99 protein-coding genes (1 of these 99 cut by a window edge) are annotated in these 102,534 nt (G+C 65.9%); 44 read left to right on the forward strand and 55 right to left on the reverse strand.

Translation table 11 applies throughout. The features are described 5' to 3' along the window. Both QX121_RS07790 and QX121_RS07795 read left to right on the forward strand, forming a co-directional pair. Positions 1-1,105, forward strand: the final stretch of a protein-coding gene (locus QX121_RS07790) for a PAS domain S-box protein (protein ID WP_315811579.1). It extends 1,670 nt beyond the left edge of the window; 1,105 of the gene's 2,775 nt are visible here — the last part of the coding sequence; its start codon lies off the left edge, out of view; its stop codon occupies positions 1,103-1,105. 81 nt (positions 1,106-1,186) lie between these two features. Beyond that, positions 1,187-2,185, forward strand: coding sequence for a P1 family peptidase (locus tag QX121_RS07795; protein WP_315779806.1), 999 nt, complete (start codon positions 1,187-1,189; stop codon positions 2,183-2,185). Between the two features lie 2 nt (positions 2,186-2,187). On the opposite strand, the gene QX121_RS07800 is transcribed toward QX121_RS07795, so the two are convergent. Further along, positions 2,188-2,955, reverse strand: a complete 768-nt coding sequence (locus QX121_RS07800; RefSeq protein WP_315811580.1) for an EF-hand domain-containing protein — start codon at positions 2,953-2,955, stop codon at positions 2,188-2,190. 226 nt (positions 2,956-3,181) lie between these two features. Here QX121_RS07800 and rpe point away from each other — a divergent pair, with 226 nt between their 5' ends. From rpe to QX121_RS07815, 3 genes are read left to right on the forward strand one after another with little or no spacing between them, the layout of a single operon-like run. Further along, positions 3,182-3,883 (forward strand): ribulose-phosphate 3-epimerase, encoded by a 702-nt coding sequence (gene rpe / locus QX121_RS07805; protein WP_315811581.1) that lies wholly within the window; start codon positions 3,182-3,184, stop codon positions 3,881-3,883. A gap of 15 nt (positions 3,884-3,898) precedes the next feature. Next, positions 3,899-4,384, forward strand: coding sequence for an ureidoglycolate lyase (locus QX121_RS07810; protein WP_315811582.1), 486 nt, complete (start codon positions 3,899-3,901; stop codon positions 4,382-4,384). A 43-nt stretch (positions 4,385-4,427) separates the two neighbouring features. Then, positions 4,428-5,258 (forward strand): bifunctional allantoicase/(S)-ureidoglycine aminohydrolase, encoded by an 831-nt coding sequence (locus tag QX121_RS07815; protein WP_315811583.1) that lies wholly within the window; start codon positions 4,428-4,430, stop codon positions 5,256-5,258. A 50-nt stretch (positions 5,259-5,308) separates the two neighbouring features. On the opposite strand, the gene QX121_RS07820 is transcribed toward QX121_RS07815, so the two are convergent. Genes QX121_RS07820 through QX121_RS07845 form a run of 6 tightly spaced genes read right to left on the reverse strand, consistent with a single transcriptional unit; the run spans position 5,309 to position 9,852 of the window. Continuing rightward, positions 5,309-6,766 carry a bifunctional serine/threonine-protein kinase/universal stress protein gene (locus tag QX121_RS07820; RefSeq protein ID WP_315811584.1) on the reverse strand — a complete coding sequence of 486 codons (1,458 nt, stop codon included), beginning with the start codon at positions 6,764-6,766 and terminating at the stop codon, positions 5,309-5,311. Between the two features lie 3 nt (positions 6,767-6,769). Beyond that, positions 6,770-7,510 carry a metallophosphoesterase family protein gene (locus QX121_RS07825; protein WP_315737398.1) on the reverse strand — a complete coding sequence of 247 codons (741 nt, stop codon included), beginning with the start codon at positions 7,508-7,510 and terminating at the stop codon, positions 6,770-6,772. A 21-nt stretch (positions 7,511-7,531) separates the two neighbouring features. Then, a complete protein-coding gene (locus QX121_RS07830; protein WP_315811585.1) occupies positions 7,532-7,759 on the reverse strand; it encodes a hypothetical protein in 228 nt (75 codons plus the stop codon). A 40-nt stretch (positions 7,760-7,799) separates the two neighbouring features. Continuing rightward, a complete protein-coding gene (locus tag QX121_RS07835) occupies positions 7,800-8,408 on the reverse strand; it encodes a hypothetical protein (protein ID WP_315811586.1) in 609 nt (202 codons plus the stop codon). Beyond that, positions 8,405-9,076: a hypothetical protein gene (locus QX121_RS07840; RefSeq protein WP_315811587.1), complete on the reverse strand. Its 672-nt coding sequence runs from the start codon at positions 9,074-9,076 to the stop codon at positions 8,405-8,407. Before QX121_RS07840 ends, QX121_RS07835 begins: the two co-directional genes overlap by 4 nt. After that, positions 9,073-9,852, reverse strand: a complete 780-nt coding sequence (locus QX121_RS07845; protein WP_315737395.1) for a MotA/TolQ/ExbB proton channel family protein — start codon at positions 9,850-9,852, stop codon at positions 9,073-9,075. The genes QX121_RS07840 and QX121_RS07845 overlap by 4 nt, the downstream gene beginning before the upstream one ends. 194 nt (positions 9,853-10,046) lie before the next feature. On the opposite strand from QX121_RS07845, the gene QX121_RS07850 reads away from it, so the two are divergent. Together QX121_RS07850 and QX121_RS07855 are read left to right on the forward strand one after the other, a co-directional pair. Further along, complete coding sequence (locus QX121_RS07850; RefSeq protein ID WP_315771065.1) at positions 10,047-11,405, forward strand: histidine kinase; 1,359 nt, start codon at positions 10,047-10,049, stop codon at positions 11,403-11,405. Between the two features lie 10 nt (positions 11,406-11,415). Continuing rightward, on the forward strand, positions 11,416-12,063 hold the full coding sequence (locus QX121_RS07855; RefSeq protein WP_315811588.1) for a response regulator transcription factor: 648 nt from the start codon (positions 11,416-11,418) through the stop codon (positions 12,061-12,063). Positions 12,064-12,274: 211 nt separating this feature from the next. On the opposite strand, the gene QX121_RS07860 is transcribed toward QX121_RS07855, so the two are convergent. After that, positions 12,275-12,862, reverse strand: a complete 588-nt coding sequence (locus QX121_RS07860; protein ID WP_315811589.1) for a TetR family transcriptional regulator — start codon at positions 12,860-12,862, stop codon at positions 12,275-12,277. Next, the gene (locus QX121_RS07865) at positions 12,859-13,032 is read right to left on the reverse strand and encodes a hypothetical protein (protein WP_315737391.1); all 174 of its coding nucleotides are present in this window, start codon (positions 13,030-13,032) and stop codon (positions 12,859-12,861) included. Before QX121_RS07865 ends, QX121_RS07860 begins: the two co-directional genes overlap by 4 nt. A gap of 280 nt (positions 13,033-13,312) precedes the next feature. On the opposite strand from QX121_RS07865, the gene purB reads away from it, so the two are divergent. Then, a complete protein-coding gene (purB, locus tag QX121_RS07870; RefSeq protein ID WP_315737390.1) occupies positions 13,313-14,623 on the forward strand; it encodes an adenylosuccinate lyase in 1,311 nt (436 codons plus the stop codon). A gap of 12 nt (positions 14,624-14,635) precedes the next feature. On the opposite strand, the gene QX121_RS07875 is transcribed toward purB, so the two are convergent. Further along, the gene (locus QX121_RS07875; protein WP_315811590.1) at positions 14,636-17,071 is read right to left on the reverse strand and encodes a DUF2235 domain-containing protein; all 2,436 of its coding nucleotides are present in this window, start codon (positions 17,069-17,071) and stop codon (positions 14,636-14,638) included. Positions 17,072-17,446: 375 nt separating this feature from the next. Between QX121_RS07875 and QX121_RS07880 the strand changes: the two genes are divergently transcribed. Next, on the forward strand, positions 17,447-17,980 hold the full coding sequence (locus QX121_RS07880) for a cytochrome b (RefSeq protein WP_315737388.1): 534 nt from the start codon (positions 17,447-17,449) through the stop codon (positions 17,978-17,980). Positions 17,981-18,239: 259 nt separating this feature from the next. Here QX121_RS07880 and ftsH read toward each other — a convergent pair whose 3' ends face one another. Both ftsH and QX121_RS07890 read right to left on the reverse strand, forming a co-directional pair. Continuing rightward, positions 18,240-20,087, reverse strand: coding sequence for an ATP-dependent zinc metalloprotease FtsH (gene ftsH, locus QX121_RS07885; protein ID WP_315811591.1), 1,848 nt, complete (start codon positions 20,085-20,087; stop codon positions 18,240-18,242). Positions 20,088-20,153: 66 nt separating this feature from the next. After that, positions 20,154-21,107: a lipid kinase gene (locus tag QX121_RS07890; RefSeq protein WP_315776764.1), complete on the reverse strand. Its 954-nt coding sequence runs from the start codon at positions 21,105-21,107 to the stop codon at positions 20,154-20,156. A gap of 577 nt (positions 21,108-21,684) precedes the next feature. On the opposite strand from QX121_RS07890, the gene QX121_RS07895 reads away from it, so the two are divergent. The 6 genes from QX121_RS07895 to QX121_RS07920 all read left to right on the forward strand — a co-directional run bounded on the left by QX121_RS07895 (position 21,685) and on the right by QX121_RS07920 (position 28,560). After that, on the forward strand, positions 21,685-22,662 hold the full coding sequence (locus QX121_RS07895) for a TerC family protein (protein ID WP_315811592.1): 978 nt from the start codon (positions 21,685-21,687) through the stop codon (positions 22,660-22,662). A gap of 28 nt (positions 22,663-22,690) precedes the next feature. After that, entirely contained in the window at positions 22,691-23,644 is a 954-nt protein-coding gene (locus QX121_RS07900; RefSeq protein WP_315811593.1) for an exopolysaccharide biosynthesis protein, read from the forward strand. Between the two features lie 242 nt (positions 23,645-23,886). After that, a complete protein-coding gene (locus QX121_RS07905) occupies positions 23,887-25,632 on the forward strand; it encodes a CHAD domain-containing protein (RefSeq protein ID WP_315811594.1) in 1,746 nt (581 codons plus the stop codon). Further along, complete coding sequence (locus QX121_RS07910; protein ID WP_315776769.1) at positions 25,629-25,928, forward strand: MJ0042-type zinc finger domain-containing protein; 300 nt, start codon at positions 25,629-25,631, stop codon at positions 25,926-25,928. Before QX121_RS07905 ends, QX121_RS07910 begins: the two co-directional genes overlap by 4 nt. 193 nt (positions 25,929-26,121) lie before the next feature. Then, a complete protein-coding gene (locus tag QX121_RS07915) occupies positions 26,122-27,294 on the forward strand; it encodes a M20 aminoacylase family protein (protein WP_315737381.1) in 1,173 nt (390 codons plus the stop codon). Positions 27,295-27,642: 348 nt separating this feature from the next. Continuing rightward, positions 27,643-28,560, forward strand: a complete 918-nt coding sequence (locus tag QX121_RS07920) for a DMT family transporter (protein ID WP_315811595.1) — start codon at positions 27,643-27,645, stop codon at positions 28,558-28,560. Positions 28,561-28,707: 147 nt separating this feature from the next. Here QX121_RS07920 and QX121_RS07925 read toward each other — a convergent pair whose 3' ends face one another. Then, positions 28,708-29,721 carry an NAD(P)-dependent alcohol dehydrogenase gene (locus tag QX121_RS07925; protein WP_315737379.1) on the reverse strand — a complete coding sequence of 338 codons (1,014 nt, stop codon included), beginning with the start codon at positions 29,719-29,721 and terminating at the stop codon, positions 28,708-28,710. Between the two features lie 183 nt (positions 29,722-29,904). After that, on the reverse strand, positions 29,905-30,759 hold the full coding sequence (locus tag QX121_RS07930) for an HWE histidine kinase domain-containing protein (protein ID WP_315737378.1): 855 nt from the start codon (positions 30,757-30,759) through the stop codon (positions 29,905-29,907). Positions 30,760-31,208: 449 nt separating this feature from the next. Between QX121_RS07930 and QX121_RS07935 the strand changes: the two genes are divergently transcribed. From QX121_RS07935 to QX121_RS07950, 4 genes are all read left to right on the forward strand, one after another. After that, positions 31,209-31,622 (forward strand): hypothetical protein, encoded by a 414-nt coding sequence (locus QX121_RS07935; RefSeq protein WP_315737377.1) that lies wholly within the window; start codon positions 31,209-31,211, stop codon positions 31,620-31,622. Positions 31,623-31,788: 166 nt separating this feature from the next. Further along, positions 31,789-31,974 (forward strand): hypothetical protein, encoded by a 186-nt coding sequence (locus QX121_RS07940; RefSeq protein WP_315737722.1) that lies wholly within the window; start codon positions 31,789-31,791, stop codon positions 31,972-31,974. A gap of 159 nt (positions 31,975-32,133) precedes the next feature. Continuing rightward, positions 32,134-32,658 carry a thermonuclease family protein gene (locus QX121_RS07945; protein WP_409999322.1) on the forward strand — a complete coding sequence of 175 codons (525 nt, stop codon included), beginning with the start codon at positions 32,134-32,136 and terminating at the stop codon, positions 32,656-32,658. A 117-nt stretch (positions 32,659-32,775) separates the two neighbouring features. After that, positions 32,776-33,873 (forward strand): D-alanine--D-alanine ligase family protein, encoded by a 1,098-nt coding sequence (locus QX121_RS07950; RefSeq protein ID WP_315798260.1) that lies wholly within the window; start codon positions 32,776-32,778, stop codon positions 33,871-33,873. 42 nt (positions 33,874-33,915) lie between these two features. On the opposite strand, the gene QX121_RS07955 is transcribed toward QX121_RS07950, so the two are convergent. The 10 genes from QX121_RS07955 to QX121_RS08000 form a co-directional block, all read right to left on the reverse strand. Next, the gene (locus tag QX121_RS07955; protein WP_409999323.1) at positions 33,916-35,115 is read right to left on the reverse strand and encodes an efflux RND transporter periplasmic adaptor subunit; all 1,200 of its coding nucleotides are present in this window, start codon (positions 35,113-35,115) and stop codon (positions 33,916-33,918) included. Between the two features lie 2 nt (positions 35,116-35,117). After that, complete coding sequence (locus QX121_RS07960) at positions 35,118-37,484, reverse strand: ABC transporter permease (RefSeq protein WP_315811632.1); 2,367 nt, start codon at positions 37,482-37,484, stop codon at positions 35,118-35,120. Continuing rightward, on the reverse strand, positions 37,478-38,239 hold the full coding sequence (locus QX121_RS07965) for an ABC transporter ATP-binding protein (protein ID WP_315811597.1): 762 nt from the start codon (positions 38,237-38,239) through the stop codon (positions 37,478-37,480). Before QX121_RS07965 ends, QX121_RS07960 begins: the two co-directional genes overlap by 7 nt. Before the next feature lie 167 nt (positions 38,240-38,406). After that, positions 38,407-38,679: a hypothetical protein gene (locus QX121_RS07970; RefSeq protein ID WP_315811598.1), complete on the reverse strand. Its 273-nt coding sequence runs from the start codon at positions 38,677-38,679 to the stop codon at positions 38,407-38,409. 306 nt (positions 38,680-38,985) lie between these two features. After that, positions 38,986-39,399: a GFA family protein gene (locus tag QX121_RS07975; RefSeq protein WP_315771040.1), complete on the reverse strand. Its 414-nt coding sequence runs from the start codon at positions 39,397-39,399 to the stop codon at positions 38,986-38,988. 14 nt (positions 39,400-39,413) lie between these two features. Continuing rightward, positions 39,414-39,893, reverse strand: a complete 480-nt coding sequence (locus QX121_RS07980) for an SRPBCC domain-containing protein (protein WP_315771038.1) — start codon at positions 39,891-39,893, stop codon at positions 39,414-39,416. Continuing rightward, positions 39,890-40,219 (reverse strand): metalloregulator ArsR/SmtB family transcription factor, encoded by a 330-nt coding sequence (locus tag QX121_RS07985; protein WP_315811599.1) that lies wholly within the window; start codon positions 40,217-40,219, stop codon positions 39,890-39,892. Before QX121_RS07985 ends, QX121_RS07980 begins: the two co-directional genes overlap by 4 nt. A gap of 142 nt (positions 40,220-40,361) precedes the next feature. Then, entirely contained in the window at positions 40,362-40,544 is a 183-nt protein-coding gene (locus QX121_RS07990; RefSeq protein ID WP_315811600.1) for a hypothetical protein, read from the reverse strand. 518 nt (positions 40,545-41,062) lie between these two features. Continuing rightward, positions 41,063-41,734, reverse strand: coding sequence for a transposase (locus tag QX121_RS07995; protein WP_315811601.1), 672 nt, complete (start codon positions 41,732-41,734; stop codon positions 41,063-41,065). Between the two features lie 436 nt (positions 41,735-42,170). After that, on the reverse strand, positions 42,171-42,911 hold the full coding sequence (locus QX121_RS08000) for an HlyD family efflux transporter periplasmic adaptor subunit (protein ID WP_315811602.1): 741 nt from the start codon (positions 42,909-42,911) through the stop codon (positions 42,171-42,173). A 910-nt stretch (positions 42,912-43,821) separates the two neighbouring features. On the opposite strand from QX121_RS08000, the gene murI reads away from it, so the two are divergent. The 6 genes from murI (at position 43,822) to QX121_RS08030 (ending at position 49,256) form a co-directional block, all read left to right on the forward strand. Further along, on the forward strand, positions 43,822-44,619 hold the full coding sequence (murI, locus tag QX121_RS08005; RefSeq protein WP_315811603.1) for a glutamate racemase: 798 nt from the start codon (positions 43,822-43,824) through the stop codon (positions 44,617-44,619). Positions 44,620-44,632: 13 nt separating this feature from the next. After that, positions 44,633-45,406 (forward strand): HpcH/HpaI aldolase family protein, encoded by a 774-nt coding sequence (locus QX121_RS08010; protein WP_315811604.1) that lies wholly within the window; start codon positions 44,633-44,635, stop codon positions 45,404-45,406. 293 nt (positions 45,407-45,699) lie between these two features. Beyond that, a complete protein-coding gene (locus tag QX121_RS08015; protein WP_315779757.1) occupies positions 45,700-46,524 on the forward strand; it encodes an acyltransferase in 825 nt (274 codons plus the stop codon). Between the two features lie 214 nt (positions 46,525-46,738). Continuing rightward, complete coding sequence (gene rpsD / locus QX121_RS08020) at positions 46,739-47,356, forward strand: 30S ribosomal protein S4 (protein WP_011925811.1); 618 nt, start codon at positions 46,739-46,741, stop codon at positions 47,354-47,356. A gap of 204 nt (positions 47,357-47,560) precedes the next feature. Then, complete coding sequence (locus tag QX121_RS08025; RefSeq protein ID WP_315811605.1) at positions 47,561-48,115, forward strand: hypothetical protein; 555 nt, start codon at positions 47,561-47,563, stop codon at positions 48,113-48,115. A gap of 73 nt (positions 48,116-48,188) precedes the next feature. Beyond that, the gene (locus tag QX121_RS08030) at positions 48,189-49,256 is read left to right on the forward strand and encodes a threonine aldolase family protein (protein WP_315776532.1); all 1,068 of its coding nucleotides are present in this window, start codon (positions 48,189-48,191) and stop codon (positions 49,254-49,256) included. A 3-nt stretch (positions 49,257-49,259) separates the two neighbouring features. On the opposite strand, the gene QX121_RS08035 is transcribed toward QX121_RS08030, so the two are convergent. The 3 genes from QX121_RS08035 to grxD are packed head-to-tail and all read right to left on the reverse strand — an operon-like array spanning position 49,260 to position 51,415. Continuing rightward, positions 49,260-50,480, reverse strand: a complete 1,221-nt coding sequence (locus QX121_RS08035) for a serine hydrolase domain-containing protein (protein WP_315776531.1) — start codon at positions 50,478-50,480, stop codon at positions 49,260-49,262. Positions 50,481-50,510: 30 nt separating this feature from the next. Next, a complete protein-coding gene (locus tag QX121_RS08040; protein WP_315776552.1) occupies positions 50,511-51,080 on the reverse strand; it encodes an O-acetyl-ADP-ribose deacetylase in 570 nt (189 codons plus the stop codon). After that, positions 51,077-51,415, reverse strand: coding sequence for a Grx4 family monothiol glutaredoxin (gene grxD, locus QX121_RS08045; RefSeq protein ID WP_006609190.1), 339 nt, complete (start codon positions 51,413-51,415; stop codon positions 51,077-51,079). The genes QX121_RS08040 and grxD overlap by 4 nt, the downstream gene beginning before the upstream one ends. Positions 51,416-51,721: 306 nt before the next feature. Here grxD and egtB point away from each other — a divergent pair, with 306 nt between their 5' ends. Continuing rightward, positions 51,722-52,972 carry an ergothioneine biosynthesis protein EgtB gene (egtB, locus tag QX121_RS08050; RefSeq protein WP_315776530.1) on the forward strand — a complete coding sequence of 417 codons (1,251 nt, stop codon included), beginning with the start codon at positions 51,722-51,724 and terminating at the stop codon, positions 52,970-52,972. Between the two features lie 54 nt (positions 52,973-53,026). Next, positions 53,027-53,998, forward strand: a complete 972-nt coding sequence (egtD, locus tag QX121_RS08055; RefSeq protein WP_315776529.1) for an L-histidine N(alpha)-methyltransferase — start codon at positions 53,027-53,029, stop codon at positions 53,996-53,998. Here egtD and QX121_RS08060 read toward each other — a convergent pair. Next, entirely contained in the window at positions 53,974-55,176 is a 1,203-nt protein-coding gene (locus tag QX121_RS08060; protein WP_315774281.1) for a low temperature requirement protein A, read from the reverse strand. The two genes, egtD and QX121_RS08060, sit on opposite strands and share 25 nt — an antisense overlap. 46 nt (positions 55,177-55,222) lie before the next feature. Then, complete coding sequence (locus tag QX121_RS08065) at positions 55,223-55,462, reverse strand: BolA family transcriptional regulator (RefSeq protein WP_315737357.1); 240 nt, start codon at positions 55,460-55,462, stop codon at positions 55,223-55,225. A 251-nt stretch (positions 55,463-55,713) separates the two neighbouring features. Here QX121_RS08065 and QX121_RS08070 point away from each other — a divergent pair, with 251 nt between their 5' ends. Beyond that, a complete protein-coding gene (locus QX121_RS08070) occupies positions 55,714-56,079 on the forward strand; it encodes a DUF427 domain-containing protein (protein ID WP_315811606.1) in 366 nt (121 codons plus the stop codon). A gap of 81 nt (positions 56,080-56,160) precedes the next feature. Here QX121_RS08070 and QX121_RS08075 read toward each other — a convergent pair whose 3' ends face one another. Beyond that, complete coding sequence (locus QX121_RS08075; protein ID WP_009031962.1) at positions 56,161-56,334, reverse strand: DUF1328 domain-containing protein; 174 nt, start codon at positions 56,332-56,334, stop codon at positions 56,161-56,163. 432 nt (positions 56,335-56,766) lie between these two features. Here QX121_RS08075 and QX121_RS08080 point away from each other — a divergent pair, with 432 nt between their 5' ends. Beyond that, on the forward strand, positions 56,767-57,963 hold the full coding sequence (locus tag QX121_RS08080; protein WP_315776528.1) for an acyltransferase: 1,197 nt from the start codon (positions 56,767-56,769) through the stop codon (positions 57,961-57,963). A 303-nt stretch (positions 57,964-58,266) separates the two neighbouring features. On the opposite strand, the gene purL is transcribed toward QX121_RS08080, so the two are convergent. After that, entirely contained in the window at positions 58,267-60,474 is a 2,208-nt protein-coding gene (purL, locus tag QX121_RS08085) for a phosphoribosylformylglycinamidine synthase subunit PurL (protein WP_315737354.1), read from the reverse strand. A gap of 196 nt (positions 60,475-60,670) precedes the next feature. Here purL and QX121_RS08090 point away from each other — a divergent pair, with 196 nt between their 5' ends. Further along, positions 60,671-61,153, forward strand: a complete 483-nt coding sequence (locus tag QX121_RS08090) for a PaaI family thioesterase (RefSeq protein ID WP_315759029.1) — start codon at positions 60,671-60,673, stop codon at positions 61,151-61,153. Positions 61,154-61,252: 99 nt separating this feature from the next. Here the strand turns inward: QX121_RS08090 and QX121_RS08095 are convergent, their stop codons facing one another. The 5 genes from QX121_RS08095 to purC form a co-directional block, all read right to left on the reverse strand. Continuing rightward, positions 61,253-61,990 carry a tetratricopeptide repeat protein gene (locus QX121_RS08095; RefSeq protein ID WP_315776551.1) on the reverse strand — a complete coding sequence of 246 codons (738 nt, stop codon included), beginning with the start codon at positions 61,988-61,990 and terminating at the stop codon, positions 61,253-61,255. A gap of 237 nt (positions 61,991-62,227) precedes the next feature. After that, a complete protein-coding gene (locus QX121_RS08100) occupies positions 62,228-63,433 on the reverse strand; it encodes a DUF1236 domain-containing protein (RefSeq protein ID WP_315811633.1) in 1,206 nt (401 codons plus the stop codon). Positions 63,434-63,631: 198 nt separating this feature from the next. Continuing rightward, positions 63,632-64,333, reverse strand: coding sequence for a phosphoribosylformylglycinamidine synthase subunit PurQ (gene purQ / locus QX121_RS08105; RefSeq protein ID WP_315779744.1), 702 nt, complete (start codon positions 64,331-64,333; stop codon positions 63,632-63,634). 188 nt (positions 64,334-64,521) lie between these two features. Then, on the reverse strand, positions 64,522-64,764 hold the full coding sequence (purS, locus tag QX121_RS08110; protein WP_315759032.1) for a phosphoribosylformylglycinamidine synthase subunit PurS: 243 nt from the start codon (positions 64,762-64,764) through the stop codon (positions 64,522-64,524). Between the two features lie 13 nt (positions 64,765-64,777). Further along, positions 64,778-65,545 carry a phosphoribosylaminoimidazolesuccinocarboxamide synthase gene (purC, locus tag QX121_RS08115; protein ID WP_208866972.1) on the reverse strand — a complete coding sequence of 256 codons (768 nt, stop codon included), beginning with the start codon at positions 65,543-65,545 and terminating at the stop codon, positions 64,778-64,780. Positions 65,546-65,856: 311 nt separating this feature from the next. Between purC and QX121_RS08120 the strand changes: the two genes are divergently transcribed. Beyond that, complete coding sequence (locus tag QX121_RS08120) at positions 65,857-66,177, forward strand: DUF1476 domain-containing protein (protein ID WP_315798246.1); 321 nt, start codon at positions 65,857-65,859, stop codon at positions 66,175-66,177. A 55-nt stretch (positions 66,178-66,232) separates the two neighbouring features. Here the strand turns inward: QX121_RS08120 and QX121_RS08125 are convergent, their stop codons facing one another. The 8 genes from QX121_RS08125 to QX121_RS08160 all read right to left on the reverse strand — a co-directional run bounded on the left by QX121_RS08125 (position 66,233) and on the right by QX121_RS08160 (position 73,456). After that, positions 66,233-66,586: a gamma-glutamylcyclotransferase family protein gene (locus QX121_RS08125; RefSeq protein WP_315811607.1), complete on the reverse strand. Its 354-nt coding sequence runs from the start codon at positions 66,584-66,586 to the stop codon at positions 66,233-66,235. Between the two features lie 112 nt (positions 66,587-66,698). Further along, positions 66,699-67,187, reverse strand: a complete 489-nt coding sequence (cynS, locus tag QX121_RS08130) for a cyanase (RefSeq protein ID WP_315779742.1) — start codon at positions 67,185-67,187, stop codon at positions 66,699-66,701. A 50-nt stretch (positions 67,188-67,237) separates the two neighbouring features. Next, a complete protein-coding gene (locus QX121_RS08135; RefSeq protein ID WP_315811608.1) occupies positions 67,238-68,140 on the reverse strand; it encodes an ABC transporter ATP-binding protein in 903 nt (300 codons plus the stop codon). Positions 68,141-68,298: 158 nt separating this feature from the next. Beyond that, entirely contained in the window at positions 68,299-69,138 is an 840-nt protein-coding gene (ntrB, locus tag QX121_RS08140) for a nitrate ABC transporter permease (RefSeq protein WP_315737347.1), read from the reverse strand. A 211-nt stretch (positions 69,139-69,349) separates the two neighbouring features. Beyond that, entirely contained in the window at positions 69,350-70,735 is a 1,386-nt protein-coding gene (locus tag QX121_RS08145; protein ID WP_315811609.1) for a CmpA/NrtA family ABC transporter substrate-binding protein, read from the reverse strand. Between the two features lie 96 nt (positions 70,736-70,831). Then, a complete protein-coding gene (locus QX121_RS08150; RefSeq protein ID WP_315811610.1) occupies positions 70,832-71,707 on the reverse strand; it encodes a sulfurtransferase in 876 nt (291 codons plus the stop codon). 50 nt (positions 71,708-71,757) lie between these two features. Continuing rightward, the gene (locus tag QX121_RS08155; protein ID WP_315811611.1) at positions 71,758-72,879 is read right to left on the reverse strand and encodes an acyl-CoA dehydrogenase family protein; all 1,122 of its coding nucleotides are present in this window, start codon (positions 72,877-72,879) and stop codon (positions 71,758-71,760) included. A 34-nt stretch (positions 72,880-72,913) separates the two neighbouring features. Further along, the gene (locus QX121_RS08160; protein WP_315737343.1) at positions 72,914-73,456 is read right to left on the reverse strand and encodes an OsmC family protein; all 543 of its coding nucleotides are present in this window, start codon (positions 73,454-73,456) and stop codon (positions 72,914-72,916) included. Positions 73,457-73,713: 257 nt separating this feature from the next. Between QX121_RS08160 and QX121_RS08165 the strand changes: the two genes are divergently transcribed. Then, positions 73,714-74,394, forward strand: a complete 681-nt coding sequence (locus QX121_RS08165; RefSeq protein WP_315737342.1) for a TetR/AcrR family transcriptional regulator — start codon at positions 73,714-73,716, stop codon at positions 74,392-74,394. A gap of 238 nt (positions 74,395-74,632) precedes the next feature. On the opposite strand, the gene QX121_RS08170 is transcribed toward QX121_RS08165, so the two are convergent. From QX121_RS08170 to QX121_RS08185, 4 genes are all read right to left on the reverse strand, one after another. Next, complete coding sequence (locus QX121_RS08170) at positions 74,633-74,848, reverse strand: hypothetical protein (RefSeq protein ID WP_315811612.1); 216 nt, start codon at positions 74,846-74,848, stop codon at positions 74,633-74,635. Between the two features lie 39 nt (positions 74,849-74,887). Then, positions 74,888-76,006, reverse strand: coding sequence for a DUF2336 domain-containing protein (locus QX121_RS08175; RefSeq protein ID WP_315737340.1), 1,119 nt, complete (start codon positions 76,004-76,006; stop codon positions 74,888-74,890). A gap of 207 nt (positions 76,007-76,213) precedes the next feature. After that, complete coding sequence (locus QX121_RS08180) at positions 76,214-77,059, reverse strand: hypothetical protein (RefSeq protein ID WP_315779734.1); 846 nt, start codon at positions 77,057-77,059, stop codon at positions 76,214-76,216. Positions 77,060-77,304: 245 nt separating this feature from the next. Then, the gene (locus QX121_RS08185) at positions 77,305-78,504 is read right to left on the reverse strand and encodes a TrmJ/YjtD family RNA methyltransferase (RefSeq protein WP_315811613.1); all 1,200 of its coding nucleotides are present in this window, start codon (positions 78,502-78,504) and stop codon (positions 77,305-77,307) included. Between the two features lie 300 nt (positions 78,505-78,804). Here QX121_RS08185 and QX121_RS08190 point away from each other — a divergent pair, with 300 nt between their 5' ends. Further along, the gene (locus tag QX121_RS08190; RefSeq protein ID WP_315737337.1) at positions 78,805-80,019 is read left to right on the forward strand and encodes an NADP-dependent isocitrate dehydrogenase; all 1,215 of its coding nucleotides are present in this window, start codon (positions 78,805-78,807) and stop codon (positions 80,017-80,019) included. Positions 80,020-80,117: 98 nt separating this feature from the next. Continuing rightward, positions 80,118-80,624, forward strand: a complete 507-nt coding sequence (locus QX121_RS08195) for a DUF3455 domain-containing protein (protein WP_315811614.1) — start codon at positions 80,118-80,120, stop codon at positions 80,622-80,624. A 6-nt stretch (positions 80,625-80,630) separates the two neighbouring features. On the opposite strand, the gene QX121_RS08200 is transcribed toward QX121_RS08195, so the two are convergent. Both QX121_RS08200 and QX121_RS08205 read right to left on the reverse strand, forming a co-directional pair. Further along, positions 80,631-82,289, reverse strand: coding sequence for a copper resistance D family protein (locus QX121_RS08200; RefSeq protein WP_315811615.1), 1,659 nt, complete (start codon positions 82,287-82,289; stop codon positions 80,631-80,633). Between the two features lie 2 nt (positions 82,290-82,291). Further along, positions 82,292-82,657: a copper resistance protein CopC gene (locus QX121_RS08205; RefSeq protein WP_315737334.1), complete on the reverse strand. Its 366-nt coding sequence runs from the start codon at positions 82,655-82,657 to the stop codon at positions 82,292-82,294. A 321-nt stretch (positions 82,658-82,978) separates the two neighbouring features. Between QX121_RS08205 and ilvD the strand changes: the two genes are divergently transcribed. The 3 genes from ilvD (at position 82,979) to QX121_RS08220 (ending at position 86,460) form a co-directional block, all read left to right on the forward strand. Beyond that, entirely contained in the window at positions 82,979-84,820 is a 1,842-nt protein-coding gene (ilvD, locus tag QX121_RS08210; RefSeq protein WP_315737333.1) for a dihydroxy-acid dehydratase, read from the forward strand. Positions 84,821-85,036: 216 nt separating this feature from the next. Continuing rightward, positions 85,037-86,002 carry an amidohydrolase family protein gene (locus QX121_RS08215; RefSeq protein ID WP_315774258.1) on the forward strand — a complete coding sequence of 322 codons (966 nt, stop codon included), beginning with the start codon at positions 85,037-85,039 and terminating at the stop codon, positions 86,000-86,002. 161 nt (positions 86,003-86,163) lie between these two features. Continuing rightward, on the forward strand, positions 86,164-86,460 hold the full coding sequence (locus QX121_RS08220; protein ID WP_315774273.1) for a hypothetical protein: 297 nt from the start codon (positions 86,164-86,166) through the stop codon (positions 86,458-86,460). Positions 86,461-86,652: 192 nt separating this feature from the next. Here the strand turns inward: QX121_RS08220 and QX121_RS08225 are convergent, their stop codons facing one another. Beyond that, positions 86,653-87,633, reverse strand: coding sequence for a fatty acid desaturase (locus QX121_RS08225; protein ID WP_315811634.1), 981 nt, complete (start codon positions 87,631-87,633; stop codon positions 86,653-86,655). Positions 87,634-88,077: 444 nt separating this feature from the next. Then, entirely contained in the window at positions 88,078-89,157 is a 1,080-nt protein-coding gene (locus QX121_RS08230) for an AI-2E family transporter (protein WP_315772557.1), read from the reverse strand. A gap of 784 nt (positions 89,158-89,941) precedes the next feature. Here QX121_RS08230 and QX121_RS08235 point away from each other — a divergent pair. The 7 genes from QX121_RS08235 to QX121_RS08265 all read left to right on the forward strand — a co-directional run bounded on the left by QX121_RS08235 (position 89,942) and on the right by QX121_RS08265 (position 97,488). Next, the gene (locus QX121_RS08235) at positions 89,942-91,117 is read left to right on the forward strand and encodes a transporter substrate-binding domain-containing protein (protein WP_315811616.1); all 1,176 of its coding nucleotides are present in this window, start codon (positions 89,942-89,944) and stop codon (positions 91,115-91,117) included. A gap of 14 nt (positions 91,118-91,131) precedes the next feature. Further along, positions 91,132-91,755, forward strand: a complete 624-nt coding sequence (locus QX121_RS08240) for an ANTAR domain-containing response regulator (protein ID WP_315737327.1) — start codon at positions 91,132-91,134, stop codon at positions 91,753-91,755. 240 nt (positions 91,756-91,995) lie between these two features. Then, on the forward strand, positions 91,996-92,871 hold the full coding sequence (locus tag QX121_RS08245) for a nitrilase family protein (RefSeq protein WP_315757691.1): 876 nt from the start codon (positions 91,996-91,998) through the stop codon (positions 92,869-92,871). Positions 92,872-92,920: 49 nt separating this feature from the next. Then, the gene (locus tag QX121_RS08250; RefSeq protein ID WP_315772551.1) at positions 92,921-94,081 is read left to right on the forward strand and encodes a substrate-binding protein; all 1,161 of its coding nucleotides are present in this window, start codon (positions 92,921-92,923) and stop codon (positions 94,079-94,081) included. 62 nt (positions 94,082-94,143) lie between these two features. Continuing rightward, complete coding sequence (locus QX121_RS08255) at positions 94,144-94,980, forward strand: branched-chain amino acid ABC transporter permease (RefSeq protein ID WP_315772549.1); 837 nt, start codon at positions 94,144-94,146, stop codon at positions 94,978-94,980. A gap of 34 nt (positions 94,981-95,014) precedes the next feature. Beyond that, a complete protein-coding gene (locus tag QX121_RS08260) occupies positions 95,015-96,790 on the forward strand; it encodes a branched-chain amino acid ABC transporter ATP-binding protein/permease (protein ID WP_315811617.1) in 1,776 nt (591 codons plus the stop codon). Continuing rightward, on the forward strand, positions 96,787-97,488 hold the full coding sequence (locus QX121_RS08265; RefSeq protein WP_315811618.1) for an ABC transporter ATP-binding protein: 702 nt from the start codon (positions 96,787-96,789) through the stop codon (positions 97,486-97,488). The genes QX121_RS08260 and QX121_RS08265 overlap by 4 nt, the downstream gene beginning before the upstream one ends. Here the strand turns inward: QX121_RS08265 and QX121_RS08270 are convergent. The 3 genes from QX121_RS08270 to QX121_RS08280 all read right to left on the reverse strand — a co-directional run. Then, a complete protein-coding gene (locus tag QX121_RS08270; RefSeq protein WP_315779718.1) occupies positions 97,485-100,607 on the reverse strand; it encodes a CusA/CzcA family heavy metal efflux RND transporter in 3,123 nt (1,040 codons plus the stop codon). The two genes, QX121_RS08265 and QX121_RS08270, sit on opposite strands and share 4 nt — an antisense overlap. Before the next feature lie 42 nt (positions 100,608-100,649). Further along, entirely contained in the window at positions 100,650-101,888 is a 1,239-nt protein-coding gene (locus QX121_RS08275; protein ID WP_409998095.1) for an efflux RND transporter periplasmic adaptor subunit, read from the reverse strand. 168 nt (positions 101,889-102,056) lie between these two features. Next, a partial coding sequence (locus tag QX121_RS08280) for a hypothetical protein (protein ID WP_315811619.1) occupies positions 102,057-102,534 on the reverse strand: 478 nt, incomplete at its 5' end.

The following is a 102,534-nucleotide window of genomic DNA, read 5'->3' on the forward strand; positions in this document are numbered from 1 at the left end:
CGGGCAGCTCACCGGCGGCGTCGCCCACGACTTCAACAACATCCTCACCGTCATCACCGGCAGCATCGGCATTCTTGCCGACGCCGTGTCCGACCGGCCGGAGCTCGCCTCCGTCGCCAAGCTGATCGACGACTCCGCCGACCGCGGCGCGCAGCTCACGCGGCAGTTGCTAGCCTTCGCCCGCAAGCAGCCGCTGCAGCCGACCGATCTCGACATCAATGCGCTGTTGAACGAGACCGCAGCCTTGCTGCGGCCGACGCTCGGCGCGCAGATCGAGATCGAGCGCATCCTCGGCGCCGATCCCTGCACCGCGCTCGCCGATCCGAACCAGCTCGCCACCGCGGTCATCAATCTCGCGCTCAATGCGCGTGATGCAATGCCGCAAGGCGGCAAGCTCATGCTGGAGACCGCGAACGTCACGCTCGACCAAGACTATGCCGACGCCCATAGCGAGGTCATCGTCGGTGACTACGTGATGATCGCCGTCAGCGACACCGGCTGTGGCATTCCGCCGGCCTATCTCGAGAAGGTGTTCGATCCGTTCTTCTCGACCAAGGGCACCGGCAAGGGCACGGGGCTCGGCCTCAGCATGGTATTCGGCTTCGTCAAGCAGTCGGGCGGCCACATCCAGATCTACAGCGAGGTCGGCCACGGCACCTCGATCAAGCTGTATCTGCCGCGCTCGGCGTCCGCTCCGGCGACCAGCGCGGGCTTGCAGGCGCCGGACGCGCGCGGCGGCAATGAGACGATCCTGGTCGTGGAGGATGATCTGCTGGTACGCCAGCACGTGATCGCCCAGGTCGGCAGCCTCGGCTACACCACGCTGGCTGCAGCCAATGCCGTCGAGGCGCTCGACGTGCTGGAGCGCCATCCAGAGATCGACCTGCTGTTCACCGACGTCATCATGCCCGGCGCCATGAACGGCCGCCAGCTCGCCGACGCCGCACGGGTGCGGCGGCCGGCGCTGCGGACGTTGTTCACCTCGGGCTACACCGAGAACGCGATCGTGCACCACGGCCGACTCGACGCCGGCGTGCTGCTGCTGCCCAAGCCTTACCGCAAGCCGGAACTGGCCCGCATGATCCGCATTGCGCTGGAGGCGTGAGGCCGTAGCCCGGGTGTTGCATTGAGCCCTCGCGCCAGCCGCGCTATCCATCCAGCATCATCACCTGCCGCGAGGGCGACCGTGCAAAACCTCCTCACCGACATCGCGGGCGTACGCGTGGGCCATGCCCAGGACGCAGCGCTCGCGTCCGGCGTGACCGCGATCCTGTTCGATCAGCCGGCGGTGGCCGCGATCGACATTCGGGGCGGCGGACCCGGCGTGCGCGAGGATGCGCTGCTCGATCCTGCGAATACGGTGGAGCGGGTTGACGGCATCGCCCTGTCCGGCGGCTCGGCGTTCGGGCTGGAGGCCGCGAGCGGCATCCAGGCCTGGCTGGCGGAACAGGGCCGCGGCTTTGCCGTGCGCGACGCGCTGATCCCGATCGTCCCCGGCGCGATCGTGTTCGACCTCTTGAACGGTGGCAACAAGGCCTGGGGCCGCTACGCGCCCTATCGCGAGCTCGGCTATGCGGCCGCAGCGGCCGCCGATACCAGCTTCGCGCTCGGCAGCGTCGGTGCCGGGCTCGGCGCCACCACGGCCAACCTACAGGGCGGGCTCGGCTCGGCGGCGGCGACGACGACAGGCGGGATCAAGGTCGCTGCCATCGCGGTGGTCAATGCCGTCGGCAGCGTCACGGTCGGCGACGGCCCGTGGTTTTGGGCGGCACCGTACGAGGTCGACGGCGAGTTCGGCGGCCGCGGCCTGCCGGCCGCGTTCACGCCGGACATGCTGGCGATGCGCATCAAGGGCGGCCCGGCGGCGTCAGCCTCCGAGAACACGACCATCAGCCTCGTCGTGACCGACGCCGTCTTGACCAAGGCGCAGGCCAAGCGGCTCGCGATGATGGCGCAGACCGGCATGGCGCGCGCGATCTATCCGGTGCATCTGCCGCTCGACGGCGACATCGTGTTCGCGGCGGCGACTTGCGCCAAGCCGATCGAGCCGCTGGTCGAGCTGAGCGAGCTCGGCATGGTCGCGGCCAATGTGCTGGCCCGCGCGATCGCACGCGGCGTCTATCACGCGCGACCGCTGTCGTTCGCCGGCGCGCTGCCGTCCTGGCAAGGCCGCTTCGGCGGCTGAGCCTAGGCGCTCACCGCGGTCGTGGAGGACGTCGAGGCCGACAGCATCTTCGACTGCCGCTGGATCAGCTTCTCGATCAGATTGTAGGACGACGTGGCGGCGTTCGACGCGGTGGTAGCCGCTGGCGTCGTCAGCGTCACCTTGGAGCCGTCGGCATAGGTGATGGCGGTCGTCGCCGAGCCGTCGCTGTTGGTCGACGAGGAGCTCGACGCGCCCGACATTGCCTGCATCAGCGCGTCCGCCCCTGCCCCTGACGAATTGCCGGAGCTGCCAGCCTCCCCGGCTCCAGCACGATGATGATGACCACGGCGGCCGCGCGCGCCCTGCAGCGCCGATGTCAGTTCGTCCATGCTGACATTGCCGTCGCTGTTGCTGTCGAGCTTGCCGAACACCTTGTCGGTATTGGCGAGGTTGGTGCCGCCGGCGCCGAGCGCGGTCTCGAATTCGGACTTTGTGATCTTGCCGTCACCGTCGCCGTCGATCTGCGAGAACAGGTCCTGCAGCGGGCTGGTCGAGGCGTTCGCACCCGATGTGCCGGACTGGCTCTGCGCTGCGAGCAGCGCGTTCATCGTCTCCGGCGCGATCTGCCCCGAACTGCTGCTGCCGGAGCTCGACCACGGGCTGAAATTGCCGGAGCTGCTCGAGCTGCCGCCGTTCAGACTGAACACGCCGCCGCCGGCATTGCCCGATTTGCCGGAACCGGACTTCGTCGACCCAAGCGACTGCAGGGCTTCCAGGGCCGATGAGGCGGCCCCCAATGCAAACCACATGGCGAAACTCCGAGGTGGCCGCAATGCGCGGCGAAACAACGTCGGATCTCTCCGTCGCAATCCCCGTGCCAGCGCCAAACCGCTGATATGTCCGGATATTTCGAGATGTTGCGGATGCCCAAACCCGGCAGTTCATGCCGCGCTCGGCAGATTTTTCCCGCTCGCGTTGCCCGACCGGCCCCTGCATGATACGGCGACATCCCCGATCGCCCTGGAACAGCCGCCCATGACCCAAACCTTCACGCCGCGTCCGCTCGTCATCGCGCCATCGATCCTGGCGTCGGATTTCTCCAAGCTCGGCGAGGAGGTGCGCGCCGTCGATGCCGCCGGCGCCGACTGGATCCATCTCGACGTGATGGACGGCCACTTCGTGCCGAACATTTCCTACGGCCCCGACGTGATCAAGGCGCTGCGCTCCCACACGACCAAGATCTTCGACGCGCATCTGATGATCACGCCGTGCGATCCCTATCTCGAAGCCTTCGCCAAGGCCGGCTGCGACCACATCACGGTGCATGCGGAGGCCGGTCCACACTTGCATCGCTCGCTGCAGGCGATCCGCGCGCTCGGCAAGAAGGCCGGCGTCTCGCTCAACCCCTCGACCCCGCTCAGCGTGATCGAATACGTGCTCGACCTCGTCGATCTCGTGCTGATCATGTCGGTCAATCCCGGCTTCGGCGGCCAAGCCTTCATCCCTTCCGCGATCGGCAAGATCCAGGATCTGCGCGCGATGACCGCGGGCCGGCCGATCGATATCGAGGTCGATGGCGGCGTCGGCCGCGACAATGCCGGCGCGCTGGCCGCGGCCGGCGCCAACGCCTTCGTCGCCGGCTCCGCCGTATTCAAGGGCGGCACGACGGAGGCCTACCGCAGCAACATCTCCGCGATCCGCAGCGCCGCCGCGTCGGCGCGCGGCGAAGCGATCTGAGGCACGCGGGGCGGGATGCACACGCTCACGCCGCGGCCGCTGACCAAGGCGGCCTTTGCTGATTTCGGCGACGTCGTCGAGACCGACGGCGCCCAACCCATCGAGATCAACCAGGGCTTCGCCCGCCGCTGCAACGGCCTCGCCGCGATCGACGTGACGTCGGGCGGCGCAGACGTGAACATCAGCCTGTTCGAGGCCAAGCCGCGGCCGCAACCGATCGAGATCAAGCTGATGGAGCGGCATCCGCTCGGCAGCCAGCTGTTCATGCCGCTGCAGGACCGGCCCTGGCTGGTGCTGGTCTGCGACGACCCGCGTGATCCCGCGAGCTACCATGCCTTCACGGCCAGCGGACGCCAGGGCGTCAATTACGCCCGCAACGTCTGGCACCATCCGCTGCTGGTGTTCGATGAGGCCTCGCGCTTCATGGTGGTCGACCGCATCAGCCCCGACAATCTCGAGGAGCTGTGGCTCGACGAGCCGCTGTTTCTAAGCATCCCCTGAATGGTGGCGCGCGCAGGCTGATCCGTGCGCAGGAGAGACGACGATGGACAAGCCGAACTACTTCGTGCCGCAGGGCGGCCACCCGCCGCAGACCGACCTGCTCACCGGGCGCGCCGTGTTCACTGAAGCCTACGCGGTCATTCCCAAGGGCGTGATGCGCGACATCGTCACCTCGGCGCTGCCGTTCTGGGACAAGACGCGGACCTGGGTGATCGCGCGCCCCCTGTCGGGCTTCTCGGAGACGTTCTCGCAATACATCGTCGAGGTCTCGCCCGGCGGCGGCAGCTCCCAGCCCGAGCCGGATCCGGAGGCCGAGGGCGTGCTGTTCGTGGTCGGCGGCGAGATCCTGCTCACCATCGCCGGCAAAGAGCATCGCCTGGGCAATGGCGGCTACGCCTTCCTGCCGCCGGCCTGCAAATGGACGCTGCGCAACGACAGCCAGGCGCCCGCGACCTTCCACTGGATCCGCAAGGCCTATGAGGCCGTCCCCGGCATCGCCGTGCCCGAGGCTTTCGTCACCAACGAGGCGACGATCGCCCCTGCCGCGATGCCGGAGACGCAGGGCCGCTGGGCCACCACGCGCTTCGTCGATCCGCTCGACGTCCGCCACGACATGCACGTCAACATCGTCACCTTCGAGCCCGGCGCCGTGATCCCGTTCCTGGAGACGCATGTGATGGAGCACGGGCTCTATGTGCTCGAGGGCAAGGCGGTCTACAAGCTCAACCGCGACTGGGTCGAGGTCGAGGCCGGCGACTTCATGTGGCTGCGCGCCTTCTGCCCGCAGGCCTGCTACGCCGGCGGCCCCGGCCGCTTCCGCTATCTGCTCTACAAGGACGCCAACCGGCACATGAAGCTGCGACCGTTCAGGTGAGAGGCGCGGTCGCGCAATCGGACCCGGACTTCGATCTCAACTCTAACGTCTCACGTCCCCGACACGACCTTCGCCGGCGCGTCGTCATCCTCCTCATCCGCCTCGCGCACCACGTGGCGTGTGCGCACCACCGTGACGGTGCAGCCCGCCTCCGCGGCGACCTTCGCCGAGACGCTGCCGAGCAGTGAGCGCAGTACGGAATCGCGGCGGGCGCCGATGATGATGTGGTCGACCTGGTTGGCCTCGGCGAACTCGATGATGGCGGCGGCCGGATCGACGGCCTCCAGCACGTGCACCGTCAGCCGGCTCGTGTCGAGCTTGAGCGGCGTCGCCCAGTGCTTCAGCGCGACCATGCGGTCGATGTGCTTGTTGTTGCCCTCCTCGTCCAGGGTGCGGTCGATGGTGAGGCGCCCGAGCTTCAGCACGTTGACGCAGGCGAGCCGCGCCGCGGGCAAAGTGGCGAGGATGCGCTGCGCGGTCAGCCGCAGCGCGCCGTTGAGCTCCTCGCCGCCTTCCACGGTGTCGATCGCGACCGCCACGATCGGGCTGGAGGCGATCTGCACCGCGACGTCGGATGATTTCTGTTCCGGCTGCACCAGGCCGCGGTTGAAGCGGCGGCGCCACACCGTGGTGATCGGATCGCGCGTCACCTTCGCTGAACGCGCCGTGAGCTTGACCTGGTCGGGATGGCCGAGATCGAAGGCGAGTTGCGCCGCGGTCGGGTAGCGCCACACCGACTCGATCTCGAGACAGCGCAGCACGATCTCCTGCAGCCACGGTGGATAGTCCGACTTCAATTGTCGCGGCGGATAGGGATCGCGCCAGAGACGCCGGCGCATGCCGCGCAGGGTCTCGCTCTCGCCGAACGGCCGCACGCCGGTAGTGAAGAAAAAGAGCAGCACGCCGAGTGAAAAAATGTCGCTGCGCGGATCGCTGCGCGTCCCCATCATGCGCTCGGGCGCCATGTAGGGCGCGGTGCCGTAAGGCAGGCGGAATTCCTCCTGCAAGAGATCCGGCAGGTGCCTATGGCAGGACAGGCCGTAGTCGATCAACACCGCCTCCCCTGACGGCCGGAACATGATGCTCGATGGCTTGATGTCGTGATGGATCACGTGCTGCCGGTGAATGTCGGCGAGCGCCGTCGCGATCTTCGCGACCAGCACCCGCGTCTCCTCGTAAGCCAGTGGCAGCTCGGGCAGCCGCCCGTACAGCGTCTCGCCCGGAATTTGCTCGATCACCACATAGGCCTGGGTGGCGAAATCGCCGGTGCCGAAACAGGCCGGCACGTGCGGTCCCGACAGTCTTGGCAGGATCATCTGCTCCATCTCGAAGCTGACGATCGCCGCGGGGTCCTCGCCCTCGGAGACGCGCGGCACCTTCATCAGGATCGGCCGGTCGATATCCGGACGGGTGACGCTCCACAACGTCGCCATGCCGCCGGAATGCACGCATTCGCCGACCGTGAAGCCGTCGATCACGACGCCCGGCTGAAGCTTTGACCTCGGCATGTTCTATCGCCCCATCGAGAGCCGTTGCGCCAGCCAGGGCGGCAGGCCGTTGTCGCGAATGCGCTGCGCCGCCGCCTCGACGTCGTAGGGCACGCGGCAATAGGTCAGCTCGCGGGTCTTGGTGTCGAAGGTCACGAACGACGCGGCAGGATCACCGTCGCGCGGCTGGCCGACCGAGCCGACCACGGCCAGCCATTGCCGGCCGCGCAACAGCTGAATGGGCATGTTGGCGGTCGGGGTGAAGCTCGTCATCTTCGCGGTCGCGGACATCGAATACAGCGCGGGACGATGGATGTGGCCGCAGAACGTCACCTGCGCCTCGGTCGCGATCATGCTGCGGGCCGCGTCGGCCGACGACTGCACATAGCGCCAGCGCGGTGGGCTGGACGCCTCCGCATGCACGAACAACCGGTCGTCGTCACCGATGCTCATCGGCAGCTCGGCGAGAAAGCGGCGCTGCTCGGCGCTGAGCCGGCCGCGCGTCCACTCCATCGCCGCCTGCGCCTCGGCATTCATGGTCTCACTCGCGACCGAGACCGCATTGTCATGATTGCCGCGCACCGCCAGCCCGCCACCGGCGACGATCTCCATGACGGTGTCGACCGACCATTCCGGATCGGCGCCATAGCCGACGATGTCGCCGAGACAGATGAGGCGGTCCGCGCCACGCGCACGCGCCGCCTCGAGGCAGGCTGCAAAGGCCTGCCGATTGGCATGGATGTCGGTCAAAATCGCCAGCAGCACCCGTTTCCTCCGGTTCTCAAGCTAGCGGCCGTGGTCGCACGAGACTTGAGGAACATCAAACAAGATAGGCGGAGAGATGCGGAATGTCAGCGTTGCAGGTCCCCTGCGATGCGCCGGTGCGGCTTTCCTTCCCTGGGTAAAGCTGAAGCCCAGGACGTTGCGGTGGTTCGGTCTGGCGACCGCACCCTTGGCCCTGTTGACCTTGAGCTCGAGGCGCCGTGCCAGGAACGTCTCGATGCCCGCCATCATTCGCGCGCTCGCTTCACGCGGAGGATACGGCTGCAGCCGCCTACTGCTCGTCCTTCGGCGGCATGCGTGGTGGCAGCAGCGGCGTGAACGAGACGCCGTCGCCGGCGTTCTTGGCGGCCTTGAACTCGCCGGTGGAGGGATCACCGCCGGCGGTCTCGATGATCGTCTTCGGCAGAATGTATTCGCGCGCGGCATCGATGACCCCGCCGTCGCCGGTGCCGAAATCGGCGGCGCGGCCGCCCTGCGGATGGCCGGCCGCGATCTGGTCGGCGGCGTGCTGGGCCTTGTCGGCAAGTGTGTCGCTGTAGGGGATACGATAGGCGCGCGGCACGCCGCTCGGACGGTTGTCGTCGTCGAGCGCCTCGACCCACAGATAGACCGTGCCGGGATCGCCCTCGACGGAGTGCGGATCGACGATCCGCACCTGCAGCACCTTGAAGCTCCTCGGCAGCCGGTCGACGCTGGCCCAGCCGAGCAGGCCGCGGGCACCGACGAAGCTGCCGACATAGAACGCGCTGGTGATGACCACGGCGACCGCCTTGGCCTGCCACGGCAGCCGGGCATAGACCAGCACCAGCAGCAGCAGCGCGCCGATCAGCGCGTAGCACACGGACAGGGTGACGATGACGGTCTGCAGATTGCTCGTCATGGCCTGAGCATCCTGACGCCGGTCTTGGGATCGATATCGGCGCCGTTGCGCCAATTGCTGCGGAACGTCTCCAAGAGCGATTTCGGCCGGCGCTGCACGTCGATCACCTTGCCCTCGGCATTGAGCTTGAAGCGCAGCGCCGTCTTCTCGTCGCCGGAATGGTCGAGCACGACCTTGTCGTCGAAGATCACCTGCGCAGTCGGGTTGAGCTTCTGCACCTTCACGGTGGCCTCGACCGGCGCACCGCTGACGTTCTGGAAATGCGAGATGTTGACGGTGTATTCGCCGGCGACGATGCCTCTGACGGTGACGATCTCCTCGCGGATCGGCGACGGGATCTTCAGGCCGTTGACCAGGATGAAATCGTTGGCGCCGCCGCGGTCGTCGCGATCGAGGGTGAGGAAGCCGGCCTCGCGATGCCTGTACCAGGCGATGTTGCCGACGGGGTCCTGCACGAACAGGTCGAGATCGTCGGGATGGCTATCCGGCCAATCCATCGTGATCAGGAACTCGGCTTTCGAGTCGACCTTACCGTCCTTGGCGTCCGGCGAGATCGCGAGCACCGCGATGAAGAAGAAGAACGCGACGATCTGCAGCGCCTTGAACAGCATCACGCTGAACGGGTCGAACTGCTCCTCGCGCGGATAGAGTCCGAAATCGTCCATCATGCGACCTGCTCCGGCGCGCGATCCATCGCGCGCTCGAGCCGCGGCGTCACCCGCGTCTCCGTCAGCATGACGGCGTCCGAGAACATCCGTCCCGTCGCCGCATCGAGCATGTAGTACTGGATGCGCACCAGAATCGAGCCGACGAGCCCGGCGAGCGTCGTGTACATGGCAATCGCCATGCCGTCGCTCATCAGCCCCATCGAGGATTTCATCGCGAGCTTATCGTTGACGTCGAGGCCGGCGATCGGCGCCAGCATGATGATGAAGCCGATGATGGTGCCGAGCAGGCCGAGCTTCATCAGCGTGTCGGAGGCGAAGCCACCGAAGCCGTTGGAGCCGCGCAGGCGGTCGGCCAAGGTGCGCAGTAGCAGCGTCTGGTCGAGCCGCCCAGCTCCTTGCGTTTGCGCCTTGGTGACGAGGCTGCGGATGTGGTTGGTGACGAGCCCCTTGGGGAGCAGTTGTGCATCAGGTTCGAGCGCGCGCGCCGCGTCGGGTCCGATCAGCACGGCGCGGCAGCGCCGCGCTGCATCCGCCTCGCGCGCGATCGCTCTGGTGCGCCAGAAGCAATGGCAGCACGTGGCGACGTAGAGCACGGCGATGACGCTGGAGATGTAGGTGCGGTCGGAGGCGACCATCAGGTGGAAATAGCCGTAGCGGGCGAGCACCACGGCGGCGAATATCGTGAGGCCGGTGAAGATCATCCAGAGCAGCAGCGGCCCGCGCTCGGCTGCGTCGCGCGCAGGTTCCACTCGTTCGGCACTGCTGACCACGCTCATGCATGAACTCCCGATGCGCGCCGTTTCGTTCGGCGCTTCGCAGAGGAGTTAAGCAGAGCGGCGGAACAGCGTCCAAAGACATCTGCCTCGAGGCTCTCGGGAAAATTTCCCAACCTGCCGCTTGCTGCAGTGCATTTGCTTGGCGGAGCACCATCCCATTGTTACGCTGCGGCAAAAGCCGTGGAGAGGATCGCATGCGTCTCGTGCTCCAACTCATTGCGCGCCTCGCGCTGATCGTGCTGCTGTGTCTGGCCGCCGCGGCCGTATGGGTCACCGTCGACGCCTATCGCAGCGTCGATCGCGCCACCGCGGCCTCGGCCGACCGGGTCTCGCAGGCGCTGGAGGCGTTGTATTGGCGTGAGCTGCTGCTGCGCAGCAACCGGTCGCGGGAGCGGCTGCTGCCGCTGCCCGACTGGCGCACGACCGAGACCATGAAGCTGATCGCGCCCGGCATCTGCGTCCAGCTCAAGCCCGAGGCAGCGTTCGAGAAGCCGCTGTGCGGCCAGAGCAAGGGCCTCGGCGCCGCGCCGCCGCGCTGGTTCTCAGGCGCCGTGGAAGCCATCCTCGGCGATCACGCCGCGGTCGCGCAGCCGATCAGCGCGCGCGCCACGACAGCGGGAACCGTCTCGGCGATCGCCGATCCCGATTCGGCGATCCAGCTCGCCTGGCTGCGCATCCAGGACAGCTTTGGTGTGGCGCTGGCGATGGCGATCGCGATCGGCGTGCTGGCCTCGCTGGCGATCGCGCATGCGCTGGCGCCGGCGCGCAGCATCGTCCAGGCGCTGCAGCGGATGGCCGAGGGCGACCACCGCCCCGCGCTGCCGCGCTTCCGCTCGATGGAGCTCGCCATGATCGGCCGCGCCGTCGGCGAGCTCGGCGACCGGCTGGCGCAGGCCAACGAGCAGCGCGCCGCGCTGACCGAGCGCCTGCTCGACATCCGCGACGAGGAGCGGCGGGCGCTGGCGCGCGAGCTGCACGACGAGTTCGGGCAGAACCTCACGGCGATCCTCGCCTTTGCCTCGACGATCGAGAGCGCCGGCAGCGGCCGCAACGATCAGGTCGCCCAGGATGCACGGATGATTACGCAGTCCGTCAGCCATCTGATGGCGTGCCTGCGCGGCACCTTGAGCCGGCTGCGCCGTCCGCTCACCGAGGAGCTCGGACTCGCCGCGGGCCTGATCGCGCTGACCGAGAACTATCAGCATGCCGCGCGGCCCGCGATCCGGCTCGACCTCCACGGCGACCTCGCCGACATCCAGGGCCCGGTCGCGGTCACCGCCTATCGGATGGCGCAGGAGTGCCTGACCAACGCGCTGCGCCACACCAGTGCGAGCGAGGTGTCGTTGCGGGTCGAGCGCCGTCAGGGTCCAGACAGTGCGCTCGTGATCTCGGTCGAGGACGACGGCGGCGGCGATGCGACCCTGCTGGCGCAATCGAGCGGCTTCGGCCTGACCGGAATCCGCGAGCGCATCGCCGCGGTCGGCGGCTCGCTGTCGATCGGGCCGGCCGCGCGCGGGCTCAGCGTCTCCGCGACAATTCCACTGGCCGCCTGAGACAACCGGGATGCCCGAGCGCACAGGCATTTCGATTCTGCTGGTCGACGACCACCCGGTGGTCCGGCAAGGCTATCGCCGCGTGCTGGAGAGTCAGGACGGGTTTCGAGTCATCGCAGAGGCCGACAGCGCCGCGGCAGCCTATGCCGCGTTCAAGGCGCATGCGCCCGACGTGGTCGTGCTCGACATCTCGATGAAGGGCGCCAGCGGGCTGGAGGCGATCCGCAACATCCGCGCCCGCGACAATCGCGCCTGCATCCTCGTGTTCTCGATGCATGGCGAGGCGCCGCTGGTGAAGGCGGCGTTCGCCGCCGGCGCGAGCGGCTTCGTCACCAAGAGCAGCGAGCCGTCGGCGCTGGTCCGCGCCATCCGCATGGTCATCAACGGCGAGCGCGCGCTCAGCGACGACGTCGCCCACGTGCTGGCCGCTGACAGTCTTGATCCGCAGCAGACCGTGCTCGACCGGCTCGGCGAGCGTGAGATCGAAATCCTGCGCCAGTTCGCGTCAGGCCTGACCACCGAGCAGATCGCCACGAACCTGCACCTCAGCGTCAAGACGGTGCAGAACTATCATTATCTGGTGAAGGCCAAGACGGGATTGCAGACGGATGCGCAGCTCGTCCGGCTGGCGGTGACCAGCGGGCTGACGGATTTGTAGAGGCTCAACCCCTCACGGCGCTCAAGCTTTATCCGCCCGTCATTGCGAGCGCAGCGAAGCAATCCAGAGTCCGGCTCACCACCCTGGATTGCTTCGCTACGCTCGCAATGACGCTGTGGGAGATCACCGTCACACGATCATCGGCGTCTTCAGTCGCCGCTCATGGACAGATCGTCTGCTTGCCCCCTGATGCGAGCCCGCTCATCCACATCTAACGCGCCGCAAGCCCGCGCAACAACAACGTCAGCACGGCATCGACCCGGGCCTGACAGGTGCATTCGCCCCACTCGTCGGCATGAGCGGGATGGTGAAAACTTCTCGTCGCGTCGAAGATCGCCGCGGCCGCGGTCTTGGGATCAGTGACGTGGAACGTCCCCTGCGCGACCCCCTCCGCGATCATGCCCTCGACCTGGGCGATCAGGTGCTGCTTGTGCGCCTTGACCACCGAGCACGCCTCGCGCGCCAGGGTGAGATAGGTCGCGAACATCTCCGGATCTTCACAGACCCGCTTCTGCTTGGCGCCGAACAGCTCGCGCAGCCAGCGCTCCAGCTTCGCCGGCGCGGGTCCCGGCTCGGCCGCGATCTGCGCCAGCGGCGCGCTGACCCGCTCGAGCCAGCGCCGCGCCACCGCCTCGCGCAGCGACGCCTTGCTGGGAAAGTGACGATAAACGGAGCCGTGGCTGACATCGAGCGCTCTCGCGACGTCGACGACCGTCGCTTTGGCGAGCCCGTAACGGCGCAACACGTCCTCGGTGACTTCGAGGATGCGCTCGGATGTCAGAACCACGGCCTCATTCATGCGTGCACCATATCGGTGTCGGACGTATGCGCCTTGATCTGGATCGTCTCGGCCCGATCGGCGGACGACGGCGCGCGGAATTTGGCGGCCTGGGTCTCCAGGTGACGCGCGACCTGGTGATTCAGCCAGTCCTGAAATTGTGAGTGCAACAATCGCTTTTCAATCTTCATCGAAGCGGTCCTTCGCAGTTGAAACCGCTGAACCCATGGTCAGACAGTGCAAGTTGATCTTCAGCATGACAGCGGCAGAGACATACACCATCGCGCTGACAGATTTCAATATCTGTCAGCGCGATTTTTTCGAGCGGTATCATAATCCACCTCGATCGCACCGGCCGAGCGGAAAGACCGCCGTTTGTGTCGATCCGGCCGCTCTGGTAAAGCGCGGCGTAAAATGCTGGCGCGGACGCCCGGTCCCGCCCACCTTCCCTCCCGCCTCGGAGCGCCGTCGATGATCCCCCGCTATACCCGTCCCGAAATGGCCTCGATCTGGGAGCCGCAGACCCGGTTCAAGATCTGGTTCGAGATCGAGGCGCATGCGGCGGACGCGCTGGCGCAGCTCGGCGTGATCCCGAAGGACGCGGCCAAGACGATCTGGGCCAAGGCCAAGGACGCCACCTTCGACGTCGCCCGCATCGACGAGATCGAGCGCGAGACCAAGCACGACGTCATCGCCTTCCTGACCCATCTCGCCGAGATCGTCGGCCCCGAGGCGCGCTTCGTGCACCAGGGCATGACGTCATCGGACGTGCTCGACACCTGCCTCAACGTCCAGCTCACCCGCGCCGCCGACCTGCTGCTCGCCGATCTCGACCGCGTGCTGGCGGCGCTGAAGACGCGCGCCTTCGAGCACAAGATGACGCCGACCATCGGCCGCTCGCACGGCATCCATGCCGAGCCGGTGACGTTCGGCCTCAAGCTCGCTTATGCCTATGCGGAATTCTCCCGCGCGCGTGAGCGCCTGGTCGCCGCTCGGAAGGAGGTCGCGACCTGCGCGATTTCCGGCGCTGTCGGCACCTTCGCCCAGATCGATCCGCGGGTGGAGGAGCACGTCGCCAAGGCGATGGGCCTGTCGCCCGAGCCGATCTCCACCCAGGTGATTCCGCGTGACCGCCACGCGATGTTCTTTGCCACCCTCGGCGTGATCGCCTCCTCGGTCGAACGCTTTGCGACCGAAGTCCGCCACCTGCAGCGCACCGAGGTGCTGGAAGTCGAGGAATTCTTCTCGGAGGGACAGAAGGGCTCCTCCGCAATGCCGCACAAGCGCAACCCGGTGCTGTCGGAAAACCTCACCGGCCTCGCCCGCATGGTGCGCGCCTATGTGACGCCGGCGATGGAGAACGTCGTGCTCTGGCACGAGCGCGACATCTCGCACTCCTCGGTCGAGCGCATGATCGGTCCCGACGCCACCGTGACGCTCGACTTCGCGCTGGTGCGCCTCGCCGGCCTGGTCGAGAAGCTGCTGGTCTATCCCGCCAACATGGAAAAGAACCTCGACCGCCTCGGCGGCCTCGTGCACTCGCAGCGCGTGCTGATCGCGCTGACCCAGAAGGGGGCGAGCCGCGAGGACTCCTACAAGCTGGTCCAGCGCAACGCGATGCCGGTATGGCGCGGCGAAGGCGACTTCCGCACCCTGCTCAAGGCGGACGCCGAGGTGAAGAAGTATCTCACCGACGCCGAGATCGACGAGCAATTCGACCTCGGCTACCACCTCAAGCACGTCGACACGATCTTCCGGCGCGTGTTCGGCAGCGCCGAGTGACGGCGCGCGCCGTTACAGCTTCTTCAGCGAGACGGCCGCATTGCCCTTGTTGTTGAAATAGAATCGATACAACAACCAAGGACACAGGATGGAGGTGTCGTTGACGTAGACGAACACCTCCCCATCGCTGCGTGCGGTGAACTCGGCCGTCCAGCGGCTACTGCCGGGTGCTTCGGGTCGGAAGGTGGGGAGATGCTCCTCCAATCCCGTGCTGCCCACCCGTACGATGGGCGCGAACCAGTTCGACCAGATCAGCCGCTTGAACGGCAGGCCCGGTAGCTGCGTCCAGGTCCCGTAACCAAAGCCGGCCGGGGATGCAGGGATGCTGCCGTCGCTCCATCCCTCTCCGACATCGAGCGTGATCTGATACGTCTCGTCCTGCGCCACGCTAAGCGCTGTCGGATAGCAATGGTGGCGCGTCTCGAACAACGGCCGGATACTTCCATTATGCCATGCCCCGATCTCTGTCTCGTTGACCTCGGTCGGCCTCAGTGTTGCCTTGCAGAACAGACCGGCCGTGTTGGCCGCGCCGAACGCCAGCCACCAGAACAGCCAGAACATGATGGCGGTCGGGAAGATCCACGATTTCAGGACGTAGAAACCGGCGATGTACCAGCCCTGGCGTCGCAGCGAATAAACCGTCGCGCGCCAGCCGGTCACCGGCTTGTGCCGGGATGGATCGTTCCAGGCGATGCGTGCGGCGTCGCGGATCGTTCGCTGCAGTGAGGTGCCCCACGCCGTCAAGCCGAGCGCCACGGCTGCCCCGATCAGCAGGAAGCCGGGCGAATCCCGGAACGCTACGAACCAGGGATCGAGAAATCTTGGCAGGAACGCAGCCGCCGCGTTGACCAGGGGATCGCCCACCACACGCAGGGGGTCATAGAGGAAGCGCGGCCGATAGATGACGGCGTACGGGATCGCTGCGACGAACAGCAGCGCGAACATGGTGGCGAAATAGACCACGCGGCGCAGCCAGACCCAGTTCCAGACATCGTCCTGCACCCGCGTCCGCGCGTGCCCGCGATCGAGCGGATGCAGCGCATCGACCGGCGTATCGGTCTCATCCGTGACGCGGTAAGCGGCGGGTACGACCACCGGTGCATAGTGATCGGGACCCGACCCAATGCGTTCGAACACGGTGCGGTGGATGGTCGGCTTCACCGGCGGCAGAGGTGGCTGCGGCAGGCTCGGGTGCAGATCGTCAGCAAGAAGCCCGGTCTGGGCCTTGAACGGCGAATGAAGCAGCCACTTGATGCGACTGACATCGTACCGGAGCGATAGCTTGTAGGGCGGCGCGTCATAGATCTCGCGCAGATTGCGCGGCTTGTAGCGGTAGTAGGCAGCCAGCCCCTTGCGCGAGTCGTTCAGCGTATCGAGCGGATCGATCTCGGGATCGTAGAGTAGCCTGCGCCGCCCGTCGAGATAGACGAGACCATAGGCCTGGGCGCGGTCGAGCATCCAATCGAGCGTCACATAGGAAAGGCCATCCTGCGGATAGCCGCCGCCGATGTCGGAATGCACGCCGGTAAACCACACCTGGCTGATGCGCTCGCGGTCACGTGGCGGCAGGTCGGTGCGCAGATGCGGCGGCGGCTCGGCGAGTTTCGCAGCCGCGCTGCGCGGATCGTGATCGATGCCGAACAGCCAGTCCTTCTTGTCACCGCGGCCCGGGACGGCATCGTCCCGTCCCCACACATAGCGTTCGTCCCAGATCACCGGGCGGAAAGCGTCGCGCTCCTCCTCGATCGCGAGGGCGTGGCAGGCGCGATGGATCTTGGAATTCATGAACTGGTCCGGCATCGACAGCGGCCAGATCCAATAGTCGATGGCGCGGGTCATCTCCTCGATCGGCCCGCCGTAGGCGTCAACGGTGTCCCAAATGCCGACGAAATGCACGCTCTCGACCTCGACTGCTGGCGGAGCCTCGGGCGCAACGCCCCGCAGCCTGCGCAGCAGCTTGATCCCCCCATCGCGCCATTTACGGAGGTCCAGGCCGATCTTGCCGAGATATCTGAGAAGTCCGGTGTTGTAGCGGCGACGATAGCGGCGATAGGCGTCCGCAGCGAAGCGCGCGAGGTCGGCCTCATTGTTGTTGTAAGCGACGAGGCCCTGCCCCGCGATCATCGCCGCCACGATGCGGATCGTGAACGCGCCGCGGCTGAAGCCGAAGCAGTAAATGCGGTCGCCCGGCTTGTAGTTGCGACAGCAAAAGATGTAGATCGCAATCGCATTCCGCTTCAGGCCGAAGCCGAAGATGCCGCCGAGGGCTGCGAACAGCTTGAAGGAGGACGTGCCGACGCCATCGTCATAGAAGGCGACCTGCCGACGCGGATCGCGCAGGTCCAGCAGCTGGAACAGCCGCCAGACATTGGTCTTGAACACGGCCTTGGCGCTGTTGCCGGTCCCGTCCGACAACAGCACGATGTTCTTTGCAACAGGCTTGGACACGAGGCCCCCCGACCAGAATGCCGGCAGGGAGATTGGTCCGCAATTGCAAGAAAATCAAGGCGCAATCCCTGCGCGAGCCTGCAGGACACCCGCTCAGTTCTAGCACCGCCCGTCATCCGCAAGGCAACATCGTCGCTTGATCCGATGCAGACCTCGAACGGGGGACGGCGTATCGAGCCCCCGCAGGCCGGGTCGGCGCTTGAGGATCACCGGAGGCGCGACTGACAGAGCGGCACGCATGGAATCACTCAAAAATGATCAGCAGATACCTTTGTGCGGTTGTCCGACATCTCGTCGTCGACCTCTGATCCTTCGACACCGACCAGACGAGCGCCTATGCAGGTCGTCCTGCTCCCCCATCGACGAGACACCCACATGCCGGCGACCTATGATCCTCTGCTGCGACGGATCCATTGGGCAACGGCGCTGCTGTTCATTGCAGCCATGCTGATCGGACTCTATTGCGGCCTGCAGCCGGCCGGGACATCGCCGCGGCGCGAGTTGCTGGAAATCCACAAGTCGCTCGGCGTCACGCTGTTTCTGCTCGCCATTCTCCGTCTGATCGTGCGGGCTCGCACGACGGCCCCGGCAGCTCCGGCCGCCTTCGGCCCGATCGTCCGCGCGCTGTCGCAGCTCAATCATTGGACGCTCTATGCGCTGCTTCTGGTCATGCCCGTCACCGGCTACATGTTCTCGTCGGCCGGCGGCTACTCGCTGCGCTACTTCTGGACGTTCAGCTGGCCGCGCCTGTTCGCCGGCGACAAGACGATCGCGCAGGCCGGCGAGATCACGCACGACGCGCTGGCCTATGTGGTCTATCTCGTCGTCGGCCTGCACATCGCCGCCACGCTCTGGCATGAGTTCGTCAAGAAGGACGAGACATTGGCCCGGATGTGGCCGCGACGGTGAGCGCGTAGCCCGGATGAGCGCAGCGACATCCGGGTTCATCGCAGGCAGCGTTGGAGACCCCGGATATCGCTCCGCTCATCCGGGCTACGAGGTCAATGCGCTGCGCCTTCGTAGGGTGGGCAAAGCAGTCGCCGTCAGGCGGCAGCGTGCCCACCGTCGTGCGGCAGAGCAAGCGATCAGATGGTGGGCACGGCGCCTTCACGATCTCGCTCGTAGAATGAGCACGGCTGCGCCTTTGCCCACCCTACCACAGCACCAACTACATCGGCTTCGCCGCCGCAACCAGATCGCCGGCGCGCTGGTCCTGCTTCAGCAGCGCGGCGAGTTCGGTCTCGTCGAGCGTCTCCTTGACCAGCAGGCGGCGGGCGGCGCGCTCCAGCACGTCGCGCTTGTCCTGCAGCAGCTTGCGGGTCCGCTCCAACGCTGATGTCACGATCGCACGCACCTCGGCGTCGATCGCATCCCCTGCGGCCTCGCCATACTCGGCGCTGCGTGAGACGCCCGGCGCAAGAAACGACTGGTTGTCGCGCTCATAGGCGACCGAGCCCAACTGCTCCGACATGCCGTAGCGGGTCACCATCGAGCGCGCGATGTCGGTGACGCGGCGCAGATCGTCGGCGGCGCCCGTCGACAGATGGCCGTAGACCACGAGCTCCGCGGCGCGGCCGCCGAGCAGCACCGCCATCTTGTTCTCCAGCTCCTCGCGCGTCATCAGGAAGCGATCTTCGGTCGGACGCTGGATGGTATAGCCGAGCGCGCCGACGCCGCGCGGAATGATCGAGACCTTGTGCACGGGATCGGTGCCCGGCAGACTCATCGCAACGATCGCATGCCCCATCTCGTGATAGGCGACGATCTCGCGCTCCTTCGGGTTGAGCAGCCGGTTGCGCTTCTCCAGGCCGGCGACGATGCGCTCGATGGCGTTGTTGAAGTCGTCGAGCCTGACCTCGTCGCCGCCGCGCCGCGTTGCCAGCAAGGTCGCCTCGTTGACGAGGTTGGCGAGATCGGCGCCGGTGAAGCCGGGCGTCAGCGCGGCCACCTTCTCCGGATCAACGTCGACAGCGAGCTTGGCCTTCTTCAGATGCACCTGCAGGATCTGGATGCGGCCCGGCTTGTCCGGACGATCGACCAGCACCTGGCGGTCGAAGCGGCCGGCGCGCAGCAGCGCCGGATCGAGAATCTCGGGCCGGTTGGTCGCCGCCAGCAGCACCAGACCCGTCGAGGAATCGAAGCCGTCGAGCTCGACCAGCAGCTGGTTGAGCGTCTGCTCCTTCTCGTCATGGCCGCCGGCGAACGGGCCCATGCCGCGGGCGCGGCCGAGCGCATCGAGCTCGTCGATGAAGATGATGGCGGGCGCCTTGGCGCGGGCCTGCTCGAACAGGTCGCGCACGCGCGCCGCACCGACGCCGACGAACATTTCGACGAACTCCGAGCCGGAGATCGAGAAGAACGGCACGCCGGCCTCGCCGGCCACCGCCTTGGCGAGCAGCGTCTTGCCGGTGCCGGGCGGGCCGACCAGCAGCACGCCCTTCGGCATGCGGCCGCCGAGACGGCCATAGGATTTCGGATCCTTCAGGAACGAGACGATCTCGCGCAGCTCGTCCTTGGCCTCGTCGACGCCGGCGACGTCGTCGAAGCGGACGCCGGTGTTGGATTCGACGTAGACCTTGGCCTTGCTCTTGCCGATCTGCATCAGGCCGCCGCCGAGCCCGCCGGCGCCGCCCATCATCCGGCGCGACAGCCAGTACCAGACGCCGAAGAACAGTGCGATCGGCATCACCAGCGAGAGAATGTCGCCGAGGATGTTGCTCTCGACGCGGCCGGTGAACGTCACGTTGGCCTTGCTGAGCTCCTTGGCGAACTCCTGGTCGACGCGCGTCGTCGCGAAGCGCGACTGGCCGCTGGGCAGCGGCTCCTTCAGCGTGCCTTCCAGATAGTTCTCGGAGACGCCGACCTCCTTCACCTTGCCGGCGGACAGGAGATCCTGGAATTGACTGTAGGGAATGACGGCGACCTGGCGATAGCTCGTCCACGCATTGTGGATCATCATCGCGACGAAGATCGCGACGATCGCGTACCAGAAATTGAAGCGGGTCTGCTTGGTCATGGGTCTCTCAATCGGGTGATCAGTCGAAAACGAGCGGCCGCAAACGGCGGATCAAGCGCCATCGCGTCAGGTGCGGCCCTGCCCTTCGGCCTTGGGGACGAATACGGAGACGGCGCGCGGCAGCACGCCGAAGCGCGCCGGCGTGAAGGTGACGAGCTCTCCATCGGCATTGATCGGACGCGGACGCCGCGTGCGGATCTCGAAGGATGTGTCGCGCGTGGCCCGCACCTCCTGCCACAGGCCGTGGCGGCCCTTGCGGAAGTCATAGGCCATCGCCAGCAGCTTCCAGACGCGGCCGATCTCCAGCGAATAGAGATCCAGATGGGAATCGTCTATCTCCGCGCTGTCCTGGACGGCCATGCCGCCACCGTAATAGCGGCCGTTGCCGACCGCGATCTGCAAGGTCTTGACGCGCGCCGCGCCGTCGGACGACACGATCATGGCCCGGAACGGCCGCGCATTGGTCAGCACCTTGAGCGCCGTGATCGCGTAGCCGAGCCGGCCGAACCGGCGCTTGGTCTCCTTGGTCAACTGACGCGCGAGCTCGGCGCTCAAGCCGAGGCTTGCGACATTGAAGAATGGATGACCATTGACCTCGCCGAGATCGATCTGGCGGCGGTGGCCGGCGGCGATCACGTCGACCGCGGCCTCCATGTCATCAGGCAGGCCGAGCGTGCGGGCAAGGTCATTGGCGGTGCCGGCTGGAATAATGCCGAGCGGCAGGCCGGTCCTGACCAGTGCGGGCGCAGCCGCGTTCAGGCTGCCGTCCCCCCCGGCGACGACGACCGCCTCCGCATCGTCGGCATGGGCTTCGATCCACGGCGCCACCTCGCGCGGACTATGCGGCGCCGAGATCACGAGATCATAGCCGGCCGCACTCAGCCGCGACACGGCAATGCCCGCAGCCTCGCCGCCGGAGCGGCTGCCGCGGTTGATGATCATCAAGAGACGGCGCGTTGCGACGGCCGAGCGCGACGGCGGCGCCTTCGCGATCGATATCTGGTCACCCCCCGTGGTCACGATTGTCTCCCGTATACGAGATGCCCGTGCGCATCAGCGCACCGGTTCCATACAAAGCGACGAGCAGGCGCTCCGGTTCCATCACGATCAGGGCCGCCATCCGAGGGACTCCGGGAGGTATGAGCGGGGGAGTGATTGTTGGGCTGGTGATGTCTGGGGCGAGAGCCGCAAGGGCTGATAGCAACAAGCGACGCGTGTGGCCGCATCTGGTCAAACTCCTCAGGAGCGCTCCGAAGCGCGCAATACCGCCAGCGGGATCACTGCCAGCGGCATCGGTCATGAAAGAGAGTCCGACATCATAGTCGCATGGACTATCAGAGGGGCCCGGATCTCCGGCCCTCTGGAATTAGTTTGCAGCCGCACGCCCGCAAGACGGCTGCCGCGGCAGCAGACACTCTGTCGCACCTTCACGTTCATCTTGCTGAACGTGGACGCAAGGCGCTGGCTCTTGAAAACCGATCGGGACACACATACGTCCGTTCTCTACTCTTGGTCCGGGCCCCTCTGGTGAAGCTGCCGGTGCGCTCACGATGTCGGACCTGACATCAATTTCACCGGCTAGATAAGAGGACCCGTCGTGGAATTCCTGCTCATCGCGTTTGCCGGCAAGCCCGTCTGGATGTGGCTCGCCTTCCTTGCAATCGTGCTCGCCCTCCTCGTCTTCGATCTCGGCGTCCTCCATCGCAAGACGCGCGAGATCTCGGTGCGCGAGAGCCTCGTCATGAGCGCCAGCTACATCATGCTCGCCCTGGCCTTCGGCGGCTGGGTATGGTGGCAGCTCGGCGGCGAGGCCGGCACCGCCTATCTCACCGCGTTCACGATCGAGAAGGCGCTGGCGATGGACAACGTCTTCGTCATCGCCATGATCTTCAGCTACTTCTCGATCCCGCGCGCCTATCAGCACCGCGTGCTGTTCTGGGGCATCGTCGGCGTCATCGTGCTGCGCGCGATCATGATCGGCCTTGGCGCCGTGATCGTCGCTCAGGCGAGTTGGGTGCTCTATCTGTTCGCGCTGTTCCTGGTCGCGACCGGCATCAAGATGCTGGTGTTCAAGGACAAGCCGCACGACATCGGCTCCAATCCGGCACTGGCCTGGGTGCGCCGTCGCTTCGACGTCACCGACCGCCTGCACGAGGAGCGTTTCTTCGTTCGCCAGCCGGATGCAAGCGGCAGGCCGACCTGGTTCATGACGCCGCTGTTCCTGGCGCTGATCCTGATCGAGTTCGCCGACGTCGTCTTCGCCGTCGACTCCGTGCCCGCGATCTTCGCGATCTCGACCGACCCGTTCGTGGTCTACACCTCGAACATCTTCGCGATCCTCGGCCTGCGCGCGCTCTATTTCGCGCTTGCCGCGATGGTCGATTGCTTCCAGTATTTGAAGCTGGCGCTGGCGGCAGTGCTGATCTTCATCGGCTCGAAGATCTTCCTTGCCGACCTGCTCGGGCTCGAGAAGTTTCCGCCCGCCCTCTCGCTCGGCATCACCTTCGGTCTGCTCGGCGCGGGTATCGCCTATTCGCTGTGGAAGACGCGGCCTGCCGTCGAGCAGATGAAGTGACGCAGGCCAGAGGACATGAGGTTGCCGCGTGGTGATGAATGATGTCGCATCCAACGATGAGGACTCGTCGGCGCCGCGCCGTCACAACGGGCCGATCAGCCGCCGGCTGCTCGCGATCGCCCGCACGGTGCGGTCCGAGGAGCCGTCCATCGGCGAATTGTTCGACCGGCTGGAGTCGGAAGGTCTCGGCCTGACGTTGCTGCTGCTGACCTTGCCGGCGTTGATCCCATTGCCCGGCCCGTTCGGCATGGTGTTCGGCACCTTGGTGGCTCTCGTCGCACTGCAGATCCTGCTCGGCGCCGAGCGGCTATGGCTGCCCGAGCCGCTGCGCCGCCGGCCGGTGCCGCAGCGGCTGCTGCGCAAGGTGATCCGTGCCGGACTCGATTGGGCGGGCTTTGCCGAGCGCGGCCTGCGTGAGGACCGGCTGGTCTGGCTGACCGGCCGGCCGGCGCGGATGCTGCTCGCGCTGCCCCTGCTGCTGATGGCCGTCACCATCATCCTTCCGATCCCCATGGGCAACGTGATGCCGGCGTTGGCGCTGATCGCCGCCTCGATCGGCTTCATGGCCGGCGACGGGCTCGCAGTCCTGCTGTCGATCCTGATTGCGATGGCCGCGGTCGTGTGGACGGCGGTTCTGCTCTATACGGGTGCCGCGGCCGCCGATTATGCCGCAACTCTCCTGGCACGCTTCGCGGTGCATCTGCGGGCCATGCTGGAGAGCGTCGGTGTCGATCTCGGCTTTGCCGCCGGCGTGACGACCGTGTTTGCGGTCGCAACGGGCATCGCCGCGCTTGCCTTCTGGGTGCAGGCGGTGCGCCACCGGCGCAGCCGGCGCATACCCATCGATCCGACGCAGGATCCGCGCGAATGCTCCCGCGCGCTGGCGCGACGCGGCCGCGGTCTCGTGGCCGCCGCGAGCATTGCGACCACCGCAGCCGCCGTCTTCATCGCCACGCGTTTCATGCTGACCGGCTCGATCTGAGTTCCCGCTGTGGCAGCGCGGCCGCGCCACGGTGCATTGCGCGGCTACGAGGGACATATCTTCGTGAGCGCCCGCCGGCCGCAAGCGCGAGCACTTGTCATTGAAGTAGCAACAAAAAATGCGACCGATAAGCGCAGGCGCGTCGAGCATCGTCAGCCGCCTGCGAGAAATGCCACTGTCCCTTTGTGCCGGCTGCAGCTATACGAGAGATGACTGTCACTAAACGGTTACAGAATCGACACATGCCCGATTCGAACGCAACGGCGTCGATCCACGGCAGTGGCCATGCGGTCGGCCTGCGGGATAGTGGTGACTCGGCGAGCAGCGATCCCGGTGGCGCCGCCGATAGCTTGACTGCACAGCACCTTGCCGATCACGCGGTCACACGGGGGAATGCCGTGGCGCCGGGCGTGGAGGTCGTGACGCCGTCCTTGCCGGATCCCGCGGCCGGCGCCGGCCATGAGATCGAGCTGAAGCTCCTCGTCGCGCCCGATCAACTCGCCGGCTTCAACAACGCACCGGTCGTTACCGCGCATGCGCGCAACAAGGGTTCGCGCAAGCATCTGACATCGGTCTACTACGACACGCCGAAGCGCATGCTGTGGAAGAACGGCTTCACCTTGCGGGTGCGCCAGAGCGGCTCGCGCTTCGTGCAGACCGTGAAAGAGCAGCACAGCGACGACCCGCTCAAGCGCGGAGAGTGGGAGGCCAGCGTCAGCTCGCTGGCGCCCGATCCGGTGCTGGCGGCCGCGCTGCTGCCGGAGGAGCTTCGCTCCGCGCTGGCCGATGCAACGCTCGAGGCGGTGTTCACGGCCGACGTGCATCGTCACGCGCGCATGCTCGACGTGCCCGGCGCGACCATCGAGATCGCGTTCGACAGCGGTGTCATCAAGGCCGGCGAGCACCGTGAGATCGTGAGCGAGATCGAGCTGGAGCTCAAAAGCGGCAACCCCGCCGCCATCTACGAGATCGCGCAGCGCATCGCCGATCACGGACCGATCAGACCTTCGATCCGCAGCAAATCCGCGCGCGGTTTCGACCTCGCAGCCGGAGCAGCGCCGGGGGCCGAAAAGCCGCGCAAGCTGCGCCTCGATCCGGCGGTGTCTCTCGACGAGAGCTTCGCCGTCGTCCTGCGCGGCAGCCTGCGTCATCTGCTGCAGGCAATGCCTGCAGCAGACGACGGACGCGATACGGAAGGCGTGCATCAGTTGCGGGTAGCGCTGCGCCGCCTGCGCGCCGCGTTGCACCTGATGCGGCCGCTCGGGACCTCGGCGACGCTCGACGGTCTCGAGGCGGATGCGCGCTGGCTGGCACAGAGCCTCTCGGCGGCGCGCGACCTCGACGTGTTCCTGAACGATACGCTGCCCGAGATCGCCGAGGCGTGCCCCACGGTTGCAGGCTTCGACTCGCTCCGGTCGCTCGCCGAGCGGCGGCGCGAACTCGCCTATCGCACGCTGCGCATCGCGCTTGCCGAGCGCCGCTGCGCCGCTTTCGTGCTCAGCCTCGGCGAATGGATCGAGACCCGCGGCTGGCGCAACGACGTCTCCCCCGACGATCTCCGACGCCTCGCCGCGCCCGCGATCGATTTCGCCGGGCCCGTCCTGTCGGAGCGCCACCAGAAGGTGCTCAAGCGCGGCCGCCGCTTCAAGAAGCTGCCGGCCGAGCGGCGCCACCGGCTGCGTCTCGCACTGAAGAAGCTGCGCTACAGCATCGACTTCCTGCTGCCGCTCTACGGCGCGAGCAAATCGGCGAAGAAATATGCCAGGACGCTCGCCGGTTTCCAGGAACAGCTTGGCCACTACAACGACATGGCGGTCACCGCCGGCGTGATCGAGACCCTTGGCACCACCTCCACCGACGCGGCGATCGCGGCCGCCGCGATCACCGGCTGGCAGACGCATGCCATGGCCGGCGTGGAGCAGCCGTTGCGCGAGGCGTGGCGCGCCTTCACCAAGGCGCCGACGCCGTGGCAGGCCGAGGAGGCGTGACGATCGGACGCGATGACGTCGGTTCATGGAGCGCATTGATCCGGTTCAAGGTGTCTGGTCGAGATGTGTGGGAGCGTGATCTCATGAAGATATCCAGCGTGACGTGTCCGCATTGCCGTGCCGCCTACGAGATCGCGGAATCGACATCCGCCGTTGGCGCTGCCGGGCGGTTCGACTGCGGCGTCTGCGGCACGCCGTTGGCAGCGTGGGACGAGCCGAAGCTGCGGGCCTTCCGCCTGGAGGTGCCGCCCGAGCGCAAATACCCCCGCGTGCCCGCCCCCGCCCCGCTCGCCTGAATCCCGTTCCGTAATCCGGAACGCCCGGCATCGTCCGTCGAGGTGACCGCGCATCCGCGCATGGCGCCATGGCCGGCCGCAACTTGCCTCGCTTTTTTGACCGGGTCATAGTCGGTCGTTGCGCGGTGCTGTCGGCTGGCCTGGCCGCATCACTGCAGCGTTCCGATTCACTTCAGCGAGTCATCCGGTCCTCATGCCCATCCTCAACAGCATCGCCGCGCTCTCCGACGAAATGGCCGCCTGGCGCCACGATTTCCACGAACATCCCGAGCTGCTGTACGAAGTCCATCGCACCGCCGGCATCGTCGCCGACCGCTTGCGCGAATTCGGCTGCGACGAGGTCGTGACCGGCATCGGCCGCACCGGCGTGGTCGGCGTGATCCGCGGCCGCAAGTCCGGCTCCGGCAGGACCATCGGCCTGCGCGCCGACATGGATGCGTTGCCGATCGAGGAAACCTCCGGCGTTCCCTATGCCTCGAAGACGCCGGGCCTGATGCATGCCTGCGGCCATGACGGCCACACCGCGATGCTGCTGGGCGCTGCGAAATATCTCGCCGAGACCCGCAATTTCGACGGCACCGCTGTCGTCATCTTCCAGCCGGCCGAGGAAGGCGGCGCCGGCGGCAAGGCAATGGTCGACGACGGCCTGATGACGCGCTGGGGCATCCAGGAGGTCTATGGCATGCACAACATGCCGGGCGTCCCCGAAGGCCATTTCGAAATCTCGCCGGGCGCGATGCTGGCTTCGGCCGATGCGATCCACATCAAGGTCACCGGCAAGGGCGGCCATGGCGGCGCCGGCCCGCACCGGGCCGTCGACAGCATCCTGATCGCCTCGCAGATCGTCAACGCACTGCAGTCGATCGTGGCCCGCAACGTCGATCCGTTGAAGTCCGCGGTGATCTCGATCTGCTCGATCCATGGCGGCACCACCTTCAACGTGATCCCCGAGACCGTCGAGATGCTCGGCACCGTCCGCACGCTCGATCCGGAGATCCGCGACCTCGTCGAGAAGCGCATCGTCGAGGTCACCGAGGCCACCGCCCGTGCCTATGGCGGCTCGGCCGAGGCGATCTACGAGCGCAAATATCCGGTGACGATGAACCACCCGGCCCAGGCCGCCTTCGCCGCCGACGTCGCCCGCGACGTCGCCGGTGACGAGCGCGTCAACGACCGCGCCATTCCCCTGATGGGCGGCGAGGACTTCGCCTTCATGCTGGAGGCCCGCCCCGGCGCGTTCGTGTTCCTCGGCATGGGCCCCGGCAACGAGTGCCACCACCCGGCCTATCGCTTCAACGACAATATCCTCAGCGCCGGCGCATCGTACTGGGTGAAGCTGGTCGAGAAGAGCATGCCGGCGAACTGATGAGCTGATGAAAACGTAGGGTGGGCAAAGCGGCAGCGTGCCCACCGTAGCGCGTCATTCTTCGCAACGAGATGGTGGGCACGGTGCCATCACGATCTCACGCGGCGCGGTCGCGCCTTCGCCCACCCCACATTCTGGATTGTTCGCTTCGCTCGCAATGACGGGCGTGGCGGGCACCGGAATTCCTCCAAGCTCCGCCATCGCGAGCGCCAGCGAAGCGATCCAGGGGCGCAGCGCACGAACCGGAATGGCTACTTCGTTCGGAGCCGGAACGTTTCGTTCCGCATCGAAACGTCGAGCGCTGCCGGGCCGCTATGAGAAGGCGTCCTTCTCCGCCGCGAGTCCCCCATGCAGCGCCGCTCCGACCTCAGCCGCGAAATCGCCCTCCTGGTTCTGCTCTCGACCTTGTGGGGCGCCTCCTACACCTTCATCAAGATCGGCGTCGAGACCATCCCGCCGCTGACCCTGATCGCGGCACGCACGCTGATCGCGGGCTTGCTGCTGGCCGCGATCATCCGCAGCCGCGGCCTCGCTTGGCCGCGTGACCGGACGATATGGCGTCGCTTCATGATCCAGGCCGGCCTCAACAGCGTCGTGCCGTTCACGCTGATCGCCTGGGCCGAGCGCACCGTCGAGGCGGGCCTTGCGACGATCCTCAACGCCACCTCGCCGATCTTCACCTTCCTGCTGACCGCGCTGGTGACGCACCACGAGCCCGTCACCCTGCGCAAGCTGGTCGGCGTCGCCGCCGGACTCGCCGGCACCTGCCTCATCGTCGGCACCGAGGCGCTGGGCGGGCTTGGCCGCGAGTTGTGGGCGCAGATTGCGATCGTCGCCGCCACCATCTGCTATGCTGGCGCCGCGATCATGGGAAAGAGCTTCAAGGGGCTCAACCCTATGCTGCCGGCGGCGGGATCGCTGCTGTCTGGCGCCTTGGTCCTGATCCCGCTTGCGCTGGTCGTCGACCATCCGTGGACGCTGGCACCGTCGCTGCGCTCGGTGCTGGCGCTGGCCGCGCTCGCGACCGTCTCGACCGCGGCCGCGATGGTGATCTATTTCCGCCTGGTGCAGACGCTCGGCTCGATCGGCGCCACCGCGCAATCCTATCTGCGCGTGCCGATCGGCGTTGCAATTGCCGTTGCCGGCCTCGGCGAGCGCCTCGCGCCGAGCGCCTGGATCGGGCTCGCCTGCGTCGTCCTTGGTGTGATCGCGATGACGCTGCCCTCGCGCAAGGGGGGGATGGATGGCAGAGAGACGGTCCGCTGACCGCATATCCCGGCAGGGCTCAAAACAAGCGCAACTCACGCCGTCATTGCGAGCGCAGCGAAGCAATCCAGGGCGGCGAGCAAACAAGTCTGGATTGCTTCGTCGCCTTCGGCTCCTCGCAATGACGAGAAAATTGATGCAGCGCCCTTACCCGATCGCGATCGCTACCTTTCCGACATGCGCGCCACTCGCCATGTAATGGAACGCCTCGCGCGCCTCGCCGAACGCAAACACGCGATCGACCACCGGCTTCACCTGATGCAGCGTCAGCGCGTTCGCCAGCGCCTGGAGATCGTCGACCGAGCCGACCGTGACGCCCTGCAGCCGCTGCTGCTGCATCACCATCAGCGGCAGCCGCAGCTCAGAGGCCGGCGCGCCGGCGAGCACGCCGATGAAGGCGATGGTGCCGCCGATCCGGGTGGCGCGGATCGATTCATTCAGCGTACCGACGCCGCCGACCTCGACCACGAGATCGACGCCCTGCCCGGTGATCTCGCGCGCCTTCTTGCCCCAGTCCGGCACCTGCTTGTAGTTCAGCGTGACATCGGCGCCGAGCGCCTTCAGCCGCGCGATCTTGGCCTCGCTCGACGACGTCGCGATCACCCGCGCGCCCGCGATTTTCGCGATCAGCAGCGCAAAGATCGAGACGCCGCCGGTGCCTTGCGTCAGCACGGTGTGGCCCGGCCTGATGCCGCCGAGCTTGATCACGGCACTCCAGGCGGTGACGCCGGCGCAGGGCAAGGTCGCGGCCTCGACATCGCTGAGATGCGCGGGCGTCCTGATCAGCGCCTGCACCGGAAAGACACGATACTCGGTCAACGTGCCGTCGACGCCGCCGCCGAGCGCCCCACGCATCTTCGCTTCGCTCGGCTCGCCGCCCGTCCAGCTCTCGAAGAAGCTGCCGACGACACGATCGCCGGCTGCGAACGCCGACACGCCATCGCCGACCGCCTCGACCACGCCTGCGCCGTCGGACAGCGGCACCAGCGGAAATTTCTGCCGTGAGCCGTAGCCGCCCCTCACGGTCAGGAGATCGCGGTAGTTGATGCTCGCCGCCGTCAGCCGCACCAGCACCTCGCCCCTGCCGGGCTGCGGCACGGGCTTGTCGACCAGCGCCAGCGCATCGATTCCGCCGGGCCCCTGCAGCTCGTAGCATTGCATCCGATGTCTCCCGCCCATGCGGCGCTGTCGCTTCGTTCTTCTGCCGGGAATGGTGAAGCGTTTCGTGCCGGCGATCAAGCCGACCGTCGTTCCATGCGACGGACAAACAACGCAAACACGCGCATGCTCCGCGCTGGAGTCCGGAGATCACCGCGACCGCGCGTGCCGACCGCCGACACGCCGTCACATCGCCGCTTCGAACCTGATCCGACAGACCAGACCCTCGTCGCGAAAATCCTGCTCGATGCTGCCGCCGATCGCTGCGAGGCTCGCTCGGATCATGCGCGCGCCAAATCCCTCGCTCCCAGGCGGCTCGATCGCGTGCGGACAGAGCTCGCGCCAGGCCACGGTGCCGCGGCCGCCTTCCTGCGCGATCTGGACCTCGAGCCGTCCGCCCTGACCGCGCAGCGCGCCGTATTTGACGGCGTTGGTCGCGAGTTCGTGGAACACCAGCGCGAGATTGCGCACCGCTTCCGGCCCCAACGGCATGTCCGGCCCGTCCACCGTCACGGCGCCGGAGGCGCGATACGGCTGCAGCTCGACGTCGAGCAGCATGCGCAAGGTCATCAGGCGGTGGTCCGACCAGGCGAGACTGTTGGCGCGCGCGACTGCGTCGAGCCGCAGCGCGATCGCCTCCCCTTTGGCGCGATCCTCGCCTGACAGGCTTGATCTGACGATCGCCTGAAACAACGCGAGCTGATTGTTCACGCGATGCCTCAGCTCGCCGAGCAGCAATTCGCGCGCATGCTCGCTGCGCTTCAGCTCCACGAGCGCGCCGCGACAGAGATGCCCGAGCCAGATGATCAGCGCCGCGGTGCTCAGGAATCCAACGAGGTTGATCGCCTCGGCATGATCAGGACGATCGGTGAAGCCGACGAGCACCACGGTGGCGGACAGCCAGGCGGCAAAAATGGCCGCGGGAATGCCGCCGAGCAGCGCTGCGAACACCACCGCCGGGTAGAACGTCGCGTAGGGCAGCGTCGCGCCGGCATAATCCAGCCCGATCCGGCCCGCGGTCGAAATCGCGACGGCGAGCATGGTGAGCAGAAACGTGGTCGCCGACCACCGTCTGCTCCGAACGATCCAATCTGAGAAACTCCGACCCGCGCGCACGATTGACCCCGAAGGCAAGGTCTATCGCCGGACGCCGGCTGGAACAAGCTGAAGGAACTGCCACCGGGGCGCAAATATTTTAGGAACCTTTGCCGCGCCGTTGCGTTTGGCTACCCCTGTTGCGCCAGACGGAACGCATCATGCCGCGCGGTGGGAGAAGCCACCGCTCCGCCGCCAAGGGCACGCACTCCGCGTCGCGTCTGCGCCGGCACGAATGCCGGACGTTGCACGATGAGTTCGTCGCAGGCTCGCCGACGAACTGAAAAGACAACGGTATCGGAACGCTGCACGCGAAAGAGCTTGTATCCGGCGCTTCTCGCTGCGCTAACCCTAGCGGCTTGCCGCTGAGCGCCGCAGCGTCGATCATCGCGGCCATGACGACGAAATCGCGCGAGAGACTCTACGGTGCCGGCATCCGCATCGCGCAGGAGCAGGCCGCGCGTGCGCGTAAGGAAGCGGATCGTCTGGCCTGCGACGCTTGGAATAAGCGCATGCTCGGCTACAAGGGGCCGGCGCAGCCGTCACCGCTGCTCGGCGATGCGCTCAACGCCGGCTATTACTATCTGGAAGTGCACTGCCTCGGCTGCGACACCAATCAGACCGTCGCGCTCGACATCATCAGGCGCGCCAAGACGACGCCAATCCATGAGCTCGAGCGCTACATGCGCTGCCAGGATTGCTCGCGGCTTCGCGGTCATCCCTACAAGCGCAGCGCGCTGGTGGCGTTGCGCGAGACCAAGATCTCGGCCGCGCATCCGGCCTCGACATGGTGGCCCGGTGAGCGATAGGCGGTCGAATACCCAGCGTCGCGTCCCCTCGGATTCGTGCAGAGGTACTCCGATCAGGCACTGACTGCGCCCGCTCGAAAAATACGTGGATACTCGGAACAATCATGACGATCCGTTGTTTCGAAAACTTGCCGGCGCGGCAGGGAAGCGGAACATGTCAGAGTTGATGACTCAGCCGGACAAGCTGCGGGCCGACGCGGCGGAATGCGCCCTCATTCGTGATCTCGCCACCGACCGCGACAAGCGCGAGCTGTTCGCGCGTCTGGCCGAGCATCTGAGCATGCTCGCCGCCGAGGTCGAGCGCGCGGCCCGCGCGCAGGATGGGCGCACAGAGAAAGCGAGCCTTCGCTGAACCGCGAAGCTCTCTGGACGAACTGCGCGGATTCACGCTCCCCTGCCGTCGCTGCGCTTGCCACACAATCGCGCAACTCCACTTCGCTATAGATCGGGATGATCCGCGATCGATTCGCGCAGCGAGCGATCACGCCCCTCTCAGCGTCAGGTGCCGATCTTGCGACGTTTCCTCCCCTGCCTCGTTCTGCCGCTTCTCCTCGCTTTCCCCGCCGCAGCGGCTGAGCTCGCTGGCCGCGTCAGCATCGTGGACGGCGACACACTGGACATTCACGGCGAGCGGATTCGCCTGTGGGGCATCGACGCGCCCGAAAGCGCACAGCTCTGCCGCGGCCGCGACCGCAGGCCGTATCGCTGCGGCGCGCTGGCCGCCAACACGCTGGACGCCTTCACGCGCGGCAAGGTTCTGCGCTGCATGCCGGTCGACGGCGATCGCTACGGCCGCATCGTCGCGCGTTGCGCCGCCGGCGCGACGGATCTCGGCCAGTTCATGGTGTCGCGCGGGCTTGCGGTCGAGGAGCCGCAATATTCGCGCGGCGTTTACACCGCCGATCAGCGCGCCGCCCGCCGCGCCGGCCGCGGCATCTGGTCCGACCGCTTCATTGAGCCGCCGCTCTATCGCGGCTGCATGCATGCCGGCGGGACGACGTCGGTGTGCTCGGACGGAGGGATCGGCTGGCGGTGAGCGCGGCCGCGTGACGGCGTCGCCTTGTCCACCACACCCGCCACAACACCTCAATTGCCACGCGTCGCCCTCTGGCTGTACGGTCGCGCACCGCAAAGACCAGGCTGGATGAGGACGATGACAGAGACAAAGACGCGCGTGGCGATCCTGTTCGGCGGGCGCTCGGCGGAGCACGACGTCTCGCGGGCCTCGGCGGCCAACATCTTCCGCTCGCTCGATGCCGGCCGCTACGCCGTCACGCTGATCGGCATCACCACCGACGGGCGCTGGGTGCTCGCCGACGCTGCGAATGACGGTACAGGCGCGGCGCTGACCGTACCGACCGACGGCCCGCAGATCGTGCTGCTGCCGGCCGGCCAGGGCCGCGCGCTGGTCATCGGCGACGGCGCCCCGCGCGAGCTTGCCTTCGACGTCGTGTTTCCGGTGCTGCACGGTCCGAACGGCGAGGACGGCACCGTGCAGGGCGCGCTGGAGCTCGCCGATGTCGCCTATGTCGGCGGCCGCGTGATGGGATCGGCGGCGGCGATGGACAAGGACGTCGCCAAGCGCCTGCTCCGCGATGCCGGCCTGCCGATCGTGCCGTTCGTCACCATGACGGAAGCGTCTCCGGTGACCTATGAGGCGGCGGTCGACGCCGTCGGGTCGTCCGAGCTGTTCGTCAAGCCGGCCAATCTCGGCTCCTCCGTCGGCATCTCCAAGGCGCGCAGTGCCGAGGAGTTCGCCGCCGCCTGCCGCCTGGCGCTGCGCTTCGACCGCAAGATCCTGATCGAGCGCTGCATCAGCCCGGTGCGCGAGATCGAATGCGCGGTGCTGGAGCATCCCGACGGCAAGGTCGCCGCGTCCGAGCTCGGCGAGATCGTGCCGGCCGACAGCCACGGCTTCTATTCCTACGAGGCCAAATACACCGACGCATCGGGTGCCTCGCTGCACGTCCCGGCACAGGTCGAGCCGGGTCTCGCCGCGCGCATCCGCAAAATGGCGACCGAGGTGTTCGGCGTGCTCTGCTGCGAGAGTCTCGCGCGCGTCGATTTCTTCGTCCGCGGCGAGGAGGTCTACGTCAACGAGGTGAACACCCTGCCGGGCTTCACCAACATCAGCATGTACCCGAAGATGTGGGAGGCCACCGGCCTGCCCCAGCCGGCGCTGATGGACAGTCTGATCGCGCATGCGCTGGCGCGTCATGCGCGGCTCAGGGAGTTGGCGTCGCAGCGCTGACGACGATCGCCGGCCGCTCCTCGGGCCCGACGGCGCCGCAAGTCAGCGCGGCGCGACCTTGACGCCGTCGGCCACCCGGTCGCTAGGATAGATGATCACGACATCGCCGCTGGCGACGCCGTCGGCCACGGCGGCGAACCGGCCTGAGCGCCGGATGAGCCGGACGGTGCGCAATTCGGCGCGCCCATCCTTCAGCGCGAACACCGACCAGTCGTCACCGCGCTTGAACAGCGCGCCGGTCGGAACGATGGTCGCATCCTCCTGCGTGAAGACGACGATCTGCGCATCGAGCTGATAGGCATCGCCGAGCCGCTGCCATTGCTCGGCCGGCGAGACGATGTCGATCAGCACGTTGACCCTCTGCTCCTCGATTCCGAGCGTCGATATCTTGGTGAACGCCGCCGGCTCGACCCGGCGAACCCGCCCAGAGAGTCGGCCGGCGCCGCCCCAGCGATCGATCGTGACATCAGCGCCGGGACGGATCTCGACCGCATCGGTGCTGAGCACGTCGACGACCACTTCGAGATCGTGGGGATCGCCGAGGTCGAGCAATGCCGCACCCGGCTGCACCGTCGTTTCGCTTTCCTGGGTCACCTTCAGCACCAGCCCGCCGACCGGCGCGGTCACGCTCCAACTATCCGCCGGCGCATCGGCATCGGTCTTGCTCCCGTAGCGCACCAGCATCGCTCTGAGCTGGCTCAGCTCGTGCTCGGCGGCATGGTCGACATATTCGGCTGCGCGCAGGTCACGCTCGGCGATCCGCATCGCGAGCTCGGCACGCTCCCGCGCCTGCGCGGTCGCCGCTCCGCTGGCGGCCAGGGCCGTGGTACGCGCCAGATCGGCGCTTGCCTGCGCGCTCTGCGCCTGCGCTCGGGCCACGACCGCCTTGGCCCGCTCGACGTTGGCCTCTGCCGCGCCGAGCAGCTCCTCGGTCTCGCGGCGGGCGCGCGGATCGAGCAGCGGCGCTGGCCCCGGCGTGATGGTGGCAACCACATCGTCCGCCTTGACCTGGTCGCCGGCCTTGAAGCGGATGCGCCCCAGCCTGCCGGCGAGCGGCGCGGCCACGACGTAGCGCTGGCGCACCCGCGTCTTGCCGTCGTCATCGACGGTGGCAACGAACCGCCCCTTGGTCACCACGGCCGTCTCCACCGGAACTGCGCCCGGCATCGCCATCCAGGCGATGACGGCGGCGGCCGCCAGGAACGCTGACACGATGCCGAGGCGGCGCAACACGGGACGCATGCTCATTCCCTGGTCTTGAGGGCCGCGACCAGATCGAGCCGATCGACCCTCCTGCGGACGATGATGGCGCTGATCGCGGCGCTGGCCAAGACCACCGCGGTGGCGATCAGGTAGGTCCGCAGCGCGATCACGCCCGGAATCTGGAAGCTTTCGCTGGAATGCAGCTGCGCGATCAGCGCAATGACGCCGCGCGACAGCAACAGGCCGAGCGGAATCCCGACCGCGATGTCCAGCGCAAACTCGCCGAACAGGATGCCCGCGACCTCGCTGCGGGTGAAGCCGAGCACCCGCAGGCTGGCGAGCTCCCAGGCCCGCTCCTGCAGGCTGATGCGTGCGCTGTTGTAGACCACGCCCACGGTGATGATCGCGGCGAAGCCGGTCAGGATGCCGGCGACGACGAACACGAGGCCCGCGATCTTCTCCATGAACGATGCGATGACATAGGCCTTCATTGTCACCGATTCGATCGCCGGCATGGTCTTGAAGCTCGCACCGAGCGCAGCCAGCGCCGCCGGCTCGACATGGAGGCTCGCCGCCGAGACCGCCGCGCCTTCGCCGGTGAAGCGATTGAGCGTGTCGATATCCATGTAGGACGCCATGCCGACCGCCTCGTCGACGATGGCGCTGACCGGAACGTCGCGCCGCCGGCGACGGCCTTCCATCGCCTCCACCGTGACGATCTGCCCTGCGCTCAGCGCCAGACGCTCCGCAAGGCGCCGGGTCAGCGTGATGCCATCAGGCGCCGCCACGATCGGACGGCGCGCGGAATCGTGCGGCCGGCGCAGTTGGTCCGTCGCGGCCAGCCCGATCACCGAGGTCAGGTAGCTCTGATGCCCGGCGCGCAGGCGCACCGGAACGATGCGCTGACCTTCGACCGCGAGCACACCGGGCTGGCGCGCCAGATCACGCAGGACCGCACGGTCGACCGGGTGGACAAAGGTGATCATGGCGTTGCCGCGCTCGACCAGGTTGAACTGCAGCTCGATCATGTCGCCGATCGCATCGCGCCAGAAGATCCCGAGCACCATCATCGGCACCGCGAAGGCGATGCCGATGATGGTGAACAGCGAGCGGAACGGCCGCCCCGCGACGTTGCGCAGCATCATCGTCCGCCGCGCGCCAAACGCCCTGCCCGGCACGATGCGTTCGATCCAGGAGCGGCGGAATCCCAGCGGCATCGCGGGCCGCATGGCTTCCGCCGGCGCAAGGCCGACGACCTCCTGAAGCGCCGTGATGACCCCGAACGCGCCGGCCGCGATGCTGATTGCGACACCGGCCACCGCCGCCCATGGCGCCAGCCGGAATGGCAGCTCGGGCAGACGGAAGAACCCCTGATAGCTCGTGATCATGGCACGGCCAAAGCCGAAGCCGCCGGCGATGCCGAGCGCCGATCCGATCAGCACGATGACCAGCATCAGCTTGAGATAGTGCAAGGTGAGCAGCAGCGTCGGAAAGCCGAGCGCCTTCAGCGCCGCGATCTGCTCGCGCTGCGCGGCGACCAGCCGCCCGAGCGCGCCGTTGAGCAGGAATGTGGCGACACCGAAGAAGATGATGGGAATGGTGATCGACATCACCTTCTGCTGGTTCAGCTCGTCCTCGAGAAAGCGGTTCGACGGCTGGTCCCGCCGCGCGATCGCGCCGATCGACCCATAGGGCTCGAGCAGCCGGTCGAGCTCCTCGATGACGGGCTTGGGATCGACGCCCGGGGCGAGCGCGATCACGGCGTCGTTGAATGCGCCCTTCATGTCGAAGGCAGCCTCGGCCGCGCTCCGGTCGACCCACAGGATGGCATAGAGGCGATCGTCGGGAATCGGCAATCCGGGCTTCACCGCGTAGACATATTCCGGCGACAGGGCGATGCCGGAGATCCGGAAGCCCTGCACCCGGCCATTGAGCAGCACGCGGATCTCGCCGCCCGGCCTGACGCCGTTGGCGTCGGCAAACGCCTCGTTGACCGCGGCGCTGCGCGCGGCGCCCGGCTCGGGCGCCGTGCCGCGGCGCAGATGCAACCGCGCCAGGGGCTCGTCGCCGGCATGGGTCAGCGACACCAGGCGGGCCGAGACCGGTTGCGAGACGGCAGGCCAATCGACGATGACCTCGCGCACGATGCGCGGCTCGACCGCGACCACGCCAGGAATGGAATTGAGCCGCGGCACCAGCGCGAGCGGCGCCCGCTTCAGCGTGACGAAGATCTGCGGAAATCGGCCGTCGGCATAGAACTGCTCGCAGCCGCCGCGCAGGGACAAATAGGTCGAGACCGAGCCGACGAACACGGCGACACCAGCCGCCACCAGCAGCGCGATCGTGACCACCTGTCCGCGCATCGCGCCGATGTCGCGCCACAGCTTGCGGTCCAGCAGGCTCACCAGCGCACCTCATCGGCCGAGAGGCGCCGCGCATTGCGCGTCTCGCCGACGACGCGCCCGCCGCCGAGCCGCAGCACGCGATCGGCCATGCCGGCGATCGCCGCATTGTGCGTGATGATGATCGTGGTCGTCCCGAGCTGCGCGTTGGCGCGGGCGATCGCGGCGAGCACGACCTTCCCCGTCTCATAATCCAGCGCGCCGGTCGGCTCGTCGCACAACAGCACGTCGGGCGCCTTGACCATGGCGCGGGCCACCGCGACGCGCTGCTGCTCGCCGCCGGACAGCTGCGAGGGAAAGTGGTCGATCCGCCGCTCGAGGCCGACGAGCTTGAGCACCTCGAGCGGATCGAGCGGCTTGTCGGCGATCTCCGTGACCAGCGCGACGTTCTCGAGCACCGTCAGACTCGGGATCAGGTTGTAGAACTGAAACACGAAGCCGACATGCTCGCGCCGGTAGCGCGTCAGCTCGGCATCGCCGGCGCCGACCAGCTGATGATCGCGCCACTGCGCCTCGCCCGAGGTCGGACTGTCCAGCCCGCCGAGAATGTTGAGCAAGGTCGACTTGCCCGACCCCGACGGCCCGAGCAGCACCACGAGCTCGCCTTCGTAGATGTCGAGGTCGACGTCGCGCAGCGCATGCACCTCGACCTCGCCCATCCGATAGGTCTTCGAGAGCTTGCGGGCGCGGAACACCGGGGTGGCGCCGGACCGATCAGGAGGCGCGGCGGGGCCCCCGTCATTGGTGACGGCCGAACTCATCGGGCTGCGGCTCCTGCACCAAAGGCCCGCATCGAACCTGCGAGACATCTCACGCCTGAATCTTCCACATCGGATGACACCCCGCCGACCATCGGTCGGTAGCCATCGTCATCCGTTGATGCATGTCAAGCGGGCACATCATCACGTGGCCAACGCGCTGATGTCCATCAGACCGCGGTCGCGATGACGTACGCCAGCACGGCTGCGCCGAGGCAGCGCCGCCAGGGATTGACGCCGCGCAGGAGTTCGTCGAACGCCCAGACGAAGAGACCGGCTTTGACGAGACAATCCAGATTGGCGCCTGCCTGACCCGGCGGATGCCAAACCCAGCCCACGAGGCTGCCCACCAGCACGATCCACAGAGCGGGGTTCGGCATCTGGGCGATCGAGATCTCGCCGGTCGCGCGATTTCGGAAGAACCAATTCAGAAATCGCGACATCGTACCGCCAGTGGGGGATGATCTTGCGATCCTAGAGCTCAACTGCAGCCGAGTACAACCCGGTGGCACGGCTCAGGTTCTGGTGAATCGACGACCGATTTTCTAGATCGGCGGCGGGTGCTGGGTCGAGATATCACGATCTCCACGGCTGGATGCTCCGCGAAAGCGGAGCATCCAGTACTCCGCAGCAGAAGATATTGGACCGAGACGTCACCGCGCACTGGATCGTCGGCCTTCGCGGACGAAGACACGGGCGGGCGGTCTACAATGTCGATAGTCAACCCTCCTACGCCCCAACGGCCGAACTCACCTGGGCGGCATCTTCTCGAATTTCGGCAGCGCCGGATCGAGGTGATCCCAGGCCTGTCCCGCCGCAGTCCACGACACCAGTTGCGGCTTGTAGCGGCTGGGATCGTCGAGGCTCGCCGGCGGAACGATGAACACATCGGGCATCGCGGGAAATGTCAGGTGAACGTGCGAGCCGCAGGTCGGGCAGAACGCGCGCCGCTTTACGGTGCCGCCGTCACCGACGCTCTGCCAATGCGAGACCTCGCCGTCGACCTTCACCTCCGCCGCGACGAAGGTCAAATGCGATTGATGCCCGGTGCCGCTGTCGCGCTGACATTGCCGGCACTGGCAGTCCAGCATCACGGCCGGCTCGCCCGTGATCTCATAGCGTACCGCGCCACAGGCGCAGCCGCCGGCATAGGATTTCGTCATGTCGCTCTCCTCGTTCAATGCGGCCGCTGCGATGACGCCTGCTCGGCGGCGACCTGGTCGAGCTTCTCGACCACCTTCTTCCAACCTTCGCCCATCTTGCGATACGCCGTCTCGTTGGCCGGCAGCACGAAGCCGGAATGGACGAGGCGAAGGCGCGTGCCGGTGTCCGCCTTGGAAAGACTGAAGGTGACGACCGTCTCCAGCGTCGCGCCGTAGCCGACATTGCTGTCGTGGCCGCCCTTCCACGCGTAGGACAGCCGCTCGTTCGGTACGACCTCCAGCACCTCGCAATGAATGGTGCCATCCCATTCGCCCGCCGGTGTGGTCTGAAAGGTGAACCGAGTGCCGACGACGGCCTCAAATCCCTTCGGCGCCATCAGCCAGCGACCGATCAGTTCGCCGCTGGTCAGGGCTCTCCAGATGACCTCGGGCGCATGAGGGAAGGTGTCCTCGACCACAATGGCCTGCGTGTCCGCATTCACGGCTTGGTTCATGGATCGATGTCCTTCAGCAGGTTTTTCAGCTTGGCGAAACGGTCGCGCCAGAACACGCCGTAGTGGCTCATCCAGTCGGCCAGCGGCTCCAGGCCGCGCGGCTCGGCGCGATAAAACACATTGCGCCCCTCGGGGCGCTCGCAGACCAGGCCGGCCTGTTTCAGGGTTTTCAGATGCTGCGAGATGGCGCCCTGCGTGACGGTACTGCCGCGGGTCAACTCGACGACGGTGATCTCGTCGGCCTCGACGATGCGCTCGAACACCGCGCGCCGCGTGGGGTCGGCCAACGCACGCATGACGGTGGTGATGGTCTCAGCTTCGGTCATGCAGAAACAATAGCAGGTACTAATTCATTAGTAAATACTAATGTTATCGGTTACGTTGATCCCGACGTAGCTGCCCGCCCCCCGCGTTCTGAACAGCGATTCCGGTCTTCAGTGCTGTCACCGAAATTGGGTTTGTGAAGTCTCAGAGGAGGCCGAAAGTGATCGCGATTAAGAAAAACACGAGCAGCCCGATGCCGACCAGCTTGAAGATGTAAGCAGCCTCGACATCGCGCCCAAACCACTCGAAGTCTGTCCCCCATAGGACGGTTGCGACGAACCCCAGAACGAGGGTCGTGATCAGTAGCATCACGTAGACGGTGTCCATTGATTGATCATAAAGGCGTTTGTCATTTGAACGTAGGCATTATAGCCCGCGGTAATGCCGTGAGGCACATCTAGAGCGCCCCTCAAATCGCGAACAAAATTTTCGGCCCAGTCTTCCGCAAAGGTTCCCATCGTCAATTTCCTTTGATCGTTCTTTGACCAGCTACTACTGCCGCAGCCATTCCGTGGCCACCGCATAGGACGCAGCCGTCATTATGATCACGAACAGAAGGGCTCCGAAGATAGCGAAGTAGTACATTCCCGGACGAGCCGATCGGTTAAATATAGCGCCATTCATCGACCACGTTCCGGATCGAACGGCGCTTATAATTAAGCGTCCAAAATACCAGTCCGTCCAACAAGTCATTCCGAATATGAAGATAGTCAAAGCTACATCAACCATACGCGTGCCCTTTGTTAGCTTGGCGGACCATCTGACACAAACGGATATCGATCATCCACTTTCGGTTACGGTGACAGTGCACAAAACTGCGCAAGCCTCGTTTCAACGTCCCCCGCTCAATCCTCCGCTGCCGGCTTCGGCCCACGTTTGGCCGGCTTGAGCACGCGCCCGGTCATTTTCTCGATGCGGGTGAGGAAGCGGTCGCTGCCGATCGGCCGGCCGATGCTCTCGGCGGCGCGCAGACGCGCGAACAGAGCCTCCTCGTCCTCCGGCGCGCGGGTCAGGAGTTCGGCGATGTCCGGGAACATCGCCTTCACGGGCTCGCGCTCGGTCAGGCCATCGTCGCGCCCGCGCAGATGCGCGCGCGTGCTCGACCAGACCCAGTCCTGGGCGCGCGCCACCAGCCGCGCCCGCACCGGATTGAGACTGACATAGCGCAGCGCCGCCGCCAGATGCGCCTCGTCCATCGCCACCGCGCCGAACCGCCCCTGCCAGAAATGCCCGCTGCGCTTGCGGCGCGCCTGGATGACGCCAGCATAGATGCGATGCACCCGCGACAGCGCCCGGCGCAAACCGTCGGCATCCGACGGCACCAGGATCAGATGCACGTGGTTCGGCATCAGGCACCACGCCCACACCGCGACGTCAGCCGCCCGGCAATGGGTCGCGAGCAAATCGCGGTACAGCGCGTAGTCCTCGTCGCCGAAGAATGTTCGCGCCCGGCCATTGCCGCGCTGGGTGACGTGGTGCGGCAGACCAGGGATGACGACACGGGCAAGGCGGGCCATGCAGCATCATGCGCACTCGGACGGCGCATGTCAAATTAAGTGCACTGTCACCGTAACTGCCAGTCTTCAGCGAAAGTTGACATTTTTTGATCTTTCGTTTTGCAGACTACATCAACCAGAACATTGCCATCGCGAATGATGATCCCGTAACAATCAGTAGGAACCAAAGCGAGGCGAGCATCGCCAGATAGTATCGCAGGGGACGCTCGGACCTGGTAACGACCTCGCCGTTCATGGACCAGACTCCTGTTATAGCGGCACATAAGACCGCACGTCCGAAGTACCAATACGTCAACACCGTAACACCGAAAATCGCGATGGTTAGAACGAAGTCGCGCATGTATTCTCCTCGAATTGCAGTATATCGCCTAGTAAGAGGACGGTAGCTGCTTGGCATGCTCTGACCTCCACTAGCCTCGAATTCTCGAGGAGGCGATTATCTCTCCCTCAAACTTTCTTGTTTATACCTCAACAGCGGCGACATCACGTATTCGATGATGCGCCGCGTCCCCGTCTTGATCTCCACCGTCACCGCCATGCCCGGCGCCAGCGCCACCATCCTATCCTCGACCTGCATCTGCTTCTCGTCCAGCGACACCCGCGCCGAATAGATGAACTCCTGCCCCGCCGGCTCGCTGGTCTCCGCCAGCGCGCCGGCGTTCTTGCCGCCGTTCTGCTTGTCGGTCGGCTTTTCGCGCACGATCGAATCCTGCGAGACGCTCAGCACCTTGCCGCGGACGAGGCCGTAGCGGGTGAAGTTGAAGGTGTCGATCTTGATCTCGGCTGGCTGGCCGACATTGACGAAGCCGATGTCGCGGTTGGAGATCATGGCTTCGGCCTCGAGCTGGCTGTCGGCGGGGACAATGAGCATCAGTTGTTGCGCCGGGGTGACGACGCCGCCGACGGTGTGCAGCGCGAGCTGCTGCAGGTTGGAGGCGAGCTTCGACTGCTGCTCGGCGGCCTGGGCCTGCAACGCGGCGCGGGTGCGCGCGACATCGGTCGGCGCGGCGCCTTGCGGCACCACCAGCGGCCGCAGCTCGGCGAGATCGGCGAAGCTGTCGCGCAGCACGCTGAGTCGGGCCACATCGAGCCTTGCCTGCATCAGCCCCTGCGCGACGCGGCGGCGCACGGCCTCCGTCACGGTGCGCTCGAGCTCGGCCAGCGCTTGCCCCATCATCGCAGGCTCGTCCCAGCCTGGGAGGAAACATCCTCCGCCCGTCTCCGAGCAAGGCGAGATTGCCGGCAGCAAAAATCAGGTTGCCAATTCGTTACAAGGGGATCACGGTTTCGGCCGGCTGCCTCGAAGATTTTTCTTCTGTTTTTCGGAATCATGTGCTATCCTTCGCGCCGTCCCGCCTCACTTGAGGGGCGTTTCGCGATCGTCACGAGCGTTGGGTGCGGGATGCGGTGGGCGTGTCGGGTTGCAGCGTGAGCGATCATGCCGACGAACGATCCGATGCGCACGGCGAAATCGTGTGGTCCTGGCATCCCGGTGCTGATGCCAAGCTGGCGCTGCAAGTTCGACGAGCGCGCGGGCGACGGGGGCAAAGAAAGCCGATCCCCGGGGAGATCACGTATAAGCCGTAACGCCATCGCGCGGGGAAGGCCGGATGATCCGGCCCGTACCTGTGGTTCCTGCCGCCTGCATTTTTTTCGCAGGCGGGCCATGGGTGCGACCGGCACCCGGCCTTTCCCGCGCCCTCATTCTCGAGAGGGCGATCAGACGAGCAACACTCGGACGCGAAAGCGGGCGCGAGGATGAGATGCTGCGCCTACAAGCTCCACTGTCGTCCCGGGCAAGCTGCGGCAACGCGTCAGCGTTGGCGCGGCGCCGACCCGGGACCCATGCTCCGCCGCGCCGTCGTGTGACGCACGCTGGAGCGTCCAGCTCGCACGCCCAACCCCGCCGGTGGTTATGGATCCCGGCGTTCGCCGGGATGACACCGAGATTTCGGCAGGCACCGTGACACCCATGTGCGTTTTGAACCTTCACCCCCGCTGCCCGAACACACCCAAGCGCCTCACTCCCGCCAAATCCCGCAGAAAAACCGACTGAATCACCGTCTCCGATCCGGTAGACTCGCCACGTGACCCACCGCCCTACGATTCTCGTCTTCGACTCAGGCCTCGGCGGCCTGTCCGTGCTGCGCGAGGTGGTGCGCGCCCGGCCGGACGCGCATTACGTCTATGTCGCCGATGACGCCTTCTTCCCCTACGGCCATCACAGCGAGCAGGCCCTGATCGCCCGCGTGGTGCCGCTGATGGGCGAGCTGATCGCCGCGCACCGGCCCGACCTGATCGTGATCGCCTGCAACACCGCCTCGGTGCAGACGCTGGCGCCGCTGCGGGCCGCCTATGCCGTGCCTTTCGTCGGCACCGTGCCGGCAATCAAGCCGGCCTGCGCGCAGTCGCAGACCAGGCGCGTCTCAGTGCTCGGCACCAAGGCCACGGTGGCGCGCGAATACACCCACGCGCTGATCCGCGACTTCGCGCAAGGCTGCACCGTCACATTGGTCGGCTCGCCGGATCTCGCGTCGCTGGCAGAGGCCGCGCTTAGCGGCACCCAGGTCAGCGATGCGGCCATCGCCGCCGAGATCGCGCCCTGCTTCGTGGGCGACGCCGCCGATCCCACAGGCCGGACCGACACGGTCGTGCTCGCCTGCACGCATTATCCGCTGCTGCTCGACCGGCTCGAACGCCTGGCGCCCTGGCCCGTCACCTGGATCGACCCGGCACCCGCCATCGCGCGCCGGGTCGCCGACCTGCTAGGCCCGCCGGCCAGCGGCCCCGACGATGGCGGCGCCACCATGATCTTCACCTCGAACAAGCCACATCAGCTCGGCCGCGCGCTCACGCCCTATTTCGGCGGCCGCGTCCCGGCCTGACGGAGACCGTCCGATGTCCACAGCGCCCCAACCGCTCAACCGCCTCAAGCAGGCCTGGTGCGACAGGAGGCCGACCTTCGGCGCCATCGCCACCATCCCGAGCATCCAGACCGTGCGCATCATGGCGCAGCAGCTCGACTGGATCATCGTCGATCTCGAGCATGGCCCGATCGATCTCTCCACCGCGCATGCGATGATCACGGCCACGGCAGGCACGCCCTGCGTGCCGCTGGTGCGCATTGCCGCCAACGAGCCGCATCTCGCCAAGGCGCCGATGGACCTCGGCGCGCTCGGCATCAACTTCCCGATGATCTCGAGCCGCACTGAGGCCGAGAAGGCGGTGCGCAGCGTGCGCTATCCGCCCCGCGGCGACCGGTTGTGGGGTCCGTTCCACGCGCCGTTCCACTGGAACGTGTCGATGGCCGACTACATGGCGACCGCCGACGACGACATGATCTGCATGGTGACGATCGAGCACGTCGAGGCGGTCGAGCGCATCGACGAGATCGTGGCCACCCCCGGCATCGACATTGCCGTGATCGGTCCCGGCGACTTGGCGACCTCGATCAACAAGCGCGGCCAGCTCGATGATCCCGAAGTGAAATCCCTGATCGCCCGCGCCGAGGCCGGCATCCTCAGATCGGGCGTGCCGATCGGCGGCGCCGCGCGCTCGGCTGAGCAGGCCAATGCAATGATTGAGCGCGGCTACCTGGCGCTGGCGCTCGGCTTCGACTGGTCCTTGTTCCAGCGCGGCATTGCCGCGAGCTTCGAGGGGATCAAGCGCTAGAGTCGGCGGCCGGCTTGGGCCGGTCCTTCACGTTCCAAACAAAGAACAAGAGTTGGGGGGAACACCATGATGAAAAAGACGATTCTCGGCCTGTCGCCGGCCCTGCCCGGGCTCGGGGTGGTCGACAAGACCAAGCCGCTCGCCTCGCCGGCGCCCTGACGCCCAAACGAGGCGTTTGCTGCACGGCGCCCCGGTGCTAACAGAGGCCCGCCACCGGCCCAGGCCGGGAGCCACCAAGCAACGGCCACGCGAGACGGCCAAGACAGAAACCAGCGGGAGCGATCGATCTCACGATGCGCGGAACAACCAAGCCGATCTCGCTGCACCGCCGTCTGATCATCGATCTGATGCATGCCTCGCGTGACGTGCCGTTCGTGTCGCTGGCGCGTACGATCCATATCGGCCCGCTGCTCGAGGCCCGCGCCGCGGCCGTCCGTCCGCCCGGTTTCGCCGCGATCTTCGTCAAGGCGTTCGCCCTGGTCGCCCGCGACGAGCCGGTGCTGCGCACGCTCTACGTCAAATGGCCCTGGCCCTGCTTCTACGAGCTGCCGCGCAGCGTCGCCACCGTCACCATCGCCCGGGTCGAACATGGTGAGGATTGCGTGCTGCCGCAGCGCATCTCCGGGCCGGAGACCATGACCCTGGCCGAGATCGATGCCGTGATCCGGCAGGGCAAGGAGGCGCCGGTCGAGGACGTCGCCATGTTCCGCAAGATCATGCGGGCGACCCGGCTGCCGTTGCCGCTGCGCCGGTTCGCCTGGTGGGTCGGGCTCGGCTTCGGCCGGCAGCGGGCCAACTGGTTCGGCAATTTCTCCGTGACCAGCGTCGCCGCCTGCGGTGGCGGCCAGCTGCTGGCCCTGAGCCCGGGACCGTTCATCGTCAATTACGACGTCATCCAGCCCGACCATACCCTGGCCATCCTGATCCGCTGGGACCACCGGGTCACCGACGGCGCCATGATGGCCAGGACCGCAATCCGGCTCGAGCAGGTGCTGAACGGGGAGATCGCGGCCGAGCTGAAGGCCGGAACCCCGTGCGGCCGTGGGCCGGCGGAGGCCGTACCCGGATTCCCGGCTGCGCGGCAGAAAATTACCGTTGCGGGAGAGCCGCAGCGGTGATTCGCCGGCAAAAGCGCCGGTTGCGGTTTGACAAGTCGGCAGGTTCTCCCGTAGAACCCGCCTGCTCGCGGGCCGGTTTCGGCCCGCGTTGCGTTTCGCGACCCGTGGCCTTCATCCCTTCATGCTTTGGGGATGGGCCTGTCGGTGGACCGGGTTTCCCGGACACACAGGAGGGCGCGTTTCCTCAAACCCTAACTTGATCGAAGAGGACGCGATGACTAAGCGCAGTGAGGCGAAGTACAAGATCGATCGCCGCATGGGCCAGAACATCTGGGGCCGCCCGAAGAGCCCCGTCAACCGCCGCGAATACGGCCCCGGCCAGCACGGCCAGCGCCGCAAGGGCAAGCTCTCGGACTTCGGCGTCCAACTGCGCGCCAAGCAGAAGCTGAAGGGCTATTACGCCAACATCTCCGAGCGCCAGTTCCACGGCATCTATGTCGAGGCCGGCCGTCTCAAGGGCGACACCGGTGAGAACCTGATCGGCATCCTGGAGCGCCGGCTCGACACCGTCGTTTTCCGCGCCAAGTTCGTCTCGACCATGTTCGCGGCGCGCCAGTTCATCAACCACGGCCACATCAAGGTGAACGGCCGCAAGGTCAACATCGCGAGCTACCAAGTCAAGCCTGGCGACGTGATCGAGGTCAAGGAAGCCTCGAAGCAGCTCGCCGTGGTGCTGGAAGCGACCCAGCTCGCCGAGCGTGACGTGCCCGACTACATCGAGGCCGATCACTCCAAGATGACCGCGAAGTTCATCCGCATCCCCGCGCTGTCGGACGTGCCGTTCGCGGTGCAGATGGAGCCGCATCTGATCGTCGAGTTCTACTCGCGCTGATCTTGACCGGACCGCGGTCCGATCCCATCTGATAATCCGAAGGCCCTGGCACGCGCCGGGGCCTTTCTTTTTTGGGCTTCTTTTCGGATGGGACGAACCGATTCCCGAATGCCACACCTGCCACGAAATCGCCCCAACCTGGGCTGACAGCGAATCCGTCCCGTGATTCACTGTCTGCAGTTGTAAAGTAGCGGGGCGTTCGCCATGGAGTTCAACAGGCGCAATATCATCTTCGGTGCGTTGCCGACCGATGCGGTCGGTGCTCCGCCTCTGCCGCCGTTGCGGGCGCCGCCCCTCAGCGCTTCACCGTTACGCGCACGGCCCTCGGGGATCCGTTACCGATTCAATGACGGCCTCTACCCTTCGACGGTCTTCGACATTCTCGAACGCTCCTGCTGGCACGTCCAGTCCGATGCGACAGCCCATGTGATCCGCCATCTCGGCACCGGGCTCACCTTTGCCGACGCGCAGCTTCGCCACGATCCCTACGCGCTCGAGCTCCTCCACTGTTTCGATGATTCGCGCGAGCTCGCCGACGAATGGCACACCATGCTGGTCGGCTGGGCCGCGGTGAACATGGGCTGGAACATCCGGCGGCAGCGGCCGGGCGCCGCGCTGCTTCTTTCACCGTCACGGCAGAGCCCGCTCGACTCCTGGGTGTTCGATTGCACCGAGGCGCCGCCGCTGGTGGCCGAGCCGATCGAGACCCGGCCGTTGCGACGGCCGGACATCTGGCTCAACCCGCCGCGCGCGGCGTAATCGAGGAGGCGTTTTGCGGGGGCGATGCGAGTTGGGTAAGGTCGGGTCGTGATGAGCCGAACGAGGACTGCCGATGTATTACACCCCGCCCCCGCGCGATCCCAAGGCGCCGCCCGTGCGCGTCAACCTGTTGTCGGACACGCAGACCCGCCCGACAGCCGCGATGCGCGAGGCCATCGCGCGCGCCGAGGTCGGCGACGAGCAGATCGGCGACGATCCGACCGTGCATGAATTGTGCGGCCGCGTCGCCGCGCTGCTCGGCAAGGAGGCCGCGGTGCTGATGCCGTCGGGCACGATGTGCAACGTCGCGGCGACGCTGGTGCATTGCCGGCCGGGCGACGAGATCCTCGCGCATGAGACCGCGCACATCATCTCGCGCGAGGGCGGCGCCCATGCCGCGCTCGGCGGCTTTCAGGTCACGCAGTTGAAGGGGCCCGACGGCCAGTTCACGCCGGAGACATTCCGCGCCGCGCTGCATCCGCGCTCGCGCTACCAGCCGCCGCAGACCGTCGTCAGCGTCGAGCAGACCGCCAATATCGGCGGCGGCACGATCTGGAAGAAGGCTGATCTCGACGAGATCGTCGAGATCGCCAAGGCGAACGGCATGGCGACGCACATGGACGGCGCGCGGCTGCTCAACGCGACGGTTGCCACCGGCATTCCGGCCGCCGAGATGACCGCGGGCTGGGATTCGGCCTGGATCGATTTCTCCAAGGGGCTGGGCGCGCCGATCGGCGGCGCGCTCGCCGGCAGCGCCGCCTTCATCGACGAGGTGTGGCGCTGGAAGCAGCGGCTCGGCGGGTCGATGCGCCAGGCCGGAATCGTCGCGGCAGCCTGCATCTACGCGCTCGATCACCATGTCGACCGGCTCGCCGAGGACCACGCCAATGCACGGGCGCTGGCGCGCGGGCTGTCGCAGATCCAGGGCGTCGAGGTCCAGGAGCCAGAGACCAATCTCGTGTTCTTCAAGCCCGACGGCTCCGGTGTGCCCGGCGACAAGATGGTGACCGAGCTGCGCAAGCGCGGCGTGCTGCTCGCGATGATGGACGGCCGCATCCGCGCCTGCACCCATCTCGACGTGACCGCAGCCATGATCGAGGAGACCATCGGCCATGTCCGGGAGATCGTGCGCGGAGCATGAGGATCATGGTGCGAGCGCCGCATAGACCAGCCGCCGCACATCGCTCGCGATGCGGCCGCGCTGCGAGGGCGCCTGCATCATGACGATGACGAACAGGTCGTCGGCGGGATCGATGAAGAAGAACGTCCCGCCGACGCCGTCCCAGCCATATTCGCCTGATGGCACCGGAGGCTTCTCCGTGATGCGCATGGAGAAACCCAAGCCGAAGCCGCTGTCGGCGCCGGGAAAATAGAGGTCGTCACGACGAATTCCCGCCCCAACGACATGATCCCGCGTCATGACCGCGACGGTCTCAGGCTTGAGATAATAGCGGCCGTCAAGCTCACCGCCGTTCAGCAGCATCTGAGCGAACCGCGCGTAGTCGGAGATGGTGCTGATCATCCCCGCCCCGCCCGACTCCCAGCGTCTGGGCCGAATGGGATCGTCGATGCCGGCGATCGGACGATCGAACCAGTCGCGCGGCGACGGTTCGGCGACGCGGCTACGCTGGCTCGGGTCGGCGAGGAAGAACGCCGTCTCGCGCATGCCGAGCGGCCCGAGCAGCCGCTCCTGCTCGAACTCATAGAGCGAGCGGCCGGAGACGATTTCGATCACCCGCCCGAGCACGTCGGTCGAGTGGCCGTAGTCCCACACCGTGCCAGGCTGCTCGGCCAGCGGCAGCCTGGCGAGGCGCTCGACGAAGGTGGCGTTGTCGATGTCGCCGTCAAACAGAGGCGCCTTCGCATAGAGCCGGCGCACGGCCGTCTCGCCATAAAAGCCGTAGGTGATGCCGGAGGTATGGCGCAGCAGATCGCGGATGGTGATCGGGCGCGCCACTGGAGCAGCGCCGACCCTCACGTCAGCGAAGGCGGGAATGTAGCTCGCCAGCGCATCATCGAGCTTCAGCCTGCCGTCATCGACCAGCATCATCGCCGCCACCGACGTGACCGGTTTCGACATCGAGTAGATGCGGAAGATCGCATCCTCCGTCATCGGCGCGCGCGTCGCGGGATCGCGAACACCGAAACTCTGCAGCAGGACAGGGCTGTCGTGCTGCTGAATCAGCACGACCGCGCCCGGAATGTTGCCGGCGGAGACTTCGTCGCGGAAATAGGTCGGGACCGCCTCGAGGCGCCGCCGGTCGAGATCGCGCGGCGACTGTGCGCCTGCGCGGGCCAGAGCAGGCAGCATGGGCATCGCGAGCAACGCGCCGAGCAGCGTCCGTCGCGAGACCAGCCGGTCCATCCTAACGGCACCGCCGCGTGTCGATGGCTGTCACCTCACCGAGCCCGCGCGAGCGCGGCTGGCGAGCGCCTCGCTGAGCGCCTCATCGTGCAGCCCGGCGCTCTGTTCGGAGAAGCAGCAGAACACGATCTGGGAGAGCGAGGTCTCCGTGCTGATCGCCTCGATCGAGGTTGCGACCGCGATCGACGCCGCACGATCGGCGGGGAAGCGAAAGATGCCGGTCGAGATCGCGGGAAACGCGACGGAGTCCAAGACATGCTTGTGACACAGCTCGATCGAGCGGCGGTAGCACGAGGCCAGCAAATCCGGCTCGCCGCGGTCGCCGCCCTGCCAGACTGGGCCAACGGTGTGGATCACGTGGCGGGCCGGCAGCCGGTAGCCTTTGGTGATCTTGGCCTCACCGGTCTTGCAGCCATGGAGCATGCGGCATTCCATGACGAGGTCCGGCCCCGCCGCACGGTGGATCGCACCGTCGACGCCGCCACCGCCGAGCAAAGACGAGTTCGCGGCGTTGACGATGGCGTCAACGCCGAGCTTGGTGATGTCGGCAACGATGACCTCGAATCGGGTCGCGCCGATCTTTCGGACTGGATAGCTCAGGCCGAGGCCGCCGTGCCGACCGGGATGCCCTTGTCGGTGAACAGCTGCTGCAGTTCGCCGCTCTGGAACATCTCGCGGACGATATCGCAGCCGCCGACGAACTCGCCCTTCACATAGAGCTGCGGAATCGTCGGCCAGTTCGAGAACGTCTTGATGCCGTTGCGCAGCTCGGCAGATTCGAGAACGTTGAGGCCCTTATAGCCGACGCCGACGTGGTCGAGGATCTGCACGACCTGGCCGGAAAATCCGCACTGCGGAAACTGCGGTGTCCCCTTCATGAACAGGACGACGTCGTTCGACTTCACTTCGTTGTCAATGAATTGCTCAATGCTCATCTTCGCTTCCTCTAGGGCGCCTCAAGGAACGCCTGGGGCTCGGTGCCGCGCGGGTCGCCGCCGGACAGATTTCGTCCAGAGCCGACCGTCACTGTCTTATATGTAGCGCAAACCGTTGTTCAGCCAAAGTAAAATGCCGAGGATCATTCCGCAACACAGTCACCCGGCCGGACCATAGGCTGATGGCAGCAATATTATAGCCGCCACGAGGGTTTCATCCCGTAACCAAGCCCCTATCTAGGACGAACCGCCCAAAAGGAACTTGTTCCGTCGAACATCGTTTTCTCCCGGCAAACGGAGACCCTCGTGACCAGTTCAGCGTCCGCCACGGCCCCGCATCAGATCACCGCTGCGCAAACCCCTGGGCCGGGTCGCCTGGCCGGCAGTCTGATCGAGGCGTATCTCGCGGTCCGGAACGAGACCGAAGCCCGGGCGGCCCCGCTGACCCCGGAAGACCAGGTCATCCAATCGATGCCGGACGCCAGTCCGGCCAAATGGCATCGCGCCCATACCACTTGGTTCTTCGAGCAATTTGTGCTCGGCGCGCACTGCCGAGGATATGCCCCTTTTCACCCCGATTATGCCTTCCTGTTCAACTCCTATTACGTCAGTGCGGGCCCGCGCCACACGCGGGGCGAGCGGGGACTGATCACCCGCCCGGGGGTGGCCGAGATCACGGCGTACCGCCGGCATGTCGACGCGGCCATGGTCGACTTCCTGGACCAAGCCGATGCCGCGACCTTGGCAGCCGTGGCGCCGCTCGTGGAGGTCGGCCTCAATCACGAGCAGCAGCACCAGGAGCTGATGCTGACCGACATCCTGCATGCGTTCGCGCAGAATCCGACGGCGCCGGCCTACGATCCATCGTGGACATTTCCGTCCCCAACGGACCGGAGCAAGGATTGGGTCCACCTCCCCGAAGGCATCCACACCGTCGGGCACGCCGGCGATGGTTACCATTTCGACAATGAGGGGCCGGCGCATCGGGCGCTCGTCGGGCAGGTCGGGATCGCGCGCAATCTCGTCACCAATGCCGAGTGGCTCGCCTTCATGGATGACGGCGGCTACCGGACCGCCACGCTCTGGCTCATGGACGGCTTCGCTGCCGCCAGCCGCGAGGGCTGGCAGGCTCCCGGTCATTGGTACAAGGTCGAGGGCGAGTGGCGCATCATGACGCTGGGCGGATTGACGACCGTCGATCCTGACGCAGCCGTCTGCCACGTCAGCTACTACGAGGCTGATGCGTTCGCGCGCTGGCGCGGCAAGCACCTACCGACCGAGATGGAGTGGGAGGTCGCCGCGCGCGGCAACCAGCTCAATGATGCCTTCGGCACCGTGTGGCAATGGACCCGCAGCGCCTACAGCCCCTATCCCGGCTATCGTGCCATCGAAGGCGCGCTCGGCGAGTACAACGGCAAATTCATGGTCAATCAGCTGGTGCTGCGCGGCTCATCGCTCGCGACGCCGGCAGGCCACAGCCGCGTCACCTATCGCAACTTCTTCTATCCGCATCATCGCTGGCAATTCACTGGGCTCCGGCTCGCCGACTACGCCTGATCAACCCACATTCGCTTCCCGACAGTCGCGCCCGTGCGCGTCCAGGAGAGTATCATGAACGTGCACGTCAACACGTTGTCCAACGCTCACCTTCCCGACGCCGAGACGTCGGCATTCGCGCGCGATGCGGTCGCAGGCCTCGCGCAGCAGCCCAAGCAGCTGTCGCCGAAGTATTTCTATGACGCGGCGGGATCGGATCTGTTCGAGCAGATCACGCGGCTGCCGGAGTACTATCCGACCCGCACCGAGCTCGGCATTCTCAGGGATCGCGGCGCCGAGATCGCAGCGATCATTCCCGATGAGGCGGCCTTGGTCGAGTTCGGCGCCGGCGCCACCACCAAGGTGCGGCTGCTGCTGGAAAGCTGCCGCTTCGCGGCCTACGTGCCGGTCGATATTTCCGGCGAGTTCCTGACCGCACAGGCCGACAGCCTGCGCCGCGACTTCCCGCAGCTCGCCGTGCACCCGGTCGTCGCCGACTTCACCACGGCGTTCAAACTCCCCGAGGCCATCGAAGGCAAGCCGAAGGTCGGCTTCTTTCCGGGATCGACGATCGGCAATTTCGAGCCGCACGAGGCCTGCCGCTTCCTGCGCTCAGCGCGCGAGATCCTAGGGACCGGCGCGCTGATGATCGTCGGTGTCGACCTGGAGAAGGACGAGCGCGTCCTGCATGCCGCCTACAACGACGCGGCCGGCGTGACCGCGCGCTTCAATCTCAATCTGCTGTTGCGGATGAACCGGGAGCTCGGCGGCAATTTCGACCTGTCCGCCTTCGTCCACCGGGCGATCTACAATCGCGAGCAGCACCGCATCGAGATGCATCTGGTGGCGCGGAAGCCGCAGACTGTACGGCTGCTCGGCACCACCCTCTCGTTCCGCGCCGGTGAGAGCATCCACACCGAGAACAGCTACAAATACAGCATCGAGCGCTTCGGCGCGCTGGCCCGTGGTTCTGGCTGGAAAGTCCGGACCGTGTGGACGGATGCGGAGAAGATGTTCTCGGTTCAGGCGCTCGTCGCCGAGGCGTGAGGCTCTGGCTTCGATCGCAGCGACAGCGTCTCCCACAAGGCGACGATCGCCAGCAACGCGCTCGTCAGCGCCGAGAGCACGAGAGGCGACAGTTCGGTCGCGAACCAGCCGAGCCCGATCAGCGCCAGCAGTCCAGCGCCGTGCGACAACTGCAGGAAACCGCGGATGTTGAACTTGAAGAGGATGGTCCCGAGCAGAAACACGAACGGACCGCCGATCGTTGTCGCCGCCGTATTCAAGTCGGCATGCCCGAGCGGGTGCTTCAGGACGATCTCGTCCGACACGGCCGACACGATGATGCCGGCGACGATCGGCATGTGCAAGTAGGTGTAAGCCGAGCGCGCCATCAGCCCGGATTGCGCCGACTGCGAAATCACCTCCGATCCCGCCTCGGCGCCGCGGTTGAAATACACCGCCCACATCGCCACCGTGCCGATGAAGGCGCTGGCGAAGGCGGCAATGTTGGCTCCGGTCCAGTCGAGCTCGGCAAAGGTCGCGCCGGTGACGACGATGGATTCGCCGAGCGCGATGATGATGAACAGCGCACAGCGCTCCGCCATGTGGCCGCCTTCGACCATCCAGTCCTCCACGGTGGATGCACCCAGCCCGGGGACCCAGAAGCGGACGGCCGGCGAAACATATTCCAGGGTGAGCGCCGCCCCCCACAGCCCCATCCGCGCCGGGCCCTCGGCAAGGCCGCCGAGCAGCCAGAGCACGGCGGAGGCACTGAGCCAGGAGAGGATGCGGGCGGCGTTGCGGCGGACGGCAGATCGCTGCGGCGGCGTCGCGGTCAACCAGAACGCGGTCCGGCCGACCTGCATGGCGGCGTAGGCCATGGCGAACCACAGGCCGCGGTCGTCGAACGCCCGCGGGATCGACATCGACAGCACGAGGCCCGCCAGCATCAGCGCGAACAAGAGACCTCGGACCAGCGCCTTCTCGGGATCGAGCCAGTTGGTGACCCAGGCGGTGTAGACCCACACCCACCAGACCGCGAGAAACAGGACGGCTGTCTGGGCGGCGCCGAGCGGCGAGAAATGGCCGATCAGATAGTGCGAGATCTGCGTCACCGCGTAGACGAAGACGAGATCGAAGAACAGCTCGACGAACGTGACCCGGCTGTGCCGGTTCGGCTCAATGACGCGAAACAGCGCACCACGCGGATCGTCCACCGCCATCTCCCCCGGATGCGTGCTGCGCGATCTGCCGATCTGCAATGAACGGTCAGCGCTGCTCAGGCACGCCGGTCTGCAGCGCCAGAGCGTGCAGCACGTCACCCATCTGGCCGCGCAGCGATTGATAGACGAGCTGATGCTGCTGCACGCGGGATTTGCCGCGGAACGATTCCGAGATCACCGTCGCGGCGTAATGGTCGCCGTCGCCGGCGAGATCGCGAATCGTCACCTGGGCGTCAGGGATGGCAGACTTGATCATCTGCTCGATATCGTGGGCATCCATGGGCATCCCGGTGCATCTCCTTATGTCAGGCAGGCGCCGCATCCCGTGGACGATGTAGCCCGCAGGGCCCGCGGCTTGGCTGCACTCCCATCAGTGGCCCGCCGAGCACGGCGAATCAAGGCGTTCTCGCGGGACCGTGATGGTGAAATCTAGCGCGAACCGCTTTCGAGGTCACGCGCGGAACCACTATATACCGGGATCAAACGAGATACGTCGGACCGGGTGACGCACCCAAAAGGCTGAATCGTGAGGGCGACATGAAGCTTCCAGGACCGGATCACCCGATCACCATCACCCCCAATCCGAAACGTGTGCGGGTGATCGCCGACGGCGCCGTGATTGCCGACACCACCCGCGCGTTGACGCTGAAGGAAGCGAGCTACCCCGCGGTTCAATACGTGCCGCGGGCCGACGCCGACATGGCGGCCCTGCAGAAGACCGATCGTGTCACCCATTGTCCGTACAAGGGGGATGCGAGCTATTTCAGCGTCGTCGCCAACGGCAAGACATTGGACAATGCGATCTGGAGCTACGAGGCGCCCTTCCCGGCGATGACCGAGATCTCGGGCCACCTGGCGTTCTATCCGGACAAGGTGCGGATCGAGGAGATCGCAGTTGATTGAACTGCGGTGACAGCCCGCCGCGCGGCGGGCGCGAGGCCATACCGGCGCGGCGGTCGTTTCGGTCACTGACCTGATGGCGTGCTACACTCTGAAAATCGTAAGCCCCAGAATCAGGAGCACGAGGAAGATCACCAGGAAGATGTAGAACAGGATCCGCGCAATGTCGGCGGAAGCTGCCGAAATGCCGGTGAAGCCGAGAATACCGGCCACCACCGAGATCACGAAGAACAGCAACGCCCATTTGAGAAGTGTCACGGTATGGTCCTCCGGTTCTGCGCCGTGCCGGCGCGGCGCCTCACTAACGATGCCGCGGGGAACCGGTTCCTTCGGCCATCGATCCCGTCGCCGAGAAGTGCGCAACCCACGGCAGTCCCGCCCGTAACTTCGTAGGTCGTCGGTTCGTAAGGATATCGGGAGCGGAAATCGGCAGAGGGTGTGAGAAACCGGCTTGCGGACCGCGGCACTTGCTGATTTGCAGCACCAACGACAACATCTGGTGGTCCGGCGCCGTCATTCGCTCGCTTGCGGGCGTCTCCAGCGAATGACGGTGCCAGACAGTCACACGATCTCATTGAATCATTCCGGCTCGCGCAGCCTTGGACGGCGTTTGCGTGACGCCCCGCGGCGAAGGGGATGCGAACGTCACATCCGCTGCACGGGCCGGGCAGCAGCGACGCTGGGGGGCATATGGTCATATCGGTTACACAATCGGCGGCGGCCGCAAAGGTCGAGCTTCAGGCCCGCCCGCGCGCCCGGGCGCGCAACGCCGCGCTCGATCACGCCCGGACATTCCTGACGCTGGTGGTGCTGCTCCACCACGCCGTGATTCCCTATACCTATTTCGGGCACACCGATCCGACGTCCTTCCTCGGCTTCGATGCCATCGTGCTGGCCACCGACAGCTTCTTCATGGCCATGTTCTTCTTCCTGTCGGGCCTGTTCGTGTGGTCGGGCCTTGCTCACAAGTCGACGCTGCAATTCCTGCGCGACCGGCTGTTGCGTCTTGGCCTGCCCTTCGCCATCGCGGCCCTGACCGTCATTCCGTTTGCCTATTACGCGATCGAGCTGCGCGCCAATCCCGAAGCCAGCTTCGCTGCCTTCTGGTGGAAGACGGTCACGGTCGGTCCATGGCCGAGCGGGCCGATCTGGTTCATCTGGGTGCTGCTGGCGTTCGACACCTCGGCGGCCCTGCTGTACCGCGTCTCGCCGCGCCTGCTGGATCCGATCAACCGGCTGTCGCAGCGCGCCTTCGAGAATCCGGGCGACTTCTTCTTCGTCTTCCTGCTGATCACTGGCGTGCTCTACATCCCGTCCCGGCTCTATTTCGGCCCGACCTTCTGGTTCGAGGCCGGACCGCTCTCGGTGCAGGCCAGCCGCGTCTTGCTCTACGCCGCCTATTTCTACGTCGGGGCTGGCATCGGCTCGGCCAATTTCGAACGCGGCCTGCTGGCCGCAGAAGGGCAGATGTCGCAGCGCGGACTCGGGGCCTGGATCGTGGTCACGCTCGTGCCCTATGCGCTGCTCTGGGTGCTGATCACGATCAAGCGCCAGGTGCTGGGCAATCCGCCCGTGTTGCCGCAGTGGTACGAGGCGGCCTACGGCTTCTTGTTCGTCATCTTCAGCGCCGCGATCCTGTTCGCGATCCTGTCCTACTTCCTCAACAACCGCCGCTCGGAATTCTCCGTGCTCGATCGCATGCAGGCCGATGCCTATGGCATGTTCCTGGTGCACTATCCGATCGTGCTGTGGATCCAGTACTGGCTGTTCGACCTCAATCTGCCGGCCATTGCCAAGGCCACGATCGCCTTTGTCGCCACCGTGCTCCTGAGCTGGGGTGCAACGTGGGCGCTACGGCAGATTCCGGGAGCGAAGAACGTGCTGTAAGCACGACCCTGTCTCCTCCGTCATTGCGAGGAGCGAAGCGAAGAAGCAATGCAGACTGCATCCGCCGATGGAATCCTGGATTGCTTCGCTTCGCTCGCAATGACGCCGGGCAAGGCTGCGGCGCTCACGGCAAACTCCCCTGTCGTCCCTGCGAAAGCAGGGATCCATAACCACAGGGCGTCGTTGTTGAAAGAGCTCAACGACCAGCGTGCGTGACAACCGCGGCCGCGGAGTCTGGGTCCCGGATCGGCGCCGCGACGGCGCCTTGCGCCGTCGTGGCTTGTCCGGGACGACAGGGGTGAGTTAGGCGGCCCCGCCCATGTAGCCGGGCAGCCAGCTCTCGAAGCGGGTCTTGAGCGCAGTGACCTCGACCGACGCCTCGCCAGCGATGGCAAGCGCTGTGCCGCCTGTCGTGCCGATGCGCGTGCACGACACGCCGGCGCCGCGCATCTTGGCAAGCACGCGGCCAGCCTCGGTCTCCGGCACCGTCACGAGATAGCGCGCCTGGTCCTCGCCGAACCAATACGCATGCGGCACGATCGACGCAGGCGCGGCCAGCAGCCGCGCGCCGATCCCGGAGGCCATCGCCATCTCGGCGAGCCCCACCAGCAGGCCGCCGTCGGAGAGATCGTGTGCGGCCGTCGCCGTGCCCGCATGGATCATGCCGCGGACGACATCGCCGATGCGCTTCTCGGCGGCGAGATCGACCGGCGGCGGGGCGCCCTCCTCGCGGCCGCAGATGTCGCGCAGGTAGACCGACTGGCCGAGCCAGCCATGGGTCTCGCCGATCAACAGGATCGCCTCGCCCTCGGCCTTGAACGCGATGCTCGCCGATTTGGTGAAATCATCGAGCAGGCCGACGCCTCCGATCGACGGCGTGGGCAGGATCGCGCGGCCATTGGTCTCGTTGTAGAGCGAGACGTTTCCGGAGACGACGGGGAAGTCGAGCGCGCGGCAGGCTTCCGAAATGCCTTTCAGACAGCCGACGAACTGCCCCATGATCTCGGGCCGCTCCGGGTTGCCGAAATTGAGATTGTCGGTGATGGCGAGCGGCCGGCCGCCGACCGCGGTGATGTTGCGCCAGGCCTCCGCGACGGCCTGCTTGCCACCCTCGAACGGGTCGGCCTCGCAATAGCGCGGCGTGACGTCGACGGTGAGCGCAAGCCCCTTCGGGCCATCCTGCACGCGCACCACTGCGGCATCGCCGCCGGGGCGCTGCACGGTGTTGCCGAGGATCACATGGTCGTACTGCTCCCAGATCCAGCGCTTGGAGCACAGATCGGGCGTTGCGACGAGCTTCTCCAACGCCGGGATGATGTCCATCGGCGACTTGACCTCGCGGGCGTGGATCACCGGCAGCGCCGATGAGGCCACATGCGGACGGTCGTACAGCGGCGCCTCGTCACCGAGCTCCTTGATCGGCAGGTCGGCCATGACGTCGCCGCCATGCTTCACCACGAACCGCTTGCTCGGCGTGGTGTAGCCGACCACCGCGAAATCGAGCCCCCATTTGCGGAAGATCGCTTCCGCCTCCTTCTCCTTCTCCGGCTTCAGCACCATGAGCATGCGCTCCTGGCTTTCGGAGAGCATCATCTCGTAGGCGCTCATGCCGATCTCACGGGTCGGCACGGCATCGAGATCGAGATCGACGCCGAGGTCGCCCTTGGCGCCCATCTCGACCGCCGAGCAGGTCAGGCCGGCCGCACCCATGTCCTGGATCGCAATCACGCAGTCCGCGGCCATGATCTCTAGGCACGCCTCCAGCAGCAGCTTCTCGGCGAAGGGGTCGCCGACCTGCACCGTCGGGCGCTTCTCCTCCGAGGAATCGTCGAACTCGGCCGAGGCCATCGAGGCGCCATGAATGCCGTCGCGGCCGGTCTTGGAGCCGAGATAGACGATCGGCATGTTCACGCCGGAGGCCGCCGCATAGAAGATCTTGTCGGCGTCGGCGAGGCCGACCGCCATGGCGTTGACCAGGATGTTGCCGTCATAGCGGGTGTGGAAGCGGGTCTGGCCGCCGACCGTCGGAACGCCAAACGAGTTGCCATAGCCGCCGATACCGGCCACCACCCCGGACACCAGATGCCGGGTCTTGGGATGCTCCGGCGCGCCGAACGACAGCGCGTTCAGGCAGGCGATCGGGCGCGCGCCCATCGTGAACACGTCGCGCAGGATGCCGCCGACGCCGGTGGTCGCACCCTGGTACGGCTCAATGTAGCTCGGGTGGTTGTGGCTCTCCATCTTGAACACGACCGCCTGGCCGTCGCCGATGTCGATCACGCCGGCATTCTCGCCGGGGCCTTGGATCACCCAGGGCGCCTTGGTCGGCAGTCCCCGCAGATGGATGCGCGACGACTTGTACGAGCAGTGCTCGTTCCACATCGCCGAGAAGATGCCGAGCTCGGTAAAGGTCGGCACCCGCCCAATCAGCTTCAGGATGCGCTCATATTCATCGGGCTTCAGCCCGTGGGCGGCGACGAGCTCGGGGGTGATCTGCGGTTCATTGCGCATGGAGAAATGCCTTTGCCCGTGGGCCGCTGGTCCCTTGAAGCCTGCTTCATAGAAAGATCGCCAGGGCGGGAAAAGGCCTTTTACGGCCCTATTCCGCCCTGTCCAGAGCTTTGGCCCGGACCGCCAGAAGGGATATTTGCAGATTGGCGACCAATCGGATTTAAGACGGTAAATCAACAGTTAAAGGCCCTGACACGTGCACGACCTGTCCCGTTCCGCCTTCGAGAACCGTCCTGGCATCCACATCGCGACCGACGGCGAGTTCGCCGGCTGGCGGACCTGGATGCGCGACAGCTACGAATCCCACACCGGGCCATTCTGGCACCGGATGGAGGACGATGGCTCGATCCGCTGCGCCTTCCGGGTCGAGAAGAAGCACCTCAACGGCGGCGGCAACGTCCATGGCGGCTGCCTGATGACCTTCGCCGACTACTGCCTGTTCGCCTTCGCCGCGCCGATCATGCAGGGCCCGGGTGTCACGGTGTCGTTCTCGTCCGAGTTCCTCGATGCCGCGCGTGAGGGCGAACTGATCGAGGCTACCGGCGAGGTCACCCGCGCCGGCGCCTCGCTGATCTTCCTGCGCGGCATGCTGCATTCCGGCCCGAGGCCGCTGTTCTCGTTCTCTGGGACCATCAAGCGGGTCAAGCGGCGGACGCCGGAGGCGGCGAACTCGCCGTAGCGGATGATGTCGTAGCCCGGATGAGCGCAGCGATATCCGGGGTCTCACGCGCGCTGTCCGTGAACCCGGATATCGCTGCACTCACCCGGGCTTCCGGCGTCACCCCGCGAGCTGCTTCTCGGCGAGGGCGATCCACTCGGCCTGCGCCTTGCGCACATGTCGTGGCGCGCGCTTCATCTGGATCAGCAGCTCGGTGAACACGACCTTGGCCTCATCGATCCGGCCGACCAGCTTGAGCAACGTGCCGTAGCGGACCTTCGCCTCGCTGCCCGGCGCATAGTCCAGCAGCGCCTGGTACTCCTCGATTGCCTCGTCGGTGCGGCCGGCTTCCTGCAAAGCCCGCGCATAGAGCAGATGCGCCTCGGCCGAATTGTAGTCCGGCCAGGCCTTCTGCAGCTCGTCGAGCGTCGCCAGCGCATCCGTGGGGCGGCGGCGCGCGAACTGCGCCTTGGCCTTGCCGAGCGCGAACAGCGGCTCGTGGCCCATCGGCAGGCTCAGGATGTGATCGTAATGCTGCTCCGCCTCGTCATAGCGTCCGACGGCGACGCATTCCTCGGCCAGCGCCGCGCGGTTGGCGATCGTGTCCGTGATCGCGACACGATCGGACAACTCGCGGTAGTACTTCTCCGGGTCGAGCTTGTTGGCGACGCGCTTGCGCGCCTTCTGGACGTCGTGGCTGCCCAGCCATTCCGGCACCAGCTCGACCACGATGTAGGCGAGTGCGCCGATCAAGGGGACCAGCAAAATGATGAACGCCCAGGGCTGCATCCGCCCGGTACGCGAGGCGTGGTAGATCAGCGAGATCTGAAGAAGTATAATGACGAGTGCAACCGGCACGGCGGTCCCCACGGCCAATCCCTACACGCCGACGTTGATAGCGTGGCCGAGCGCGGCCGACAATCCCGCATCCGCCGGCTCAATTGACGAGGCCGGTTGGACGCATCGGGACAACGGCCGGTTCAAACAGCAGAGCAAGGCTTGTTCAATGGCCGTACGGAAGGCGATCCTGTCGCGCAAAAAGGGCGGAAGCGCGTCGCGCTCCCGCCCTCGAGCCGCCGTCGTATCGCCGCGCCGCTATTGCTGCTGGTCGATGACCTGTACCACCTTCTGATCGCGGGGGTCGACCAGCACGACCTGCTCGCCGATCGCCAGATACTGGTAGTTGGCGAGCTCCGGATTGCTGCGCGCGAGCTCATCGGGCACGCGGCGCAGGCTCAGGCAGCTCGGTCCGGACGAGGTCGATGACGATGTCGTCGAGCCCACCGTGCCCGTCTCGGTGGCGGCGCGGCGCAGGATCTGGCGCTGATCGTCCGACAGCACGATGCGGGTCGAACTTACGCCGTAGCCACCGCGGTCATAGCCGCGATCGGCGCGCATGCCGTTTTGCGGGATCACGTCGACGATCTCGCGGCTGCGCGGATCGATGATGGCGATCTCGTCATGCACGACCGTGTACTCGTAGCCGCGATATTGCGGAACGATGGTGACGATCTCCGACGGCAGCGGACGCGGCCGCACGCGCTCCGGCAGGCGCTCGCCGACATTGATGCGGATGTCGATATCGGTGCGGGCACGGTCGAAGTCGTGATCACGCTTGAGCTGGTCGACCACGCGGGTCTTCTGCTGCTCGTTGACCGAAACCTGCGTGCTGGAGCGGGTGCTGTTGGTCTGGGTCTGGTTGCTGGCCTGCCCGGTCGCTTCCGGCTTGCCCGCGGTGGCGCCGGCCGGACCGGTCTGCTGGTTCTGCTGCGCGGTCGTGCTCTTGCTGTCCGTTGCGCCCGGCTGATTGGCCTGCCTGCTGCGGTCGGTCTGCTTGTCGGCCGCCTGGTCCGACGTGCCGGCCTTGCGCTCGTCCTGGCTCTGCCGGCTCTTGTCGATGCCGCTGCGATCGGCCTCGCGGTCGGATTTGCGGTCGGTTGCACCCGACTTGCTCTCGGCCGCGCGATCCTCGCCCTTGCGCGGTTCGTCGGCGCGTCCCTGCTGTTGCTTCGACTCGGCCTTGCCCTTGCTGTCAGACTGCTTGCTGTCAGCTTGGGACCTGGTCTCGGCGCTGTCCTTGGCATCGTGGTCGCGCTGCGCCGACGCCGGCCCGCGCTCAGCCTTGCTGTCAGCGCCCTGCTTGGTCTCATGCGCCGAGCGCTCCGAGGCTCGCTCCTGCGCGCTCTGCTTCGCATCGGACCCGGCGCGTTCCGCCGCGGCAGCGCCGCCGCCCTTGGACTCCGCGCCCGGACGGGCCGCCTCGCGCGGCGAGGCCGCGGCCGGGCCACCCTCGTGCTTCATTTCCGATTGCGCTGACGCGGCATTCGCACCCGCGCCGATCGCGAGAATGATGGCGGCAGTTCCCAGCCAATGTTTCGTCGTCATATAAGAACCTCCTTGGTTCATGCCCCATGGAATCGGGCGGACAACGCAAACAGCCGCCCGGTGTTGCCGGGCGGCGCGAGAAAAAAGCTACGGAACGATTTCGATGAACGGCCTTCAGGCCGCGCGATCGAGATGGGCGACGAGACCGGCAAACAGGCCGCGACCGTCGGTGCAGCCCATGATGTCCTCGACGTGATTCTCGGGATGCGGCATCATGCCAAGCACATTCCCGTTCTCGTTGACGATGCCGGCGATGGAATGCGCAGCACCGTTGATGTTGCTGATGTCGCCGACCTCGCCATCGGCCGAGCAGTAGCGATAGAGCACGCGGCCATCGCCATTGAGGCGCTTCAGGGTCTCCTCGTCGGCTGCATAGTTGCCCTCGCCATGGGCGACCGGCACGCGGATCACCTGGCCGGCATTGTAGCCGCGCGTGAACGGCGAGTCGGAGCGCTCGACCCGCAGATGCACGTCCTTGCAGATGAACTTGAGCTTGTCGTTGCGCATCAGCACGCCCGGCAGCAGGCCGGATTCGCACAGGATCTGGAAGCCGTTGCAGACGCCGAGCACAAGACCGCCTTTGGCGGCGTGGTCGCGCACCGCATCCATGACAGGTGCCCTGGCCGCGATCGCGCCACAGCGCAGATAGTCGCCATAGGAGAAGCCGCCGGGGACGACGACGAGATCGGTGCCCTTCGGCAGCGACGTCTCGGCGTGCCACACCATCGCCGGCTCATGGCCGGAGATCATGCGCAGCGCGCGCGCCATGTCGCGCTCGCGATTGATGCCGGGGAAGACGAGAACGGCGGATTTCATGATCTTACGTGCTTGCTCGAGGATCGCTCCCTCGCGGCCACGCGAGAGTGTTTGAGTCTGACGAGAACTCCCTGTTCAACGCTCGCACGCCGGCAAGGAGCTCATCGACCGAATGTTCGACAAGGACCAGATCACGCGAGATCTCCAGCAGTCGCTCGTAGATCTCGCGCTCGGTCACGGCCATTGCCCTATCCCAGCAGCTCCACCCGGTAATTCTCGATCACCGTGTTGGCGAGCAGCTTGTCGGCGGCCGCCTTCAGGGCGGCCTCCGCCTTGGCCTTGTCGGCGCCTTCGAGCTCGATGTCGAACACCTTGCCCTGGCGCACGCTCGCGACGCCGTCGACGCCGAGCGATTTGAGGGCGCCCTCGATCGCCTTGCCCTGCGGATCGAGGATGCCGGATTTCAGCGTCACCGTGACACGCGCTTTCACGTCTTGTTCCCTTTTAGCTCTTGACGAGAACCGGACCGGAGCCCACCGGACGCTCGTTCTCCATCAGGATGCCGAGCCGCTTGGCGACCTCGGTATAGGCCTCCAGAAGGCCGCCAAGATCGCGGCGGAAGCGGTCCTTGTCGAGCTTCTCGTTCGACTTGATGTCCCACAGCCGGCAGGAATCGGGGGAAATCTCGTCGGCGACGATGATCCGCATCATCTCGTTCTCGAACAGCCGGCCGCACTCCATCTTGAAGTCGACGAGGCGGATGCCGATGCCGAGGAAGAGCCCGGTCAGGAAGTCGTTGACGCGGATGGCGAGCGCCATGATGTCGTCGATCTCCTGGGGGGTCGCCCAGCCGAACGCGGTGATGTGCTCCTCCGACACCATGGGGTCGTTGAGCTGGTCGTTCTTGTAATAGAATTCGATGATCGAACGCGGCAGCTGGGTGCCTTCCTCGATGCCGAGGCGCTGCGACAGCGAGCCCGCCGCCACATTTCGAACGACGACCTCGAGCGGCACGATCTCGACCTCGCGAATCAACTGCTCGCGCATGTTGAGCCGGCGGATGAAGTGAGTCGGTACCCCGATGTCGTTGAGGTGCTGAAACAGGTACTCCGAGATGCGGTTGTTGAGGACGCCCTTGCCTTCGATCACCTGGTGCTTCTTGGCATTGAAGGCGGTGGCGTCGTCCTTGAAGTGCTGGATCAGGGTGCCCGGCTCGGGGCCTTCGTACAGGACCTTGGCCTTGCCTTCATAAATGCGACGCCGACGGCTCATTGGGATGTACCGTGTTTTGTTGAAATCCATGAAATGGTGGGCTCCGGATGACTTTGGACAGGACCACGACGGAGCTGCCGCGAGGGCCCGGATGTTAAGGAAACAGAACGAGAACCGGGCCTGTGGGAAACCTATCTCATTGGTGTCCCGAGCACAATCGATCCGGGCCTCGGGAGCGGAGTTTTACCGCCCTTCCCTGCGGCCTCGTACCCGTTGTATTGGCAAGATGTTCCAATTATTTAGGCGTGCGGCCACCGCCCCGCAACCGCCTGCGCGGTTAACCCTCTTCGGCAACACTGGAAGTTCCGACCATGACCACGTTCGACAAGCGCGAGGACGCCTTCGAGAAGCAATTCGCCCATGACGAGGAATTGAAGTTCAAGGCAGAAGCCCGCCGCAACAAGCTGCTCGGCCTGTGGGCAGCCGAAAAGCTCGGCAAGTCCGGCGCTGACGCCGACGCCTACGCAAAGGAGGTCGTCGCGGCCGATTTCGAGGAAGCGGGCGATGCCGACGTGCTGCGCAAGGTGCTGGGCGACCTCACCGCCAAGGGCGCTTCCGTTACCGAGGCCGAGGTCCGCGCCAAGATGAGCGAGCTGCTGGCGACCGCGGTCGCCCAGATCAAGGCGGGATAGTGCGAGGCCAATAGCGGCTTGGGAGTAGCGAATGGGGATGTCCGTCCCCTCTTCGCTACTCGCCTGCTTTGACGTACACCCACGCGCGAGTGCCGGAGCGCAGCACCACATCTACCCGCTTGTAATCGGCCACCTCGTACTGGTCGGCTGCGTGCAGTTCGGCTGCCGTGATTTCAAACACCGTTCCGTCGACGGCATCGTCAGGATCGTCGCTCGGCACGACGATAGGGTGAAACTGCTCTCCACTGCTGGCGAGCACATCCGGGTCCGTGATCTCAATGAAGCTCTTTCTGAAGCCCTGCATCGAATCGGCACGCCCGACGAGACGTCGGCCGAAAGACTTCAATTGAACGCTTTCGAGCTGAAGCGTGCCATAGGAGAACAGGAACGTGGTCTGGATGACGCTCAAGCGCAGTCTCCGCGCGATCTGGCCAATCGCGGATAGACATATCTGACACCAGAGTGAATGGCGAGCAGCAAATAGGATGTCGTTCTATTCGCTACTCGCTATTCCCTGCTCGCTATTCCTCTTTAAATCCATATTCCGGCACGTTGCCGCTGGCGCCGTAATATTTGTACGGCAGGAACTTGCCCGACATCGTGATCTTGACGCGGTCGCCCTTGGCATTGGGCAGGCGCTCCATCACCATGTCGAAATCGATCGCCGACATGATGCCGTCGCCGAATTCCTCCTGGATCAGCTCCTTCCAGGCCGGGCCGTTGATCATCACGAGCTCGTAGAAGCGGTAGATCAGCGGATCGGTCGGCGGCATCTGCACGCCCTCGCCACGCATCGGCGTCTCGTTCAGCATCGCGATCTCGGACTTCGACAGGCCGAACAGCTCGCCCGCATTGGCGGCCTGCGGCTTGGTCAGCTTCATCTGGCCGAGGATGGCGCCGACGATCAGCACCTCGGAATAGCCGCCGATCGTCTCGCAGATGTACTTCCAGCTCCAGCCCTTCTCGCGCTTGATATCGAGCAGCTTCTCGGTGAGGTCGGATCGCTTCATGCTTGGTCTCCCTTGAGAGTCTTCGTTGATGGGTTTCTTCCGGCTGGGCGTCAGCGGGCGATCGCCTGCGGCGCGTCGTTCTCGACCGGGTTGGACGCGACGATCGTCGGCTCGCTGCGCCCGATCTTCACCACCGGCACCTTGCGCGGGTCGTAATCGGGCGTCTCGGCGGTGAAGGTCTTGCTGCGGCTGACCAGGAAGTCGATGATGTGGTTGCGCAGCGCGTAGTACAGCGGATGGCGGTGCAGGTCGCCGCGCAGCCGGTCCTTCGGCAGCGGGTTCTCGACGATCTCCGCCAGCACCGCGCCCGGCCCGTTGGTCATCAGCACGATCTTGTCGGCGAGATAGATCGCCTCATCGACATCGTGGGTGATCATGAACACGGTCTGGCCGGTCTCGACGCAGATGCGACGGACCTCGTCCTGCAGCGTGCCGCGCGTCAGCGCATCGAGCGCTGAGAACGGCTCGTCCATCAGCATGATCTTCGGCGTGATCGACAGCGCGCGGGCAATGCCGACGCGCTGCTTCATGCCGCCGGACAGCTCCGACGGCCGCTTGTGCTCCGAGCCGGCGAGGCCGACGAGCTCGATATATTTCAGCGCATGCGCCTTGACCTTGGCGCGGTCCCATTTGCGCCACTTCGACGAGACTGCATAGGCGACATTGCCGAGCACCGTCCGCCATGGCAGCAGCGCGTGGCTCTGGAAGATGACGGCACGGTCGAGGCTCGGCCCCTCGATCGCCTGGCCGTCGACGATGACGGCGCCCTCGCTCGGCACGTCGAGGCCGGCAAGAACATTCAGCACCGTGGTCTTGCCGCAGCCGGAATGGCCGATCACGCAGACGAACTCGCCGCGCGCCATCGCGAGCCAGAGGTTCTCGAAGATCGTCGTGCTGCGCGCCCCGTTGTAGCGCTTGGCGATCCCTTCGATGGAGATGAACTTGTCGGTCATAGGAAGGCCTTTCCGTTCCCTCCCCCCGTGTGGGGGAGGGTCAGGGAGGGGGGTCCCCCATGAAGACTCGTGCGTGGGGCACCCCCACCCCTAACCCCTCCCCGCAAGGGGGAGGGGAACGGAGTTGCGCACCTTGCAGCAGTTCGCCTGATCATGCCCTACTCCGGAAACGTCACGAGCCGCGACACGCGGGCCAGGATCTGATCCAGCACCATGCCGACGAGCCCGATCAGCAGGATCGCGATGATCACGTTGGTGATCGACAGGTTGTTCCACTCGTTCCAGACGAAGTAGCCGATGCCGGTGCCGCCGACGAGCATCTCGGCGGCGACGATCACGAGCCAGGCGATGCCGATCGAGATCCGCATGCCCGTCAGGATCGTCGGCGCCGCCGCTGGCAGGATGACGGTGAAGGCGCGGCGGAAATTCCCGACCTCGAGGGTGCGGGCGACGTTGATCCACTCCTTGCGCACGCTCGCGACGCCGAAGGCGGTGTTGATCAGCATCGGCCAAACCGAGCAGATGAAGATCACGAAGATCGCCGACAGGCTGGAATCCTTGATGGTGTAGAGCGCCAGCGGCATCCAGGCGAGCGGCGAGATCGGCTTGAGAATCTGGATGAACGGATCGAGCGCCTTGCTCATCAAGGGCGACATGCCGATCAGGAAGCCGAGCGGGATCGCGACCGCGACCGCGATCAGGTAGCCGAGCATGACCCGCCCGAGCGAGAAGGCGAGCTGGATGCCGAGCCCCTTGTCGTTCGGACCGTTGTCGTAGAACGGCCGCCGCAGATGCTCCCACAGCTTGGCGCCGACATCGAGCGGCCCGGGCATCGCCGACTTGCCTTGCGTCGCTGTCATGCCCATCAGCTTGGCGTATTCGGGGCTCATGTTGGCAGCCGTGCCCGTGCTGCGGGTGGCGATATGCCAGGCGCCGAGGAAGACGGCGAGCAGAAAGATCGAGACGACGGCGGCGCGCAGGCGGAGTGAGGCGGTCATGACATCGCTCCACCCACGCTGTCGTCCCTGCGAACGCAGGGACCCATAGCCACCGTCGGCAGTTGATGGAAACGATTGTCGCTACCGCCCCTGCCCCAAGACAGGTCACGGCGTATGGGTCCCCGCGTTCGCGGGGACGACACCGGTGGTGTGGTTGGCGGCGTGTTCATCACCATGGGTGGGGTCGGCAGCGTCGCCCTCGTCGCCCCCATCACGACGCCTTCTTGATCTTGAAGCTGGCGACGTAGTCGTCCGGCTTGGTCGGGTCGAACGGCTTGCCCATCACCGAGAACGATTTGTAGGAGTCCTTTGGCGGCGTCAGGCCCATGTCGGTCATGACCTTGCGGGTGTCGGTGGCGAGATAGATCTGCTCGGCGACCGCCTTGTAGTCGACGTCGCCCTTGATCTGGCCCCAGCGCTTCATCTGGGTCAGCATCCACACCGCAAAGGACTGCCACGGGAACGGATCGAAATCGACGCGCTTCGGATCGGTCTTCACCCCGCCGAGGCCGTCGGCATAGGTGCCGGTCAGCACCTGCTCCAGCACCGTCACCGGCGCGTTGATGTAGTTGGCCGGCGCGATCGCCTCGGCGATCTGCTTGCGGTTCTCGGCCTTCGACGCATAGGCGGTGGCATCGACGATGGCGCGGGTCAGCGCAGCGAAGCTGTTCGGCGCGGCCGTGATGAACTCGCGGCTCGCCGCGAAGCTGCAGCAGGGGTGACCGTCCCAGATCTCCTTCGAGAGAATATGCAGGAAGCCGACGCCGTCAAAGATCGCACGCTGGCAGATGTTGTCCGGCGCGAGGAAGCCGTCGATGTTGTCGGCGCGCAGGTTCGCGACCATCTCCGGCGGCGGCACCGATCGCAGTTGCACGTCGGTGTCGGGATCGATGCCGTGCTCGGCGAGATAGTAGCGCAAGAGATAATTGTGCATCGAATAGTCGAACGGAATGGCGAACTTCATGCCCTTCCAGTCCTTCGGGTCGCGCTTGTCCTTGTGCTTCATCGCAAGCACGATGCCCTGCCCGTTGATATTCTCGATCGCGGGCACGGTAAACGGGATTGGCTGCGCGCCGAGTCCGAGCGAGATCGCGATCGGCATCGGTGCCAGCATGTGCGAGGCGTCGTATTCCTTGTTGATGGTCTTGTCACGGATGACGGCCCAGCCGGCGGTCTTCACGACCTCGACGTTCAGGCCGGCCTTGGCATAAAAGCCGAGCGGCGCGGCCATGATGATCGGCGTCGCGCAGGTGATCGGGATGAAGCCGACCTTGAGATCCTTCTTCTCGGGCGCGCCCGCTTCGGCAAAGGCTTCGGTCGCCGTCTTCAGCGGAAAGAATTGTGAGACCGCGGCGAGCGCGGTGGCGGCGCCCACCGACTTCAGGAACGCGCGACGGGTGGCTGCTTCCGGAAACACCGCGCGCAGCACGGCTGACGCGACCACGTTCTCGTAACGCTTCTCGGTGGAGTCCGCCACGGGCTCACAGCGCAGCGTCCGCACGGCGTGCTCGTGCTCGGCCGGACTGCGATGCTGGCCGCAGATACAACCGGCATTCACGCTGGCCTCGGCATCGAACGGATCATCGAAAATCGACATGTGCTGCGCCCCTTTGTCACACCTGCGCGAACTGCGCCTTCGAACTGCTCATCCGGCCGCATTTTTCAGCGGCCGGACGTGCATAACATGCAGCTTCTATGCCGCCTTGCTGGTCATCGCCGGCATCGGCAGACCTTCCTCGATCGGCAGCGACGGGTCGCGCGACCACTCGTTCCACGAGCCGAAATACATCCGCACATCCTTCACGCCGGCGTTCTTCAGAGCGAGGAAGGTGTTCGACGCACGCGCGCCCTTGAAGCAGTAGAGATAGACCGGCGTGTCCTGGGAGATGCCGACGGTGGCGCATTCGGCGAGGATCTCGTCCTTCGACTTGAAGCGCGGACCTTCGGCGGTCGGCTTCATCATGCGGTACCATTCGAGCCAGACGGCGCCGGGGATGCGGCCCTTGCGCGGGCAGAAATCCTTGCCGTAGGGCGAGGAGGAATCGCCGATCCACTCGTCGACATCGCGGACATCGAGAATGGCGATGGCGGGATTGCCGACCGCCGCCAGCATGGCCTTGGCGTCGATCAGGATGCTGCCCGCCTCCGGCACGATCGCGAACGAGGCCTTGGCCGGCGACGGCACATCGGTGGTCACGGCCATGCCTGCGGCAACCCAGGCATCGTAGCCGCCATGCAGCACCTTGATCTTGGGATAGCCCAGCATCGTCAGCAGGAAGTAGCCGCGGCAGGACTGGCCGAAGCCGGAGTTCATCGACTGCTCGTAGACGACGGCGGTCTCGGCACCCGACAGGCCGGCGGCGCCGAACGCGTCGGCGAATTTCGTCTTCAGCTCCTCGATGCCTTCCGGCGTCGACGTCGCGAGATAGGTGAAGATTTCATGGACGTTGACCGCGCCGGGAAGATGTCCCGCGCCATAGGCATCCGGATTGCGGGTGTCGATGACGACACACGGTTCTTTCTTGATGAAATCAGCGAGTTCGCCGGCAGTAATCAGAACGTCCGTCATGGCAGGCCTCTCCTGGTCTAAACTTTGTTGGTTTGCCGTTCTCGCCGGCGTCAGCCGTCGGCGAGCATCTTGCGGAGCTGCTTGGTCGCGGGGGTGACGATCGCGACGAAATAGGCCTCGCGCAGGCGACGTTCGGCGCGATTGCCCTTGATGTAGCCGCGCGCTCCGCAATGGAGCATCGCGGCGTGAGCCGCAGCCACGCTGGCCTCCCCGGCCCGGAGGCGCAGCGCGACGACCTTGCGCCAGGTGGTCTCGTCCGTGTTGAACGGATCGCTGGCGAGGATCATGGTCTCCCGTGCGAGCTCATCGGCGAGCGCGCTGAAGTCGACCGGCTGCTGCGGCAGATAGCGGTTGACGTGGCCGAGCGGCGCCTCGACCTCCTGCATGATCTTGATGCAGTCCCTGATCAGGCCGAGCGCCATGCCGGCCTGCAGAAGAATGAAGCCGGCGCGGATCTTCTTCACGAAGGGGCCAGCGGGATCTGCTAGAATCAGCTCGTCCGGCACGAACAGGTCGCGGAGCTGGATGCCGTAGGTGCCGGTGCCGTCCATTGCGAGAAACTGCTGGCACGGCTGCAGCGTCACCGCCGGGTCCGAACAGTCGACGATGAACATCACGATCTCGCCGGGCGCATCCTCGCGCTCGAAGATCGTGCCGAACATGTGGTCCGGCCCGAGGTTCGAGACCCAGGGCAGCACGCCGCGCACGACATAGCCGCCCTCCACTTTCCGGCCCTTCAGCTTGAGCTTCTCGATGCCGAAGAAGCTCTTCATCGGGTTGGAAAGGCCGGTGCCGCCGAGCAGCCTGCCGCTCGCGGCATCGTCGAGCAGACGCTTCTTGAGCGCCTTGTTGTCCGAATTGGCGATGTACCAGACCAGCGTGTTCTGGCACCACGCCATGAAGGCGGAAGCGCCGCAGACCTCGCCGATCGCGCCGATGGCATCGATCGCACAGTTGAGATCCGCCGCGCCATTGTCCGGCACGTGGCTGCTCCACGCGCCGACCTCGCCGAAGCGGCGGAGAACGTCAGCCGGATACACCGTTCCGGCGTCGATTCCGCTGGCCAGCGGCGCAAGCTCGTTGCGCGCGATCGCCGCGACCTGCTCCACGGTCGACGGCACGGGCATCACGCCCGCACTGTCGATCGCCAGATGCTGTCCGAGTGAACCCATGACGTCCTCCGCTCCACATGGCCTCGAGCCAGGCTCAGACGCCGACCTCGAGATTGACAGGCCGCGTGAAGGTGTTGGCGACGGGCGACCACTTCTTCACGTGGTCGACCAGGGCCTGGACCTCCTCCTTGGAAATGCCTTCGCACTCCATGTCGACCTTGACGCGCACGTCGGTGAAGCCGACCGGCTTCTCGCTGACGTCGCCGGTGCCCCAGACGGCGGTGATGTTGAGGTCGCCCTCGAGCTCCAGCTCGAGCTTGTTGACGGTCCAGCCGCGATGCACGGCATTGGCGTGCAAACCCACCGCAAGGCAGGAGCCGAGCGCGGCCAGCGAGGCCTCCGACGGATTGGGCGCGGTGTCGTCACCGAGCAGGCCCGGCGGCTCGTCGACGATGTAGGGCGCGAGGTTGCGGATATAGTTGGCGTGGCGGAACTTGCCTTCCGCCACGGTCTTGCACTTCAGGGTCTTGATGACCTTGGGGTTGGCCTTGCCGTTGACGATGAGCTGTTCGAGCCCGTTCTTGTCGATGGGTGCGAGGCAGCCCGTCAGCGCCGTCTTCTGAACCACAGCGGTCATCTCATTTCTCTCCCTGGGATGAGGATACCGAACGGTCTGTATCCTGCACGAAGCGTGCCAGAGAGGCCGAAAATCAAAAGCCGGAATGATCCTCGCGGCTTACGCGATCAGGGCGGCGAGCGGCGCCCCGCCACGACCCAGCCGCTGCCCAAGCGCGATGCAGAATGCCGCCTCCAGCGATCAAATTGAGCGCAACGCTGCCTCGACCGCATCAGCAGCCTTGCTGACTCACGCGCACAGCGATTAAGCTCGTACACATGGGCAAGTCAGCTGCGGGCAAACAAACCGGCAAGAAGCAGGCGATCGCAAGGACGATCGCGGCCAGCGATGACGAATCCGCGCGCGGCCGTCTGCTCGGCGCCGCCACGCGGCTGTTCTGCAAGAACGGCATCAATGCCACCGGCATCGATGCGATCATCAGCGAGGCGGGCACCGCGAAGACCACGCTCTACAAGCTGTTCGGATCGAAGACCGCGCTCGTCACCGCCGTGCTCGAAAGCGAAGGCAAGCAGTGGCGTGAATGGTTCATCGCGGAAATGGAGAGCGGCGGCGGTGACGCCGAGACCAAGCTGGCACGCATCTTTCCGGCGCTGAAGAGCTGGTTCGGCGAGGAGCGCTTCTACGGCTGTCCCTTCATCAATGCAGTCGGCGAGCACGACAAGGACCAGAAGCAGTTTCGCACCATTGCAATGCGCCACAAGAAAGTGGTGCTGGCGCATATCGAGAAGCTCGCCCGTGAGATGGGCGCTGCCGAGCCGGAGAGCTTCTCGCATCAGCTCGCACTGCTGATCGACGGCGCGATCGTGGCGGCGATGGTGTCACGCAATCCCGAGGTCGCGGACACGGCCGGGCTGGCCGCGAAGGCGCTGATCGAGCCGGCGAAGCACAAGACGGGAAAGCGCCTCGGCAAGCCGGACACGCAGCTCGCCGCTGTGTGAAGCGGCCTGCTCGCCCTGAGTCCCACCCACCGTCATTCTGGGGCAAGGCCGCAGGCCTTGAACCCGGAATCTCTATCTTGTCTTGCGTCCATTCCTCACAATCTCGAGATTCCGGATTCAATCGCCAACGCGCAAGCGCGTTGGCGATTGAATCCGGAATGACGGCGGAATGGACGGGGAGGACGGAGCTGTCAACTCGTGACGCCGCGGAGCGCCCCGTGCAAAGCCATCAATCGAACTAGCGGAAGTAGTCTGTCACAAGCTTCACGTCGGCCTGATCCGCGACTGCGCCGTTCAGGCTCGAATCGATCACGCGGCGGCAGGCGGCGACCGCAGCCTCGTCGCCGAGCTCGTTGGCCGCTTCGAGCACATGCCAGACCGCATCGACTGCCGCGCCGTCCGCAGGCGCCTCGCGATGGCCGAGCCGTTGCTCTCCGCGAAGAGGAAATCCCATGCCGCTCATCCGCGATCACCTCCGTCCGTCGCTGCAGGTTCAATACGCCGCGGCGCGCGGCGCGGACGCCTTGCCGCCTTTGCCTGGATTCTTGCGGGACTGATAGAATTCGAGCACGCTGCGCGACGTCTGCGACTGGAGCTTGGCATAGTCGCGCTCCAGCTCCTGCAGCTCGCCGGCCGTGATGCGATGTTCGCGGGCGCCGAGAAAGGCGAGCGCCATCATCGTATCCCAGGTAAAGCCAAGCGCCTTGGCGAGCATCAGCAGCATCTCACGGTTACGGTCGAACAAGGCGCGCTCGACGACGTCGACCGGCAGTCCCGACAGCAGCGCGAGGCCGATCGTCACCTCCTCGACCTTGTGTGCCGTCGCATAGCTGGCAATGGTGCTCTCGTGCAGATTGCCGAGGCGGTGCTGGATCGTCACGGTGCGCTTGGCGACGAAGTAGTTGCGCGAGCCGGGGCCGAACTTCGACTGCAGGTCGCCGGCGATGTTGGCGACCGAGCTACTGATCTCGCCAAGCAGCTCCGGCCGCTCCCCGGCCAGCCGCTTGCCGACATCGTCCGAAGCTTTGGCGATGAGCTGCTGGAACAGATGGCGGGGAATGTCGAGCCGGCGGCCGAGATGCTCGGCGAGGATCGAGTCGTTCTCTGCTCGCTGGACCATGTGCAGGAAACCGGCACCGGAGAACTGGGCGCCCTGATTGCGCGCCACCGCCGTGGCGACGTCACGGTTGCCGCGCGTGGCCAGCACGTCGGTCACCGCCGGGCTCAGCGTTCGGCGTTCGGCGATCGCGAGCAGATGGTCCTGGCTCTTGGTGCTGGCGTTCTCGACCAGCGTGGCGTCATCGAGCCGCTCGGACTCGCGCAGCACTGGACCGGCGACCCAGATCTCGTCGTCGAAGGCCAGCTTGCGGATGACGCTGGCCGGCGAATATTCGATCCTGGCGAGGCGATCCGCAAGCTTGGCGCGCGCTTCGATCTCGATCTCGTCGGCGAGCCGGCCGATCACCTCGCCGAAGGTGGCGATCTCCTCCTCGCAGTAGCGCCCCGCGATCAGCAGGTCGGTCGCATGCCACAGCGCGCGCTCGCGGCTGTCCGCGGTCCCCCGCGCAATCGCATCCTCGAGGTCCCGCAACACCGATCTGGTTTCGTTCATGATGAAAGGCCGCACAGTTGCAACGATGAAAGGGCAATGCGCAGATCATAGCGTTCGAACCCGAGCGTTCCGTAACCCGCGCCGTGCGGATTTGACCGGGCATTTTCACTCAAATGCGCACGCGCGCGTTAAGCATGCGGCCGGGGATCCGGTCGCGGCGCGATCGCCGCGCCGATCCGTTCTTCCCGCGCGAGCGACGCAGGAGGCCTACGGCATGACGCGGAGCGCGCGCGCCTCGGACTCCGCGACCGAGCGTTCGCGCGATGTCCACGGGCACTCGGCGAGAGCGCGGTCGATCAATTGCATGGCATCACGCTCACGACTCTGGTCGAGCATCAGCTCGCCGGCGAAGAAGCTCGCCTCGCAACGCCGTGCCCTGCGCGTGGCGGGAGCACCACGGTCGGCCGCCGCAAGCACAGCCTCTGTCGTCTCCTGCCCGAGGAAGAGACGGACGATCGGGGCCGGCCATTTGCCCATGTCGAGCCGCTTCGCGTGGTCGGCGAGCTCGCTCGGCAGGCCGGCGCGGCGGCGGGCCAGATCCAGCCACAGGGCCGCATCGGCATCGTGGGGATCGATCTCGCTGAGCCATCTGAAATCGTCGTGCGACTGCTCCAGGAGACCCGCCTGGAAGCTTGCGATCCCCAGCGCGCGATAGGCTTGCGCCCGGTAGCCGTTGCGCCCGAACGCCCGCCCGAAACCCGACCCCGGCTGCGGCTCGCTCTCGCGCAGATCAGGAGCGGCGCGATCGAATGCGGCAAGAAGACCGGCCGAGGACTGCTCGATGACGATCTTGTAGTCGTCGATCGCATGCTCGACATCTCCCTTGCGGAAATAGGCTCCGGCGCGCGCGAAACGGGCCTCGATCACCTGCGGCGTCGCCGGCTTGCCGTGCTCGATCACGACAGTGCAGCCGGCGATGCGCTCGTCGGCGCCGAGATCGGCCGCGGTCGTGCACCGCTTCGCGCCGGCTGCGTGGGCGCTTGCCGACAAGCCGAAGATCGAACCGATGATCAACGCACAACACAGAAACGAGCGCCATCGTCGCGTAGTCATGAATGCCCCCTTGGTCTTGCTCTTTGTGCTGCGATCTAACCAAAACCGATCGGGCAAACCACAATCTGGAATTGCGATCGCAAATCATCCTTCAGCCGGTGTAAACGGGATCGCAGACTCGGCCTGCCCTGGCTGTTTGGAATCAACTGCTACGGCGGTGTGAGCCACGCGACGGCTCAATCGGCGATTGCGCTCACGCGGGGAGCTGGCAGTCGGCGCCATGCAGCCGGCAATGCGACCGTCAGCTACTTCGCTTCGGCGATGAGCGCCTGAAGCCGCACCAGCTCGGCCTCGAGATTCCCTTCGACATCCGCCGCCTTCACTTCGGTGACGCGGTAGTCGCGGCTTTCCAGCCACGCCCGCCGCGCGCTGCGGTCGGCGACGACGCTCTCGCTCTCGTCGGGGCCCACCAGCTCGATCGCCAGGCGGTGGATGAAGGAGACGAAGTCCGGGATGTGGCGGCCGACCGGGGTCTGGCGCTTGAACTGGCCGGCGAAGCGGCGGTCGCGCGACAGCGCGTGCCACAGCGCGCGCTCGGCGTCGGTCGGGTTGCGGCGGAGCAGCCGCGCCAGCCCGCGCAGCGAGCCGCGCGAATCCGGCAGGTTCGCCACCGTGCCCTGCTCGGCGATCAGGGCGCGCAGACGCGTCGCCTGCTCGCTGTCGAGCACGCCGCCCTTGGCCGGCCCCTTGCGCCCCTCGGCGATCGCCATGACCACGCCGTGCAGGGTGTGGATGTCCTGCCGCGACGGCTCCATGCGGAAGAAGATGTTGCGCAGATTGACCAGCATGGTCTCGCGCTTCTCGGCGGGCCGCAGGAATTCGACCCGGTCGAGCTCGCGCACCAGATTCTCGAAGAACGCTTCCATCTGATCCTGGGAGGCGCGCTCGGAGCGCTCCGGCATCGCGAAGGGCAGCGCGCCAGATGTCACCAGCTTGAACCATTCATAGCCCATCAGCAGCACCGCCTGGGCGAGGTTCAGCGAGGCAAAGCCTGGATTGACCGGATAGGTGACGATGCGGTTGGCGCGGGCGACCTCCTCGTTGGTCAGGCCCGCGCGCTCGCGGCCGAACAGGATGCCAGCCCGGCCGCCAGCGGCGATCTGGCTCTGCATCTCGCGGGCGGCCGCTTCCGGCCCCATCACCGGCTTGGCCTGGTCGTGGGCGCGGGCGGTGGTCGCGAAGACGAGGTCGAGGTCGGCGATCGCCTCCGGCAGGGTGTCGAACAGCCGGACATGATCGATGATGTGGTCGGCCCCGGCGGCCGCCCGCTGGGCGGCGATGTTCGGCCAGCCGTCGCGCGGATTGACCAGGCGCAGCTCGGACAGCGCGAAATTGCCCATGGCGCGCGCGGCCATGCCGATGTTCTCGCCGAGCTGCGGCTCGACCAGGATCACCACCGGGCCTGCAATCTCCAATCCCACCTTGGTCTTGTCGGTGCCCGACACGCTCAATCCTCGCCCTCTGAATCCGGTTGAAGCGCCCGCGGCGCGCCCTGCCCGCTCCGTTGACCTGACCGGAGAGAATTCTCAAGCAAAATAATCGGCTTAGCCAAGAATTTTAGGGTTTGCTCGAACCTGCAGACCGGCCGGCAGCCGCCGTTGCCCACCGCATGAGCGGGCTGCGAAAATCAGCACCGGGCGCATACCGGGTGCGCTTCCGCCCGCGGTGCAGCAGTGCTATGACGCGCTTGATTTCACAAGCGCTTTCCACTCCTGGCGCGCTGTTCCCAAGAGGCCCCATCGATCATGGCAAAAATCAAGGTGACCAACCCGGTCGTCGAGCTCGACGGCGACGAGATGACCCGGATCATCTGGCAGTACATCAAGGACAAGCTGATCAACCCCTTCCTTGATATCGACCTGATGTATTTCGACCTGGGGATGGAGAACCGCGACAAGACCAACGATCAGATCACGATCGATGCCGCCAACGCGATCAAGAAGGTCGGCGTCGGCGTCAAGTGCGCCACCATCACCCCGGACGAGGCGCGCGTGAAGGAGTTCGGCCTCAAGGAGATGTGGAAGTCGCCGAACGGCACCATCCGCAACATCCTGGGCGGCGTCGTGTTCCGCGAGCCGATCATCTGCAAGAACGTGCCGCGCCTCGTCCCCGGCTGGACCAAGCCGATCATCATCGGCCGCCACGCCTATGGCGACCAGTACCGCGCCACCGACTTCAAATTCCCCGGCAAGGGCGTGCTGACGATGAAGTTCGTCGGCGACGACGGCACCGTGATCGAGAAGGAAGTCTTCAGGGCGCCGGGCGCCGGCGTCGCGATGGAGATGTACAACCTCGACGAGTCGATCTACGACTTCGCCCGCGCCTCGCTCAACATGGGCCTCGCCAAGAACTACTCGGTCTACCTGTCGACCAAGAACACCATCCTCAAGGTCTATGACGGCCGCTTCAAGGACATCTTCCAGGAGGTGTACGAGAAGGAGTTCAAGGACAAGTTCGAGGCCAAGAAGATCACCTATGAGCACCGCCTGATCGACGACATGGTCGCCGCGGCGCTGAAGTGGTCGGGCGGCTATGTCTGGGCCTGCAAGAACTATGACGGCGACGTGCAGTCCGACACCGTGGCCCAGGGTTACGGCTCGCTCGGCCTGATGACCTCGGTGCTGATGACCCCGGATGGCCAGACCGTCGAGGCCGAGGCCGCCCACGGCACGGTGACCCGCCATTTCCGCGAGCACCAGAAGGGCAAGGAGACCTCGACCAACTCGATCGCCTCGATCTTCGCCTGGACCCGCGGCCTGTCGCACCGCGCCAAGCTCGACAACAATGCCGAGCTGGCGAAGTTCGCCGCCACGCTGGAGAAGGTCTGCGTCGACACCGTCGAGTCCGGCTACATGACCAAGGACCTTGCACTCCTGGTCGGCGCCGACCAGCGCTGGCTGTCGACCACCGGCTTCCTCGACAAGATCGCGGAAAACCTCACCAAGGCGATGGCGGCGTAAGTTTCCCCACTTTCGCCTTCTGGTTTCGTCACCTATCAACGGGCCGCGCCACCAGCGTGGCCCGTTTCCGTTTTCCCCTGCCGTCGAGGAACCTGATCATGCGCTTGACCTCATCGCTCGCCCTGCTGTTGCTCGGGGCCCAGATCGGCTCCTCCCACGCCGCGGAGACCACGATTCCCGATGCGCTGGTTGCGGCCGGCGAAAAGGCCGTGCTGACGCTGCATGCCGAGGGCGCGCAGGTCTACGACTGCAAGACCGACAAGGACGGCAAGCTCGCCTGGACCTTCCGCGAGCCGATCGCCACCCTGTTCGCGGACGGCAAGACCGTCGGCCGGCACTACGCCGGCCCGAGTTGGGAGCACCAGGACGGCTCGATCGTCGGCGGCCGGGTGCAAGGCACCGCGATCGGCGCCACCGACAACGACATTCCCTGGCTGAAGCTCGCCGTCATTTCTCACCGCGGCGCTCAGGGCGTGCTCTCCGACGTCACCACGGTGCAGCGGATCAACACGTCGGGCGGCAAGCTGGAGGGCGCCTGCGACACCGCCGGGCAATTCCGCAGCGTCGCCTATTCCGCGGACTACGTCTTCCTGCGGAAGGAGTGAGGCTCGTTACGCCTCGCGATAATCCAGCAGGATCAGCCCGACCAGCACGAAGGCCACCGGCCAGACCCAGGCGGCGGCACGGCTGATGCGGCCGTCCAGGCGCAGCTCGAGCCAGCGCGCCCAGCCGGCGGTGATGCCGCACAGCGCCAGCGGCGTGTGGCTCATCTCGATCAGCAGCTGGTCCTTGATGTTGGCGATGGCGTGCGAATGCGTCAGCAGCAGCGCGCCGCCGGCGGCGACCGTCAGCGGAAACACCAGCGCCGCCCGGCCCGCCGCCTGCCCGCGCAGCCGCACCCGCCATTCGAACAGGCCGAACAGAATGATCAGCACCACGAACAGCCGGTGCTGCGCCACTTCGGGATCGCGCAACGAGGCGAAGAAGCCGATCGGGCCGAGCGGCCAGACCATCTCGTCGGCGCGCAGGAACAGGAACGCCGCCATCCCCAGGAACAACAGCGGCCAGTGCCGGGCCCAGCGGCCCCAGGCGAAGCGCTCGATCAGCGCGAGCACGCCGATCAGCACGACGAAGATGCCCGCCCAATGGTGGTTGTATTCCGACCAGGCGATGTCGGCGGCGCTGCGCGGCAGGATCACGCCCTCGCCGGGGACATAGGCCTGCGGCGCGGTCACGCGCTGCGCGTCGGCGGCATCGATCCTGGCCTGCAGCTGCGAGATCGTGAGCTGGTCGACCGAGGGGCTCGTCAGCCGCGGCCATTGCGGCGCGGCGCGCGCGACGATCTCCTGCCAGCTCAGCCGGTCCTGGCTGAGATCGATGCCCGGCGGCAGCGAGGTCAGCGAGCCCGCGGTGAGCAGCACCGTCAGCCCGATGCCGAGCTCGACCTCGACGAAGCGCCTCATGCGCAGCAGCGGCGCCGCGGGATCGCGGCGGCGCAAGCGCGCGACGGCGAAGAAGTTGGCTGCACCGAGCGCGAGCAGCATCAGCAGCATCGCGACCTTGGCCGAGGTCATGACGCCGTAAGCGGTGCCGTAGATCGCCGCGAACGCGCCGAGATAGGCGATCGCCATCACGGTGCCGCCGATCACGATGGCTGCCACCGAGACCATCGACATCAGCGAGTAGCGCCGCCCGATCAGGCGCTGATCGTCATCCGCCTTGCAGCCGTTCAGCGCCATCAGGAAATACGGCAGGCCGCCGATCCAGACGCCGGCGCCGAGCATGTGCAGGAAGTCGGCGGCGAGCAGCGGCCAGCGTACCTCGAGCCGGCTCGCCGCGTGCGTCAGGTTGAGCTGCAGCAGCAGCGCTGAGACGGTCAGCACAGTCAGCGCCACGACGCGCCAGGCGGCCCAACCGCCGGTCCGGGCGAGCACCGCGATGCCGAGCGCGCAGGCGGCAACGGCCATGCCGGAGCGGGCGAAATCCGCGCTCGCCGCCGCGCCGAGCGACAGGTCGAGCGTCCCGATCAGCGCCGCCATGTTGACCGCGAGCGAGGCCAGCACGACCGCGAACCAGCCGAATGCGCTTCGGCGCAGGAAACGCTGGCCGCGCTTGCCGACCACGATCGCGTCAGCGGACAGCCTGTCCTGCAGCGGGCGCAGCAGCAACAGCAGAAATGCCAAGCCGCCGATCGTGAAGGACTGTGCCAGCAGGGTCAGGCCGCGCAGCACCACCGAGAGATAGCCGAAGATGTCGAGCAACAGCGACACGGCTAGCGCACGTTGAAAGGAATGTCGCCACGGGTGATGTGGCCATCGACGCTGAGCACCTGCCATTGCAGATGCCAGGCGCCGGGGCTGAGCGCCTTGGCCTCGGCGTCGATCTCGTCGGCCGGCGCGTCGGCTGCCGGAGTAAGCGCCTGCTCGGCTCCGTCGGGCGCGCGCAGCTTCAGCCGCGAGCGGGCGTGATCGATGCGGCTGTTGAAGCGCAGCCGGATCAGTGTCGGCTGCGTCTCGATGGTCCCGCCCGCCGCGGGCTGCGACGAGACGATGATGGCATGGGCCGAGGCGGCGCCGGGAACGCCCAGAAGCAGCGCGGCAAGGGTCGGCAGGTGGCGGAAGCGGATGACGGACGGCATGGGACGCGCGGGCGGCGGAGGCTGCGGCAGGGACGTTCGGGGACAAGACCGGGACGAACAAAACTCGACCGTTCTAATCTAAGCGACCTTCCTGTTCCCGACGTAGCCACAAACGCGTGACCGGGGCCGGCCGGAACCTGCGGGAGCGGCACGAGGCCCCGGCCCTGCCCGGAGGGCATCCCGGAACAGCGAAATTTAGGGTCGAATCATCAAGCACTTCGCTGTATGCCTCGCCGCATCATTGCCGTCCGTCGGTTGTCGGGACCCTTCCGCCCGCGGACCAACATTGCCTGATCCCGAGGAACGCCTAAGGAAACCGTCATGCCCGCCTATCGCTCCCGCACATCAACCCATGGCCGCAACATGGCCGGCGCCCGCGGCCTGTGGCGCGCCACCGGCATGACCAACGAGGATTTCGGCAAGCCGATCATCGCCGTCGTCAACTCCTTCACCCAGTTCGTGCCCGGCCATGTGCATCTGAAGGATCTCGGCCAGCTGGTCGCGCGGGAGATCGAGAAGGCCGGCGGCGTCGCCAAGGAGTTCGACACGATCGCCGTCGACGACGGCATCGCGATGGGCCATGACGGCATGCTCTACAGCCTGCCCTCGCGCGAGCTGATCGCCGACAGCGTCGAATACATGGTCAACGCGCATTGCGCCGACGCCATGGTGTGCATCTCCAACTGCGACAAGATCACCCCTGGCATGCTGATGGCCGCGATGCGGCTCAACATCCCGGCCGTGTTCGTCTCGGGCGGCCCGATGGAGGCCGGCAAGGTCAACATCGCGGGCAAGCTGCGCAAGGTCGATCTGATCGACGCCATGGTGACCGCCGCCGACGACAAGGTGTCGGACGCAGATGTCGAGGTGATGGAGCGCTCGGCCTGCCCGACCTGCGGCTCCTGCTCCGGCATGTTCACGGCGAACTCGATGAACTGCCTGACCGAGGCGCTCGGCCTGTCCCTGCCCGGCAACGGCTCGGTGCTGGCGACCCATGCCGACCGCAAGGGACTGTTCGTCGAGGCCGGCCATCTCGTCGTCGACCTCGCCCGCCGCTATTACGAGCAGGACGACGCATCCGTGCTCCCGCGCAACATCGCCAACTTCAAGGCGTTCGAGAACGCGATGAGCCTGGACATCGCGATGGGCGGCTCGACCAACACCGTGCTGCATCTGCTCGCGGCCGCGCATGAGGGGGAAATCCCCTTCACCATGACGGATATCGATCGCCTCTCGCGCAAGGTCCCTTGCCTGTGCAAGGTCGCGCCCGCTGTGGCCGACGTGCACATGGAGGACGTGCATCGCGCCGGCGGCGTGATGGGCATCCTCGGCGAGCTCGCCCGCGCCGGCCTGCTGCACACGGAATTGCCGAGCGTGCATTCGACTTCGCTGGCGGCTGCGCTGGAGCGTTGGGACATCCGCCGGACCGCGAGCGAGAGCGTGAAGAACTTCTATCAAGCCGCGCCCGGCGGCGTGCCGACGCAGGTCGCCTTCAGCCAGGACCGCCGCTACGAGGAGCTCGATCTCGACCGCGAGAAAGGCTGCATCCGCGACATCGAGCACGCCTATTCCAAGGACGGCGGCTTGGCCGTGCTGACCGGCAACATCGCGCGCGACGGCTGCATCGTGAAGACCGCGGGCGTCGATGCCTCGATCCTGAAGTTCTCCGGCCCTGCGCGCGTCATGGAGAGCCAGGACGCCGCGGTCGAAGCCATCCTGACCAACAAGATCAAGGCAGGCGACGTCGTCGTCATCATCTATGAGGGCCCGCGCGGCGGCCCTGGCATGCAGGAGATGCTGTATCCGACCAGCTATCTGAAGTCGAAGGGCCTCGGCAAAGCTTGTGCGCTGATCACCGACGGCCGCTTCTCCGGCGGCACCTCGGGGCTCTCGATCGGCCACGTCTCGCCGGAAGCTGCCGAGGGCGGCCTGATCGGCCTCGTCCAGGACGGCGACCGCATCGAGATCGACATCCCCAACCGCACCATCCATCTCGCAGTGTCGGATGAGGAGCTCGCCAACCGGCGCGCAGCGATGGCGGCGAAGGGCGATCAAGCCTGGAAGCCGAAGACGCGCGCCCGCAAGGTCTCGACCGCGCTGAAAGCCTATGCGGCGTTCGCGTCGAGCGCCGCCAAGGGCGCGGTGCGCATCGTCAAGGAGTAAGACCGATCTGTTCGGTCGGCAGCACCGGTCCTTTCCGACCGGTTGCTGCGGCCGGCGGCCGCGGCCTCACCATAGACTTCCTCGTCTCGCTCTCGTCCTGCGAACAGCCATGCCGCACTTCGTTCTTGCCCACTGACGACAGCGGGTTCAGGCTCCCTTCATCGACAATGAGCGCGTCAGCCACAATGCACGCGCCAAGCCCTGGGAAGGATCGCCATGCTGAACCGCCGCAGCCTGCTGCTCGCCTCGCTTGCCGCCGGAGTGACGATGACCACGACAGCCGCGCGCGCCAAGCCGGCGCAACCTTCGACCCCGGTCGATTTCGACGTGCCGCCACAGGCCTGCGACTGCCACACCCACATCCACGGCGACCCCGAAAAATTTCCGTTTGCGGCGAGCCGGGTCTACACGCCGGAGCCGGCCCTGCCCGACGAGATGGCGGCGCTGCACAAGGCTCTACATATCCAGCGCGTGGTGATCGTGACGCCGAGCGTCTACGGCACCGACAACTCTGCGACGCTGTACGGCATGAAGGCGCGCGGCAATGACGCGCGCGGCGTCGCGGTCATCGACGACAAGACCACCGAGGCGCAATTGGATGCCATGCATGCCGAGGGCTTCCGCGGCATCCGCCTCAATCTCGCGACCGGTGGCATCAACGACCCCAATGTCGGCCGCGCCCGCTTCCATGTCGCGGTCGAGCGGATGAAGGCGCGCGGCTGGCATGTCCAGCTCTACACCAACACGGCGATGATCGCGGCCATCAAGGACCTCGTGATGCAATCGCCCGTGACGGCCGTGTTCGATCATTTCGGCGGCGCGCAGGCTGATCTCGGCCTCGGGCAGCCGGGCTTTGCCGATCTGGTCGAGCTCGTCCGCAGCGGCAAGGCCTATGTAAAGATCTCCGGCGCCTATCGCGCCTCGACCCGCGGCCCCGACTACGCGGACGTGATCCCGTTCGCGAAGGCCCTGATCGAAGCCAACCCCGATCGCATCGTCTGGGGCACCGACTGGCCCCACCCGGATTCGTCGCCGCATCCCGAATTGAAGGTCACGGATATCAGGCCGTTCTATCCGATCGACGACGGCCGCCTGATGAACCAGCTGCCGGTCTGGGCCCCCGATGCCGCGATCCGCAAGAAGATCCTGGTCGACAATCCGGCGCGGCTGTATGGGTTCTGAAAATCCGTAGGGCGGGTTAGCGCAGCGTAACCCGCCGCACGATGCTACGCCGCCCATTGGCGGATTACGCTCCGCTAATCCGCCCTACATACTTTGATTGCGAGCGCAGCGGCGCAGCGAAGCAATTCAGAGCTACACCACACCGAGAACCATAGGTGCTCATGATTTGGAATGTGATTGATCGGCGCAGTCGTCCCTACCGTTGGAAATTCGTGACAGCCATCGTCGAGGCCGTCGAGCACGACAACAGCTGCGCCGACGCCGACCAAGCCGACGAGGCTCCGGTGTCCCTGGTCGTAGATTACGACAAGAGAGAAGGCCTATCTGTTTGCGAGGCCATTCAATGGGCCAACGCACAGCGATGTCCCGTCACGCTCTACATCTATGATGCTGATGGAGAGACGACGGACAACCATTTTCATGCCTGCGGCGCACGCTTCGACGTCAACGACAAGTAAATCAGTCCGCAGGGCGGGCGAGCGCAGCGGCGCAGCGAAGCAATCGTAGGGTGGGCAAAGGCGCGCTCCACCGCGATCTCGGCTTGCACCGCAGTATCGCGCGCCGTGCCCACCGCTGTCACGCACCGGCGCCGTTGGTGGGCACGCGCCGCCTGACGGCGTCGCTTTGCCCACCCTACGATTCCCGGGGCTTTAGCGCCTCGCCATCCTGGCTTCGCGGAACGACACCAGCCGGCGCTGCGACTCGTCCCACAGCACCAGCCGGACGCAGCGCAGGCTCTCCGGCAGCGTGATGCGGCCGATCTCGCGCAGCTCGGGATGATCGCGCAGCACGACCGGCAGCCGGTAATAGGGAATCCGGCTCGAGAGATGGTGGACGTGGTGGATGCCGATATTGGCGGTCAGCCAGTGCAGCCATCCCGGCAGGTCGTAGTGTGAGCTGCCGTAGAGCGCGGCCTGCTGCATCGTCCAGCGCTCGTCCCGCTCCCAGACGGTGTGCTCGAACTGATGCTGGACATAGAACAGCCACACGCCGGCCATGGCGGCGAGCAGCATGATCGGGAGATGCACGACCAGGAACGCCTGGATGCCGATGAGCCACATCAGCCCGGCAACCACCAGGGCAATGCCGAAATTGGTGGCCATCGTGCTGATCCAGGGCGACCAGCCGGCCCGCATGAGACCGAACGGCAGACGGTGCTGCAGGAAGAACAAATACGCAGGCCCTGCCACGAACATGACCAGCGGGTGGCGGTACAGCCGGTAGCGCAGCCGCGCCCAGGCCGACCGCGCCTGATATTCCCGCACGGTCAACGTATCGATGTCGCCGATTCCGCGCCGATCGAGGTTGCCGCTGGTGGCGTGGTGGATCGCATGGGTGCGCCGCCACCAGTCGTAGGGCGTCAGGGTCAGCACACCGAGGACACGGCCGACCCAGTCGTTCGCCTGACGCCCGGCGAAGAAGGTGCCATGGCCGCAATCGTGCTGGATCATGAACAGACGCACCAGGAAACCGCCGGCGGGGATCGCGATGAGCAACGAAGCCCAGGCATGGCCGAGCGAGAACGCGAACCAGGCGGCCGTCCACAGGGCCACCAGCGGCACGGCGGTGATCACCAGCTCGGTCACGCTGCGCAGGCGGTTTGGCGTGCGGTAGCTGCTGAGAATCTGCATCCAGTAGCGGGCATCGGCCGCGGCGCGGCCCTCGTTATCGCCGGCGCGCAGCGTGGCGCGGTCCTTGGGCGGCACAATCGCCATCGCGACTGGCTGATCGAACTGCAATGTCGTCTCCACCTTGTGTTCTTGGCGATCGCGCATGGCGAGACCGCGGCCAAATGGACCCCTGCGGACCGCCGAACAGGCTGCAGGAGTTCGAAATCACGAGCTATCGTCGGTTTAACCGCCGTCGAAGCCAAATGGTTCATCGTGCGCCTGACAACGAACCGCTCTGGAAGAGAAAGTCTGGGACGTGGACGCCCGTCAGGAGACGGGTAAAGAGCGCATGCGGCGGATCAATGAACTTAACCCGTCGAACGCCTCATGGCTAGGAGAGGACGGGTTACGATCCGTTAATCCGCCCGATGAAATGCGCGCTCCACATTGTGCACCGCGTTCCCCTCATCCCGTCCCGCGCGTGGCATCCGGCGCCAAGGCCCTCTCACAGCGCGAGGTCGAGAAGATGTCCCAGATCGCGATGAACATTGCCGCGATCACCGGCCCGATGACGAACCCGTTGAGGCCGAATGCCTCGATCCCGCCCAATGTCGAAATCAGCACCACATAGTCGGGCATCTTGGTGTCCTGTCCGACCAGGATCGGACGCAGGACATTGTCGACGAGACCGATGACGAGGGCGCCATAGGCGATCAGGACCACACCCTGCCAGATCGATCCGATGGCAAGGAGATAGAGCGCGACCGGAAACCAGACGAGGCCCGCTCCCACTGCCGGAAGCAAGGACAGGAAGGCCATCACGACTGCCCACAGCAGGGGCGCGTTGATGCCGAGGAACCAGAACATCAGGCCGCCCAGCGCGCCTTGCGCCAGAGCGACGAGCAGACTGCCCTTCACCGTCGCGCGGATGACCACGGTGAACTTCCGCAGCAGCGCATCGCGTTGCTCCGGGCGCAGCGGAATGGCGCTCTTGATGCGCTCCGATAGCGTCTCTTCGTCACGCAGCAGGAAGAACAGCAGATAGACCATGATGAACAGATTGACGAAGACTTCGAACGTACCCTGTCCGATCACGAGCGCCTGGCTCGCAATGACCTCGCTGCCCTTCAGCAGGACGGCCGACAGCTTGCCCTTCATTCCGGCGAGGCTGCCGAGTCCGAAGCGATTGAGCAGATCGACCACCCATGTCGGAAGCGCGGCCAGCATCTTCTGGAAGTACTGTCCAATGTCGAGCTGACCGGACTGCATCTGTTTGTAGACTCCGGAGGCCTCCTGCGCCAGCGACGCCCCGATCAGCGACAGCGGAAGGATGACGATCACGACGAACATCAACACCACGACGGCCGCCGCCAGGCCGTGTCGGCCGTGCATCGACCGCGCCAACCAGCGGTGCAGCGGAACGAAGACGATGACGCCGATGACGCCCCACAGAACCGCGCCGTAGAACGGCAGCAGGATCCACCCGAACATCAGCGATATCGCGACGAGCAAGAGAAGCAGGGCTCGGTCTTCGAGGCTACGCATCTGGCTTTCCTAGCGGACGGGACCATGACTTGGACCCGTTCCTTCATCCACAGCGGACGGTTTGCCGCTTGGTCGCGAGATGGTCAACGTTCGAATTCGACTTTGGCCCCTGCCACGACGCGACATTGCCGGCGAAAACATGCTCCAGAACGCCGAATTTGTCTGCCGTTCCAGCAACAACGCCGATTTCAAGAGCCTGCTCGAAAAATAAAGCGCTTCTGAAAATCAGCAAATCAGGCGTATAAGATCCGCGTTCCGGTCCGGATGAGGGGCGTACGCGTCGTCACGAGACGTTGGACCGGCAATGCGGTGGACGCGAGGGCATCGGCGCGCATCATGTGTGCGGACGAACGATGGCCTTGCGGACGTGAAATCGCGTGGTCCTGGCCTCCCGGTGCTGAGGCTGGAGGTTGCGGAGTCCTGATGAGCTCTGCGATCGACGGGGTCAATCAAGCCGGTCCCCGGGGAGATCGCGTATAAGCGTTAAAACCTCCGCGCAGGGAATGCCGGGATGTCTCGGCTGACCTGTGGTGACTGCCGCCTGCTTTTTTTCTGCAGGCGGGCCATGGGTGCGGCCAGCGCCCGGCATTCCCTGCGCCCTCATCGGTTCACAAGGGCCCGCCTGCCACATGATCCGGACGCCCTGGCGTCGCGGCGATACTGCGGCTTGCCTGATCGGGATCCCCGCCTGCGGCCCCGCCCCCGGTTGCCAACCGCACGGCGAGCCGCAATAGTCCGCGCTTCCGAGCCGGCCCGACCGGCCCGTTGACCTGGAGGCATGATGATGACGACGAGACCGGCCGCAAAATCATCCGACAAGGATGTCTGGCGCGTCGGCGTGCTGTTCTCGCGCAGCGGCCTGATGGAGGTCACGGAGTCCGAGCACTTCTTCGGCACCGCGCTGGCGATCCAGGAGATCAACCGGGACGGCGGCGTGCTCGGCCGCGAGATCGAGGTCATCGCCTATGATCCAGGCTCGCAGCCGGAAACGTTCCGCAAGCTCGCCGACCGCCTGCTCACCGAGGACGGCGCTTCCGTGATCTTCGGCTGCTCGACCTCGGCCGAGCGCAAGGCGGTGCTGCCGGCGATCGAACGCCGCAACGGCCTGCTCTGGTATCCGTCGCTCTACGAGGGTTTTGAATATTCGCCGAACGTGATCTACACGGGACCGGCGCCGAACCAGAACGCGTTCCAGCTCGCCGAATACATCGTGCGCAAGCACGGCCCGCGCGTCTATCTGATCGGATCGGACTACATCTATCCGCGCGAATCCAACCGCATCATGCGCGACCTCGTCGAGTCCTATGCCGGCCGCGTCGTCGGCGAGCAATATGTGACGATGGAGGCTGGAGACGCCGAACTCGCACGCGGGCTCGACTCCATCAGGAACGCCGCGCCCGACGTGGTGTTCTCGACCATCGTCGGCCGTACCGCGCAGCGCTTCTACCGGATGTATGCACAGGCGGGCTTCGATCCGAAGCGGCTGCCCATCGCCAGTCTCACAATGGCTGAAGGCGAGGTCCGCGCCATCGGCGCCGAATACTGCGCGGGTCACCTCACCGCGGCGAGCTATTTCGGTACGCTCGCGCGCGACAGCAACGACCGCTTCAAGGCGGCGTTCGCCGCCGCCTTCGGCCCCGACAAGCCGGTCAGCATGTGGAGCGCCTCGGCCTATGCGCAGATCAAGCTGTTCGCGCTGGCGCTGGCGCAGGCGGGCAGCCTCGACACCCAGAAGCTGGTGGAAGCTGCGCTCGGCCTCAGCCTCGATGCGCCGGAGGGACCGATCCGGATCGATCCCGACAATAACCATGTCTGGGTGACGCCGCGGATCGGACGCGTGCGCGCCGACGGCCAGTTCGACATCGTCTGGGAGAGCAAGAGCCCGATCAAGCCCGATCCCTATCTTTCGGTGTCGCCGATCGGCGGCCGCTGGCTGAGCGAAGAGGCGCTGTCGGCATGAGGCCGGATGACCGCATGAAGCCCGGCGTGCGCCGCCTCATCGAGGAGCTGCGCGGCGCCCGCGTGCTGGTGATCCATCCACGCGACGCCGAGGGGGACGCGCTGATCGACCAGCTCAAGCGCATCGGTTGCAACGTGCGCGGCGTATGGCCGCCGCCGGCCGCGATCCCGCACGACATCGACACGGTGTTCCAGCTGATCGAGACCTCGGAGGAGATGATCTTTCCGGAAGGCACCAGCGATCATCCCCTCACCTTCATCGCCATCGTCGACTACGAGAACCCGACCATCCTGAAGCGACTGCTCGACAGTAACGCGCATGGCGTCGTCAACAAGCCGATCCGCTCGTTCGGCATCCTGTCGTCGCTGGTGCTGGCGCGCTCGCTGCGCGGCTATACGCGGCGGCTCGAGGGCAAGGTGCAGAAGCTGGAGGAGACCTTGAAGGCGCGGCGCGACGTCGACAAGGCGGTCAAGATCCTGATGGGGCTGAAGCAGGTCGGCGAGGTCGAGGCTTACGAGCTGATCCGCGCGCAGGCGACGCAGAAGCGCGTCGCCATGGCCGACATCGCAATCTCCATCATCAATGCACAGGAGACGCTCGGAGGACTGGGGGTGCTGGATGCGCCGGCCTCGCGCTGAGCGGGTGTTTCCGCGCTCATGCGTTGGGCAGCCGCGGCCCGAAATTTTTGCAGCCGATGGCGTTGACTTCGTATCAAGCATGGGAATTACTTGAGGCCATCGCGGACATCGGATGTCCGCCAATGGCCGGTCGGCCATTTCACATCAGGCTATGCAGCCCTCGCATTGCGCCGCAAGGCGCAGTCGGGGGCTTTTTGTTTGGCGCGCGCGGACCTCGCGAACGCAACGGAGACTCGTGCCTTGACGACGGATGACGACAGCAAAGTGCGGATCGCCTGCATCCAGATGCAGCCGATGGTCGGCGAGTTGGCAACCAACCTCGCCCACAGCCTCGATCTGATCCAACAGGCGGTGGCGCAAGGCGCCAAGCTCGTGGTGCTGCCCGAGCTCGCCTCCTCCGGCTACGTGTTCAAGTCGCGCGAAGAGGCCTTCGCCGCCTCCGAGACTATCCCTGGCGGTCCCGCCGTGACGGCCTGGAGCGAGATCGCGGCCGAGCACGGCCTGCATCTCGTGGCCGGGATCTGCGAGCGCGACGGCGCAAAGCTCTACAACAGCGCGGTGCTGATCGGGCCGAAGGGCTACATCGGCACGTTCCGCAAGGTACACCTGTGGAACGAGGAGAACCTGTATTTCGAGCCCGGCAATCTCGGCTTCCCCGTCTACCATACCGAGATCGGCCGCATCGGCATGGCGATCTGCTACGATGGCTGGTTCCCGGAAAGCTATCGCCTCAACGCGCTGCAGGGCGCCGATATCGTCTGCGTGCCGACGAACTGGGTTCCGATCCCCGGCCAGGCGCCGGGCCGCGAGGCCATGGCCAACATTCTGGCGATGGCGGCGGCGCATTCCAACTCGATCTTCATCGCCTGCGCTGACCGCGTCGGTGTCGAGCGCGGCCAGCCGTTCGAGGGCCAGAGCCTGATCGTCAGCTACACCGGCTGGCCCGTCGCCGGCCCCGCGAGCCGCGATAAGGAGGAGATCGTGATTGCCGACGTCGCGCTCGGCGAGGCCCGCCGCGCCCGCAACTGGAACGCCTTCAACCAGGTCCTGCGCGACCGCCGCTCCGACGTCTATGACGAGATGCTCGGCAGCGAGGTCAAACGGGGTTGGTACTGACTGCTTCACAACGACTTTTCAGCTTTCGACCATTCACGGAGGACAATCGATGACGTCGCGTTTGATCACCACCTCGCTGGCGCTCGCCCTTGCGGCGACGGCACTCTCCCCTGCTTTGGCCGCCGATCCGATCAAGATCGGCGTCCCCGTCGGCCTGTCCGGCGCCAACTCCGTCGTCGCTCCCTCGGTGGTGCAGTCGGCCGAGCTCGCAGTTGAGGAGATCAACGCCAAGGGCGGCGTGCTCGGCCGCAAGCTCGCGCTCGAGGTCGCCGATGACGCCTCGGGCGCCGCCGGCGCGCAGAAGGCATTCGACGCCCTGATCTTCCAGAAGAAGGTCAACGTGCTGATCTCGATGGAGACCAGCGCGGCCCGCAATGCCGGCCTGCCGATCGTCGCCCGCGGCAAGACGCCCTACATCTACACCTCGTTCTACGAGGGCAAGTCCTGCAGCCCCTATCTGTATGTCAACGCCTGGGTGCCGGACCAGCAGGTGCCGCCGATCGTCGACTACTTCAACAAGGAGAAGAAGGCGAAGAACTATTTCCTGATCGGCTCCGACTACGCCTTCGGCCGCGGCATGCTCGGCTTCACCAAGAGCTACATCGAGAAGACCGGCGGCAAGGTGGTCGGCGAGGAATATCTGCCGATGGATGGCTCCGACTGGACGTCGATCATCTCCAAGCTCAAGGCATCGGGTGCGGACGCGCTGATCACCTCGACCGCGGGCGGCGCGCCAAACGTGACACTGACCAAGCAGCTGCGCGCCGCCGGCGTGAATCTGCCTTACGGCAACCTCGCCGTCGACGAGGGCACCGCCAAGGGCATGGGCGCTGATGCCGCCGGCATCTTCCTCTCCGCCTCCTACGTGACCGGCATCGACACGCCCGCCAACAAGACGTTCCTGGCGGCGATGGCCAAGAAGTTCGGCGCCGAGCTCAAGACGCCGAACGATCTCTCGGTCCCGGAATATGAGGCGGTCTACGCCTACAAGGCGGCGGTCGAGAAGGCCGGCAGCACCGACCAGGACAAGGTCCTGAAGGCGTTGGCCGAGGTCTCGGTCGACGGCCCGCGCGGCACGATCAAGATGGACAAGCAGCGCCATGCGCCGCTGACGATGTATCTCGGCCAGGTCCAGGCCGACGGCAGCGTGAAGGTGATCCAGAGCTTCCAGAACGTCGATCCCGGCGCGCAGTGCCCGGGCAAGTCCTGATCGCGTATGATGACGGCGAGGCGGACCGTAGTCCGCCTCGCACCTCTCGACTGGAAATGACCATGCTGACCGTCGCCCTTGATGCCGTCACGACGGCCGCCATGCTCTTCATCATCGCCGCCGGTCTGCTGATCGTGTTCGGCGTCATGAAGATCATCAATTTCGCCCATGCCGCCTTTCTCACCGTCGGCGCCTATGCCGCGCTGGTCGGCACGCAGTTGAACCTGCCCTGGTTCCTGATCCTGCCGCTTGCCTTTGCTGCCGGCGCCGTCTGCGGCGGGGTCACCGAGGTCGTGATCGTGCGGCGTCTCTACAAGCGCCCGCTCGATGCGATCCTCGCCACCTGGGGACTCGGAATCGTGCTCGGACAGCTCATTACGTTGATGTTCGGCCGCGAGGTCCAGTTCGTGCAGGCGCCAATCTCAGGCACGATCCATCTGTTCGGGGCGGACTATTCGGCCTACCGGCTGGTGATGATCGTCGCGGCCATTATTGTCGGCCTGCTGTTCACCGCCCTGCTCAACGGGACGCGGCTCGGCCTGTCGACCAAGGCCGTGATCATGAACGAAATGCTGGCGCAGGGCCTCGGCGTCGATTCCTCGCGCGTCAGGCTCATCACCTTCGCGCTCGGCAGCGGGCTCGCTGCGCTTTCGGGCGCGCTGATCACGCCGCTGTCGAGCGTCGATCCGAACATGGGCGTGCCCTGGCTGATCGGCGCGTTCATGCTGGTCATGGTGTCCGGCGGCTCGCTGCTGGCACTGGCCGGCTCCTGTGCCGTGCTCGGGACGTTGCAGGTTCTCGTCTCCACCTTCGTCAACCCCATCCTTGGCGGGCTGACCATTGCGATCTGCGCTGCCATCGTGCTGCGGATCCGCCCGGAGGGTTTTGCCCGTGCCTGATGCGCGCCCCCTCGCCTCTCCCGAGACGCCTGCAATGAGCCGTGCGATGCCGCGCATGATCGTCCCGGTGGTGCTCGTGGCCATCGCGGCCGGCGTGATCGTCATCGCGCCGCTGCTGCTCGATACCTACCTCGTGAACATCCTGGTGCGTGCCTGCTTCGTCGCCATCGCCGCCATTACCGTCGACATCATGTGGGGCTATTGCGGCACGCTGACCTTCGGCCAGTCCGCGTTCTTCGGCATCGGCGCCTATGCGCTCGCAATCATGTTCACCGAATATGGCTTCGGCACCTGGCAGGTGTGTGCAGCGATCGCCGCCGCGGTTGCCGTCGCTGCGGCGGTGGCTGCCTTCACCGGCTGGCTATCGTTCTATCCCGGCTCGACACCGCTCTACGCCTCGGTGATCTCTCTGGTGGTGCCGATCGTGCTGGTGCAGATCCTCTATTCCGGCGGCACCTTCACCGGCTCGTCCAGCGGCCTCGTCGGCTTCGAGAGCTTCGATCTGGAGATCGACACCTGGCTGCGCCTCGCCGGCCTCGGGCTGCTTGCCTCGGCCGTGCTGGCGCTCATCCTGATGCGCAGCGACACCGGGCGCCTGCTTGCAGCGCTGCGCGACAACGACGCGCGCTGCACCTATCTCGGCATCGACACCTCGCGGCTGCGCATCATCGTGCTCGTGCTGTCCGCGATCGTGTCTGCGCTCGCCGGCTTCTTCTACGCGGGCTTCGGCGCCGTCGCCGCGCCCGAGAACGCCAGCTTCACTTTCGGCACTAACCTCGTGATCATGGTCGCGCTCGGCGGCCGCGGCACCGTGATCGGTCCGGTGATCGGCGCGCTTTGCATCGAGGTGGCGAGCGCCTACCTTGCCAATAGCCTCCCCTATGTGTGGGAGCTGATCGTCGGGCTTGCGCTGATCATCGTGATCCTTGTCTTCCCCGACGGCCTGCTCGGCGCTGTGATGCGCCTGTTCAAGCGCGGTGGTTCGGGACGGAGCACTGCGACGACGCTGCGCCCGGCCACCGCCGCCACGGCCGTCAGCCATCCGGACGCCGTTGCTATCGAAGTTCGTGCACTCGGCAAGCACTATGGCAGTCTCGCAGTGCTGGACGGCGTGCAGTTCACGGCATATCGCGGCGAATTGCTGAGCCTCGTCGGTCCCAACGGGGCCGGCAAGACCACCTTAATCCGTTGCCTCTCCGACGGCCGCGAGCGCTCGACCGGCGACGTCGCGATCGCCGGCCGTGACATTGCGCGACTGCCGCCGGATCGCGTCGTCCGTTTTGGTCTCGGGCGCAAGTTCCAGACGGCTTCGGTGTTCGAGACGCTGACCGTCGCCGAGTGCCTGCGCGTCGCGCGGACACATGCTGATCCTCCTGCAATGACGTCGCGCGCGGTGACGCTGGCGCTGCCGCCTGCCGCCATGTCGGTCGTCGAACGCTCCGGGCTCAGCGAGCGCCTCGATGAGGAAGCGCGCAATCTGAGCCACGGGCTCAAGCAGGCACTCGAGCTCGCGATGGTGCTGTCGCTCGAGCCCGACGTGCTGCTGCTGGATGAGCCAACCGCCGGACTGACGCGCGCGGAACGGCAGAGCTTCGCCGACATCCTCACCGCCCTCGCCCGTCGCGACCGGCTCTGCATTCTCCTGGTCGAGCACGATCTCGATTTTGTCCGCGAGATCTCCTCGCGCATCATCGTGCTGCACCAGGGCCGCCTCGCACTCGACGGCTCGGTCGACGAGGTCGTGAACAGCGATCTGGTGCGCGAGATATATACCGGCCAGCACGCGCCGCATGCGGAGGCCACGGCATGAGCGCGACGCTGGAAGTCACCGAGCTGGCGAGCGGCTATGGCTCGTCGGAGGTCATCAGCAATGTCGGCTTTGCACTGGCAAAGGCCGAGACGCTTGCCATCGTCGGCAAGAACGGCATGGGCAAGACCTCGCTGCTCAAGGCCATCGTCGGCTTCCTGCCGGCCTGGCGCGGCCGAGTGAAACTTGCAGGCAAGGACGTGACGCGGGTGGCGCCGCATCTGAAGCGGAAGATGGGGCTGGTCTATGTTCCCCAGGAACATGCGCTGTTCCAGGACCTGTCGGTGCGCGACAATCTCAGACTTGGGGTGCTCACGGACGATGACATGACCGCGCGTTTCGAGCAGGTCGGCGGCTGGTTTCCGGTGCTGACCAAGCGGCTGAGCCAGCGGGCCGGCACGCTGTCCGGCGGCGAGCAGAAGATGCTGATCGTTGCCCGCGCGCTGATGGCGAAGCCCGACGTGCTGCTGCTCGACGAGGTCACGGAAGGTCTGCAGCCGTCCGTCGTCGATCGGCTCTCCGAGGTGCTGGTGCGGATCCGGCGCGAGATCGGCACCTCGATGATCGTGGTCGAGCAGCATCTGCCGTTCGCGCTTTCGATCAGCGACAGATACCTCGTGTTCAAGCGCGGCGAGATCGTCGATGCCGCCGCGGTCGATCGTGACTCCGCCGCGCGCATCGACGAGCACATGCGCATCTAGCGGACCCGTCGCCGCGAGAACAGCGAGATCAGGACCGGCAGCGTGATGAGGATGACCACCGGCGCCAGCATCATGCCGGTGACCACGACGATCGCAAGCGGCTTCTGCACCTGCGAGCCGATGCCGGTCGACACCGCGGCCGGCATCAGGCCGATGCCGGCGACGACGCAGGTCATCAGCACCGGACGAAGCTGCAATTCGCCGGTGCGGATGACCGCCTCGATGCGGTCGACGCCCTCGTCGATCAGCTGGTTGAACTGCGACAGGATGATGATGCCGTCCATCACGGCGATGCCGAACAATGCGATGAAGCCGATCGCGGCCGACACGCTGAACGGAATGCCCGACAATACGAGGCCGACGACGCCGCCGAAGATCGCCATCGGGATCACGCTCATCGCCAGCAGCGTGTCGACCATCGAGCCGAAATTGAACCACAAGAGCACGCCGATCAGAGCGAGGCTGATCGGCACCACGATCGACAACCGTTTGATTGCGTCCTGCAGATTGCCGAACTCGCCGACCCACTCGACGCGTGAGCCCGGCGGCAACTGCACCTGCTCGGCGACCTTCTGCTGCGCCTCCTGGATCGCGCTGCCGAGATCGCGCTCGCGCACCGAGAACTTGATCGGCAGATAGCGCTCCTGCTGCTCGCGATAGATATAGGCCGCGCCCGAGACCAGCTTGATGGTCGCGACCTCGCTCAGCGGAATCTGGGTGATGCCGTTCGGCCCCTGCGCGCCGATGCGCAAATTCTCGATCGCCTCCGCACTCTTGCGATATTCCGGCGCCAGACGGACGATGATCGGGAAATGCCGGTCGCTGCCCGGCTCGTAGAGATCGCCCGCAGTGTCGCCGCCGATCGCGACCTTGATGGTGGCGTTGATGTCGCCGGGCGCCAGCCCATAGCGTGCAGCCTTGGCGCGGTCGATGTCGATCTGGACCGTCGGCTGTCCGAGCGAGGTGAACACCGCAAGGTCGGTGACGCCCTGCACGGTGGACAGGACCTGCTTGATCTTGTTGGCGGTGTCCGTCAGCGCCTGCAGATCATTGCCATAGAGCTTGATCGAGTTCTCGCCCTTCACGCCGGACACGGCTTCCGAGACGTTGTCCTGCAGATATTGCGAGAAGTTGAACTCGACACCGGGAAAGCGGTCGTCGAGCTGCTTCAGCAGCTCCGCAGTGAGCTGGTCCTTGTCCTTGGTGCCGGGCCAGTCCTTGACCGGCTTCAGCGGCGCGAAGAACTCGGCATTGAAGAAGCCCGCGGCATCGGTGCCGTCGTCGGGACGGCCGTGCTGCGAGACCACCGCATCGACCTCGGGCCGCGCGCGGATGATCTTGCGCATCTCGTTGACGTAGGCGTTGCCTTCCTGCAGCGAGATCGTCGGCGGCAGGGTCGCACGGATCCAGAGATTGCCCTCCTCCAGCTTGGGCAGGAATTCCAAGCCCAGCAGTCGGCCAACCACCACCGTCAGCAATACGAGGCCGATCGCGCCGGTCATCACCAGGTTGCGATTGCCGACAGCCCAGCGCAGCACCGGCGAATAGATCGCGTGCAGCAGCCGCATCAGCCGCGTCTCGGTCTCCTCGACATGCGCCGGAAGGATGATCGCACTGAGCGCGGGCGTGACCGTGAAGGTCGCGAGCAGACCGCCGGCGAGCGCATAGGCGTAGGTGCGCGCCATCGGCCCAAAGATGTTGCCCTCGACGCCGCTGAGCGTGAACAGCGGCAGAAACGCGGCGATGATGATGGCTGCGGCAAAGAAGATCGAGCGCGACACGTCCGCCGCGGCCGACAGGATCGCGTGGCCCTTCATGCCCATCATCGTTTCCGGTGAGATGTGGCTCTCCTCGGCTGCCGATAGCGGCGTGGTCTGCGTCAGCCGGCGGAAGATCGCCTCCACCATGATGACGGTGGCATCGACGATCAGGCCGAAATCGATCGCACCGACCGACAGCAGGTTGGCGGATTCGCCGCGCAGCACCAGGATGATGACAGCAAAGAACAGCGCGAACGGAATGGTGGCGCCGACGATCAGCGCGCTGCGCAGATTGCCCAGGAAGATCCACTGCAGCAGCACGATCAGGCCGATGCCGACCACCATGTTGTGCAGCACGGTGTGGGTCGTGGTGTCGATCAGGTCCTTGCGGTCGTAGATGCGCTCGATACGCACGCCCGGCGGCAGGATCGTCGAATTGTTGATCTGATCGACCAGTTGCTCGACGCGGGCGATCGTCGGCGAGCTCTGCTCGCCGCGCCGCATCAGCACGATGCCCTGGACGATGTCGTCATTGTTGTTCAGGCCGGCGATGCCGAGCCGCGGCTTCTCCGCCACCGTGACGTTGGCGACGTCCTTCACCAGCACCGGGTTGCCGCCGCTCTGCGACACCATGGTGTTGGCGAGGTCGTCCATCGAGCGGATCAGGCCGACACCGCGCACGACCGCCGACTGCGTGCCGATCTCGACCGTGTTGCCGCCGACGTTGATGTTGGAGTTGCCGACCGCCTGCAAGAGCTGCGGCAGGGTCAGGCCGTTCGCGACGAGCTTGTTGAAGTCGACCTGGATCTCATAAGTCTTGGTCTTGCCGCCCCAGCCGGTGACGTCGATGACGCCAGGCACCGCGCGGAAGCGCCGCTGCAGCACCCAGTCCTGCAAGGTCTTGAGGTCGAGCACGCTGTAGCCCGGCGGACCGCGCAAGCGATAGCGATAGATTTCGCCGACCGCGCTGAGCGGTGAGATCTGCGGCGTGACGTTGCCCGGCAGCGGCGACAGTTGCGACAGGCGATTCAGCACCTGCTGCAAGGCTTCATCGTAGGTGTAGTCGAACGAGAACTGCAGCTTGACGTCGGACAGGCCGTACAGCGAGATCGTGCGGATGGTGCGCAGGTTCTTGATGCCCGCGACCTGGGTCTCGATCGGGATCGTAATGTAGCGCTCGATCTCCTCGGCCGAGAGGCCGGGGCTCTGCGTCACGATGTCGACCATCGGCGGGGTCGGATCTGGATAGGCCTCGATGTTGAGCTGGCGGAATGCGATCAGACCTCCGATCAGGACGGCGACGAACATTCCGACCATCAGGAAGCGCCGCTGAACGGCGATGGCGACGAGACGGTCCATTCAGATCGGCACTTTCAGGAAGACAGGCAGGAGAAGCGCATGTCAGCTGCCCGAGGCTGCGCGATCGATGAACAGGCTGCCCTTGGTGACGATCTGCTCGCCGGCGCTCAGATTGCTTTCGACCGCGACCTGATCGCCATTGATCAAGCCGGTCTTGATCTTGCGCAACTCGATCGACTTGTCGGGGCGGGCGACCCAGACGCGGACCTGATTGCCTTCGTAGATCAGCGCCTGCCGCGGCACCGCGACCGCGGGCTGTTCGCCTGGCGAATAGATCGTCACGTTGGCGAACATCTCCGGCTTCAGCTGGCCATCCTTGTTGTCGATGGTGGCGCGGACCAGGAGCCGCCGGGTCGCCGGGTCGATCGATGCGGCGACGTAGTTGATGCTGGCCTTGAGCGGCCGGCCGGGCAGCGCCAGCACGTTGACGAGAATCTCCTCGCCGACGTTCACCAGCGCCGCATCGCTCTCGCGGACGAAGGCCGTCAGCCAGACGGTGGAGAGATCACCGATCACGAATACCGGGTCGCTCGCACCGGAATTGACATATTGTCCAGGGCCGACCTTGCGCTGCACGACCGTGCCGGCGATCGGCGAGTAGATGGTGATCTCGCGATCGATCACGCCCTTGCTCTGGAAATCGGTGATCGCGACCTCGGTGAAGCCGAGGATGCGCAGCTTGTTGCGCGCGGCCTCCAGCGCCGTTTGTGACGACCGCATGTCATTCTGAGCCTGAACGGAGGTCGCCTCCGCCTGCTGGAAATCCTTCAGCGGGATCGCCCGGCCTTCGAACAGGTCCTTGGCGCGCTTGTACTGGATGTCGGCGAGGTCGAGGGCAGACTTCGCCTTGTTCATCGCGGTGATGGCGGCGATGAAATCGTTCTGCGCCTGCACGGTGTCGGCGGCCTCGATCACGAACAGCGGCTGGCCCTGGCGCACGGTTTCGCCGGGACGGGCGAGCAGCTTGGTGACACGGCCGGCATAGGGCGAGAAAACCGGTGTCGAACGATCCTCGTCGACGGCAACCTTGCCCTCGGTAATATGCTCGGCACGAAATATCTTCTCGCACACCGGCTCGATCGTCAGCGTCGACCATTCCGCCGCCGATGGCGTGAAGCTGGTGCCGTTGCGTTTGGACTGGCTGGAGAGCTCGATATTGTCCTTCGCAGCCGTTCCCGACCGGAACTGCATGTAGCCATAGCCGCCCGCGCCGGCCATCGCCAGGGCAGCAAGGCCGATCAGCAGCCGCTTGGTGCTGAGCATCTGCGGAGATGGGTTCATGTCAGACGCCATGGCTGGTCAGATCGGCTCGCTTTATCGGTCGACGATTCCGGCTCTGGCGGTCTCATCGTTGCGCTAATAGTGCGGAACTGGAGCTTTAAACAACCTAAAAATCGCCCAACCCGCCTCTGTTTTGCTTTAAAAATTTGAAAGTTGAACGACAGCCGTTCAGCCTGCATTCAGCTGGTTCCGGGCAATCGCGGTTTCACCGCGACGCACCATGGACGCATCGAGCGCGCGGCGGATCGCCGTGACGGTGTTGCCGGTCTGTAGGCCAACCTCCGCGGGTACGCACCTACTCCAGCCTGACGCCCATGCTCCGGATTTGCGTTCCAGCTCGGACGGGCTCGCAACGTTGCGCGTGTCCGCAAAAATCGAGTCATGGTTTTCAAGGCCCTGCGATGGGTGACGGTCCATCGTGCGATCATCCGTTGCAGCTTCGATCCGTTGACTGTGACACGCACATGAAGACGTCGTCTCGCGGCGCGGATGCGCCCGAGTCTTGCCGATCGTTTCACCCTCTCGTGAAGAGGGCGCAGGGAAGGCCAGGCGCCGGCTGACGCCTGCGGCCCGCCTGCGAGAAAAAATGCAGGCGGCAGGTACCACAGGTGCAGCCGAGAACGCCCGGCCTTCCCTGCGCGATGGT

Source organism: Bradyrhizobium sp. SZCCHNR2028 (assembly GCF_032380995.1).
Classification (GTDB): Bacteria; Pseudomonadota; Alphaproteobacteria; order Rhizobiales; family Xanthobacteraceae; genus Bradyrhizobium.

Coding starts and splice junctions, on each gene's coding strand:
- QX121_RS07980 (WP_315771038.1), bottom strand. CDS start 39,893: ATGAACCAAGCCGTGAATGCGGACACGCAGGCCATTGTGGTCGAGGAC.
- QX121_RS08220 (WP_315774273.1), top strand. CDS start 86,164: ATGATTTGGAATGTGATTGATCGGCGCAGTCGTCCCTACCGTTGGAAA.
- QX121_RS07955 (WP_409999323.1), bottom strand. CDS start 35,115: ATGCGTCCCGTGTTGCGCCGCCTCGGCATCGTGTCAGCGTTCCTGGCG.
- QX121_RS08135 (WP_315811608.1), bottom strand. CDS start 68,140: ATGACCGACAAGTTCATCTCCATCGAAGGGATCGCCAAGCGCTACAAC.
- QX121_RS07880 (WP_315737388.1), top strand. CDS start 17,447: ATGCCGGCGACCTATGATCCTCTGCTGCGACGGATCCATTGGGCAACG.
- QX121_RS08250 (WP_315772551.1), top strand. CDS start 92,921: ATGACGTCGCGTTTGATCACCACCTCGCTGGCGCTCGCCCTTGCGGCG.
- QX121_RS08065 (WP_315737357.1), bottom strand. CDS start 55,462: ATGCCCATGGATGCCCACGATATCGAGCAGATGATCAAGTCTGCCATC.
- QX121_RS08165 (WP_315737342.1), top strand. CDS start 73,714: ATGGGCAAGTCAGCTGCGGGCAAACAAACCGGCAAGAAGCAGGCGATC.
- grxD (WP_006609190.1), bottom strand. CDS start 51,415: ATGAGCATTGAGCAATTCATTGACAACGAAGTGAAGTCGAACGACGTC.
- QX121_RS08025 (WP_315811605.1), top strand. CDS start 47,561: ATGGAGTTCAACAGGCGCAATATCATCTTCGGTGCGTTGCCGACCGAT.
- QX121_RS07850 (WP_315771065.1), top strand. CDS start 10,047: ATGCGTCTCGTGCTCCAACTCATTGCGCGCCTCGCGCTGATCGTGCTG.
- QX121_RS07950 (WP_315798260.1), top strand. CDS start 32,776: ATGACAGAGACAAAGACGCGCGTGGCGATCCTGTTCGGCGGGCGCTCG.
- QX121_RS07990 (WP_315811600.1), bottom strand. CDS start 40,544: ATGGACACCGTCTACGTGATGCTACTGATCACGACCCTCGTTCTGGGG.
- QX121_RS07815 (WP_315811583.1), top strand. CDS start 4,428: ATGGACAAGCCGAACTACTTCGTGCCGCAGGGCGGCCACCCGCCGCAG.
- QX121_RS07995 (WP_315811601.1), bottom strand. CDS start 41,734: ATGGCCCGCCTTGCCCGTGTCGTCATCCCTGGTCTGCCGCACCACGTC.
- QX121_RS08015 (WP_315779757.1), top strand. CDS start 45,700: ATGCGCGGAACAACCAAGCCGATCTCGCTGCACCGCCGTCTGATCATC.
- QX121_RS08080 (WP_315776528.1), top strand. CDS start 56,767: ATGGTCATATCGGTTACACAATCGGCGGCGGCCGCAAAGGTCGAGCTT.
- purL (WP_315737354.1), bottom strand. CDS start 60,474: ATGCGCAATGAACCGCAGATCACCCCCGAGCTCGTCGCCGCCCACGGG.
- QX121_RS08205 (WP_315737334.1), bottom strand. CDS start 82,657: ATGCCGTCCGTCATCCGCTTCCGCCACCTGCCGACCCTTGCCGCGCTG.
- QX121_RS07810 (WP_315811582.1), top strand. CDS start 3,899: ATGCACACGCTCACGCCGCGGCCGCTGACCAAGGCGGCCTTTGCTGAT.
- ntrB (WP_315737347.1), bottom strand. CDS start 69,138: ATGACCGCCTCACTCCGCCTGCGCGCCGCCGTCGTCTCGATCTTTCTG.
- QX121_RS07970 (WP_315811598.1), bottom strand. CDS start 38,679: ATGTCGCGATTTCTGAATTGGTTCTTCCGAAATCGCGCGACCGGCGAG.
- QX121_RS07860 (WP_315811589.1), bottom strand. CDS start 12,862: ATGAATGAGGCCGTGGTTCTGACATCCGAGCGCATCCTCGAAGTCACC.
- QX121_RS07830 (WP_315811585.1), bottom strand. CDS start 7,759: ATGATGGCGGGCATCGAGACGTTCCTGGCACGGCGCCTCGAGCTCAAG.
- QX121_RS08275 (WP_409998095.1), bottom strand. CDS start 101,888: ATGAACCCATCTCCGCAGATGCTCAGCACCAAGCGGCTGCTGATCGGC.
- QX121_RS08230 (WP_315772557.1), bottom strand. CDS start 89,157: ATGCGTAGCCTCGAAGACCGAGCCCTGCTTCTCTTGCTCGTCGCGATA.
- QX121_RS07925 (WP_315737379.1), bottom strand. CDS start 29,721: ATGCAATGCTACGAGCTGCAGGGGCCCGGCGGAATCGATGCGCTGGCG.
- QX121_RS08145 (WP_315811609.1), bottom strand. CDS start 70,735: ATGTCGATTTTCGATGATCCGTTCGATGCCGAGGCCAGCGTGAATGCC.
- purC (WP_208866972.1), bottom strand. CDS start 65,545: ATGAGCCGTCGGCGTCGCATTTATGAAGGCAAGGCCAAGGTCCTGTAC.
- QX121_RS07930 (WP_315737378.1), bottom strand. CDS start 30,759: ATGCTCGCCGTCGCGATTTCGACCGCGGGCCGGATCGGGCTGGATTAT.
- QX121_RS08175 (WP_315737340.1), bottom strand. CDS start 76,006: ATGAACGAAACCAGATCGGTGTTGCGGGACCTCGAGGATGCGATTGCG.
- QX121_RS08010 (WP_315811604.1), top strand. CDS start 44,633: ATGTCCACAGCGCCCCAACCGCTCAACCGCCTCAAGCAGGCCTGGTGC.
- QX121_RS07935 (WP_315737377.1), top strand. CDS start 31,209: ATGACGACGAAATCGCGCGAGAGACTCTACGGTGCCGGCATCCGCATC.
- QX121_RS07965 (WP_315811597.1), bottom strand. CDS start 38,239: ATGAGTTCGGCCGTCACCAATGACGGGGGCCCCGCCGCGCCTCCTGAT.
- rpsD (WP_011925811.1), top strand. CDS start 46,739: ATGACTAAGCGCAGTGAGGCGAAGTACAAGATCGATCGCCGCATGGGC.
- QX121_RS08235 (WP_315811616.1), top strand. CDS start 89,942: ATGACGACGAGACCGGCCGCAAAATCATCCGACAAGGATGTCTGGCGC.
- QX121_RS07865 (WP_315737391.1), bottom strand. CDS start 13,032: ATGAAGATTGAAAAGCGATTGTTGCACTCACAATTTCAGGACTGGCTG.
- QX121_RS07975 (WP_315771040.1), bottom strand. CDS start 39,399: ATGACGAAATCCTATGCCGGCGGCTGCGCCTGTGGCGCGGTACGCTAT.
- QX121_RS08120 (WP_315798246.1), top strand. CDS start 65,857: ATGACCACGTTCGACAAGCGCGAGGACGCCTTCGAGAAGCAATTCGCC.
- QX121_RS08070 (WP_315811606.1), top strand. CDS start 55,714: ATGAAGCTTCCAGGACCGGATCACCCGATCACCATCACCCCCAATCCG.
- QX121_RS08240 (WP_315737327.1), top strand. CDS start 91,132: ATGAAGCCCGGCGTGCGCCGCCTCATCGAGGAGCTGCGCGGCGCCCGC.
- QX121_RS07905 (WP_315811594.1), top strand. CDS start 23,887: ATGCCCGATTCGAACGCAACGGCGTCGATCCACGGCAGTGGCCATGCG.
- QX121_RS07835 (WP_315811586.1), bottom strand. CDS start 8,408: ATGACGAGCAATCTGCAGACCGTCATCGTCACCCTGTCCGTGTGCTAC.
- QX121_RS08195 (WP_315811614.1), top strand. CDS start 80,118: ATGCGCTTGACCTCATCGCTCGCCCTGCTGTTGCTCGGGGCCCAGATC.
- QX121_RS08265 (WP_315811618.1), top strand. CDS start 96,787: ATGAGCGCGACGCTGGAAGTCACCGAGCTGGCGAGCGGCTATGGCTCG.
- QX121_RS08000 (WP_315811602.1), bottom strand. CDS start 42,911: ATGATGGGGCAAGCGCTGGCCGAGCTCGAGCGCACCGTGACGGAGGCC.
- ftsH (WP_315811591.1), bottom strand. CDS start 20,087: ATGACCAAGCAGACCCGCTTCAATTTCTGGTACGCGATCGTCGCGATC.
- QX121_RS08180 (WP_315779734.1), bottom strand. CDS start 77,059: ATGACTACGCGACGATGGCGCTCGTTTCTGTGTTGTGCGTTGATCATC.
- QX121_RS08100 (WP_315811633.1), bottom strand. CDS start 63,433: ATGAAGCACGAGGGTGGCCCGGCCGCGGCCTCGCCGCGCGAGGCGGCC.
- QX121_RS07845 (WP_315737395.1), bottom strand. CDS start 9,852: ATGAGCGTGGTCAGCAGTGCCGAACGAGTGGAACCTGCGCGCGACGCA.
- rpe (WP_315811581.1), top strand. CDS start 3,182: ATGACCCAAACCTTCACGCCGCGTCCGCTCGTCATCGCGCCATCGATC.
- QX121_RS08035 (WP_315776531.1), bottom strand. CDS start 50,480: ATGGACCGGCTGGTCTCGCGACGGACGCTGCTCGGCGCGTTGCTCGCG.
- QX121_RS08215 (WP_315774258.1), top strand. CDS start 85,037: ATGCTGAACCGCCGCAGCCTGCTGCTCGCCTCGCTTGCCGCCGGAGTG.
- QX121_RS07915 (WP_315737381.1), top strand. CDS start 26,122: ATGCCCATCCTCAACAGCATCGCCGCGCTCTCCGACGAAATGGCCGCC.
- cynS (WP_315779742.1), bottom strand. CDS start 67,187: ATGAAGCGATCCGACCTCACCGAGAAGCTGCTCGATATCAAGCGCGAG.
- ilvD (WP_315737333.1), top strand. CDS start 82,979: ATGCCCGCCTATCGCTCCCGCACATCAACCCATGGCCGCAACATGGCC.
- QX121_RS08270 (WP_315779718.1), bottom strand. CDS start 100,607: ATGGACCGTCTCGTCGCCATCGCCGTTCAGCGGCGCTTCCTGATGGTC.
- egtD (WP_315776529.1), top strand. CDS start 53,027: ATGAACGTGCACGTCAACACGTTGTCCAACGCTCACCTTCCCGACGCC.
- QX121_RS07855 (WP_315811588.1), top strand. CDS start 11,416: ATGCCCGAGCGCACAGGCATTTCGATTCTGCTGGTCGACGACCACCCG.
- QX121_RS07920 (WP_315811595.1), top strand. CDS start 27,643: ATGCAGCGCCGCTCCGACCTCAGCCGCGAAATCGCCCTCCTGGTTCTG.
- QX121_RS07940 (WP_315737722.1), top strand. CDS start 31,789: ATGACTCAGCCGGACAAGCTGCGGGCCGACGCGGCGGAATGCGCCCTC.
- QX121_RS08170 (WP_315811612.1), bottom strand. CDS start 74,848: ATGGGATTTCCTCTTCGCGGAGAGCAACGGCTCGGCCATCGCGAGGCG.
- QX121_RS07840 (WP_315811587.1), bottom strand. CDS start 9,076: ATGATGGACGATTTCGGACTCTATCCGCGCGAGGAGCAGTTCGACCCG.
- purB (WP_315737390.1), top strand. CDS start 13,313: ATGATCCCCCGCTATACCCGTCCCGAAATGGCCTCGATCTGGGAGCCG.
- QX121_RS08030 (WP_315776532.1), top strand. CDS start 48,189: ATGTATTACACCCCGCCCCCGCGCGATCCCAAGGCGCCGCCCGTGCGC.
- purQ (WP_315779744.1), bottom strand. CDS start 64,333: ATGAAATCCGCCGTTCTCGTCTTCCCCGGCATCAATCGCGAGCGCGAC.
- QX121_RS08060 (WP_315774281.1), bottom strand. CDS start 55,176: ATGGCGGTGGACGATCCGCGTGGTGCGCTGTTTCGCGTCATTGAGCCG.
- QX121_RS08260 (WP_315811617.1), top strand. CDS start 95,015: ATGAGCCGTGCGATGCCGCGCATGATCGTCCCGGTGGTGCTCGTGGCC.
- QX121_RS08190 (WP_315737337.1), top strand. CDS start 78,805: ATGGCAAAAATCAAGGTGACCAACCCGGTCGTCGAGCTCGACGGCGAC.
- QX121_RS08225 (WP_315811634.1), bottom strand. CDS start 87,633: ATGCAGATTCTCAGCAGCTACCGCACGCCAAACCGCCTGCGCAGCGTG.
- QX121_RS08155 (WP_315811611.1), bottom strand. CDS start 72,879: ATGGGTTCACTCGGACAGCATCTGGCGATCGACAGTGCGGGCGTGATG.
- QX121_RS08160 (WP_315737343.1), bottom strand. CDS start 73,456: ATGACCGCTGTGGTTCAGAAGACGGCGCTGACGGGCTGCCTCGCACCC.
- QX121_RS08150 (WP_315811610.1), bottom strand. CDS start 71,707: ATGACGGACGTTCTGATTACTGCCGGCGAACTCGCTGATTTCATCAAG.
- QX121_RS07800 (WP_315811580.1), bottom strand. CDS start 2,955: ATGTGGTTTGCATTGGGGGCCGCCTCATCGGCCCTGGAAGCCCTGCAG.
- QX121_RS08255 (WP_315772549.1), top strand. CDS start 94,144: ATGCTGACCGTCGCCCTTGATGCCGTCACGACGGCCGCCATGCTCTTC.
- QX121_RS07820 (WP_315811584.1), bottom strand. CDS start 6,766: ATGCCGAGGTCAAAGCTTCAGCCGGGCGTCGTGATCGACGGCTTCACG.
- QX121_RS07985 (WP_315811599.1), bottom strand. CDS start 40,219: ATGACCGAAGCTGAGACCATCACCACCGTCATGCGTGCGTTGGCCGAC.